General features: G+C 74.5%; 110 protein-coding genes, 2 tRNA genes, 1 pseudogene and 1 riboswitch (2 of these 114 running past the window's edge). Of the genes and pseudogenes, 68 read left to right on the top strand and 45 right to left on the bottom strand.

Translation table 11 applies throughout. The features are described from left to right. The 3 genes in view from KPL60_RS11555 to KPL60_RS11545 are tightly spaced (each overlapping or abutting the next) and all read right to left on the bottom strand, a layout consistent with a single transcriptional unit that may run on beyond the window. On the bottom strand, positions 1-765 hold the 5' portion of the coding sequence (locus tag KPL60_RS11555) for an ABC transporter permease (RefSeq protein ID WP_226365800.1). The gene continues 93 nt to the left of window position 1, outside the view; only the first 765 of its 858 coding nucleotides appear in the window; it begins with the start codon at positions 763-765; its stop codon lies beyond the left edge, outside the window. Then, positions 762-1,712, bottom strand: a complete 951-nt coding sequence (locus KPL60_RS11550; protein WP_226365799.1) for an ABC transporter ATP-binding protein — start codon at positions 1,710-1,712, stop codon at positions 762-764. The genes KPL60_RS11555 and KPL60_RS11550 overlap by 4 nt, the downstream gene beginning before the upstream one ends. Beyond that, positions 1,709-2,848: a hypothetical protein gene (locus tag KPL60_RS11545; protein WP_226365798.1), complete on the bottom strand. Its 1,140-nt coding sequence runs from the start codon at positions 2,846-2,848 to the stop codon at positions 1,709-1,711. Before KPL60_RS11545 ends, KPL60_RS11550 begins: the two co-directional genes overlap by 4 nt. A 92-nt stretch (positions 2,849-2,940) precedes the next feature. Here KPL60_RS11545 and hrcA point away from each other — a divergent pair, with 92 nt between their 5' ends. The 13 genes from hrcA to KPL60_RS11480 all read left to right on the top strand — a co-directional run bounded on the left by hrcA (position 2,941) and on the right by KPL60_RS11480 (position 15,182). Next, positions 2,941-3,960, top strand: a complete 1,020-nt coding sequence (gene hrcA, locus KPL60_RS11540; protein WP_226356003.1) for a heat-inducible transcriptional repressor HrcA — start codon at positions 2,941-2,943, stop codon at positions 3,958-3,960. 45 nt (positions 3,961-4,005) lie between these two features. Continuing rightward, entirely contained in the window at positions 4,006-5,172 is a 1,167-nt protein-coding gene (gene dnaJ / locus KPL60_RS11535) for a molecular chaperone DnaJ (protein ID WP_161151755.1), read from the top strand. 4 nt (positions 5,173-5,176) lie between these two features. Next, positions 5,177-5,932 carry a 16S rRNA (uracil(1498)-N(3))-methyltransferase gene (locus KPL60_RS11530; RefSeq protein WP_226356004.1) on the top strand — a complete coding sequence of 252 codons (756 nt, stop codon included), beginning with the start codon at positions 5,177-5,179 and terminating at the stop codon, positions 5,930-5,932. Positions 5,933-6,025: 93 nt separating this feature from the next. Then, positions 6,026-6,922 (top strand): alpha/beta hydrolase, encoded by an 897-nt coding sequence (locus tag KPL60_RS11525; RefSeq protein ID WP_226365797.1) that lies wholly within the window; start codon positions 6,026-6,028, stop codon positions 6,920-6,922. Between the two features lie 132 nt (positions 6,923-7,054). Then, a complete protein-coding gene (locus KPL60_RS11520) occupies positions 7,055-8,119 on the top strand; it encodes a PhoH family protein (protein WP_226356698.1) in 1,065 nt (354 codons plus the stop codon). Between the two features lie 91 nt (positions 8,120-8,210). Next, positions 8,211-8,756, top strand: a complete 546-nt coding sequence (ybeY, locus tag KPL60_RS11515; protein ID WP_226356006.1) for an rRNA maturation RNase YbeY — start codon at positions 8,211-8,213, stop codon at positions 8,754-8,756. 37 nt (positions 8,757-8,793) lie between these two features. After that, entirely contained in the window at positions 8,794-10,218 is a 1,425-nt protein-coding gene (locus tag KPL60_RS11510; RefSeq protein ID WP_226356007.1) for a hemolysin family protein, read from the top strand. 114 nt (positions 10,219-10,332) lie between these two features. Further along, on the top strand, positions 10,333-11,565 hold the full coding sequence (gene lhgO / locus KPL60_RS11505; RefSeq protein WP_226365796.1) for an L-2-hydroxyglutarate oxidase: 1,233 nt from the start codon (positions 10,333-10,335) through the stop codon (positions 11,563-11,565). Next, a complete protein-coding gene (gene era / locus KPL60_RS11500; protein ID WP_224403076.1) occupies positions 11,562-12,464 on the top strand; it encodes a GTPase Era in 903 nt (300 codons plus the stop codon). Before lhgO ends, era begins: the two co-directional genes overlap by 4 nt. A gap of 20 nt (positions 12,465-12,484) precedes the next feature. Then, positions 12,485-13,321: a DNA repair protein RecO gene (gene recO / locus KPL60_RS11495; RefSeq protein ID WP_226365795.1), complete on the top strand. Its 837-nt coding sequence runs from the start codon at positions 12,485-12,487 to the stop codon at positions 13,319-13,321. Between the two features lie 223 nt (positions 13,322-13,544). After that, the gene (locus KPL60_RS11490) at positions 13,545-13,907 is read left to right on the top strand and encodes a hypothetical protein (protein WP_062401510.1); all 363 of its coding nucleotides are present in this window, start codon (positions 13,545-13,547) and stop codon (positions 13,905-13,907) included. Between the two features lie 34 nt (positions 13,908-13,941). Further along, on the top strand, positions 13,942-14,769 hold the full coding sequence (locus KPL60_RS11485; RefSeq protein WP_226365794.1) for an isoprenyl transferase: 828 nt from the start codon (positions 13,942-13,944) through the stop codon (positions 14,767-14,769). Continuing rightward, positions 14,766-15,182 carry a hypothetical protein gene (locus KPL60_RS11480; RefSeq protein ID WP_226356011.1) on the top strand — a complete coding sequence of 139 codons (417 nt, stop codon included), beginning with the start codon at positions 14,766-14,768 and terminating at the stop codon, positions 15,180-15,182. The genes KPL60_RS11485 and KPL60_RS11480 overlap by 4 nt, the downstream gene beginning before the upstream one ends. 37 nt (positions 15,183-15,219) lie before the next feature. Here the strand turns inward: KPL60_RS11480 and KPL60_RS11475 are convergent, their stop codons facing one another. Both KPL60_RS11475 and KPL60_RS11470 read right to left on the bottom strand, forming a co-directional pair. After that, positions 15,220-15,420, bottom strand: coding sequence for a DUF2795 domain-containing protein (locus tag KPL60_RS11475; protein ID WP_226356012.1), 201 nt, complete (start codon positions 15,418-15,420; stop codon positions 15,220-15,222). A gap of 80 nt (positions 15,421-15,500) precedes the next feature. Further along, on the bottom strand, positions 15,501-16,136 hold the full coding sequence (locus KPL60_RS11470) for a hypothetical protein (RefSeq protein WP_226356013.1): 636 nt from the start codon (positions 16,134-16,136) through the stop codon (positions 15,501-15,503). A 74-nt stretch (positions 16,137-16,210) separates the two neighbouring features. Beyond that, positions 16,211-16,325, top strand: a riboswitch (SAM riboswitch). A gap of 43 nt (positions 16,326-16,368) precedes the next feature. Here KPL60_RS11470 and KPL60_RS11465 point away from each other — a divergent pair. After that, positions 16,369-17,736, top strand: coding sequence for an aminotransferase class V-fold PLP-dependent enzyme (locus KPL60_RS11465; protein ID WP_226365793.1), 1,368 nt, complete (start codon positions 16,369-16,371; stop codon positions 17,734-17,736). 10 nt (positions 17,737-17,746) lie between these two features. Here the strand turns inward: KPL60_RS11465 and KPL60_RS11460 are convergent, their stop codons facing one another. Then, positions 17,747-18,199 (bottom strand): Fur family transcriptional regulator, encoded by a 453-nt coding sequence (locus KPL60_RS11460; protein WP_373324130.1) that lies wholly within the window; start codon positions 18,197-18,199, stop codon positions 17,747-17,749. Next, positions 18,196-18,573, bottom strand: coding sequence for a helix-turn-helix transcriptional regulator (locus tag KPL60_RS11455; protein ID WP_020624590.1), 378 nt, complete (start codon positions 18,571-18,573; stop codon positions 18,196-18,198). The genes KPL60_RS11460 and KPL60_RS11455 overlap by 4 nt, the downstream gene beginning before the upstream one ends. Positions 18,574-18,678: 105 nt before the next feature. Between KPL60_RS11455 and KPL60_RS11450 the strand changes: the two genes are divergently transcribed. From KPL60_RS11450 to KPL60_RS11440, 3 genes are all read left to right on the top strand, one after another. Continuing rightward, positions 18,679-19,083 carry an antibiotic biosynthesis monooxygenase gene (locus KPL60_RS11450; protein ID WP_226365792.1) on the top strand — a complete coding sequence of 135 codons (405 nt, stop codon included), beginning with the start codon at positions 18,679-18,681 and terminating at the stop codon, positions 19,081-19,083. Between the two features lie 122 nt (positions 19,084-19,205). Continuing rightward, the gene (locus KPL60_RS11445) at positions 19,206-20,147 is read left to right on the top strand and encodes a type IV toxin-antitoxin system AbiEi family antitoxin domain-containing protein (protein ID WP_226365791.1); all 942 of its coding nucleotides are present in this window, start codon (positions 19,206-19,208) and stop codon (positions 20,145-20,147) included. Positions 20,148-20,350: 203 nt separating this feature from the next. After that, positions 20,351-21,757, top strand: a complete 1,407-nt coding sequence (locus tag KPL60_RS11440) for a glycine--tRNA ligase (protein ID WP_226365790.1) — start codon at positions 20,351-20,353, stop codon at positions 21,755-21,757. A 64-nt stretch (positions 21,758-21,821) separates the two neighbouring features. On the opposite strand, the gene KPL60_RS11435 is transcribed toward KPL60_RS11440, so the two are convergent. The 3 genes from KPL60_RS11435 to KPL60_RS11425 all read right to left on the bottom strand — a co-directional run bounded on the left by KPL60_RS11435 (position 21,822) and on the right by KPL60_RS11425 (position 24,517). After that, the gene (locus tag KPL60_RS11435; RefSeq protein WP_073577983.1) at positions 21,822-22,022 is read right to left on the bottom strand and encodes a hypothetical protein; all 201 of its coding nucleotides are present in this window, start codon (positions 22,020-22,022) and stop codon (positions 21,822-21,824) included. 87 nt (positions 22,023-22,109) lie between these two features. Continuing rightward, positions 22,110-23,099, bottom strand: a complete 990-nt coding sequence (locus KPL60_RS11430) for a CNNM domain-containing protein (RefSeq protein WP_208824226.1) — start codon at positions 23,097-23,099, stop codon at positions 22,110-22,112. After that, a complete protein-coding gene (locus tag KPL60_RS11425) occupies positions 23,096-24,517 on the bottom strand; it encodes a hemolysin family protein (protein WP_208824228.1) in 1,422 nt (473 codons plus the stop codon). The genes KPL60_RS11430 and KPL60_RS11425 overlap by 4 nt, the downstream gene beginning before the upstream one ends. Positions 24,518-24,796: 279 nt before the next feature. Between KPL60_RS11425 and KPL60_RS11420 the strand changes: the two genes are divergently transcribed. The 4 genes from KPL60_RS11420 to KPL60_RS11405 all read left to right on the top strand — a co-directional run bounded on the left by KPL60_RS11420 (position 24,797) and on the right by KPL60_RS11405 (position 29,005). After that, complete coding sequence (locus KPL60_RS11420; RefSeq protein ID WP_226356022.1) at positions 24,797-25,876, top strand: C4-dicarboxylate ABC transporter; 1,080 nt, start codon at positions 24,797-24,799, stop codon at positions 25,874-25,876. Between the two features lie 80 nt (positions 25,877-25,956). Then, positions 25,957-27,003, top strand: a complete 1,047-nt coding sequence (locus KPL60_RS11415) for an XdhC family protein (RefSeq protein WP_226365789.1) — start codon at positions 25,957-25,959, stop codon at positions 27,001-27,003. A gap of 89 nt (positions 27,004-27,092) precedes the next feature. Continuing rightward, a complete protein-coding gene (locus KPL60_RS11410) occupies positions 27,093-27,710 on the top strand; it encodes a YdcF family protein (protein WP_062404469.1) in 618 nt (205 codons plus the stop codon). After that, the gene (locus KPL60_RS11405) at positions 27,707-29,005 is read left to right on the top strand and encodes a deoxyguanosinetriphosphate triphosphohydrolase (RefSeq protein WP_226365788.1); all 1,299 of its coding nucleotides are present in this window, start codon (positions 27,707-27,709) and stop codon (positions 29,003-29,005) included. The genes KPL60_RS11410 and KPL60_RS11405 overlap by 4 nt, the downstream gene beginning before the upstream one ends. 85 nt (positions 29,006-29,090) lie before the next feature. Here the strand turns inward: KPL60_RS11405 and KPL60_RS11400 are convergent, their stop codons facing one another. The 3 genes from KPL60_RS11400 to KPL60_RS11390 form a co-directional block, all read right to left on the bottom strand. Beyond that, positions 29,091-29,873 (bottom strand): HNH endonuclease family protein, encoded by a 783-nt coding sequence (locus tag KPL60_RS11400; RefSeq protein WP_226365787.1) that lies wholly within the window; start codon positions 29,871-29,873, stop codon positions 29,091-29,093. A gap of 268 nt (positions 29,874-30,141) precedes the next feature. Further along, positions 30,142-30,588 carry an Hsp20/alpha crystallin family protein gene (locus KPL60_RS11395; RefSeq protein WP_062401541.1) on the bottom strand — a complete coding sequence of 149 codons (447 nt, stop codon included), beginning with the start codon at positions 30,586-30,588 and terminating at the stop codon, positions 30,142-30,144. Positions 30,589-30,716: 128 nt separating this feature from the next. After that, positions 30,717-31,082 (bottom strand): helix-turn-helix domain-containing protein, encoded by a 366-nt coding sequence (locus KPL60_RS11390; protein ID WP_226365786.1) that lies wholly within the window; start codon positions 31,080-31,082, stop codon positions 30,717-30,719. Positions 31,083-31,226: 144 nt separating this feature from the next. On the opposite strand from KPL60_RS11390, the gene KPL60_RS11385 reads away from it, so the two are divergent. The 5 genes from KPL60_RS11385 to KPL60_RS11365 all read left to right on the top strand — a co-directional run bounded on the left by KPL60_RS11385 (position 31,227) and on the right by KPL60_RS11365 (position 35,818). Further along, the gene (locus tag KPL60_RS11385) at positions 31,227-31,610 is read left to right on the top strand and encodes a hypothetical protein (RefSeq protein WP_062401545.1); all 384 of its coding nucleotides are present in this window, start codon (positions 31,227-31,229) and stop codon (positions 31,608-31,610) included. A 69-nt stretch (positions 31,611-31,679) separates the two neighbouring features. Further along, a complete protein-coding gene (locus KPL60_RS11380; protein WP_226365785.1) occupies positions 31,680-32,663 on the top strand; it encodes a DMT family transporter in 984 nt (327 codons plus the stop codon). Positions 32,664-32,673: 10 nt separating this feature from the next. Continuing rightward, positions 32,674-34,542, top strand: coding sequence for a DNA primase (gene dnaG, locus KPL60_RS11375; protein ID WP_226365784.1), 1,869 nt, complete (start codon positions 32,674-32,676; stop codon positions 34,540-34,542). Then, entirely contained in the window at positions 34,539-35,051 is a 513-nt protein-coding gene (locus KPL60_RS11370) for a hypothetical protein (protein WP_226365783.1), read from the top strand. The genes dnaG and KPL60_RS11370 overlap by 4 nt, the downstream gene beginning before the upstream one ends. After that, the gene (locus tag KPL60_RS11365; RefSeq protein ID WP_226365782.1) at positions 35,048-35,818 is read left to right on the top strand and encodes a trans-aconitate 2-methyltransferase; all 771 of its coding nucleotides are present in this window, start codon (positions 35,048-35,050) and stop codon (positions 35,816-35,818) included. Before KPL60_RS11370 ends, KPL60_RS11365 begins: the two co-directional genes overlap by 4 nt. 48 nt (positions 35,819-35,866) lie before the next feature. Here the strand turns inward: KPL60_RS11365 and KPL60_RS11360 are convergent, their stop codons facing one another. After that, complete coding sequence (locus KPL60_RS11360; RefSeq protein WP_226365781.1) at positions 35,867-36,064, bottom strand: hypothetical protein; 198 nt, start codon at positions 36,062-36,064, stop codon at positions 35,867-35,869. Between the two features lie 174 nt (positions 36,065-36,238). On the opposite strand from KPL60_RS11360, the gene KPL60_RS11355 reads away from it, so the two are divergent. The 3 genes from KPL60_RS11355 (at position 36,239) to KPL60_RS11345 (ending at position 37,463) form a co-directional block, all read left to right on the top strand. After that, positions 36,239-36,310: transfer RNA gene (locus tag KPL60_RS11355), tRNA-Asn, on the top strand. Between the two features lie 175 nt (positions 36,311-36,485). Next, complete coding sequence (locus KPL60_RS11350; RefSeq protein ID WP_226365780.1) at positions 36,486-36,977, top strand: SRPBCC family protein; 492 nt, start codon at positions 36,486-36,488, stop codon at positions 36,975-36,977. 108 nt (positions 36,978-37,085) lie between these two features. After that, positions 37,086-37,463 (top strand): hypothetical protein, encoded by a 378-nt coding sequence (locus KPL60_RS11345; protein WP_226356032.1) that lies wholly within the window; start codon positions 37,086-37,088, stop codon positions 37,461-37,463. A gap of 5 nt (positions 37,464-37,468) precedes the next feature. On the opposite strand, the gene KPL60_RS11340 is transcribed toward KPL60_RS11345, so the two are convergent. Together KPL60_RS11340 and KPL60_RS11335 are read right to left on the bottom strand one after the other, a co-directional pair. Further along, complete coding sequence (locus KPL60_RS11340; protein WP_226365779.1) at positions 37,469-37,894, bottom strand: PPOX class F420-dependent oxidoreductase; 426 nt, start codon at positions 37,892-37,894, stop codon at positions 37,469-37,471. Positions 37,895-37,928: 34 nt separating this feature from the next. Further along, positions 37,929-38,534 carry a TetR/AcrR family transcriptional regulator gene (locus KPL60_RS11335; RefSeq protein WP_226356034.1) on the bottom strand — a complete coding sequence of 202 codons (606 nt, stop codon included), beginning with the start codon at positions 38,532-38,534 and terminating at the stop codon, positions 37,929-37,931. A gap of 71 nt (positions 38,535-38,605) precedes the next feature. Here KPL60_RS11335 and KPL60_RS11330 point away from each other — a divergent pair, with 71 nt between their 5' ends. Continuing rightward, positions 38,606-39,817, top strand: a complete 1,212-nt coding sequence (locus KPL60_RS11330; RefSeq protein ID WP_226365778.1) for a cytochrome P450 — start codon at positions 38,606-38,608, stop codon at positions 39,815-39,817. 12 nt (positions 39,818-39,829) lie between these two features. On the opposite strand, the gene KPL60_RS11325 is transcribed toward KPL60_RS11330, so the two are convergent. Further along, positions 39,830-40,672: a helix-turn-helix transcriptional regulator gene (locus tag KPL60_RS11325; RefSeq protein WP_226356036.1), complete on the bottom strand. Its 843-nt coding sequence runs from the start codon at positions 40,670-40,672 to the stop codon at positions 39,830-39,832. Positions 40,673-40,773: 101 nt separating this feature from the next. On the opposite strand from KPL60_RS11325, the gene KPL60_RS11320 reads away from it, so the two are divergent. The 5 genes from KPL60_RS11320 to KPL60_RS11300 all read left to right on the top strand — a co-directional run bounded on the left by KPL60_RS11320 (position 40,774) and on the right by KPL60_RS11300 (position 43,984). Further along, a complete protein-coding gene (locus tag KPL60_RS11320; RefSeq protein ID WP_226365777.1) occupies positions 40,774-41,421 on the top strand; it encodes an SDR family oxidoreductase in 648 nt (215 codons plus the stop codon). Positions 41,422-41,493: 72 nt separating this feature from the next. After that, a complete protein-coding gene (locus KPL60_RS11315) occupies positions 41,494-42,750 on the top strand; it encodes an alpha-hydroxy-acid oxidizing protein (RefSeq protein WP_226365776.1) in 1,257 nt (418 codons plus the stop codon). A gap of 61 nt (positions 42,751-42,811) precedes the next feature. Then, positions 42,812-43,219 carry a hypothetical protein gene (locus tag KPL60_RS11310; RefSeq protein WP_226365775.1) on the top strand — a complete coding sequence of 136 codons (408 nt, stop codon included), beginning with the start codon at positions 42,812-42,814 and terminating at the stop codon, positions 43,217-43,219. Between the two features lie 42 nt (positions 43,220-43,261). Next, a complete protein-coding gene (locus KPL60_RS11305) occupies positions 43,262-43,633 on the top strand; it encodes a hypothetical protein (RefSeq protein WP_226365774.1) in 372 nt (123 codons plus the stop codon). A gap of 147 nt (positions 43,634-43,780) precedes the next feature. Beyond that, positions 43,781-43,984 (top strand): cold-shock protein, encoded by a 204-nt coding sequence (locus tag KPL60_RS11300; RefSeq protein ID WP_020624259.1) that lies wholly within the window; start codon positions 43,781-43,783, stop codon positions 43,982-43,984. A gap of 67 nt (positions 43,985-44,051) precedes the next feature. Here KPL60_RS11300 and KPL60_RS11295 read toward each other — a convergent pair whose 3' ends face one another. The 3 genes from KPL60_RS11295 to KPL60_RS11285 all read right to left on the bottom strand — a co-directional run bounded on the left by KPL60_RS11295 (position 44,052) and on the right by KPL60_RS11285 (position 46,832). Beyond that, on the bottom strand, positions 44,052-44,699 hold the full coding sequence (locus KPL60_RS11295) for a TetR/AcrR family transcriptional regulator (protein ID WP_226356041.1): 648 nt from the start codon (positions 44,697-44,699) through the stop codon (positions 44,052-44,054). A gap of 160 nt (positions 44,700-44,859) precedes the next feature. Beyond that, positions 44,860-46,476, bottom strand: a complete 1,617-nt coding sequence (locus tag KPL60_RS11290) for an alpha/beta hydrolase (protein ID WP_226365773.1) — start codon at positions 46,474-46,476, stop codon at positions 44,860-44,862. Continuing rightward, positions 46,473-46,832 carry a hypothetical protein gene (locus KPL60_RS11285; protein ID WP_226356043.1) on the bottom strand — a complete coding sequence of 120 codons (360 nt, stop codon included), beginning with the start codon at positions 46,830-46,832 and terminating at the stop codon, positions 46,473-46,475. Before KPL60_RS11285 ends, KPL60_RS11290 begins: the two co-directional genes overlap by 4 nt. A gap of 203 nt (positions 46,833-47,035) precedes the next feature. On the opposite strand from KPL60_RS11285, the gene KPL60_RS11280 reads away from it, so the two are divergent. After that, positions 47,036-47,500 (top strand): SRPBCC family protein, encoded by a 465-nt coding sequence (locus tag KPL60_RS11280; RefSeq protein WP_226356044.1) that lies wholly within the window; start codon positions 47,036-47,038, stop codon positions 47,498-47,500. A 9-nt stretch (positions 47,501-47,509) separates the two neighbouring features. On the opposite strand, the gene KPL60_RS11275 is transcribed toward KPL60_RS11280, so the two are convergent. After that, positions 47,510-48,271 (bottom strand): IclR family transcriptional regulator, encoded by a 762-nt coding sequence (locus KPL60_RS11275; protein ID WP_226356045.1) that lies wholly within the window; start codon positions 48,269-48,271, stop codon positions 47,510-47,512. A 127-nt stretch (positions 48,272-48,398) separates the two neighbouring features. Here KPL60_RS11275 and KPL60_RS11270 point away from each other — a divergent pair, with 127 nt between their 5' ends. The 3 genes from KPL60_RS11270 to KPL60_RS11260 are packed head-to-tail and all read left to right on the top strand — an operon-like array spanning position 48,399 to position 53,020. Further along, entirely contained in the window at positions 48,399-49,868 is a 1,470-nt protein-coding gene (locus KPL60_RS11270; protein ID WP_226365772.1) for an aldehyde dehydrogenase family protein, read from the top strand. 42 nt (positions 49,869-49,910) lie between these two features. After that, entirely contained in the window at positions 49,911-51,467 is a 1,557-nt protein-coding gene (locus KPL60_RS11265) for an APC family permease (RefSeq protein ID WP_226350874.1), read from the top strand. Next, on the top strand, positions 51,464-53,020 hold the full coding sequence (locus tag KPL60_RS11260) for a GMC family oxidoreductase (protein ID WP_226365771.1): 1,557 nt from the start codon (positions 51,464-51,466) through the stop codon (positions 53,018-53,020). The genes KPL60_RS11265 and KPL60_RS11260 overlap by 4 nt, the downstream gene beginning before the upstream one ends. A 9-nt stretch (positions 53,021-53,029) precedes the next feature. On the opposite strand, the gene KPL60_RS11255 is transcribed toward KPL60_RS11260, so the two are convergent. The 3 genes from KPL60_RS11255 to KPL60_RS11245 are packed head-to-tail and all read right to left on the bottom strand — an operon-like array spanning position 53,030 to position 57,180. Next, positions 53,030-55,471, bottom strand: a complete 2,442-nt coding sequence (locus KPL60_RS11255) for a glycoside hydrolase family 3 C-terminal domain-containing protein (protein ID WP_226365770.1) — start codon at positions 55,469-55,471, stop codon at positions 53,030-53,032. Positions 55,472-55,498: 27 nt separating this feature from the next. Beyond that, positions 55,499-56,269, bottom strand: coding sequence for a helical backbone metal receptor (locus KPL60_RS11250; protein WP_226365769.1), 771 nt, complete (start codon positions 56,267-56,269; stop codon positions 55,499-55,501). A gap of 29 nt (positions 56,270-56,298) precedes the next feature. Then, positions 56,299-57,180, bottom strand: a complete 882-nt coding sequence (locus KPL60_RS11245) for a TetR family transcriptional regulator (RefSeq protein WP_226365768.1) — start codon at positions 57,178-57,180, stop codon at positions 56,299-56,301. Between the two features lie 397 nt (positions 57,181-57,577). Here KPL60_RS11245 and KPL60_RS11240 point away from each other — a divergent pair, with 397 nt between their 5' ends. From KPL60_RS11240 to KPL60_RS11185, 12 genes are all read left to right on the top strand, one after another. Continuing rightward, positions 57,578-58,624 carry an alcohol dehydrogenase catalytic domain-containing protein gene (locus KPL60_RS11240; RefSeq protein ID WP_226356051.1) on the top strand — a complete coding sequence of 349 codons (1,047 nt, stop codon included), beginning with the start codon at positions 57,578-57,580 and terminating at the stop codon, positions 58,622-58,624. Between the two features lie 45 nt (positions 58,625-58,669). Further along, positions 58,670-59,206, top strand: a complete 537-nt coding sequence (locus KPL60_RS11235) for a 2,4'-dihydroxyacetophenone dioxygenase family protein (protein ID WP_226356052.1) — start codon at positions 58,670-58,672, stop codon at positions 59,204-59,206. Beyond that, positions 59,203-59,922, top strand: a complete 720-nt coding sequence (locus KPL60_RS11230) for an SDR family NAD(P)-dependent oxidoreductase (protein WP_226365767.1) — start codon at positions 59,203-59,205, stop codon at positions 59,920-59,922. The genes KPL60_RS11235 and KPL60_RS11230 overlap by 4 nt, the downstream gene beginning before the upstream one ends. A 111-nt stretch (positions 59,923-60,033) precedes the next feature. Further along, positions 60,034-60,798 (top strand): ABC transporter ATP-binding protein, encoded by a 765-nt coding sequence (locus KPL60_RS11225; RefSeq protein ID WP_226356054.1) that lies wholly within the window; start codon positions 60,034-60,036, stop codon positions 60,796-60,798. After that, entirely contained in the window at positions 60,795-61,523 is a 729-nt protein-coding gene (locus KPL60_RS11220; RefSeq protein ID WP_226356055.1) for an ABC transporter ATP-binding protein, read from the top strand. The genes KPL60_RS11225 and KPL60_RS11220 overlap by 4 nt, the downstream gene beginning before the upstream one ends. After that, positions 61,520-63,469, top strand: coding sequence for an ABC transporter permease (locus KPL60_RS11215; protein ID WP_226365766.1), 1,950 nt, complete (start codon positions 61,520-61,522; stop codon positions 63,467-63,469). The genes KPL60_RS11220 and KPL60_RS11215 overlap by 4 nt, the downstream gene beginning before the upstream one ends. 105 nt (positions 63,470-63,574) lie before the next feature. Then, on the top strand, positions 63,575-64,822 hold the full coding sequence (locus KPL60_RS11210) for an ABC transporter substrate-binding protein (RefSeq protein WP_226365765.1): 1,248 nt from the start codon (positions 63,575-63,577) through the stop codon (positions 64,820-64,822). Positions 64,823-64,907: 85 nt separating this feature from the next. Further along, entirely contained in the window at positions 64,908-65,723 is an 816-nt protein-coding gene (locus tag KPL60_RS11205) for an SDR family oxidoreductase (RefSeq protein ID WP_226365764.1), read from the top strand. 11 nt (positions 65,724-65,734) lie between these two features. After that, entirely contained in the window at positions 65,735-66,658 is a 924-nt protein-coding gene (locus KPL60_RS11200) for an enoyl-CoA hydratase-related protein (RefSeq protein WP_226365763.1), read from the top strand. After that, positions 66,655-67,488, top strand: coding sequence for an enoyl-CoA hydratase/isomerase family protein (locus KPL60_RS11195; RefSeq protein ID WP_226356060.1), 834 nt, complete (start codon positions 66,655-66,657; stop codon positions 67,486-67,488). Before KPL60_RS11200 ends, KPL60_RS11195 begins: the two co-directional genes overlap by 4 nt. Before the next feature lie 53 nt (positions 67,489-67,541). Then, entirely contained in the window at positions 67,542-68,735 is a 1,194-nt protein-coding gene (locus KPL60_RS11190) for an acyl-CoA dehydrogenase family protein (RefSeq protein WP_226365762.1), read from the top strand. Continuing rightward, on the top strand, positions 68,732-69,808 hold the full coding sequence (locus tag KPL60_RS11185; RefSeq protein ID WP_226365761.1) for a phosphotransferase family protein: 1,077 nt from the start codon (positions 68,732-68,734) through the stop codon (positions 69,806-69,808). Before KPL60_RS11190 ends, KPL60_RS11185 begins: the two co-directional genes overlap by 4 nt. A 47-nt stretch (positions 69,809-69,855) precedes the next feature. Here KPL60_RS11185 and KPL60_RS11180 read toward each other — a convergent pair whose 3' ends face one another. Continuing rightward, positions 69,856-70,920 carry an AraC family transcriptional regulator gene (locus KPL60_RS11180; RefSeq protein WP_226365760.1) on the bottom strand — a complete coding sequence of 355 codons (1,065 nt, stop codon included), beginning with the start codon at positions 70,918-70,920 and terminating at the stop codon, positions 69,856-69,858. A gap of 102 nt (positions 70,921-71,022) precedes the next feature. Between KPL60_RS11180 and KPL60_RS11175 the strand changes: the two genes are divergently transcribed. Continuing rightward, positions 71,023-71,577 (top strand): 2,4'-dihydroxyacetophenone dioxygenase family protein, encoded by a 555-nt coding sequence (locus KPL60_RS11175; RefSeq protein WP_226365759.1) that lies wholly within the window; start codon positions 71,023-71,025, stop codon positions 71,575-71,577. Beyond that, positions 71,577-72,707, top strand: coding sequence for a zinc-binding dehydrogenase (locus KPL60_RS11170; RefSeq protein ID WP_226365758.1), 1,131 nt, complete (start codon positions 71,577-71,579; stop codon positions 72,705-72,707). The genes KPL60_RS11175 and KPL60_RS11170 overlap by 1 nt, the downstream gene beginning before the upstream one ends. Positions 72,708-72,765: 58 nt before the next feature. Here KPL60_RS11170 and KPL60_RS11165 read toward each other — a convergent pair whose 3' ends face one another. After that, complete coding sequence (locus KPL60_RS11165) at positions 72,766-73,665, bottom strand: LysR substrate-binding domain-containing protein (protein ID WP_226356066.1); 900 nt, start codon at positions 73,663-73,665, stop codon at positions 72,766-72,768. Positions 73,666-73,732: 67 nt separating this feature from the next. On the opposite strand from KPL60_RS11165, the gene KPL60_RS11160 reads away from it, so the two are divergent. After that, the gene (locus tag KPL60_RS11160) at positions 73,733-74,977 is read left to right on the top strand and encodes an MFS transporter (protein WP_226365757.1); all 1,245 of its coding nucleotides are present in this window, start codon (positions 73,733-73,735) and stop codon (positions 74,975-74,977) included. 7 nt (positions 74,978-74,984) lie between these two features. On the opposite strand, the gene KPL60_RS11155 is transcribed toward KPL60_RS11160, so the two are convergent. Continuing rightward, complete coding sequence (locus tag KPL60_RS11155) at positions 74,985-76,103, bottom strand: serine/threonine-protein kinase (RefSeq protein ID WP_226365756.1); 1,119 nt, start codon at positions 76,101-76,103, stop codon at positions 74,985-74,987. Further along, positions 76,100-76,678, bottom strand: coding sequence for a hypothetical protein (locus tag KPL60_RS11150; RefSeq protein WP_226365755.1), 579 nt, complete (start codon positions 76,676-76,678; stop codon positions 76,100-76,102). The genes KPL60_RS11155 and KPL60_RS11150 overlap by 4 nt, the downstream gene beginning before the upstream one ends. Before the next feature lie 518 nt (positions 76,679-77,196). Here KPL60_RS11150 and KPL60_RS11145 point away from each other — a divergent pair. After that, a complete protein-coding gene (locus KPL60_RS11145) occupies positions 77,197-78,612 on the top strand; it encodes an MFS transporter (protein ID WP_226365754.1) in 1,416 nt (471 codons plus the stop codon). A 36-nt stretch (positions 78,613-78,648) separates the two neighbouring features. Here the strand turns inward: KPL60_RS11145 and icmF are convergent, their stop codons facing one another. Continuing rightward, on the bottom strand, positions 78,649-81,888 hold the full coding sequence (gene icmF, locus KPL60_RS11140; protein ID WP_226365753.1) for a fused isobutyryl-CoA mutase/GTPase IcmF: 3,240 nt from the start codon (positions 81,886-81,888) through the stop codon (positions 78,649-78,651). A gap of 114 nt (positions 81,889-82,002) precedes the next feature. Continuing rightward, complete coding sequence (locus KPL60_RS11135) at positions 82,003-82,386, bottom strand: hypothetical protein (RefSeq protein ID WP_226365752.1); 384 nt, start codon at positions 82,384-82,386, stop codon at positions 82,003-82,005. Between KPL60_RS11135 and KPL60_RS11130 the strand changes: the two genes are divergently transcribed. Continuing rightward, on the top strand, positions 82,385-83,254 hold the full coding sequence (locus KPL60_RS11130) for a maleylpyruvate isomerase family mycothiol-dependent enzyme (RefSeq protein WP_226365751.1): 870 nt from the start codon (positions 82,385-82,387) through the stop codon (positions 83,252-83,254). The two genes, KPL60_RS11135 and KPL60_RS11130, sit on opposite strands and share 2 nt — an antisense overlap. A gap of 23 nt (positions 83,255-83,277) precedes the next feature. Here KPL60_RS11130 and KPL60_RS11125 read toward each other — a convergent pair whose 3' ends face one another. After that, positions 83,278-84,999 carry an alkaline phosphatase D family protein gene (locus tag KPL60_RS11125; RefSeq protein ID WP_226365750.1) on the bottom strand — a complete coding sequence of 574 codons (1,722 nt, stop codon included), beginning with the start codon at positions 84,997-84,999 and terminating at the stop codon, positions 83,278-83,280. A 43-nt stretch (positions 85,000-85,042) separates the two neighbouring features. Next, complete coding sequence (locus KPL60_RS11120) at positions 85,043-86,005, bottom strand: ROK family protein (protein ID WP_178375448.1); 963 nt, start codon at positions 86,003-86,005, stop codon at positions 85,043-85,045. Between the two features lie 123 nt (positions 86,006-86,128). On the opposite strand from KPL60_RS11120, the gene KPL60_RS11115 reads away from it, so the two are divergent. Further along, on the top strand, positions 86,129-87,217 hold the full coding sequence (locus tag KPL60_RS11115; protein WP_374228639.1) for a DoxX family protein: 1,089 nt from the start codon (positions 86,129-86,131) through the stop codon (positions 87,215-87,217). A 72-nt stretch (positions 87,218-87,289) separates the two neighbouring features. On the opposite strand, the gene KPL60_RS11110 is transcribed toward KPL60_RS11115, so the two are convergent. Beyond that, a complete protein-coding gene (locus KPL60_RS11110; RefSeq protein WP_226365748.1) occupies positions 87,290-88,486 on the bottom strand; it encodes a hypothetical protein in 1,197 nt (398 codons plus the stop codon). A gap of 127 nt (positions 88,487-88,613) precedes the next feature. Between KPL60_RS11110 and KPL60_RS11105 the strand changes: the two genes are divergently transcribed. Genes KPL60_RS11105 through KPL60_RS11090 form a run of 4 tightly spaced genes read left to right on the top strand, consistent with a single transcriptional unit; the run spans position 88,614 to position 91,849 of the window. Next, positions 88,614-89,804 (top strand): Tm-1-like ATP-binding domain-containing protein, encoded by a 1,191-nt coding sequence (locus tag KPL60_RS11105; protein ID WP_226365747.1) that lies wholly within the window; start codon positions 88,614-88,616, stop codon positions 89,802-89,804. Next, positions 89,801-90,634 (top strand): phosphoenolpyruvate hydrolase family protein, encoded by an 834-nt coding sequence (locus KPL60_RS11100; protein ID WP_226365746.1) that lies wholly within the window; start codon positions 89,801-89,803, stop codon positions 90,632-90,634. The genes KPL60_RS11105 and KPL60_RS11100 overlap by 4 nt, the downstream gene beginning before the upstream one ends. Continuing rightward, positions 90,634-91,389 carry a hypothetical protein gene (locus KPL60_RS11095; protein ID WP_226356078.1) on the top strand — a complete coding sequence of 252 codons (756 nt, stop codon included), beginning with the start codon at positions 90,634-90,636 and terminating at the stop codon, positions 91,387-91,389. Before KPL60_RS11100 ends, KPL60_RS11095 begins: the two co-directional genes overlap by 1 nt. A 22-nt stretch (positions 91,390-91,411) precedes the next feature. Beyond that, positions 91,412-91,849, top strand: a complete 438-nt coding sequence (locus tag KPL60_RS11090; protein ID WP_226356079.1) for an SRPBCC family protein — start codon at positions 91,412-91,414, stop codon at positions 91,847-91,849. A 21-nt stretch (positions 91,850-91,870) separates the two neighbouring features. Here the strand turns inward: KPL60_RS11090 and KPL60_RS11085 are convergent, their stop codons facing one another. Then, complete coding sequence (locus tag KPL60_RS11085) at positions 91,871-92,572, bottom strand: TetR/AcrR family transcriptional regulator (protein ID WP_226365745.1); 702 nt, start codon at positions 92,570-92,572, stop codon at positions 91,871-91,873. An 89-nt stretch (positions 92,573-92,661) separates the two neighbouring features. Between KPL60_RS11085 and KPL60_RS11080 the strand changes: the two genes are divergently transcribed. Further along, on the top strand, positions 92,662-94,071 hold the full coding sequence (locus KPL60_RS11080; RefSeq protein ID WP_226356081.1) for an NAD(P)/FAD-dependent oxidoreductase: 1,410 nt from the start codon (positions 92,662-92,664) through the stop codon (positions 94,069-94,071). Further along, positions 94,068-95,785: pseudogene (locus tag KPL60_RS11075) on the top strand (long-chain fatty acid--CoA ligase). The gene KPL60_RS11080 and the pseudogene KPL60_RS11075 overlap by 4 nt, the downstream one beginning before the upstream one ends. Positions 95,786-95,787: 2 nt before the next feature. Here KPL60_RS11075 and KPL60_RS11070 read toward each other — a convergent pair. Together KPL60_RS11070 and KPL60_RS11065 are read right to left on the bottom strand one after the other, a co-directional pair. Then, the gene (locus tag KPL60_RS11070; protein ID WP_226356083.1) at positions 95,788-96,798 is read right to left on the bottom strand and encodes an alanine racemase; all 1,011 of its coding nucleotides are present in this window, start codon (positions 96,796-96,798) and stop codon (positions 95,788-95,790) included. Further along, positions 96,780-98,090: a D-arabinono-1,4-lactone oxidase gene (locus tag KPL60_RS11065; protein ID WP_226365744.1), complete on the bottom strand. Its 1,311-nt coding sequence runs from the start codon at positions 98,088-98,090 to the stop codon at positions 96,780-96,782. Before KPL60_RS11065 ends, KPL60_RS11070 begins: the two co-directional genes overlap by 19 nt. Positions 98,091-98,210: 120 nt before the next feature. On the opposite strand from KPL60_RS11065, the gene KPL60_RS11060 reads away from it, so the two are divergent. From KPL60_RS11060 to KPL60_RS11050, 3 genes are all read left to right on the top strand, one after another. Then, positions 98,211-98,747, top strand: a complete 537-nt coding sequence (locus KPL60_RS11060; protein ID WP_208825985.1) for a metal-dependent hydrolase — start codon at positions 98,211-98,213, stop codon at positions 98,745-98,747. Positions 98,748-98,816: 69 nt separating this feature from the next. Beyond that, a complete protein-coding gene (locus KPL60_RS11055; protein WP_226365743.1) occupies positions 98,817-99,572 on the top strand; it encodes an SDR family oxidoreductase in 756 nt (251 codons plus the stop codon). A gap of 85 nt (positions 99,573-99,657) precedes the next feature. Then, positions 99,658-100,359 (top strand): TetR/AcrR family transcriptional regulator, encoded by a 702-nt coding sequence (locus KPL60_RS11050; protein WP_226365742.1) that lies wholly within the window; start codon positions 99,658-99,660, stop codon positions 100,357-100,359. Positions 100,360-100,373: 14 nt separating this feature from the next. Here KPL60_RS11050 and KPL60_RS11045 read toward each other — a convergent pair whose 3' ends face one another. Then, positions 100,374-101,243, bottom strand: a complete 870-nt coding sequence (locus tag KPL60_RS11045; RefSeq protein ID WP_226365741.1) for an LLM class flavin-dependent oxidoreductase — start codon at positions 101,241-101,243, stop codon at positions 100,374-100,376. A 96-nt stretch (positions 101,244-101,339) separates the two neighbouring features. Here KPL60_RS11045 and KPL60_RS11040 point away from each other — a divergent pair. Then, a tRNA-Ile gene (locus tag KPL60_RS11040) sits at positions 101,340-101,414 on the top strand. A gap of 277 nt (positions 101,415-101,691) precedes the next feature. On the opposite strand, the gene KPL60_RS11035 is transcribed toward KPL60_RS11040, so the two are convergent. From KPL60_RS11035 to KPL60_RS11000, 8 genes are all read right to left on the bottom strand, one after another. After that, a complete protein-coding gene (locus KPL60_RS11035) occupies positions 101,692-102,618 on the bottom strand; it encodes a MerR family transcriptional regulator (protein WP_226365740.1) in 927 nt (308 codons plus the stop codon). Between the two features lie 91 nt (positions 102,619-102,709). Next, positions 102,710-104,464 carry an ABC transporter ATP-binding protein gene (locus tag KPL60_RS11030; protein WP_226365739.1) on the bottom strand — a complete coding sequence of 585 codons (1,755 nt, stop codon included), beginning with the start codon at positions 104,462-104,464 and terminating at the stop codon, positions 102,710-102,712. Between the two features lie 32 nt (positions 104,465-104,496). Then, complete coding sequence (locus KPL60_RS11025; RefSeq protein ID WP_226365738.1) at positions 104,497-105,045, bottom strand: DUF2076 family protein; 549 nt, start codon at positions 105,043-105,045, stop codon at positions 104,497-104,499. Positions 105,046-105,150: 105 nt separating this feature from the next. Next, on the bottom strand, positions 105,151-106,269 hold the full coding sequence (locus KPL60_RS11020) for a histidine kinase (protein ID WP_226365737.1): 1,119 nt from the start codon (positions 106,267-106,269) through the stop codon (positions 105,151-105,153). Beyond that, complete coding sequence (locus KPL60_RS11015) at positions 106,266-106,913, bottom strand: response regulator transcription factor (RefSeq protein ID WP_226365736.1); 648 nt, start codon at positions 106,911-106,913, stop codon at positions 106,266-106,268. The genes KPL60_RS11020 and KPL60_RS11015 overlap by 4 nt, the downstream gene beginning before the upstream one ends. A gap of 71 nt (positions 106,914-106,984) precedes the next feature. Next, positions 106,985-108,313, bottom strand: a complete 1,329-nt coding sequence (locus KPL60_RS11010) for an alpha/beta hydrolase family protein (protein ID WP_226365735.1) — start codon at positions 108,311-108,313, stop codon at positions 106,985-106,987. Next, entirely contained in the window at positions 108,310-109,194 is an 885-nt protein-coding gene (locus KPL60_RS11005; protein ID WP_226365734.1) for an OB-fold nucleic acid binding domain-containing protein, read from the bottom strand. Before KPL60_RS11005 ends, KPL60_RS11010 begins: the two co-directional genes overlap by 4 nt. After that, positions 109,122-111,164: a phosphatidylglycerol lysyltransferase domain-containing protein gene (locus tag KPL60_RS11000; protein WP_226365733.1), complete on the bottom strand. Its 2,043-nt coding sequence runs from the start codon at positions 111,162-111,164 to the stop codon at positions 109,122-109,124. Before KPL60_RS11000 ends, KPL60_RS11005 begins: the two co-directional genes overlap by 73 nt. Before the next feature lie 225 nt (positions 111,165-111,389). Between KPL60_RS11000 and KPL60_RS10995 the strand changes: the two genes are divergently transcribed. Further along, positions 111,390-112,597, top strand: the 5' portion of a protein-coding gene (locus tag KPL60_RS10995; RefSeq protein WP_226365732.1) for a cation:proton antiporter. 103 nt of this gene lie beyond the right edge of the window; 1,208 of the gene's 1,311 nt are visible here — the first part of the coding sequence; it begins with the start codon at positions 111,390-111,392; its stop codon lies off the right edge, out of view.

Genomic DNA, 112,597 nt, shown 5'->3' with positions numbered 1-112,597 from the left:
GGCGTCGTAGAGGACCGGGTCGCGGTAGAGGTCGATCCAGGCCAGCCAGTGCGCCGTCGGCAGGAACTCGACGAAGGCGGCCGAGGCGTCGAGGGCCTGCAGCGACGCGCTGGTCACCACGACCGCGAGCACCGCCAGCGCCGCCGCCAGCGGCGAGTCGGTCAGGGTGGAGAAGAAGATCCCCAGCGCGCCCAGGGTGAGCATGCACAGCGCCAGGTAGGCCACGGTCAGCCCGGTCCGGGTCGCCAGGTCCACCGGTTCGATCACCGTCCCGGACAGCGACGCGACCGAGCCGGGCCCGGCGTCGACCGGGGGCAGGGTGAGGCCACCGGTGGCGGTGGTGGTGCCGGTGCCGAACACCGCGATCCCCACCGCGTAGGACGTCAGCACCACCAGTGTCACCGCGGTGACCACGAAGAACGCCACCGACACCAGCTTCGCCACCAGCAGCCGCAGCCGCCCGACCGGCCGGATCAGCAGGTAGCGCAGGGTCCCCGCGGCGGCCTCCCCGGCGACGGTGTCCCCGGCGACCACCGCCACGGTGATCGGCAGCAGGATCGGCAGCACCAGCGCCAGCGCGAACGCCGGGAAGATCTGCCCGTTCGTCGCGACCGCGGACAGGAACGCGGGCCCCTGCCCGGGCGGCGGGAGGATCCCGGTGGCCGACACGACCACCGCGACGAGCGCCGGCAGCGCGCACAGCAGCAGCCAGCACAGCCACACCCGGGTGCGGCGCAGCAGCAGCGCCAGCTCGACGAGGATCACCGCGCCACCCCCGGCCCGGCCGTCGCCACCCGGTCCGAGCCGTCACCGGTCCGTTCCAGCACCACCTGTTCCAGGGTGCGACGCTCCGGTTCCAGCGACGCCACCGGCACCCCGGCCCGCACCAGGTGCGCGTTGAGGTCGACGGGGTCGACGGCGCGGACCACGAGCCGGTCGCCGTCGGCGGACTCCAGCGCCCGGCCGAGCACCCGCGCCGCGGCCGCCGGGGCCGGGGTGCGGACGACGACCCGGCCGGTCGGTGCCCGCAGCTCGTCGAGGTCCTGGGTGAGCACGAGGTGCCCGGCGTCCATCACCCCGACCCGGGTGCACAGCGTCTCCACCTCGGCGAGCAGGTGGCTGGACAGCACCACGGTCGTACCCCGTTCGTTCAGCGCGGTCAGCAGGGCGCGCATCTCGCCGATGCCCCGCGGGTCCAGGCCGTTGGTCGGTTCGTCGAGCAGCAGCAGCTCCGGGGAGCGCAGCAGCGCCGAGGCGATGCCCAGGCGCTGGCGCATCCCCAGCGAGTAGGCCCGCACCGGGCGGCGGTCGACCCCGCCCAGGCCGACCTGTTCCAGGGCCTCCTGCACGCGTCGTCGCCGGTCGGCGGGCCGGTGCAGCGGGCCGCCCACCGAGCCCGCCGCGTCGAGCAGGGTCAGGTTCGCCCGGCCCGACAGCCCCGGCCAGGCGGCGGGGGACTCGACCAGCGCACCGACCCGCGGCAGCACCGTGCGGGCGGCCCGCGGCATCGGCGAGCCCAGCACCTCGATCGACCCCGAGGTGGCGTGCACCAGCCCGAGCAGCATCCGCACCAGCGTCGTCTTGCCGGAGCCGTTCGGGCCCAGCAGCCCGAACCGGGAGCCGGCGGGCACCGCCAGGTCGACGCCGTCGACGGCGGTGACCCGGCCGAACCGCTTGGTCAGGGCGTGCGTCGCGAGCACCGGGTCGTTCACCGGCGGGACTCCATCAGCTCGACGGCGGCGGACTCCAGCACACCGGGCCGCACCGTCCCGGCCAGCAGCACCCCGCGCCGTCGCCGACGGGCGACGACCAGGCTGAGCAGCGGCGTCGCCACCCGGGCGGCCGAGCCGCCGGGCAGGCCCGGCACGTCCACCCCGCCCGCGGCGGCCGAGCCGCGCACGATCCCGTCGACGACCTCCGGCCCGGCCGGGACCAGCACGAACCGGCCGACCCCCGTGCCGTAGACACCGACCCCGGGCAGCAGCTCGGCGGCCGGGACGTCCCCGGACACCGGCAGCTCCACCCGGTCCCGGCCGGCCAGCCGGTCCGGCGGGGGCACCGCGCCGACCCCGCGCAGCGAGCCGGTCAGGTCGTCGGGACGGGCCCGCACCCGCTCCGCCGACGACGGCGGCGCCGGGACCAGCGCCGCGGCCTGTGGCGCGGCGGTGTCCAGCGCCTCGAACGCCGTCTCCAGCAGCGGGCCCGCACCGTCCCGGGCGGCGATCTCGACCGCGACCGGGAGGGCGCCGTCGCCGACGGGGACCGACCAGACGTCGATCCGCCCGGCCAGGCTGTCCGGGTCGGCCGGGGTCACCCGCAGCCCGGCCGCGGCCAGCCCGGCCACCCGCCGTGCCGGCAGCGCCGTCACCGGGTCGTCGGGGGTCGCGCCGAGCAGCCGGCGGGCCAGGTCGGCCGGGGCGAGGTCCGAGGCCCGCGGGAACCGCACCGGGGCGAGCGGGGAGACCGTGGTCAGCCGGTTCGCGCCGTAGTCCCAGATCCGCTCGACCTGTCCGTCGCGGTAGGTGTCGACCTCGCCGACCGGGGTCAGCTCGTCGACCCGCCAGCGGCCCGCGTCGGCGACCTGCACGCGGATCCGGGTGGTCGTGGACAGCAGCCGGGCCGCGGACCCGATCGGCGCGACGGTGGGCAGCCCGAGCCGGCCGGTCGCCGTCGCCAGGCCGGAGTGGGGGACGACACCCGCCAGGATCCGGGCCCGCAGCGCGACCGGGTCCGAGGTCCCGGCGACGTCGCCGACGGGGAGCCAGCGGTCGGTCGTGCCCACCGCGACCAGGGCGACGGCACCGGCACCGACGAGCAGGGAGCGCCGGCCGAAGCGGCGTGCGGACATCACCCCACCCACCGTGCCACGCCGCGTGCCCCGGCCGCGCGGCCACGACGGCGCCTAGGATGGACGGGGCACACCGGGGGAGGTGCGAGGAGATGAACGCCGACGAGCGGCGGTTCGCCGTGTTGCGGGCCATCGTGGCCGACTACGTGTCGACGCAGGAGCCCGTGGGCTCGAAGGCCATCGTCGACCGGCACAACCTCGGGGTGTCGAGCGCGACGGTGCGCAACGACATGGCCGTCCTCGAGGAGGACGGCCTGATCGCGCAGCCGCACACCAGCGCGGGCCGGATCCCCACCGACAAGGGCTACCGGCAGTTCGTCGACCGGATCTCGCAGGTCAAGCCGCTGTCGTCGGCCGAGAAGCGGGCCGTGCAGACGTTCCTGGACGGCGCGGTCGACCTCGACGACGTGCTGCGCCGCTCGGTGCGGCTGCTCGCGCAGCTGACCCGCCAGGTCGCCGTCGTGCAGTACCCGACGCTCACCCGTTCCACGGTCCGCCACCTGGAGGTCGTGCAGCTGACCCCGGCCCGGCTGATGCTGGTGCTGATCACCGACTCCGGGCGCGTCGACCAGCGCGTCGTCGACCTGGGGGACGTGCTCGCCGACACCGACGTCGCCCGGCTGCGCGAGATGTTGGGCAACGCCCTCAACGGCCGCAAGCTCGCCGAGGCCTCCGCGGCCGTCGCCGAGCTGCCCGACACCGCGCCGGAGGACCTGCGCACCCCGCTGCTGCACCTCGCGACGGTGCTCATCGAGACCCTCGTCGAGCACCCCGAGGAGCGGATGGTGCTGGGCGGCACGGCGAACCTGACCCGCAGCCACGCCGACTTCCCCGGCTCGCTGCGCCAGGTCCTGGAGGCCCTGGAGGAGCAGGTCGTGGTCATGCGGCTGCTCGCGGCCTCGCAGGACTCCGGGCTGGTCACGGTCCGGATCGGCGAGGAGAACGAGGCCGAGGACCTGCGCACCGCGTCCGTGGTCACGGTGGGGTACGGATCGGGTACCCCGCTGGGCGGGATGGGCGTCGTCGGACCGACCCGGATGGACTACCCGGGCACGATCTCGGCGGTGCATGCGGTCGCCCGGTACGTGGGTGAGATCCTGACCGGTCGGTAGACCTTTCATCGTTGTTGTACGTACTTCATTGAGGAAAAGAGCCAGGTGGCACGCGACTACTACGGGATCCTGGGCGTCGAGCGCGGCGCCGACGCCTCGGAGATCAAGCGGGCGTACCGCAAGCTCGCCCGTGAGCTGCACCCGGACGTCAACCCCGACCCCGCGGCACAGGAGCGGTTCCGGGAGGTCAGCGCCGCCTACGAGGTGCTGACCGACCCCGAGAAGCGCCGGGTCGTCGACCTCGGCGGCGACCCCCTCGACGCCCGCGGCGGGGGTGGCGGCGGCGGTGACCCGTTCGCCGGGTTCGGCGGGTTCAGCGACATCATGGACGCGTTCTTCGGCGGCACCGCCGGCGGCGGACGCGGGCGCGGCCCGCGCAGCCGGGTCCAGCCCGGCGCCGACGCGCTGATCCGGATGGAGCTGACGCTGGAGGACTGCGCCGCCGGTGTGCAGCGCGACCTCGCCGTCGACACCGCGGTCCTGTGCACCCAGTGCCAGGGCTCCGGCTGCGCCGAGGGCACCCACCCCACCGCCTGCGACACCTGCGGCGGCTCCGGGGAGATCCAGAGCGTGCAGCGCTCGTTCCTCGGGCAGGTCGTCACCGCACGGCCCTGCCCGACCTGCCGCGGCTTCGGCGAGGTCATCCCCGACCCCTGCCGCCAGTGCGCGGGCGACGGCCGGGTCCGGTCGCGGCGCACCGTCGCCGTCAAGATCCCGGCGGGCGTCGCCGAGGGCATGCGGGTGCGCCTGTCCGGGCAGGGCGAGGTCGGCTCCGGCGGCGGTCCCGCCGGTGACCTCTACGTCGAGGTGGAGGAGGCGCCGCACGAGCTGTTCACCCGCGACGGCGCCGACCTGCACTGCACGCTCCCGCTGCCGATGACCGCGGCCGCGCTCGGCACCACGCTGCCGTTGCCGCTGCTCGACGGCTCGGTCGCCGAGATCGACGTCGAGGCGGGCACCCAGCACGGCACGGTCCGCACGCTGCGCGGCAAGGGCATGCCCCGGCTGCGCTCCACCGGGCGCATCGACGGCCACGGCGACCTCCTCGTGCACGTCGAGGTGGCGGTGCCGACCCGGCTGGACAAGGAGCAGACCGACCTGCTGCGCCGGCTCGCCGAGCTGCGCGGTGAGGAGCAGCCGGACCTGATCGGCGGCTCCCGCAACGGGCACGGCCTGTTCTCCAAGCTGCGCGACAGCTGGACCGGACGCTGACCCGGTGACGACGGCGCCGCTGTTCCTGGTCGACGACGTCGCGTCCCTCCCGGGCCCGGGCTCCGACACGGTGCTCGACGGCCCGGAGGGGCGCCACGCCGCGACCGTGCGACGGCTGCGCCCCGGCGAGGCGCTGGTGCTGTCCGACGGCCGGGGCGGGCTCGCCCGCGCCGAGGTCGTCGATGTCGCCGGGCGGGACGCGCTGACCGTGCGGCTGCACGAGGTGACCCGGGTGCCCGCACCCGCGGTCCGCGTCGTCGTCGCGCAGGCGCTGGTCAAGGGCGACCGCGGCGAGCTCGCCGTGGAGACCGCCACCGAGGCCGGCGCCGACGGGTTCGTCCCCTGGAAGGCGGCCCGCTGCGTCACCCGCTGGGACGACGGCCCGCGCGGCGCGAAGGCCCTCGAACGCTGGCGGTCCACCGTCCGCGAGGCCGCCAAGCAGGCCCGCCGCCCGTGGCAGCCCGACGTCGCCGACCCGGTGACCACCGCGCAGCTCGCCGCCCGGGTCGGTGCCGCCGACACCGCGCTGGTGCTGCACGAGTCCGCGGGCGAGGACCTCGCCTCGGTCACGCTGCCCGCGGCGGGGGAGGTGCTGCTCGCCGTCGGACCGGAGGGCGGCGTCGACGACGCCGAGCTCGACCGCCTCGCCGAGGCCGGCGCCGTCCCGGTCCGGATGGGGCCGGAGGTGCTGCGGGCCTCCACCGCGGCCTGCGTCGCGCTCGGCGCGCTCGCCGTGCGCACCGGCCGCTGGGCCCGCTGAGCCGTCCGGTCGCGTCACCGCCACCCGCGGACGCCGGTCACGATCCGGCGAACCGGTCGTCGGGGACGGGGCGCGGGTGTCATCATCCGCCGCGTGAGTGACCACGCTCCCCGGATCGGACGCCGCGCGCTGCTGGCCGGCCTCGCCGCCGCCCCGCTGCTCGGCGCCTGCGGCAACGACGCCCCCGCGGCCCCGCGGCGGCCCCCGCGCGACGAGACCGCCCCGCGGACCGAGCGGATGGCCTACGGCGGCCAGCCCGACCAGTTCGGCGAGCTGACCTTCCCGGCGAGCCGGGACCTGCCCCGCGGCGCCGTCATCGTCGTGCACGGCGGGTTCTGGCGGGCCGGCACCGACCTCACGATCATGCGCCCGGTCGTCGACGCGCTGGTCGCGGCGAACTTCGCGGTCTGGAACATCGAGTACCGGAAGGTGGACGCCGGCGGTGGCTGGCCCTCCACCTTCGACGACGTCGCGATGGCCGCCGACCACCTCGCCACCCTGCGCTCCACCCGGCTCGACCTGCGCCGGCTCGTCGTGCTCGGGCACTCGGCGGGCGGGCACCTCGCGGGCTGGCTGGCGATGCGCGCGAAGCTCGCCCCCGGCGACCCGGGCGCGACGCCCGTGGTCCGCCCGGCCGGGGTGGTCTCGCTGGCCGGGGTGCTCGACCTGGCCGGCGGGATGCTGCTCGGCGACGGCGCCGTCGCCGACCTCGTCGCGGCGACCCCGGGCGCCGACCCGGCCCGCTTCCGGGCGACCAGCCCGCTGGAGGCCGTCCCGCTCGGGGTGCCGTCGGTGTGCGTGCACGGCACCGCCGACGAGGTGGTCCCGCTCTCCCAGAGCGAGGACTTCGTCGCCGCGGCGACGGCCGCCGGGGACCGGTCGGAGCTCGTGCGGGTCGAGGGCGCGAACCACCTGCAGCTCATCGACGTCGCCCACCCCGGCTGGGCCGCCGCGCTGCAGGCCGTGGAACGGCTGAGCACCCCCGCCTGATCCGCGGGGAGAATCCGCGGGTGCCGTCGGCGGTCCGACCGGTACGATCGGCGCAGTCCGGCGACCCGACGTACGAGGCAGGCGAACACACTCTTGACCGGCACCGAACCCGGCTCCACCCCCCGGACCGACCTGCGGTCCACCGCGGCACCGGGCGGGACCGTCCGGTCGAGGATGGCCGTGCCGGACACCGCCCTGCTGTCCCTGCTCGGCTCGCGCGACGAGAGCCTGCGCGCCGCCGAGGAGGAGCTGACCGCCGACGTCCACGTCCGCGGCAACGAGCTGACCCTGTCCGGGGACCCGGGCGACGTCGCGTTCGCCGAGCGGGTCTTCACCGAGCTGATCACCCTGGCCGAGCGCGGCCAGCTGGTCGGCGCGGACACCGTGCGCCGCACCGTGCAGATGCTCTCGGCGGAGAACACCGCCGACGAGCGCCTGGGCGAGTCCCCGGCCGAGGTGCTGAGCCTGGACATCCTGTCCCGGCGCGGGAAGACCATCCGGCCCAAGACGCTCAACCAGAAGCGCTACGTCGACGCCATCGACGCGTTCACGATCGTCTTCGGCATCGGCCCGGCCGGTACCGGCAAGACCTACCTGGCGATGGCCAAGGCCGTGCAGGCGCTGCAGGCCAAGCAGGTCAACCGGATCATCCTGACCCGGCCCGCGGTCGAGGCGGGGGAGCGGCTGGGCTACCTGCCCGGCACGCTGTTCGAGAAGATCGACCCGTACCTGCGCCCGCTCTACGACGCGCTGCACGACATGCTCGACCCCGAGTCCATCCCGAAGCTGATGGCCGCCGGGACGATCGAGGTCGCGCCGCTGGCGTACATGCGCGGCCGGACCCTGAACGACGCGTTCATCATCCTCGACGAGGCGCAGAACACCACGCCCGAGCAGATGAAGATGTTCCTCACCCGGCTCGGCTTCGGCTCGCGGATCGTGGTGACCGGCGACATCACCCAGGTCGACCTCCCGGGCAACGCCCGGTCCGGCCTGGCCGTCGTGCAGGACATCCTCGACGGCGTCGACGACGTGCACTTCTCCCGGCTCGAGAGCGCCGACGTGGTCCGGCACCGCCTGGTGTCCGACATCGTCGACGCCTACGCCCGGTTCGACGCGTCCGAGCACCGCACGGCCGCCGTCGGCAACGGCGCACCCCGCAACGGCCCCGCGCGGCGTCCCGACCGGCGGCGGTGACCGGGGGGCGGGTGGCACCGGGACCGTCGGTACGGCCGTCTAGGCTGCCCCCTACATCCGTATCGGCGAGCAGGGGCAGGGCAGCGGCGGCGTGAGCATCGAGGTCGTCAACGAGTCCGGGATCACGGTCGACGAGGCGCAGATCGTGTCGGTCGCCCGGTACGCGCTGGACGCGATGAAGGTGAGCCCGTCCGCCGAGCTGGCGATCACCGCCGTCGGGCTGGACGCGATGGAGGAGCTGCACGTCCGCTGGATGGACGAGCCCGGCCCCACCGACGTCATGGCGTTCCCCATGGACTCCCTCGCCGAGGACACCCGGCGCCCCGACGCGCCGGACCTGGGCCCCGCCCTGCTCGGCGACGTCGTGCTCTGCCCGGCCTTCGCCCGGGACCAGGCGCGCAAGGCCGGGCACACCCTGGCCGACGAGCTGCACCTGCTGACCGTGCACGGCATCCTGCACCTGCTGGGGTACGACCACCTCGAGCCCGAGGACGAGCGCGAGATGTTCGCGCTGCAGAACCGGCTGCTGGTCCGCTGGCGGGAGGACCGGGCCCGCGAGCGCGCCCGGGACGCCCAGAAGCGCAGCGACGACCGCCTGCTCGGTGCCGCCGGCTTCGAGGACGAGTCCGGCCGGTGACCGGAAGACCCACGACCACGTTCTCCGAGGAGCAGAAGTGACCACCGTCTGGCTGATCGTCGCGACGGTCCTGCTCGTGCTGCTGGCCGGGGTGTTCGCCGCCGCGGACTCGGCCCTCATGTCGATCTCGCGCGCCCGGGTGGACGCCGTGGTGCGCGCCGGCCGCGCCGGCGCGAAGGCGCTCGCCGCCGTCGTCGCGGACCGGCCGCGGCACGTCAACCTGCTGATGCTGCTGCGGGTCACCTGCGAGACGGTCGCGATCATCCTGCTGGCCCTCGCGCTCGCGCCGCTGTTCTCCGCCACCTGGATCGGGCTGCTGCTCACGGGCGTGCTCATGGTGCTCGCCAGCTACGTCCTGATCGGTGTCGGCCCGCGGACGCTGGGCCGCCAGCACCCGTACCGGATCGGGCTGCTGCTCGCGGGCCCGATCCGCGCGATCGGCGTCGTGCTGTCCCCGCTGGCCAAGCTGCTGATCCTGCTGGGCAACGCGATCACCCCGGGCCCCGGTTTCCGCGACGGCCCGTTCTCCACCGAGGTCGAGCTGCGCGAGCTCGTCGACATGGCCAGCAACCGCGGCGTGGTCGACGAGGGCGAGCGCAAGATGATCCACTCGGTGTTCGAGCTGGGGGAGACCCCGGTCCGCGACATCATGGTGCCGCGGCCGGACCTGATCTGGACCGAGCGCGACACCCCGGTGGAGAAGGTGCTGCGCCTGGCTCTCAAGAGCGGCTACTCGCGCATCCCGGTGCTCGGCGAGGGCGTGGACGACGTCATCGGCATCGCCTACCTCAAGGACCTGGTCCGGGCCCGCGAGGAGGCCCGGCGCGGCGAGCGGGAGGTCCCGCTGCTCGACATCCTGCGCCCCGCGGCCTTCGTGCCGGACTCCAAGCGCAGCGACGACCTCATGCGCGAGATGCAGCGCACCCGCAACCACATGGCCGTCGTCGTCGACGAGTACGGCGGCACGGCGGGCGTGGTGACGATCGAGGACATCCTGGAGGAGATCGTCGGCGAGATCACCGACGAGTACGACACCGAGGAGGTGCCCGAGGTCGCCGAGGCCTCCGACGGCGCCTTCCGGGTCTCCGCCCGGCTGCCCGCCGAGGACCTCGAGGAGCTGTTCGCCGGCCGGTTCCGCGGCACCCCGCGCGAGGACGAGCTGCACGAGGCGCTGGAGAACGCCGACGTCGACACCGTCGGCGGGCTGCTCGCCCAGCGGCTGGGCAAGGTGCCGCTGCCCGGCGCCACCGCCGAGCTGGACGGCCTGCTGCGGCTGCAGGGCGAGGGCGGCAAGGACGCCCGCGGCCGTGTCCGCATCACCTCGGTGCTGGTCAGCCCGCTGGAGCCGGCCGAGACCGAGGACACCGACCACGACGAGCCGCGCGGGGACACCCGGGAGTCCGACGTGCCCGACCACGTCGCGGGCGACCCCACCGAGCACGCCGGCGCCGACCGGCACTGACCTGGCCGTCCCCGGCCACGGGGAGCGACCGACGGACATGACCGTCCCGCCACGCGTGGGACGCGAGGAGGACCTGATGGCTGCCCGCACGACCATCCCCGCGGAGCGTGCCCGGTGACCGGGCTGCCCGCGACACCGCGCTACGACCTGGTCGTCGTCGGCGGTGGGATCGTCGGCCTGGCCACCGCGTACGCCGCCACCCGCAACGGGCTCAGCGTCGCCGTCGTCGAGCGTGAGCAGCGCCTGGCGAACCACCAGACCGGCAACAACTCCAACGTCGTGCACTCCGGGCTGTACTACGCGCCGGGCGGCTACAAGGCCCGCCTGGCCGTCGCCGGGTGTGCCGAGACCATCGCGTTCTGCCGCGAGCACGACCTGCCGCACCAGGTGTGCGGCAAGCTCGTCGTCGCGACCGAGCCCGAGGAGCTGCCCCGGCTCGACGAGCTGGCCCGCCGCGGCGACGCCAACGGCGTGGAGAACCACCGCCTCGACGAGCACGGCATCCGCACCTACGAGCCCGACGTCCGCGGTCTCGCCGCGCTGTGGGTGCCCTCGACCGGCATCACCGACTACCGGCTGGTCGCGGAGAAGCTGGGCGAGCTGGTGGAGAAGAACGGCGGCGAGGTCCACCTGGGCCGCACCGTCACCGGGTTCGCCCGCCGCCCGTCCGACGTCGTCGTGCGCACCACCCGCGGTGACCTGCTCGGCACCCGCGCGGTCGTCTGCGGCGGCCTGCGCTGCGACGAGCTCGCCCGCCTGGCCGGTGCCGACCCCGGCGTGCGGATCGTGCCGTTCCGCGGCGAGTACTCCGGCTTCTCCGAGCGGGCCGCCTCGCTGGTCCGCGGCCTGATCTACCCGGTGCCCGACCCGGCGTTCCCGTTCCTCGGGGTGCACGCCACCCGCGGCATCGACGGCACCGTCCACGCCGGCCCGAACGCCGTGCTCGCGATGGCCCGCGAGGGCTACGACTGGCGCACGGTCAGGCCGAAGGAGCTGCTGGGCACGTTGACCTACCCGGGCATGGTGAGGGTGGCGCGCACGCACTGGCGCTACGGCATCGGCGAGGTCCGCCGCTCGCTGTCGACGCGGGCGATGGTCCGCCAGATCCAGCGGATGCTGCCCGACGTCACCGCCTCCGACCTGCACCCGGCCGGCGCCGGGGTGCGGGCCCAGGCGGTGAAGGCCGACGGCACCCTGGTCGACGACTTCCTGTTCCTCGACCAGGCCGGCCCGGACGGCGCGGGCCGCCCCGGCTCGATCCTGCACGTGCTGAACGCACCCTCCCCGGCGGCGACGGCGGCCCTGTCGATCGGCCGCGAGATCCTCGACCGGCTGGGTGCGGCATGACCGGCGCACAGCCCGAGGGCTTCCGGTCCGGGTTCGCCTGCTTCGTCGGCAGGCCCAACGCCGGCAAGTCGACGCTGACCAACGCGCTGGTCGGGGAGAAGATCGCGATCACCTCCTCACGCCCGCAGACCACCCGGCACGCGATCCGCGGGATCGTGCACCGCCCGGACGCCCAGATCGTCCTGGTCGACACCCCGGGGCTGCACCGCCCACGGACCCTGCTCGGGTCGCGGCTCAACGACCTGGTGCGCGAGACCTGGTCCGAGGTCGACGTCGTCGGGTTCTGCGTGCCCGCCAACGAGAAGGTCGGCAAGGGCGACCGGTTCATCGCCGAGGAGCTGCGGCGGATCGCCGCGCACACCCCGGTGGTCGCCGTCGTCACCAAGACCGACACCGCCCGCCCCGAGCAGGTCGCCGAGCGGCTCACCGAGGTGTCGGCCCTGATGGAGTTCACCGAGGTCGTGCCGACCTCGGCGCGGTCGGGTTTCCAGGTGTCGCTGCTCTCGGACCTGCTGGTCGGGCTGCTGCCGGAGGGCCCGCAGCTCTATCCCGACGGCGACCTCACCGACGAGCCGACCGACGTGCTCGTCGCCGAGCTCGTGCGGGAGGCGGCGCTGGAGGGCGTGCGCGACGAGCTGCCGCACTCGATCGCCGTCGTCGTCGAGGAGACGATCGAGAAGAAGGACCTGCTGGAGATCTACGCGATCATCTACGTCGAGCGGTCCAGCCAGAAGGGCATCGTGATCGGCAAGGGCGGTGCCCGGCTCAAGCAGGTCGGCAGCGACGCCCGTCGCCAGATCGAGAAGCTGCTGGGCACCCGGGTGCACCTCGACCTGCACGTGAAGATCGCCGAGGACTGGCAGCGGGACCCGAAGCAGCTGCGCAAGCTGGGGTTCTGAGCAGGACCTAGACTGGGCGCGTGGCCCAGCTCTACCGCGACACCGGGATCGTGCTCCGGGTGCAGAAGCTGGGCGAGGCGGACCGGATCATCACGATGCTGACCCGCCAGCACGGCAAGATCCGGGTGGTCGCCAAGGGCGTGCGCCGCACCCGGTCCCGGTGGGGCGCCCGGCTGGAGCCGTTCAACCACGTCGACGTCCAGTGCTACACCGGCCGGACGCTGGACGTGGTCACCCAGGCCCAGACCGTCGACGCGTTCGCCCCGGCGATCGTCGCGGACTGGTCGGCGTACTCCTGCGGCTGCGCGATCCTGGAGACCGCGGACCGGCTGGTGTCCGAGGAGGGTGAGCCGAGCCTGCGGGTGTACCTGCTGCTGCTCGGCGCCACCCGGGCGCTGGCCGACGGCGCCCGTGAACCGGCCCTGGTGCTCGACGCGTTCCTGCTGCGGGCGATGAGCCACGCGGGGTGGGCGCCGTCGCTGTCGGAGTGCGCGCGCTGCGCGACCCCCGGCCCGCACCGGTCGTTCACCGTCGCCGGCGGCGGCATGGTGTGCCCGCGCTGCCGTCCGCCGGGCTCGGTGACCCCGGCGACCGAGACGGTGGCCCTGCTGTCCGCACTGCTGCACGGCGACTGGGACACCGCGGACGCCTCGGGCACCCCGACCCGGCGTGAGGCCAGCGGCCTGGTCGCGGCGCACCTGCAGTGGCACCTGGAGCGGCAGCTGCGCTCGCTGCCCCTGGTCGACCGCCGCGCCCGGGTCCGGCCCGCCGCCGTCGTCGCACCCGGGGTGCCGGGGCCCGCCCCGGAACCGCCGGACGGCGGAGCAGCGACACCCCCGGACGCTCTTCCCGGCTAGTCCGATCGGACTTTTGTCCCTGTGTGGGGTGCCGTGAGCGGCCCGTCCGCTTCGTCGAGCGGTTGACGTGCGGGCGCGCCGCCCGTCGCGGTGCCGCCGGTCGCGTCGCACGGGACTTCCGCCGACTCCACCGGGTGATCATCGCTTTCGACGGGCAACCGGTTCCGCCGTCTCGTTACGCTCCTGTGATCGAGGGGACCCCAGCCCCGTCGGAGAGGCAGTCGTGAACCGACCCCACACCCCGCCGCCGGACGACGACCACACCGGTCGCACCCACCGTCTCCCGGCCGCCACGCAGCGCATCCCGGTGCCGCCCACCCAGCAGTTCCCGGTCCGCACCGAGGCGATGCCGGAGTCCCCGCAGGACGGGCCGACCCGCGCGATGCGTCAGGTCCGGGCCCGCACCGAGGACGGCGCGTGGCCGGCCATCCCGATGCTGCCGGTGATCCGGCCCGACGAGTCCGAGCCGATGTCGGAGGCCGACCGGATCCGCGGGCACCGCGGGATGCGCCGGCTGCGCGAGACCATCGAGCGGCTGGAGGACCCGGCCGTGCCGGCCTGGCCGCAGCCCGACCACCGCGACTGAACCCGTCCGCCGTCCCCGACGTAAGGTCGGCGACGTGCCGTTCCAGCCTCCCGCACCGCACCCGTCCGGTGCCCGGCCCCCGGCGATCCCGCCGGAGCTGGTGCCGCGCCACGTCGCCCTCGTGATGGACGGCAACGGCCGCTGGGCCAACGCCCGCGGCCTGCCCCGCACGGAGGGCCACAAGCGGGGCGAGGCCTCGCTGATGGACGTCGCCCGCGGCTGCATCGACCTGGGCGTGCGCTGGCTGTCGGCGTACGCGTTCTCCACCGAGAACTGGCGGCGCAGCCCCGACGAGGTCCGGTTCCTGATGGGCTTCAACCGCGACGTGATCCGCCGCCGCGTCGACGAGATGGACGCGATGGGGGTCCGGGTCCGCTGGGCGGGCCGGCGCCCGCGGCTGTGGCGCTCGGTGATCAAGGAGCTGGAGATCGCCGAGGAGCGCACCCGCGGCAACGACGTGCTGAACCTGACCATGTGCGTCAACTACGGCGGCCGCGCCGAGATCGTCGACTCGGTGCGGCAGCTCGCCCGGCTCGCCGCGGAGGGCCGGATCAACCCCGACAAGATCGACGAGCGGATGCTGGCCCGGTACCTCGACGAGCCGGACATGCCCGACGTCGACCTGTTCGTGCGCTCCTCGGGGGAGCAGCGGACGTCGAACTTCCTGCTCTGGCAGAGCGCCTACGCCGAGATGGTCTTCCTGGACACGCTGTTCCCGGACTTCGACCGCCGCCACATCTGGCAGGCGATCGAGATCTACGCGCGCCGGGACCGGCGTTTCGGGGGAGCTTCCGAGCGTCGCGGAGCGGGCGCGAGCATCGACACGGCCGCCGCCGTCCCGAACGATGGAGTGACTCCGTGACCACCGATGTGATCTCCGGGATGCTCGCCACCGCCAAGGGTGCGCTGGAGCGGTTCCACGACGTCACCACCGACGACGACGGCGCGCTGACCTTCGCCCACGGCGGCGTGCTGTGCGTGGTGCAGGGCACCGAGCTGGAGGAGGGCCTGCCGGTCCTCAACCTGACCTGCGTCGTCGCGTGGGACCTGCCGGAGTCCGCGGACCCGGAGCACGACGTGCCGCGACGGGTCGGCCTCGGGGTGGGGGAGGGCCTGTTCGGCACGCCCCGGGTGGTGCGCGGCGAGCGCGGCTGGGACGTGACGCTGCGCTACGCCTTCCCCGCGGCCGGGCTGGGCGAGGGGCCGATGGGCACCCTGCTGATGCTGGTCGTGTCCTCGGCGTCGAGCATGCGCGCGGAGCTGGTCGGGAGCTGAGACCGCCCGGCCGGGGGCGCACCCCCGGCCGGACCCGTCACTCGCCGGTGTCGACGGCCGCGACGACGGCGTCGACCGAGGTGTAGTCCTCGGCCGGTGCCGAACGCAGGGCCTCGACCGTCGCGGCGTCGGCGCCGTTGCGCTCGGCGGTCCACGCCAGGTCGTCCTTGGAGGCGGGGAACTCGAGACCGTGCAGAGCGCTGCGGACGGCGTCGGCGGTCGTCGTACGGGATGTCATGGGGTCACCTCTCGTCGTGGACGTTCGGTGACCGGATAGCCGGTGTGCGGCCGTCCATGCACGGGACGGCCGCACGACGGTCAGCCCTCCCCGGCGGGGTCCGCCTCCCCGGCGTCGCTGAGGTGCACGATCGGCAGCGCCGCCAGCTGGCCCGCGGTCATCGCGTGCGCCACGCCCAGCACGTCGTTCTGGGCCTTGGTCATCCGCGCGTCCACCAGCCCGGACAGGCCGTAGGCGACCCGGCCGAGCAGCCGCACCGTGGTCTCGTCGACCTGGGGGCGCGGGGTGGAGACGACCGCGACACCGCGCGGGGCGCCGTCGTTGGACTGGGCGACGCCGATCTCGTAGGACTCACGCGGGTTGACGTGCCGCGACGCGTAGTGGTCGCGCAGCGTCGACATCATGTCGTGGAACCCGGTGACGTCACCCTCGAGCTCCAGGGTGGACAGGTCGTCCTTCGTGAGGGTCTTGGTGCGGCCGGAGAAGCAGCGCACGTAGCCGATCACCGCGCCGGTCCACAGTGCCTCGACCAGGGCCGGGTCGGCGGCCACCCGGACCGGGCCGGACTCCGGACCGCCGAGCGCGGTCACCAGGTGCTCGCAGCACTGCAGCACGTACTGCAGGTCGTCGAACACCGCCGCCAGCTGGGCAAGCTCGCCGGACTCCGGGACGTCGATCCGCCGTACCGTGCCCGGGGCGGGTTGCGTGTCGGTCATCTTTCAGACGCTATCCGGGGTGGCGACGGTCACGGTGTCTCCTTCTGAGACGGTCTGCTAGCTTCGGCGGCGAAGGTCACGAGTGCCAGCGCGAAGCCCCGGCTCGCTGGACGGCAACCCTCCTCCGCGGTGGGGTGCCCCGGGTGATGACCGGGCCGACGCGACACCCGCAGTCGGCAAGCGCGGATCCGTGCGCCACGCCGGGTCCCCGAGATCGGCCGGAGGCCCGATCATGACCCTCGCCCTGTCGCGTTCCGTCCAGCACGCGCTGCCCCGTGTCGTCGGCGCGGACCTCACCGTCCCGCTCGTCGACGGCGGGTGGGCCCGCTACTGCGACCTCGACTCCGCCGCGTCGGCGCCGGCGCTGGAGAGCGTCGCCGCGCACGTCGCGCAGGTGCTGCCCTACCACGGCAGCGTGCACCGCGGCGCCGGCTGGACCTCGAAGGTCTGCACCGCCCTGGTGGAGAACGCCCGCGCCGACGTCGCCCGGTTCGTCCGGGCCCGCGCCGACGACGTCGTGGTGTTCACCCGCAACACCACCGACGCGCTCGGCCTGCTCGCCCGCGCCGTGCCCGGCCCGGTGGTGACCCTCGACCTGGAGCACCACGCGACGCTGCTGGCCTGGCGGGGCGGTACCGGCGGCGCCGAGCACCGGGTCGTGCGGGCCGGTCGCAGCATCGCCGCGACCCTCGACGCGCTGCGGGCCGAGCTCGCCGCCCGTCCCGACGCCGCGCTGGTCGCGGTCACCGGTGCGTCCAACGTGACCGGCGAGCTCCTCCCGGTCGCCGAGATCGCCCGGATCGCGCACGCCGCAGGCGCCCGGCTGTGCGTCGACGCCGCGCAGCTCGCCCCGCACCGGCGCGTCGACCTGGCCGGGTGGGGCGCGGACTACGTCGCGCTGTCCGGGCACAAGCTCTACGCGCCCTACGGCGCCGGGGTCCTCGTCGGTCGCCGGGACTGGCTCGACGCCGCCGAGCCGCACGTCGCGGGCGGGGGAGCGGTCCGCTCGGTCGCCGTGGCCGGTGGGGAGACCGTCACCGAGTGGCTGCCCGCACCGCAGCGCCACGAGGGCGGCACCCCGAACGTGCTCGGCGCCGCTGCGCTGGGCGCGGCCTGCCGCACCCTCGAGGACCTGATCGACGACGCCGTGCCCGCCCACGAGCGCGAGCTCGCCGCCCGGCTGCGCGCGGGCCTGGCGACCGTCCCCGGCCTGCGGGTCCTGTCCTGCTTCGACGACGGGCCCGACGCCGACCGCACCGCGACCGTCTCGTTCACCCTCGGCGAGCTGCCCGCGGGCCTCGTCGCGGCGGCGCTGTCCGCCGAGTACGGCATCGGCGTCCGCGACGGGCGGTTCTGCGCGCACCCGCTGCTGGAGCGGCTCACCGGCGGCGGCGACGCGGTGCGCGCCTCGCTGGGCCTGCGCACCGGCCCCTCCGACGTCGACCGGCTGGTCGACGCGCTGACCGACCTGGCGCGGCGCGGTCCGGCCTGGACCTACGCCCTCGTCGACGGCCGGTGGGCGCCCACCCCGGACCCGCGCCCGGCCGACCCGTTCGCCCGGGACCGGGAGCTGCCCGCCGTCCCCGGCTGCGGGGACTGAGCCCGGGGCGTCAGCCCGCCGAGCAGCGGCCGCAGAGGCCGAAGATCTCCAGGGTGTGCGACACCTCGGTGAAGCCGTGCTTCTGCGCGACCGACTCGGTCCAGGACTCCACCGCGGGGCCCTCGATCTCGACGGCGGCGCCGCACCGGCGGCACACCAGGTGATGGTGGTGGTGCTCGGTCTCGCAGCGCCGGTAGACCGCCTCGCCGGACGCGACCCGCAGCACGTCGACCTCGCCGCCGTCGGCGAGGGTCTGCAGGGTCCGGTAGACCGTGGTCAGGCCGATGCCCTCACCGGCGCGCCGCAGCTCCTCGTGGATCTCCTGGGCGGACCGGAAGTCCTCCAGGCGGTCGAGCAGCGCGGTGACGGCGGCCCGCTGCCGGGTGGCGCGGATGCCGCGCGGCCCGGCGGTGGACCGCTGTGTGATCGTCGCCGCGGTCGTCCGGTCGGTCGTCTCCGTCACGTGTCCTCCTCGACGTGGGCGACGGCGTCCACCACGATGTGCGCCAGGTGGTCGTCCACCAGCGAGTACAGCACCTCACGGCCCTTCCGCTCGCCCTCGACCACCCCGGCGGCCTTGAGGACCCGCAGGTGCTGGCTGATCAGGGGCTGGGTGACCCCGAGCGCGTCCACCAGGTCGTGGACGCACCGGGAGTGTTCCAGCAGCTGCAGGACGATGGCGATCCGGACCGGTGCGGCGAGTGCCCGCAGCAGGTCGCCCGCGGCGGCGAGGGTGCGCGGGTCGCGGGTCGGGCCGGGCTCGGGCGCGGGGTGGTGGTCGTCGTCCGCACCCGGGCCGGCTCCCGGTGCGTGCGTGGTCTGGGCTGCGGCAGACATGTGGTGGACCCGTCCGTTCCCCGGAGGCGGCGGCCACACCCCCCGGCGCTGCTGTGCCGTGCCGGCCGCACCCGACATGGTAGGCGTGTTCGTTATCGTCGCGCCGTGCTGCTGGTCTGCCGCTTCCGCGTGTCCCCCTCCGAGGAGTCCGCGTTCACCACGCGCGCGGCCCGTGCCCTGGAGCTCCTGGCCGCCCGGCCGGGCTGCCGCGGGGGTGAGGCGGGCCGGGCGATCGAGGACGCCGGGCAGTGGGTCCTGACCGTCCGCTTCGACTCCGTCGACGCCTACCGGCGCGCCCTGGGGCCGTTCGAGGTCCGTGAGCACGTGCACCCGCTGCTGGCCGAGGCCGACACGACCACCGAGGCGACCTACGAGTCCCTGATCACGGTCACCCCCCCGCGCCACCCCCGTCCACCACCCCAGCCTGCTGAGCTGAACCCCCGACCTCGCACACCGTCCTGCGACCTCGCAGCCGCTGCAGAGCGTGCGAGGTCGCAGGAACGTGTGTGAGGTGCGGCGGAGGGGCCGGGTTGTCCACAGCGCGCGCTCGACGCCCGGCGCGAGCCGGGACCGTCCACAGCCGGACGGGTGACGGGCTTCCCGCGCTCCCGGTGCGCGGCGACGGTGGGGACATGGATCCCGACCCGCGACCGGCGCCCGGTTCGCCCGCCCCGGTGCTGCGCCGGGACCTGGTCGCGGCGGGCGTGGGCGACGACGAGCTCCGCAGGCTCCGGGCCTCGGGCCGGCTCGTCCGGCTGCGTCGCGGCGCCTACGTCGGAGCCGGTGACCTCGGACCGGTGGAACGACACCGGCAGACGGTGCGTGCGGCGGTCCGCACCCTGTCCCCGGACGCGGTGTTCAGCCACGTCTCGGCGGCCGCGATGCACGGGATCGGGCTGTGGCGGGTCCCGCTCGACCGGGTGGAGGTGACCAGGAACCGGCGCAGCGGTGCGCGGACGGCGCCGTCGGCGCGGTGCCACGCGGCGACGCTCGCCGCGGACGAGATCACCGTCGTCGACGGCGTCCCGGTGACGACGGTCCCGCGCACGGTCGTCGACCTGGCCCGCGCTCTGCCCTTCGTCGTGGCGGTCGCGGTCACCGACGCGGCGCTGCACGCCGGAGCCGTCACCGCCGACGAGCTCGCCGCCGCCGTGGCCCGGTCCGCGCGGCGTCCCGGCACCCCGGCCGCCCGCCGGGTGCTCGCCGCGGCCGACGGCGGTGCGGACGGCCCGGGGGAGACCCGCAGCAGGCTCCTCCTCCACTCCTGCGGCCTGCCCGCACCGGCCACCCAGCAGGAGCTGCGGGATCCGGCGGGACGGTTCCTCGGCCGGGTCGACTTCTGGTGGGAGCAGGCCCGGGTGGCGGGGGAGTTCGACGGGCGCATCAAGTACGGCCGGCGGCTCGACCCCGGTGGCGACCTCGAGGAGGTCCTGTGGCGGGAGAAGCTGCGGGAGGACGCGATCCGGGCCGAGGGCGTCGCGGTGGTGCGCTGGGTGTGGGCCGACCTGCACAGCGCGGCGTCGTTCGCCCCGACCGTCGCCCGCCTGCACCGCGCCCTGGACCGTGCCGCGTGAGCGCTCGACCTCGCAGACCGTTCTGCGACCTCGCAGCCTCTGCAGGGTGTGCGAGGTCGCAGGAACCTGTGCGAGGTCGGCCGGTCGGAGCCACCGCGGCGGGGCTGGGGGCGGGGCAGGGGGTGGGGATGCACGGCGGGTCGGTAACCTGGGACGCCCCGTATCCGGGGGACCTCCGAACCACCTTCTCTGGAGTACCGCCAGTGGCCAGCAAGCCCACCTCCGCCAAGATCGAGACCATCGTCGCGCTGACCAAGCGGCGCGGATTCGTCTTCGCCTCCGGTGAGATCTACGGCGGTACCCGGTCGGCGTGGGACTACGGGCCCCTCGGCGTCGAGCTGAAGGACAACATCAAGCGCCAGTGGTGGAAGACCATGGTGACCGGCCGCGACGACGTCGTCGGCCTGGACTCATCGGTCATCCTGCCGCGCCAGACCTGGGTCGCGTCGGGCCACGTCGGCACCTTCTCCGACCCGCTGGTCGAGTGCGAGTCCTGCCACAAGCGCTACCGCGCCGACCAGCTCGCCGAGGAGTTCGCCGAGCGCAAGGGCCGCGACCCGGAGCAGGCCGACCAGAACGACCTCTCCGAGGTCCCCTGCCCCAACTGCGGCACCCGCGGCCGGTTCACCGCGCCCCGCGAGTTCAACATGATGCTCAAGACCTTCCTCGGCCCGGTGGAGTCCGAGGAGGGGCTGCACTACCTGCGCCCGGAGACCGCGCAGGGCATCTTCGTGAACTTCCTGAACGTGCAGACGACCTCGCGCAAGAAGCCGCCGTTCGGCATCGGTCAGATCGGCAAGAGCTTCCGCAACGAGATCACCCCGGGCAACTTCATCTTCCGCACGCGCGAGTTCGAGCAGATGGAGATGGAGTACTTCGTCGAGCCCGGCAGCGACGAGGAGCTGCACCAGTACTGGATCGACGAGCGCACCCGCTGGTACACCGACCTGGGCATCTCCTCGGAGAACCTGCGGCACTACGAGCACGCCAAGGAGAAGCTCTCCCACTACTCGAAGCGCACCGTCGACATCGAGTACCGGTTCAACTTCACCGGCCAGGAGTGGGGCGAGCTCGAGGGCATCGCGAACCGCACCGACTTCGACCTCACGGCGCACTCGAACCACTCGGGCGTCGACCTGTCGTTCTACGACCAGGCCTCCGACACCCGGTACAAGCCGTACGTGATCGAGCCCGCCGCCGGCGTCGGCCGGTCGATGATGGCCTTCCTCATCGAGGCCTACAGCGAGGACGAGGCGCCGAACGCGAAGGGCGGCGTCGACAAGCGCGTCGTGCTGAAGCTCGACCGCAGGCTCGCCCCGGTCAAGGCCGCGGTGCTGCCGCTGTCGCGCAACGCGGACCTCTCGCCCAAGGCGAAGGACCTGGCCGCGCAGCTCCGGAAGAACTGGAACGTCGACTTCGACGACGCCGGCGCCATCGGCCGCCGGTACCGCCGCCAGGACGAGATCGGCACCCCGTTCTGCATCACGGTCGACTTCGACACCCTCACCGACCAGGCGGTGACGATCCGCGAGCGCGACTCGATGGCGCAGGAGCGGGTCGCCCTGGACCAGGTCGAGACCTACCTGGCGACGCGCCTGCTCGGCTGCTGAGCAGGCTCCGGACCGACGAACGCCCCCGCCCGGGATCCGGGCGGGGGCGTTCGTCGTGAGTGGGTCAGCGCCGGTAGGCCAGCAGCTGCACGCCCAGCTCGGACTCGGCGCGGCGCACCTCCTCCAGCTGCTCGGCGGTCAGCGCGGCGTAGGGCGACTCGGGCCGGTAGGCCACGAGCGGGCCGCCGATGCGGTCCTCGAGCTGCTTGAGCCTGGCCAGCGCCGTGTCGTCGAGATCGGCGGGACGCAGCGTCGGAGCGGTCATCACAACCTCCGTGGGTGATCGGGAGGCGACCCAGAGTAGGACCGCCCCGGACCGGGCGCAGCTCGGGTACCCGGTCCGGGGTCGCTCCTACACCGGCTCGGGGAGGAGCCGTTCCACCAGGTCGGAGAGGGTGACGATGCCGACCGGGCGGTCGTCGGACTCCACCAGCGCTAGGTGCGCACGCTGCTCACGCATCGTGTTCACCGCAGTGTGGTACTGCGTGTCCGCCGACAGGGTGAGCACCGGGCGCATCAGGTCCCGGGCCCGGGTCCCCGGGGCCCGCGTCAGGGTGTCGCGGACGTGCACGTACCCGATCGGGGTGTCGCCGTCGCGGACGACCAGCCGGAGGTGACCGGTCCGGCGACAGGTCGCCTGGATGGCGGCGACGTCGTCGTCCGCGGCGACCCCGGAGGGCTCCCGCGCGAGCTCGCCGAGCGGGGTCCGCTCCAGCTCCAGCGCCGTGACCAGCTGGTCACGGCGCCCCTGGTCCAGGGTGCCGGTCTTCGCCGAGTGGTCGACCAGCTGGCGCAGGTCGTCGGCGTTGCGGCCCGAGGCCATCTCGTCCACCGGCTGGACCCCGCACAGCCGCAGGCAGCGGTTGGCGGCACCGTTGAGCAGGAGCAGCACCGGCCGGGCCACCACCATGAACCCGCGCATCGGGATCGCCAGCATGATCGCCGAGCGCTCCGGGTGCGAGATCGCCCAGGACTTCGGCGCCATCTCCCCGACGACCAGGTGCAGGAACGTCACCACGATCAGCGAGATGACGAACGACGCCACCCCGGCGACCCCGGCGGGGATGCCCCAGCCCTCCAGGACCGGGCGCAGCGCGTAGTCCACGGCCGGCTTGCTGATGGCGCCCAGTCCCAGCACGCACAGCGTGATGCCGAGCTGGGACCCGGCGAGCAGCACGGAGATGTCCTTGGAGCTGCGCAGGGCGGCCCGGGCGGCGGCCGAGGTCTGTGCGGCCTCCTCCAGCCGGTAGTTGCGAGCCGCGATCAGGGCGAACTCGATCGCGACGAAGAAGGCGCTCGCCCCGATCAGGACGATGGTCGCGATGATCTGAAAGGCACTCATGCCCGCACCTCCCGCTCGTCGCTGTCCTGCTCGGAACCGGCGGTCACCGGTCCGGTCCACTCCAGGCGGACCGCCGACGGGACCCGCCGGTCGACCTCCTGCACCACCAGGCGCAGGGCGCGGTCCTCGTCGTCCGGGCTCTCGGCAGGGATCGTCACGACGACGGCGTCGCCGGCGTCCGGCAGTCGCTGCAGCTCGGCCATCACCAGACCGCCGACGGTCTGGTAGTCGCCCTCGGGCAGCTCGGCGTCGATCAGCCTGCCGACCTCGTCGACGTGCCGGTCACCCGGCACGACCCAGCCGTCGTCGGACCGCAGTGCCTGGTCCGTCCCGGCCTGGTCGTGCTCGTCGGTGATCTCACCGACGAGCTCCTCGGCGACGTCCTCGACGGTGATGACACCGGCGAGGCCGCCGTACTCGTCGAGCACGCAGGCGAGCTCCTCGTCGTCGGCACGCAGCTGGGCCAGCACCTGCGGCAGCGGCAGGGACGAGGGCACCAGCACCGGGGCCCGCATCAGGTCCGACACCAGCACCTGGTCGAACGGCCGGTCGTCGCGGTCGGCGAGGGCCAGCACGTCCTTCAGGCAGACCACGCCCACCAGCTCCAGCGCGTTCTCGGTGTCCGTCGCCTCGGCGGGCGGCCCGAGCACCGGGTACCGCGAGTGCTGGACGGCCATCTGGCCGACCAGGCTCTCGACGGTCGCGTCGGCGCGGACCCACGACACCCGCGGCCGCGGGATCATCGCGGCCCGCGCGGTGCGGTCGCCGAAGTCGACGGCGCGGTCCAGCAGCACCGCGAGCTCCGGGTTGAGGTCACCCGAGTCCTTCGAGTCGTCGATGATCGCCTCGAGGTCGCGCGGGGTGGCCGAGTGCTCGACGTCGTGCACCGGCTCGATCCGCAGTGCGCGCAGCAGCAGGTTCGAGGCCGCGTCGAAGATCCGGATGATCCACCCGAACAGCGCCAGGTAGGTCTTGGTGGACAGCGCCAGCCAGCGGGCCACCGGCTCCGGCCGGGCGATCGCCAGGTTCTTCGGGAACAGCTCGCCGAACACCATCTGGACGACGGTGGCGAACAGCAGCGCGATCACGGTGCCGATCGCGACACCGACGCCGAGCGGGACGTCGACCAGGCCCAGCAGCTCACCGATGCCGTTACCGATCAGCGGCTCGGCGACGTAACCGACCAGCAGACCGGTGACGGTGATGCCGAGCTGGGCGCCCGACAGCATGAACGAGGTGCGACGGGTGATGTCGAGGGCACGGGACGCTCCGGTGTCGCCCTCGGCCGCACGGGCCTTGAGGCGGGAGCGGTCGACGGCCATGTAGCCGAACTCCTGGGCCACGAAGTAGCCGGTCAGGGCGGTGATCGCGAGGACCACCAGGATGCCCAGGAGGATGCCGAGGATCGTGCCGATCACCGGGAGGTCACCGCCCGGGTCTCGGGCCCGGCCGGGATGTGCACGGCGTGGGCGGGGACGAGGACGATGCGGGGTCGCCGGCCGTCACGGGGACGGTCGGCGCGCGGACTGCAGGTGGGGTCCATGACTCCTGACTCGCGATCTGATGGGTGTTCGACGCGTACAACGCGTGCCGGAATCGTACGGTTCCGGAACGCAGCCGTCGCGGTGGTCACCCTGTGATGGCCCGAACGGCGGTACCGGTGTTTGGTGCAACGCCGGAGCGGGTCATCCCCGTCCGTGATCACGTCTCGCCTGGAACAGGCCGGTCCGCCCTGGTTCGGGGCGGTGATGGGGACCGGGATCGTCGCGGTCGCGACCACCTCGTTCCCGGTGCCGGTGCCGGGCCTGCGCGTCGTGGGGACCGTGCTGTGGCTGCTCGCGGCGGCGTTGCTGGTGGCGCTGGGCGTGCTGGTCGTGCGGGCCGGGGCGGCGCGACGACGGCGTGGTGACCGTCCCGACCCGTCGGACCTGCCGTTCCTCGGTGCACCCGGCCTGGGGATGCTCACCGTCGGCGCGGGGGCGGTCGAGCTCGGTCCCGGCCTGCTCGGCGAGCCGGCCGCGGCCGCACTGAGCTGGACGTTGTGGTCGTCGGGCACCGTGGTGGTGCTGGTCGTCGCGGTGTGGGTGCCGTTCCGCTGGATCAGCAGGCCCGGATCGGCCACCGACCCGGCGCCCGCCTGGATCATGCCGGTGGTCGGGCCGATGGTCGCCGCCGCCGACGGCGCGCTGCTGATCGGACACATCCCGGGCCCGGCGGCGGCGTCGACGATGCTGCTGGTCTGCGTGGCCCTGTTCGGGCTGGGCGTGGTGTCGGCGCTGGCCCTGCTGCCACGGGTGCTGGCCCGGCTCGGCACGGCCGGGCTCGCCCTGGCCGACACCCCGACCGTCGTCATCGTGCTGGGGCCCTTCGGGCAGTCGGTGACGGCGGCGAACCTCCTCGCGGGACAGGCGCAGGGGCTGCTGCCCGAGCCGTTCGCCGGCGTCGCGATCGGCGCGGGACTGCTCTACGGCGCGCCCGCCTGGGGCTTCGCGGTTGGCTGGACGGTGCTGTCGGCGGTGCTGATCGGCCACGCCCTGCGCCGGGGGATGCCCTTCAGCGCCTCCTGGTGGGCGGTGACCTTCCCGTTCGGCACCCTGGTGACCGGCACGAACGCGCTCGCCGCGCGGACGGCGCTGCCCCCGGTCGTCGGGGCGGCTGTGGTGCTGTTCGCGGTACTGGTCCTGGTGTGGGTGGTGGTCGCGGCCGCCACCGTGCGGTCGGCACTGTCCGACGTCGCCGACGAGATCGTTCCGTCGCGACGGTCGGTACGGGCCTGACCCCGGACACGGTCCTCGTGAGCGGCGCGCGGTGGCCCGTTCTCAGCTCACCGTCAGGCCCCGTCGCTACCCTGGCGACCGTGAGCACCTCGGCGACCTCCTCCGCGGCACGGCCACCGGCCGACCCCCGTCGTGACCTGGGCGCGGCCCTGCGCCGCTGGGCGGTGACCGGCGGCCCGGGGATCGGCGTCGTCCGGGTGCTCGACCGGCACGGGTTCGGCTCCGTCGAGTCCGGCCAGCTGGTCGCGGGCACCACCGACGGCGAGGTCGGCGGCCTGCTCTACCTCGGTGCCCTCGACGACTCCGCGCACCCGCTCGCCGCCGAGGCGGCGTCCGGGACGGCGACGGTGCGCGAGGCGCACGTCGGGGAGTCCTCCGCGGTCGCGGCCGGGCTCGCCTGCGCCGGCGGGGCGACGCTGCTCGCCCACCCGCTGCCCGCCGGTCCCGCCGCCGCGCTGGGGGAGGCACTGGAGGCCGGTCGGCCCGCCGCGCTGCTGTCGGTCGTGGAAACCGGCGCGGCCCTCGTCCTCACCGGGCCCGGCCTGGAGGAGTCCACCGGCGACCTCGGCGGGGTCACCGCCGCGGCGGCCGAGCAGACCCGCGCGCTGCTGCGCCGGGGGGCCACGGCCACCGAGCGGCTCGACGTCGACGGCACCGCGGTCCTGGTCGACCTGCTGGTGCCGGTCCCGTCGGTGCTGGTCGTCGGCGAGGGTGCGCTCGGGGCCGCCCTGCACGCCCAGGCGGGCCTGCTCGGCTGGAGCGCCCGCACCGTCACCACCGTCGACGACGCGCGCGCCGCCGTCGCCGCCTTCACCGAGGCCGACGTGCTGGTGCTGCTCGACCACGACCCGGCCTTCGACGCGGCCCTGCTCGACGGCCTCGCCCACGGCCGCGGGTTCCTCGGGGCGCTCGGGTCGCGGCGCACCCAGGCCGCGCGCCGCGAGCGGCTGCTCGCCGCCGGGGTCACCGAGGACGCCCTGGCCACTGTCCACGGGCCGGTCGGTCTCGACCTCGGCGCCCGCACCCCGGCCGAGACCGCGGTGTCGATCGTCGCCCAGGTCGTCGCGCTGCGCGCCGGGCGCTCGGCGTCGGCGCTCGCCTCCTCCGCCGGTCGGATCGGCGGATGACCGGCACGTCGTCGCGGCGCGGGCTCGGCGGCGCACCGCCGGAGCCCGGTCCGGACCGGCGCACCGTGCGCCGCCCGGTGCGGACCGGCATGACCTGGGGCGCGCGGCTGCTCGTCGGTGGGCTGGTCATGCTCGTCGCGGTGGTCGGGGTGACCGCGCTGCGGGTGTGGCAGGTCGCCCGGGTGGACGACCAGCGCCCCAGTGACGCGGTCGTCGTGCTCGGCGCCGCCCAGTACAACGGCGAGCCCAGCGCGGTGCTGGCCAACCGTCTCAAGCACGCCGAGCAGCTGTGGCGCGACGGCGTGGCCCCGCGGATCGTCACCGTCGGCGGCGGGCGGACGGGGGACCGCTACACCGAGGCCGAGGCCAGCCGGGACTGGCTGATCGAGCAGGGCGTGCCGTCCTCGGCGGTCGAGGCCGTGCCCGAGGGCGCGGACACGCTCGGCAGCCTGCAGGCGGTCGCGGCGACCGCGCGGCAGCAGGGCTGGTCCTCGGCGCTGCTGGTGTCCGACCCGTGGCACAGCCTGCGGGCCCGCACCATGGCCCGCGACGCCGGGCTGAAGGCCTACACCTCTCCGACCCGCAGCGGCCCGATCGTGCAGACCCGCGAGACGCAGCTGCGCTACATCTACCGCGAGACCGGTGCCCTGTTGTTCTACGAGCTGACCCACGCCTCGGTCGACACCGCGAGCAGCGGGCTGGGATGACCGTCCAGCACGCCCCGGCCGATCCGGGATACACCGCAGCCGACGCCGAGCGCCGCCACCCCGAGGCCCCGAAGGGGTCCGGGCTGGGGGAGCGCGGCCGCGTCGAGCGGCGCAGCCCCTACTCCCGGGACCGGGCCCGGGTGCTGCACTGCGCGGCGCTGCGCCGGCTCGCGGGCAAGACCCAGGTGGTCGGGCCGGGGGAGGGCGCCGAGGTCAGCGGCATCCCGCGGACCCGGCTGACGCACTCGTTGGAGGTCGCCCAGATCGGCCGCGGTGTCGCCGAGGAGCTGGGGCTCGACCCGGACGTCGTCGACGCCGCCGGGCTCGCCCACGACATCGGCCACCCGCCGTTCGGGCACAACGGCGAGCGGGCGCTCGACGTCGCGGGTGCGGAGTGCGGCGGGTTCGAGGGCAACGCCCAGACCCTGCGCATCCTGACCCGCCTGGAGCCGAAGGCCCGCTCCGGCGACGGCCTCGTCCCCGGCGGGCTCAACCTGACCCGGGCGACGCTGGACGCCGCCACCAAGTACCCGTGGGCGCGGCGCGGAGCGGAGCGCAAGTTCGGTGCCTACACCGACGACCTGCCCGCCCTGGAGTGGCTGCGCGCCGGGGACCGGCCGGGGGTGCGGAGCATGGAGGCCCAGGTCATGGACTGGGCCGACGACGTCGCCTACTCGGTGCACGACGTCGAGGACGCGGTGCACGCCGGCCGCATGGACCTGGCGGTGCTGTCCTCGCCCGCCGAGCGCGCGGCGCTCGCGGTGGAGGCGTCGCTGCGCTTCGGCGAGGACGAGGGGGCCTGCGCCGAGGCCGCCGCCCGGCTCGACGCGCTGCCGGTGGTCCGCGCGGTCCGCGGCTTCGACGCCGCCACCGCCGCGGGCGACGACCTGGTCGCGATGAAGCGGATGACCTCCGAGCTGGTGGGCCGGTTCGCGCTGGCCGCCACCGACGCGACCCTGGACACCTACGGCGACGCCCCCCTGGCCCGGCACCGCGCCGACCTGGTGGTCCCGGTCGTCGCGGCGGCGGAGGTCGTGGTGCTCAAGGCGCTGGCCACCCGCTACGTGATGAGCGACCCGCGGCGGCTGGAGATGCAGTCCCGCCAGCGCGACCTGCTGCACGACCTCGTCGCCGCGCTGTGCGCCCGGGGGCCGGACGTCCTGGACCCCGCCCGCGCGGAGGACTGGACGGCCGCCCCCGACGACCGCGCGCGGCTGCGCGTGGTGATCGACCAGGTCGCGACGCTGACCGACCCGCAGGCGCACGCCTGGCACCGCACGCTCTGCCGGCCCTGAGACCGGACCCTGCCGGCCCCGGGACGCCGACGGCCCCGCCGTCCGGTGGGACGGCGGGGCCGGGTCGGAGTCGGGGCCGGAGTCGTCAGCGCAGGGTGATCGCGGGCTTCGCCGCGTCGGCCTCGCTGGTCACGGCGCGGGTCGGGCAGGTCCCGAGGACCCGGTCGATCGCGTCGCGCTCGGCGCTGGTCACCCACAGCTTGTACTTCTTCTTCACCGCGACCTGCCGCGCGACGTAGGCGCAGCGGTAGCGGTTGTCCGGCGGGAGCCAGGTCGCGGCGTCGCCGTCGCCCTTGCGGGCGTTGGTCGGGCCGTCGACGGCGATCAGGTTCAGCGGGTCGTTCCCGATCTTCTCCCTAGTGGCCTCGTCCAGCTGCTGGGCGCCCTTCTGCCAGGCGTCGGACAGCGCGACGACGTGGTCGATCTGCACCTTCTCGCTGGTGCCCTGACCGCGGGTGAAGGAGATGGTGGTGCCGGTGTAGGAGTCGCGCAGCGACCCGGTGAGCACCACGCAGTCGTGGGTGCCCGCCTTGAACGTCTCGCGGTCCATGTCCCGGGCGAGGACCTGGTTGCGCTGGTCGCAGCCGTCGCGGTCGATGTCGGCCCAGCGGCGTCCGAACTGCTCGCGGGTGTAGCCGGTCTTCGGTGCCCGGCCCTTCACCGCCAGCGTCTTCAGCGTCGTCGACGCGCTGCCCGCGGCCGCGCCCTCCACGGTGCCGGGCGTCGCCGGCGCCGCGACACCGACGTCGACGACGCCGGTGTCGAGCGCCGCGTCCAGCACGTCCACGAACGACCCGGGGGATCCGCACCCGGCCATCACCAGCATCGTCGCGAGCAACCCGGCGACCCGCACACCTCGAACACGCACACCGGAGATGTTCGCGAATGCGAACGCCGGAACCACGTCAACACGCCGCGTGTTCGTCACTCAGGGTGAAGAGACTTGCCAGGAAGGGGCCGGTCCGTGCATAGGGTCGGGCCGTCGGTGGATCCGTGATCACGCTCACCGACCTGCGGTCCACCACTGCCGGGGTAGAACCCGAGCACGCCCGGGCTACGTGTGCTCGTCGCGACGGCCTCGCCGGCCGACCGGCCCGCCGCCGGGCCCGGCACGCGGCCGGGCCCGGCGGCGGAGGTCAGGCGTTGATCGCCGGCCGGTCGGAGTCGTGCCCGGACTCCACGGTGATCGTCCGCGGCTTGGCCGCCTCGGCGACGGGGATGCGGATGCGCAGCACCCCGGCGTCGTACGACGCGTGGATGGCGGACGTGTCGAGGTTGTCGCCGAGGAGCAGCTGACGGGCGAACACGCCGTAGGCCCGCTCGGAGGCGACCCACTCGACCTGGTCGGTGGTCCCGGTGTGGGTGGGCCGGCGTTCCGCCTTGACCGTCAGGGTGCTGCGCTCGACGGAGAGTTCGACGGCGTCCGGGTCGATGCCGGGCAGGTCGAACTCCACGACGAACTCGTCACCGTGACGCCAGGCGTCCATCGGCATCGCCGCGGGGCGCGACCAGGTGCCGCCGGACTCGAACGCCTGCGTGGCGAGCCGGTCCAGGGCCCGGAACGGGTCGGTACGCAGCAGCATCGTGAACCACTCCCTTCCAGCCGTGCCGGTTCGCGACCGGCCGGCTGACTCCTCGTCGTCCTTCGTCGGGTCGGTACTCCGGAGAGGAGCTCCGGATATCTCCAGTTATAGCTAGAGATTTTCTGCTGTCAAGGGCTCGGGCGGTCGGTGTTGCCGAGCTCGGTCTGCAGCTGCGCGAGCACCGTGCGCAGGCGCTCGATCTCGCGGTGCGCGGCGCCGAGGCGGTCCTCGCTGTCGGCGAGCTCCCCGCGCAGCCGATCGATCCACGACGCCGACCCCAGCGGGTGTCCCTCGTCCAGCAGGGTGCGCAGGCGGGCGGCTTGCTCCAGCTGGTTGCGCGAGTAGCGGCGGTGCCCGCCCGCGGAGCGGTGCGGATTCACCACGCCCGCGCTGTCCAGGCTGCGCAGGAAGGCGGGCTCGACCTCCAGCAGGTGCGCGGCCTGGCCCATCGCGACGGTCGGGTAGTCGGGGTCGTCGAGTCGGTCCAGTGCCATGGTCGGTCCTCCGTCGCGGTCCGCGGCGCACTCCTGGGCACCCGGACCGGTCCTCCGTCGAACCCGAGTGTAGCCGCTCAGTGGCGAAAATCTGACCTGTGCGCTACAGATATGAGAGAGACGACGATCCGGGAGGAGAGCGTGATGAACGAGAGCAGGGTCCGCACCGACCGTCCCCGGGAGGACGTCCTCCGCATCCGCGTGGAGGGCGAGCTGGACGCGGCGGCGGGCGCGTCGCTGTTGCGCCAGGTCGACGCGCGCCTCGCCGCCGCCGGAGCGGGCTGGGTGCCGGTGCGGCACGTCCTCGTCGACCTGGGCACCGGGGTCACCGCGCGCGGGGCGCGGGCGCTGCACCACCTGCGGCACATGGCGCGGAACCGCGGCCTGGACGTCCGGCTGATCGGCGCCGCACGCGTCGCGCCGCGCATGGTGCCGGGCGCCCGGGCGGTCCTGCACGGGATGCGCAACCACCCGGACCTGGCCTCGGCGCTCGCCGAGCTGGAGCCGCCGGCCGTCGTCGCGGCCTGACCGGACCGTGGGTGAGGCTCCCGCCACCCCGGCTTGCCCCGGTCGTTAGCACTGCGATGGAGTGGCGGCGTGACCTCCTCGCGTTGGCTCGTCCCGGTGCTGGCCGTGCTCTTCGTCCCGCTGTGGGCGTCCGGCTTCATCGCGGGCAAGATCGCGACCGGGTCCACCGACGTCCCCGCGGTCCTGCTCTGGCGGTTCGTGATCGCGCTGGTCGTGATGCTCGCCGCCGTCGCGGTGCTCCGGCCGGGCCTGCCGCGCGGCCGGGCCTGGCTGCACCTTGCGGTCACGGCGCTGCTGCTGCAGGTCGGGCAGTTCACCTTCGTCTACAGCGGGCTTGCCTCGGGCGTCCCCGCCGGACTGTCGAGCCTCATCCTCGGGATGGCGCCGCTGCTGGTCGGGCTGCTGACCCCGTTGCTGCTGGCCACCCGCCTGGGCGTCGGACCGGTGCTGGGCCTGCTGATCGGCGCCACCGGCGTCTACGTCGTGCTGGCCGACGACCTCGGTGCCGGTCTCGGCGGCAACCTCGTCTTCCCGGTGCTAGGCATGCTGTCGCTGGCGGCCGGCACGCTCTACCAGAAGCGGTTCAACGACAGCACCCCCGTGGTGACCAGCGTCGTGGTCCAGATGGCGACCTCGCTGGTCGCGACCCTGGCCGCCTGGCCGTTCCTCGGCGCGGACTGGCTGCCCCGCGCGCCGTCGGGCTGGGCGGCCGTGGCCTTCCTGGGGGTCGTGAACTCGGCGGGCGCCTTTGTGCTGATGTTCGTGCTGCTGCGGCTGCGGTCCACGGTGTTCGTGTCGTCGCTGCTCAACCTGGTCCCGGCGACGACGGCGCTGGTCGCCGTGCCCGTGCTCGGGGAGCCGCTCACCGTGCAGGCCGTGCTGGGCCTGGGCATCGCCCTGGTCGGCATGTTCGTCGGGCTGGGCCGGGTGCCCGGCCTGCGCGGCCGCCGGGTGGTCGCCGACGCGGCCGTCGCCGCCCCGTCCGAGCAGCCGGATGGACACGCCGTCGCACCGGCAGCGGGCGGACCGGGGCGCCGGGCCGGAGGCGCCTAGACTGGCCGGTGTGGCAGGACGGATCCGGGACGCCGACATCACCGAGGTCCGCAACCGCACGCGGGTCGAGGAGATCGTCGAGGAGTACGTGGCCCTCCGCCGCGCCGGGGCGGGCTCGCTGAAGGGCCTGTGCCCGTTCCACGACGAGAAGTCCCCGTCGTTCACCGTCCGCCCCTCGCACGGCACGTTCCACTGCTTCGGCTGCGGCGAGCACGGCAGCGTCATCGACTTCGTCATGAAGATGGAGGTCATCGGGTTCCCCGAGGCCGTCGAGCGGCTCGCCGAGCGGTGCGGGGTCCGGCTGACCTACGAGGGCGGCGGGTCCTCGGTGCAGCGCGACCGCGGCACCCGCAGCCGCCTGCTGGAGATCAACAAGAAGGCCCAGGCGTTCTACGCCGAGCAGCTCGCCACCCCCGCGGGCCGCGCGGGCGTGCAGTTCCTGGCCGACCGCGGCTTCGACACCGCGGCCGCGGAGAAGTTCGGCTGCGGGTACGCCCCGGCCGGCTGGGACACCGTCACCAAGCACCTGCTGTCCCAGGGTTTCGCGCTCGACGAGCTGATCAAGGCCGGCATCTCCAAGGAGGGCAGGCGCGGCGCGATCGACCGGTTCCACCGGCGCCTGCTGTGGCCGATCCGCGACCTGGGCGGCGACGTCGTCGGCTTCGGCGCGCGCCGGCTGTTCGACGACGACGGCATCGAGGCCAAGTACCTCAACACCTCCGAGACGCCGGTCTACCGCAAGACCCACGTGCTGTTCGGCCTCGACCAGGCCAAGCGGGAGATCGCGAAGACCCGGCAGGTGGTCGTCGTCGAGGGCTACACCGACGTGATGGCGATGCACCTGGCCGGGGTGACCACGGCGGTCGCGTCCTGTGGCACGGCGTTCGGCACCGAGCACGTCTCGGTCATCCGCCGGCTGATCGGCGACGACTCCTTCGACCGCGGCGAGGTCATCTACACCTTCGACGGCGACGCGGCCGGGCAGAGCGCCGCGATGAAGGCGTTCGAGGGCGACCAGAACTTCGCCGCGCAGACCTTCGTCGCCGTCGCCCCGGACGGTCAGGACCCCTGCGACCTGCGCAACAACCACGGCGACGCCGCCGTGAAGGACCTCGTCGCCCGGCGCGAGCCGCTGTTCGAGTTCGCCATCCGCACCGAGCTGCGCAGCCACGACCTCGCCAGCGCCGAGGGCCGGGTCGCGGCGCTGCAGCGGACCGTCCCGCTGGTCGCGCAGATCAAGCGGGAGGACCTGCGCGACGAGTACGCGCGACGGCTGGCCGGCTGGGTCGGCTGGGACGACATCGCCGTCGTCGTGCGACGGGTGCGCGAGAGCGCCGGGGTGTCGCCCGAGGGGGGCCGCTCCCGGCGTCGCGCCCCGCTGCCCGCCCCGAAGCGCGACGACACCCAGCTGCACCTGCAGCGCGAGGCGCTCAAGGCGGCGCTGCAGATCCCCGGCGTCGTCGGCCCCGGCTTCGACGAGCTGCCCGAGGCCGGGTTCACCCACCCGCAGCTGGCCGCGGTGCACCGGGCGATCATGGCCGCGGGCGGGGTGTGCGCCGGGCTGGACGGCTCGGACTGGCTCGACGCCGTCGTCGCCGAGGGTGCGGGCGACGACGTGAAGCGCCTGGTCAGCGAGCTGGCCGTGGAGAACATGGAGCTCCCCAAGCGCAACACCGACGAGGTCCGCTATGTCAACGGCGTCCTCGCCGGGGTCCGGCTCGGCCTGGTCGAGCGCGAGATCGCCGACCTCAAGTCGCAGCTGCAGCGCACCAACGCCGAGACCGACCACGACGAGTACATGGACCTGTTCGGCGTGCTCGTCCCGCTGGAGCAGTACAAGATCCAGCTGCGCGAGCAGGCGTCCGGGGTCGCGTCGTGACGGGCTTCTGGTCGCGGCTGCTCGGCCGCGAGCCGGTGCCCGACGCGGTCGCCGACGCCCTCGCCGACTCCGAGGCCGTCGTCGCCACCGCGCAGGCCCCGGACGGGATGCTCGTGGTCACCTCGTGGGGGATCTGGCCGCCCGGTGGGGAGCGGCTGGGCTGGCACGAGATCGCGAAGGCCACCTGGGACAAGGTCAGCCTGGTCGTGACGCCGACCTCGGCCGAGCAGATCGCCCCCGGCACCGAGCTGCTCGCCGACGGGCGCCCGCTGCGGTTCCGGCTCACCGACCCGGGGAAGGTGCCGCAGGCGGTGCAGGAGCGGGTCACCCAGTCCATCCGCACCCGGAACCGGCGCGAGCTGCCCGGGGGAGGGGTCTGGGTGCTGCAGCGCCGCGTCCCCGGCCGCGACGGGCTGGTCCTGCAGGTGCGCCCCGACCCGGGCACCGACCCCGTCGCCGCGCGACGCCTCGCCGAGGGCATCGCCGCCCGCCTCCCGGAGGACCCGTGAGCACCAGCTGGGACCCGGCCCTCTACCGCGCCTTCGACGACCACCGCTCCCGCCCGTTCCTCGACCTGCTGGCCCGGGTGGGGGAGACCGACCCGGCGCTGACCCGGGTCGTCGACGCCGGCTGCGGCCCCGGCCACCTGACCGGGCTGCTCGCCCGGCGGTGGCCGACGGCGACGGTCGAGGCGTTCGACTCCTCCCCGGACATGGTCGCCGCGGCCCGCGCCGCCGGCGTCGACGCCACGCGGGTCGACGTGCGCGACTGGACCCCGCCCCGCGACACCGGGGTGCTCGTGACCAACGCGGTGCTGCAGTGGGTGCCGGAGCACCCCGACGTGCTGCGCCGCTGGGTGGCCTCGCTCGCGCCCGGGGCGTGGATCGCGGTGCAGGTCCCCGGCAACTTCGACGCCCCCTCCCACGTGCTGACCCGCGAGGTCGCGACGCTCCCGCAGTGGCGGGACCGGATTCTGCTGCGCGGCACCGAGACCGTGCTCGACCCGCTCGGCTACGCCGACATCCTGGCCGCCGCGGGCGCCGACGTCGACGCCTGGGAGACGACCTACCTCCAGCGGCTCGACGGCGACGACCCGGTCCTGCGCTGGATCTCCGGCACCGCCCTGCGCCCGGTCCGCGACGCCCTCGACGACGACGCCTACGACGCGTTCGTCCGCGAGCTCGCGCCCCGGCTGCGGGCGGCCTACCCGCCGAGCGCCGACGGCGGCACCTGGTTCCCGTTCCGCCGCGTCTTCGCGGTCGCCCGCACACGCTGACCCGCCCGTCCCGTGACCCGGGGACGGGTCACGGGACGGGGCGAGCCCTCAGCGCCCGGTGTTCTGGCCGCCGCGCACCTTGTCGAGCGCACCCTCGACACCCGCCCGCGCGACGCCCGCGGCGCCCTGCACCGCGGGATGGTCCGCCGCCCGGTGATAGGCACGGACGAGCTGTTCGTAGCGCTCGTGACCGGCTCTGGTGCCGAGGACGTACCCGACGGCGACACCCACGAGGAATTTGACCATTCCCCTCACCTCCGACCGCGACCGTACCCGGACCGCGGCCGCTGTCCGACCGCCACCCGGATGGGGCTCCGACCTGCGGGAACAGCGGCCGAACGGGGGGTTGCGATAGGGCTGTACGGGGTGTTGTAGAGTTCTTCTCGTCGCCGGGAACACCACCCGGAACGGCATGAACGGTCCTCCGTAGCTCAATGGCAGAGCACCCGACTGTTAATCGGGCGGTTATTGGTTCGAGTCCAATCGGAGGAGCATGTCCCGAGGTCAGTCAGGTGACCCGGGCAGCCACTCACGATCGACCCCCTAGACCATCACCGATGGTTCCGGGGGTCGCTCCGTCTCCGGGGACGATCCGACGGTCGTGGACGCCCGTGGTCACGGTCACTAGCGTGTGCACCCTTCGTCCGGAGCCCCTGGAGCACCCGCCGTGAGGTACACCGTCTCGACCGAGATCGCCCTGCCGCGGGAGAGCGTGGTCCAGCTGCTCGCCGACCCCGTCCACCTGCCGAGATGGCTGCGCGGCCTGGTGCTGCACGAGCCCATCGACGGACTGCACGGGGAGGTCGGTACCCGGTCGCGCGTCGTGCTGCGGACGGGAGGGCAGGAGATGGAGGCCGTCGAGACCATCACGCGCCGGGAACCGTCGGACCTGAACGGGATCCCGGCGGACAGGGTCGTCCACTTCGAACGTGAGATCGTCGCCGACGGTATGTGGAGTGCCGCTCGGGAACGGTTCACCGAGGCCGGTCCGGGGACGACGCTCTGGACGAGCGAGAACGAGTACCGGTTCAGCAGCCTGTCCATGCGACTGGCGGCGCCACTCCTGCGCGGCGTCTTCCGCCGGCAGTCACGACTGCACATGCAGGACTTCGTGGCATTCGCCGAGCGGGGTGCCGACGTCCGTGACGCGGAGGGTTGACCGCGCCGCGCGCGACGGTGCACGGGCCCGCCGGGGCGGTGTAACGCGGCATCGCGGCGATCCGACATCGGGACCGCAACCACCCACACCGGACGTGGAGGACCCGCGATGTCGAACGTCGTGCTGAAGCTCGCCCAGGCGATCGGGATCGTCGTGCTCGCCGTCCTCGTCGTCGGCACGGTGATCGGCATCCTGCAGTGGGTCGTCGTCGCCGCCGGTCTGGTCGCGCTGCCGGTGGCGGGCATCTGGCTGTACTCGCGTCTGTCCGGCCGCTCGTCGGCGAGCCCCGCGCGGCGGTCGGCCCCGCGGCCCACCCGCGCCGACCGTGCGGTCACGGCCCGCCGGGCCGAGCTGGAGGGCCGGGCGGTCTACGACGCGGTGGGCCGCTGCGGGTGGTGCGGCTCGGGGACGCGGCACCAGGACCGGTACGGATTCCCCACCACACCGCTCGCGTTCCACCGCGGTGAGATCGACGCGCTGCTGTAGCGGTCTCACCCCACGTCGCGCGCCCGGATCCCCACCTCGTGCGGATCCACCTGCTGATCCTCGGGTGACAGCGCGAGGGTGAGGATCCGCGTCGGGTGGATCCGGATGATCGGTCCCGACCCCGCCGACTGCCCCGCGGAGTCCGTCGGCTCCGTCAGCGCCTCGCCCCGTCCCCGGATCTCGACGAACCGCACCCGCCACGGGTCGGTCGACAGCACGTCGTCGACGACGAAGGCGACCTGCCCGTTCGCGGCGACGTTACGGAACTTGCGGCTGCGGTCCATGCGGAAGCCGCCGATGTCGATGGTCCCCAGCCTCGTGTTGACGCCGAACCCCACCGGGCTGGCCTGCAGCGTCCCGTCCGGCTGGGCGGTGGCGAGCCGCCCGATCCGCCGGCTGCGCAGGTAGGCGATCTCCTCGTCGGTGAACATGCCGCTGAACCTAGGACCTGAACGAAACTTCAGGTCAAGTAGTGGCCCGCGCGACCGCGGCCCGCGCCTCGGCCTCCGGCACCCCGAGGGTCAGCAGGTGCCCGAGGGCGACGTCGGCCTCGTCGCCGTCCCACCGTCCGTCCTGCGCGGCGTGCTGGTAGGCCATCGACCCCGCCTGCAGCACCTCGGCCAGCACCGGGGCCGCGACGTGCCGGGAGAACACACCGGCCCGCTGCCCGTTCTCCAGCAGCCGGATCATGATCGTGTGGAACGGCGCCATCGCGGCGCGGATCTCGTCGTCGGCGGTCCGGCGGGCCAGCGCGATGACCGGGCCGTAGCGCCGCGACGTGCTCCAGGTGCGCAGGAGGGTGGCTGCGAGCTCGCCGGCCGGGTCGGCTGCGTCGGGGTCGACCTCGCCGACCTGCTCGACGAAGTCCGCCGACGCCGCCCGGACGAGCGCGACCACCAGGTCGTGACGGCTGGTGAAGTGGCCGTAGACGGTGCGCCGCACGACGCCGGCGCGGGTTGCGACCTCGTCGAGCGAGGCGTCCGGATCCTCGCGCAGCACGGCCTGCGCGGCGTCCAGGATGGACCGCCGGTTCCGCTCCCGGGCCGACGGCCGCCGCTCCGTCCCTTTCATCACGAGTGCATTTTTGCACGAGGAGTGCAATCCTGGCGAGAGCCGAGGTCACCCAGGACGAGGAGCGGACGATGACGATCGACCACGACACCCGGCCGGTACGGCTGGACCAGGACTTCTTCGACGACCCCGACGCGCTCTACCGCGAGCTGCGCGACGCGCGTCCGGTCACCCGTGCGACCGGCCCGAACGGGCTGACGTTCTGGATGATCACCCGCTACGACGACGCCCGCGCCGCGCTGAACGACCCGCGGCTGCAGAAGGACTCCCGGCGGCTGCCCGAGGTGCTGCAGCGGCACGGTGCGACCTCGATCCGCCAGTTCGCCGACTCGCTCGTCGGGCACATGCTCAACGCCGACCCGCCGGACCACACCCGGCTGCGCAAGCTGGTCGGACGGGCGTTCACCGTCCGCGCGATCGCCCGGCTGCGGCCGCGGATCGAGCAGATCGCCACCGAGCTCGCCGACGCCGCCGAGCAGGCGGGTCCCGAGCTGGACCTGCTGGACCACTTCGCGTTCCCACTGCCGATGACGGTCATCTCCGAGATCCTCGGTGTCCCGGGGGAGCGGCGCGAGGACTTCCGGCACTGGTCGAACCTGCTGCTCTCCAGCGGACCCGACGAGGAGCGCGCCACGGCCGCCGCGTCGATGGCGCAGTTCCTGTCCGAGCTCGTCGCCGACAAGTCCGCCCACCCCGGCGACGACATGCTGTCCGAGATCGTCCGCGCCTCGGAGGACGGCGACTCGCTCAGCCCCACCGAGGTCACCGCGATGGCGTTCCTGCTGCTGGTCGCCGGGCACGAGACCACGGTCAACCTCATCGGCAACGGCGTGCTGGCGCTGCTGCGCGACCCCGACCAGCACGCCCGGCTGCGCGCCGACCCCGACCGGGTGCCGCAGGCGGTCGAGGAGTTCCTGCGCTACGACGGACCGGTCAACCTCGCCACGATCCGCTTCACCGACGAGCCCGTCGAGTACTCCGGCGTGACGATCCCGGCCGGCGAGGTCGTGCTCGTCTCGCTGATCGGGGCCAACCGCGACCCCGGGCGCTACCCGGACCCGCAGCGGTTCGACCCCGATCGCGACACCTCCGGGCACCTCGCGTTCGGCTACGGCATCCACCACTGCCTCGGCGCCCCGCTGGCCCGCCTCGAGGCCGACGTCGCGTTCCGGACGCTGCTCACGCGGTTCCCGGACATGGCGCTCGCCGGCGCCCCCGGGCAGCACCGGGAGAGCACGCTGATCCACGCGCTCACGGCACTCCCGGTGCGCCTGCACGCATGACCGGTACCCGGTTCAGCCCGCGCTGAACTGCTCGCTGCCGATCACCCGGAGCAGCTCCAGGCGCCGTTCGGTCTCGCTGCGCGGCGCCGCGGTGAGCACGAGCAGCGCCTGGGACCGGTCCTCGGTGAACAGCGCCTGGCAGTCCACCTCCAGCTCGCCGAGCTCCGGGTGGAGCAGCGTCTTGTGGTCGGCGAACCGGCGCCCGACCTCGTGCAGCTCCCACAGGGCGGCGAACTCGGGGCTGCGCTCCGACAGCACCCCCACCAGCTCCCCGGCCCGCGACCGGGGCCCGAGCATCGCCAGTGCCGCCCGCAGCGTCGCGACCTGCGCGCGGCTCTGGCGGGGCCGGTCGGCGGGCGGGTACAGGCGCTGGGCGTCCGGGTCGGTGAACCAGCGGAAGACCTCGCTGCGGGCGAGCCCGGTGTGGTGGGTGTGGTCCCCGAACAGCGCCCGGGCCATGTCGTTCTGCACGAGCGTCTCGCCGAGCACGGTCAGGATCAGGGCCGGGCTGTCGTGCAGCCGGTCCAGCACCCGCAGCAGTGCCGGGGCCACGTGATCGGACACCGGGCCCGACGCCGGCGCGTTCCGGCCCGCGCACCGGAACAGGTAGTCGCGCTCCTCGGTGCCGAGCCGCAGCGCCCGGGCCAGCGACGCCAGCATCTGCTCGCTCGGCTGCGGTCCGCGCTGCTGCTCCAGCCGCGTGTAGTAGTCGGCCGACATGACCGCGAGCGTCGCGACCTCCTCGCGGCGCAGCCCCGCCGTGCGCCGGCGCGCGCCGTCGGGGAGCCCGACGTCGCCGGGGCGGAGGCCGGCGCGGTGCCGGCGCAGGAAGTCGGCCAGGGCTGCACGGTCCACGCCGCCGAGTATCCGCGGGGACCCGCCGGGCAACCAGGGACCGGTGATCCCCCGATGACCGGTCTCTGCCGTCCCGTCCGCCGCGCGGCGACGGTGGGGCCATGCAGATCACCGGACGCACCGTCTTCATCCCCGGCTCGACGAGTGGAATCGGACTCGCCCTGGCCTTGGCCCTGCACGAGCGCGGCAACACCGTGGTCCTCGGCGGCCGGCGCCGCGACCTGCTCGACGTGCTCGTCGCGATGGCCGGGATCATGCGGGTCGAGGACTGGCACGGCCCCGAGGGCTTCCTGGCCTCGGCCGAGCAGGTCGTCACCACCAACCTGCTCGGCCCGATCCGGCTGATCGGCGCGCTCGTGGAGCACCTGCGGGGACGGCCGGTCGCGTCGGTCGTCACGGTGTCGTCGGGGCTGGCGTTCGTCCCGCTCGCCGCGACGCCCAGCTACAACGCCACCAAGGCCGCGGTGCACATGCTCACCGAATCGCTGCGCCTGCAGCTCGCCGACACGACCGTCGAGCTCGTCGAGATCGTGCCGCCGTCGGTGGCGACCGACCTGCTGCCCGGCCATCAGGACAGCCCGATCGCGATGCCGCTCGACGACTTCGTCGCCGAGGTCCTCGCGCTGCTCGAGGCCGGGACACCGGGCGGGGAGGTCCTCGTCGAGCGGGTGCTGCCGCTGCGCCGCGCGGAGGCCCGCGGCGAGTACGCCGACGTCGTCGCCCGGCTGAACGCGGCCGACCCGCACTGACCCGGCACCGCACCGGCCCGGGACCGGCGGCGCGGTCCGTAGGCTGACCGCGCGACGACGGGGGAGGGCGCCATGACGGCACCGGGCCGGGCTCGGCAGGATCGGATCTACCGCGACGGCGTCTCCGGCGCCCGTCCCCGGGTCCCGACCGGTCCCGACGAGCTGGAGCGTCGCGCGCGGCGGGCCATGAGCCGGCGCGCCGACGCCTACGTCACCGGTGGCGCGGGCGCCGAGACCACGATGCGCGCCAACCGAGCGGCGTTCGCGCGCCGGGAGATCGTGCCGCGGGTGCTGCGCGACGTCGGCGAGCGCGACCTGAGCGTCGAGCTGTTCGGCCGCACGCTGCCCGCCCCGCTGCTCCTCGCCCCGATCGGCGCGCTGGACCTGGTCCGGCGCGGCGCCGACCTCGCCGTCGCCCGCGGGGCCGCGGCCGCCGGGGTCCCGATGGTGATCTCCAACCAGGCCGGGACGCCGATGGAGGACATCGCCGCCGTCGGCGGCCCCACCTGGTTCCAGCTGTACTGGTCCACCTCCGACGAGCTCGTCGACAGCTTCCTGCGCCGCGCCGAGGCCTCCGGCTGCGACGCCGTCGTCGTCACCCTCGACACGACGATGCTCGGCTGGCGCCCCCGCGACCTCGACCTGGGCCACCTGCCCTTCGCCCGCGGCATCGGGATCGCCCAGTACACCTCCGACCCGGTGTTCCGCGGCCTGGTGGAACAGACCCTCGCCGCGCCGTCGGCCGGGGCGCCGCCGAAGGTCACCCCGCAGGCCGTGCGCACCCTGCTCGAGATCACCCGCAACGCCCCCGGACGGTTCCGGGACAACCTGCGCTCGCCCGTCCCGCGGGCGGCCGTGGAGACCTTCCTGCGGGTCTACTCGCGACCGCGACTGTCCTGGGAGGACCTGGCGACCCTGCGCTCGCGGACCCGGCTGCCGATCCTGCTCAAGGGGGTCCTGCACCCCGACGACGCCCGCCGCGCCGCCGACGCCGGGGTGGACGGCGTCGTCGTGTCCAACCACGGGGGCCGCCAGATCGACCACGCGGTCGCCTCGCTGGACGCGCTGCCCGGTGTCGTCGACGCCGTCGGCGACGCGCTGCCGGTGCTGCTCGACTCCGGGGTGCGCACCGGCGCCGACGTCGCGACCGCGGTCCAGCTCGGCGCCCGCGCCGTGCTGCTGGGGCGCCCGTTCGTGCACGGGCTCGCCCTGGACGGGGCCCGCGGCGTCGCGCAGGTGCTGCAGAACGTCGTCGCCGAGCTCGACCTGCTCTGCGGGCTGGCGGGGGCCACCACCCCGGCCGGGATCGAGCTGCGCGAGCGTCCCTGACGGGTCACCCGGCGGTGCGGTCCGGCGCGCCCGCCCGCCCGGGCCGTGGCACGGTCGGATCATGACGCGCACGACGGCCACCCGTATCCGGCAGGACGTCGCCCGCCTCGCGCTCGGCGCGATGCTGGTGTTCGCCGGGACCTCGCACCTCACCTTCGCCCGCCGCGAGTTCCGCGCCCAGGTGCCGCCGTGGGTCCCGATGGACACCGACGACGTCGTGCTGCTCTCCGGGGCCGCCGAGATCGCGCTCGGCGCCGCGCTGGCCGGCCTCCCGAAGGAGCGCCGCCGGGTCGGCGGCCTGGCCGCGGCGTTCTTCACCGCGATCTTCCCGGGCAACGTCTCCCAGTACCGCAACCGCGTCGACGGGTTCGGCCTCGACACCGACACGAAGCGCGCCGCGCGGCTGGCCGGGCAGCCGCTGCTGGTGGCGTGGGCGCTCTGCGCGGGCGGGCTGATCCCGCGCCGGTGAGCCGGTGCCGGTCCGTCGCCGGCCCACCGTCATGATCACCGGATGGACGCGATGGTGCGGATCGGGCTCGTCGAGCTCGCCCTCGGTGCGATGCTGGGCTGGGCGGTGGTCGTGTCGGTGACCCGCCCCGACGCGTGGCGGCGGATCGGGATCGTGGAACCGCGCCGGCTGCTGCAGGCGCACCTCGACTTCGTGCTGATGGGGCTGATCCTGGTCGCCGTCGGGCTGGCCGCGCCGGACCTGCCGGGCTGGCTCGTGGCCGTGCTGGTGTTCGGCACCTGGGTCAACCCGGCGCTGTTCCTGCCGATGGCCTGGGGACCGGACGTCGTCCGGCACCCGGTCTTCCGGGCCGTCAGCGGACTGTCCTTCGTCGCGACCAGCGGCGGGCTGGTACTGGCCGCGATCCTCGCCTGACCGCCCCGGGGACCCCGCAAAAGCGGTCGAAAGGGACGCTCGACGCGACGCGCCGGTACCCGATCGCACGTCGCCTGTAGCACGGCGGGGTCCGGTACGGCTAATGTCCACCCCGTAGGAACCGGCAAGACGCGAGGAGACATCCGGATGCCACAGGGAACCGTCAAGTGGTTCAACGCGGAGAAGGGGTACGGGTTCATCACGCCGGACGGAGGCGGGCAGGACCTGTTCGTCCACTTCAGCGCGATCCAGTCCTCCGGATACCGCAGCCTCGACGAGGGGCAGACCGTGACCTTCGAGGTCACCCAGGGTCAGAAGGGTCCGCAGGCGGACCAGGTCGTTCCCACCTGACCGCCTGATCCGACGCCGACGCCCGGGGTGCTCACGCGAAGCACCCCGGGCGTCGTCGTGTCGGGGGTCAGGACGCCAGGCGGGTCTCCAGCCCGGCGACGACGAGCTCGACGCGGCTCAGGGTCCAGCTGCGCGGCGGGTCGTCGATCCGGTCGCGGAACACCGAGCGGATCTGCGCGTCGAACGGCTCGGCCGACTCCAGCACCTGGTCGCGCCGGCGCGCGTCCCCGATGCCGAGGGAGTTGGCCGTCAGCCACGGCTGCATTCCCATGTGGATGGCGGTCGAGGCGCCCAGCACCGCGTCCTCGGCGGTGAAGCCCGCCTCCAGCAGCCGGTCGGTCAGCCGCCGGAACGCCGACAGCACCGCCTCGGGGGACTCCGGCAGCCGCACCATCGCGGGGGCGAGCCCCGGGTGCTCGGCCATCACGTCGAACGTCGCCGCCGCGAACGCCAGCATCTGCTCCTGCCACCGGCCCTCGTCGGTCGCGGGGAAGACGTCGTCGGTCACCACGTCGTCCACCAGCGCGGCGACGAGCGCCTCCAGGCTGGGGAAGTGGCGGTAGAACGTGGAGTACTTCACGCCGACCCGGGCGGTCACCGCACCGACCGTCAGGTCGGAGAAGCCGAGCTCGCGCGCAGCGGCCAGCAGTGTCGCGCGGTCGGTCAGTGGCGGACGGCCGGTGCGCCGTGCCGGTCTGCTCTCGGTCTCGGTCACGCCCGCATGCTACTGCCCGTGCCCACGTCCGGGACAGGCTAGTCGCGGTTGGTCTGACGACTACCTGTGACCTGGCCCATCTCTGGTTCGTTGAGCGGTCGTTCGTTCGGCCGGACGGACGTGCGGTGGTCTCGCAAAGCGGATCGATCATGACGGAGCGTCACGACGGAACGGGTGCTCCGGCGACGATCCGGCCGAGGGTGCGCAGGCTCGGCGAGCCGGGGTCCCAGTAGCCGCCGTGCGCGGCGGCGAACGCGGACTCGTCGTTCGGGGTGGCCGGGTCGTCCGTGCGCGGGAGCACCGACCCGGGGGCCGAGTCGAACACCCGTGCACCGAACCCCGGTGCCGCCGGGTCCGGGCCGTGCAGGAGCCCGGTGGGGGCGAGACCGCGCGAGGTCGCGAAGACCTCGACCCCGGGCACCCGGCCGATCGGGTCGTGCCGCGCGGTCGTCGCCCAGACGTGCCCGGGTGCGGTGCCGAGCTCGGAGGCGTGCCCCGTGCCGGTCCCGGGGCTGCCGACGAACACGACGTCGTCGGCGGCGAGGCCGCCGCCCCGGGCGGCGTTCCCGAGCACCGTCGAGCCGTAGGAATGCCCGACGACGGTCAGGTGGACCGGTCCGGCGTGCCCGGCCCGCAGGCCGTCCTGGAAGGACCGCAGGTCCCCGGTGGCGGCGCGGGCGGCCGCGGGGTCCGCCGCCGCGAGCAGGTCCGGGGGAGCGTCGTAGCCGGTCCACAGCACCGCGGCCACGGCGCCGTCCGGCGCGGCCGCCCGGGCGGCCGCGCGGGTCGCCTCGACCCGGGCCAGGTCGCCGGGCACCGTGTCCCAGCCCGCGGTCGTCCCCGGGACGTGGGTGAGCACGTGCGCGGCGCGTCCCGGGTCGCCGACGGCGAGCACGAGCCGCCCGCCGGTGCTCCCGCGCTCCAGGCGGAGCAGGTACGCGTCACCGGCGTCCAGGCGTCGACGGGTGGCCTCCAGCCCGGCCGAGGCCCGCCGGGCGCGGTCCGCGCCCGCGGTGTCCCCGGCCCGGTCCAGCAGCGCCGCCCGGGCCCGCAGCCGGGACAGCTCGGCGTCGAGCAGGACCCGGTTCGCCCGGTCCCGGTCGGCGACCGGCACGCCGTCCAGCCCGCCGACGAGCCCGGGCCGGGTGTGCAGCAGCTGCTCCCGGTCGGCCCCCGGCAGCCCGGTCCACCAGGACCGCACGGCACCGGCGTCCGCACCGGCGGGCGGCGCCGCGGCGGGCGCGACCGGGCGGGGCGCCGCCGCGGGGGCGGGGCGGAGCGCGTCGAGCGCGGCGGCCGTGGCGCGGTCGGACCGGGCGGCGGCGCCGACGGCGTCGGCCACCGTGGTGGACAGGCGGACCAGGTCCGCCCCGAAGCGGGCGACCATCGCGGGCAGCCGCCACACACCCGGCGGGTGCGCGCCGACGCCGGCGGACAGCGTGCCGCGCTCGAGGTCGACGACGAACTGCGGGTGCACCGCCAGCGCGGCGACGACGAGCCGGCGCTGGGCGTCGAGCACCTCACCGGCGTGGGTGCCCAGCACCTGCGCGGCCCGGGACGCGGTGCCCGCGTCGGCACGCAGCCTGCGGACCTGCTCGGCGCGGGCGAGCGCGGCCGCGTCGGCGTCGGCCCCGCTCCACGACTCCGGTGCGGAGCGTTCCAGCTCGGCCGCGCGGTCGGACAGGGCCCGGGACATCCCGTCCCAGGTGCCGGCGCGGCGCAGCCACGCGCCGGGGTCGGCGGCCACGAGGTCGCCCAGCGCGGGCCCGGCGCTCACGAGGCGCGCCCGGCGAACGCCACCGCGGCGTCGTCGTCGGCGGCGCGCCAGGCCGCGGCGGCCGCGCGCAGGGCCGACGCCGTCGACGCGGTGTGCCCCGCGTGCTCCCGGACGGCCCGCACCATCGCGTCCTCCCAGGCCGCGGCGGCCGTCCCGGCCGCGAAGCCGGGCACCGGCACGGCGGGGCCGACGAGCGCCGCGTCCCCGGTGAGGCCCTCGGCGACGCGGTCGAGCGCCGCGGCGGCGGCGTCGAGCCCGTCCGGGTCGGAGCGCGCCACCCCGCCCGACGACGGGTGCGGCCCGGGAAGGGGCCGTCCGCTCGTCCACGGCGTCCCCGGTCGGTCTCGGTCGTGCACCGCGGCACCTCCGTCGTCGGTGGCGGGCCCGCCCGGCCCGCCCGCGTCGGGAGGAGTGTGCGTGCCGCGCGGCCCCGGCACGGGCGTTCCGGGGAATCCGGCGCGGGTGCTCTCGATCATGGCCGGTCGCCGTGAGACCATCTGCGCCGGTCGGGAGCAGCGGGCCGGGTCCCGAGCGGCGCCCGGCCGGGGAGAGGAGCGTCGTGGTCGGCGTCCAGCGGGTGATGACGGTGTCCACCCCTGCCGAGACGGTGCTCGGCTACCTGGCCGACCACGGGCACAGCGAGATCTGGGACCCCACCGTGCGCTCCAGCACCCGCTCCGACGGCGGTGGCCCGGTCGCGGTCGGCGCCGCCTGGCACACGGTGTCGGTGTGGGGCGGGCGGGAGAGCGAGCTCGACCACACGCTGCGGGAGCTGTCGGCGGGCCGGGTCGTGTTCGTCGGGGAGAACCCGACGGTCACCGCGACCGAGGAGATCGTCGTCGAGCCGGCCGAGGACGGGGGGAGCGTCGTGAGCTTCCACGCCCGGGTGCGGCTCAAGGGTCTGCTGAAGCTGGCGGCGCCGTTCCTGCGGCGCGAGTTCGAGCGGCACGGCGACGAGCTGGAGCGCACCCTGCCGCCGGTGCTGGAACGCCTGCAGGGGCCCGCGCCGGCCCCACCGCCGTAGGCCCGCGGCTCAGCGGTCGCGCCAGAACCCCATGCGACGGCTGATCTCGCGCCCCGCGGCGACGACCTCCGGGGTGATCCGCTCGATCCGCTCGGCCGAGAGCCGGTAGGCGGGCCCGGACACCGAGAGGGCGGCCACCACCGCACCGCCGTGGTCCAGCACCGGCGCGGCGACGGCGTTCAGGCCGGTCTCCAGCTCCTCCAGCGACCACGCGTACCCGTGCCGGCGGACCCGGTGCAGCTCCTCGACGAGCGTGTCGCGGCCCTGCTCCGGCACCGTGTCCGGCATCGTCGCCGGGTCGTCGAGGACGACCGAGGCGAGCAGCACCTTGCCGCTGGAGGTGTTGTGCATCGGGGTGATCCGGCCGAGCCAGTTGAACGTGGTGACCATCGACGGGCCACGGGCCTGGTCGACGTTGACCGCCCACCCGCGGTCGGGGATGGCGATGTTGACGGTCTCGCCGAGCCGCTCCGCGAGCGTCTCGCAGACCGGGTGGCCCTGGGTGGTGACCTCCAGGCGCTCGGCGACCCGGCCGGCGAGCGGGATCAGCCCGAACCCGAGGCGGTACTTGCCGCGGTCGGCGATCTGCTCGACCAGCCCGCGCTCCTCCAACGCCCCGAGCAGCCGGAAGGCGGTCGACTTGTGGACGTCGAGCGAGGCCGCGAGCTCGCTGACCCCCGCCTCGCTGCGGTCGGCCAGCAGGGTCAGCAGGGTGATGGCCCGGTCGACCGACTGCACCCCGGGCTCCCGTCCGCGCACCGTGTTGCTCATCGCGCAACCCTAACCCGGCATTCGGCACGTTGCCACGCGGGGCGGCCGGAAAGCGTGACCGTCTCCCCACGCAAGGACGCCGGGCCCGCGTTTGCACACCGACCGGTTCCCGGTGAAAGCTCGCGCCGTGCCGAGCCTCTACATCGACGGAAGCTGGACCACCGGGTCCGCCGGGACCGCCCCGGTGGTCAACCCCTACGACGCCTCGACGGTCACCGAGGTCGACCAGGCCGGGCCCGACGACGTCGACCGTGCCGTCGCCGCCGCCCGCCGCGCCTTCGACGACGGGCCGTGGCGACGGACCACGACCGGTGAGCGCGCCACCCTGCTCGGGCGGATCGCCGACCTGCTGGTCCGCGACCGGGAGAAGATCGCCCGGCTGGAGACCCTCGACACCGGCAAGACGATCGCGGAGGGCCGCCAGGACGTCGACGACGTCACCGCCGTCTTCCGCTACTACGCCGGGCTGGCCGACAAGGACGCCGGGCGGATCGTCGACACCGGCAACCCGGCCGTCGTCTCGCGGATCGTGCACGAGCCGGTCGGTGTCTGCGCGCTGATCACCCCGTGGAACTACCCGCTGCTGCAGCTGTCCTGGAAGGTCGCCCCGGCGATCGCCGCCGGCAACACGATGGTGGTCAAGCCCAGCGAGGTCACCCCGCTGACCTCGATCGCGCTCGTCGAGCTGTGCGAGGAGGTCGGGATCCCGGCCGGGGTGGTCAACATCGTCCTCGGCGACGGCCCCTCGGTCGGCGGCCCGCTCTCCGAGCACGCGGACGTCGACATGGTCAGCTTCACCGGTGGCCTGGCGACCGGGCAGAAGATCATCCGCGCCTCGGCCGAGACGGTGAAGCGCACCGCCGTCGAGCTGGGCGGGAAGAACCCGAACATCGTCTTCGCCGACACCGACTTCGAGCTCGCCGTCGACTACGTGATGCTCGCGGTGTTCCTGCACTCCGGTCAGGTCTGCTCCGCGGGCGCCCGGCTGATCATCGAGGACTCGGTCGCCGACGCCGTCGTCGACGAGGTGGTGCGCCGCGCGCAGCTGATCCGGCTCGGCAACGGCCTCACCGACGGCGTCGAGGTCGGCCCGCTGGTCTCCGCCACGCACCTGGCCAAGATCGAGGACTTCGTCGCGGCCGCCCGCGCCGAGGGCGCCACGATCCGCTGCGGCGGCGCCCGGCCGGACGACCCCGAGCTGGCGAAGGGCTACTTCTACCTGCCGACGGTCATCACCGACCTCGCCCCGGACTCGCGGCTGATCCGCGAGGAGACCTTCGGCCCGCTGCTGACCGTCGAGCGGTTCGCCACCGAGGAGGAGGCCGTGCGGCTCGGCAACGACACCGCCTACGGCCTGGCCGGAGCGGTGTTCACCGCCGACATGGGCCGCGCCCACCGGGTCGCCTCCGCGCTGCGCCACGGCACCGTCTGGATCAACGACTTCCACCCGTACTTCCCGGGCGCGGAGTGGGGCGGCATGGGCCGGTCCGGCAACGGCCGCGAGCTGGGCCCGACCGGGCTGGCGGAGTACCAGGAGATCAAGCACGTCTGGACCAACACCGCCCCGGTACCGCAGGGGTGGTTCTCGGGCCGCTGAGGCCTCCATGATGACGCGACGCAACGGCACAGGAGGTCGACGATGACCGTTCCCGGACCGGCCCGGCGGGACCGCTCCCCGGACGCCGACGGCGACGGGGGAGGGCTCGCCGAGTTCGGCTACAGCCAGACCCTCGACCGCAGCATCGGCAAGTTCGCCAGCTTCGCGGCCGGGATCAGCTACATCTCGATCCTGACCGGCACGTTCCAGCTGTTCTACTTCGGCTTCGGCACCGGCGGCGCGGCGTACTGGTGGTCCTGGCCGATGGTGTTCGCCGGCCAGTTCATGGTGGCGCTGTCGTTCGCCGAGCTGGCCGGGCGCTACCCGGTCGCCGGGTCGGTCTACAACTGGTCCAAGCAGCTGGCCGGGCCGACCGTGTCCTGGCTGGCCGGCTGGATGATGTTCACCGCCTCGGTGGTGTCGCTGTCGGCGGTCGCGCTGGCCGCGCAGCTGACGTTCCCGCAGATCTGGTCGGGCTTCCAGCTCGTCGGCGACGCCTCCGACGCGGGCGACGCCGCCGTCAACGGCGTGCTGCTCGGCGCGATCCTCATCGTGCTCACCACGGTGATCAACGCGGTCGGGGTGAAGCTGATGGCGCGGATCAACTCGACCGGGGTGTTCATCGAGCTGATCGCCGCCGTCGTCATCGTCGTGGCGTTGCTGCTGAGCATCCGCAACCCCGTCTCGGTGCTGTTCGAGACCCCGGCCCCGGCGGCGGGCGGCGGCGGGTACTTCGGCACGTTCCTCGTCGCGGCGCTCGCCTCGGCCTACGTGATGTACGGCTTCGACACCGCCAGCTCGCTCGGCGAGGAGACGGTCGACCCGCGGCGCACCGCACCGGCGGCGATCCTGCGCGCGGTCGTCGCGTCGTTCGTGCTCGGCGGGCTGATCCTGCTCGGCATCATCCTGGCCGCACCGGACCTGGCCGACCCGCGCCTGGGCAGCAAGGACGGCGGCGGGCAGCTCGTGCTGCTGGAGGTCGCCGGCGGCACGATCGGCCGGGTCTTCCTGATCACCATCAGCATCGCGGTGATCGTCTGCCTGCTCGCGGTGCACACCGCGGCGATCCGGCTGATGTTCGCGATGGCCCGCGACAACGCACTGCCCGCCGGCTCCGTGCTGGCGCGGATCGACCCGAAGCACAAGACGCCGGTGGTGCCGGCGATCGTCGTCGGGGTGGTCGCGATCCTGATCCTGGTCGCGAACGTCGGCGTGCCCGAGGTCTTCACCGCGGTCACCAGCGTCGCGATCATCATGATCTACATCGCGTACCTGCTGGTCACGGTGCCGATGCTGGTGCGGCGGCTGCGCGGGCAGTGGCCGGACGAGGGCCAGAAGGGGTACTTCTCGCTGGGGCGTCTCGGCCTGCCGGTGAACGTGCTGGCGGTGCTGTGGGGCGCGGCGATGGCGATCAACCTGGCCTGGCCGCGCGAGGAGGTCTACGGCACCGGGTGGCTGCGGTTCATCGCGTTCCTGTTCATCGGGGTCGTGGCGCTGGCCGGGCTGGCGTGGTTCCGGCTGCGCGGGCGCCACGGGCTGGGCTGTCTGCCCGAGCACCGGGCGAAGGAGATCGAGCAGGGCATGGGGGAGACGGCGTGACCGACCGGTTCGACTACATCGTGGTGGGGGGCGGCTCGGCGGGCTGCGCGCTCGCCGCGCGGCTCTCGGAGGACCCCGCGGCGCGGGTGCTGCTGCTGGAGGCCGGCCCGTCCGACGTCGGCGACCCGAACATCCTGCGGCTCACCGACTGGATGGCGCTGCTCGACTCCGGCTACGACTGGGACTACCCGGTCGAGCCGCAGGAGCGCGGCAACTCCCACATGCGCCACGCCCGGGCGAAGGTGCTCGGCGGCTGCGGCTCGCACAACTCCTGCATCGCCTTCTGGACCCCGCGCGAGGACCTCGACGAGTGGGCCGCGTCCGGCCTGACCGGCTGGTCCGCCGACGAGTGCTGGCCGCTGATCCGGCGCCTGGAGACCAACGACGGCGACTGGGACGGCCACGGCCGCTCCGGCCCGGTCAACCTCATGCAGATCCCCGCGAAGGACCCCTGCGGCGACGCCGTGCTGGCCGCCGCCGCGCAGGTCGGCATGCCGACGGTGCGGTTCAACGAGGGCCACACCGTCACCGACGGCGCCGGGTACTTCCAGATCAACTCCTTCCCCGACGGCACCCGCGCCTCGGCGTCGGTGTCCTACCTGCACCCGATCCTGGGCTCGCGCCCGAACCTGGAGGTGCGCACCGACTGCTGGGCCTCGCAGGTGCTGTTCGACGGCACCCGCGCCACCGGCGTCGAGTACCAGCGGGGGATCGGCCCGGGCCGCGAGACCGCGCACGCCGAGCGCGAGGTGATCCTCTCGGCGGGGGCGATCGACACCCCGAAGCTGCTGATGCTCTCGGGCATCGGCCCGGGGGAGCACCTGCGCGAGTTCGGCATCGAGGTCCGTTCGGACCTGCCCGGCGTCGGCTCGGACCTCGACGACCACGTCGAGGGCCTGGTCTTCTGGGACGCGGCGAAGCCGATGGTCACCGAGTCGACCCAGTGGTGGGAGATCGGGCTGTTCCACCGCACCGACCCGGCCCTGGACCGGCCGGACCTGATGATGCACTACGGCTCGGTGCCGTTCGACATGAACACGCTGCGCTGGGGCTACCCGACCACCGACAACGGGTTCTGCCTCACCCCGAACGTCACCCGTGGCCGGTCCCGGGGGACCGTGCGGCTGCGCACCCGCGACTTCCGGGACCGGGCCCGGGTCGACCCGCGCTACTTCACCGACCCCGAGGGCCACGACATGCGGGTGATGACCGCGGGCATCCGGCTGGCCCGCCGCATCGCCGAGCAGCCGGAGCTGAAGGAGTGGATCGCCGCCGAGCTGGCGCCGGGCCCGGACGCCGTCACCGACGACGAGCTCGCCGACTACATCGGCAAGACCCACAACACCGTCTACCACCCGGCGTGCACGGCGCGGATGGGCACCGACGACGACCCGGGCGCGGTCCTGGACCCGCAGCTGCGGGTCCGCGGGGTGCAGGGCCTGCGGGTCGCCGATGCGTCGGCGATGCCGTTCCTGCCGGCGATCAACCCGAACATCACCACGATGATGATCGGGGAGAAGTGCTCGGACCTGGTGCGGGCCGCGCACGCCTGACCGGGCGCCTCACCCCTGCGCGGCGACCTCGACGTCGGCGTGCAGCGGGGTGTCGGTGACCGAGAACCCGAGGTGCAGGGTCCAGGTGCCGGGCTCGGTGGCCCAGGTGGCCCCGGCCCGGTGCCGGAACGCGCGCCGGGACACCGGGACGGTGACCGTCGTCGTGCCCGGGGCGGCGTCGACGACGGCCCAGCCGGCCAGCCACCGGGCCGGGCGCTCGACGTCGCCCCCACGTCGCGAGAGGTAGGCCTGCACGACCTGGCGCCCGGTCCGGGTGCCGGTGTTGGTCAGCGTCACGGTGACCTCGACGCCGTCCGGTGACCAGGGGCCGGTCGTCGCGTCGTCGAGGGTCCAGGTCGTGTACCCGAGACCGTGGCCGAACGGGTACGCCGGCGTCTCGCCGTGCCGCAGCCAGTTGCGGTGCCCGATGTGGACGCCCTCGTCGTAGCGCAGGACCCCGCCGGCCGGGACGCCGGAGAGCACCGAGCGCTCCTCGCCGGTCGCCGGCCAGGTTGTGGGCAGCCGCCCGCCCGGCTCCGCCGCGCCCAGCAGCACGTCGGCGAGGGCCTCGCCGAACCGCTCCCCGCCGAACCAGCCGAGCAGGACCGCGGCGACCTCGTCGCGCCAGGGCAGCAGCACCGGCGAGCCGGAGTTCACGACGACCACCGTGCGCGGGTTCGCCGCGGCGACCGCCCGCACCAGGGCGTCCTGGTGCCCGGGCAGCGCCAGGGTGGACCGGTCGAAGCCCTCGCTCTCGATCCGGTCGTTCGTGCCCACCACGACGACGGCGACGTCGGACTCCCCGGCCAGCGCGGCCGCGGCGGCGATCTCGGCGTCCGGGTCGGCGACCACGGTCTCGGTCCCGACGGTGACGGCGACCAGCGCCATCCCGGCCTCCTGCCCGGACGGGCGGAACCGCAGCACCAGGTCGACCGGCCCGTCGGTGGTGACCCCGGCGGTCACCGACGGAGCCTCGAAGATCGCCGCGCCGGGCCCCTCGTCGCCGGTCAGGACGCCCTCGGTGTCGAGCACGGTGGTGCCGCCCGCGTCGAGCGTCAGGTGCCCGACGGCGGCCGCGCCGACCCGGTGCTCCCCGGCCGGGGCGTCCCAGCGCAGGGAGATCTCGACGTGGTCGGCGCCCTCGGGGATCTCGGGGCCCATCCAGATCAGCGAGGCGCCGAGGCGGTCCTCGGCGCGCAGCTCGGCGCCGTCGGCGTCGCGGAACACCGCGCGCAGCCCGGGACCGCCGGTGACCGGGTTGGTGATGCGGCCGGGGTCGAAGGGCTGGACACCCTCGGCGACCTGCGCGCCCAGCCGGTACCGGACGCGGTCCCCGCCGAGCACGGCACGCAGCCCCTCCAGCGGGGAGACGACGGCGGCCGGTCGCACGGTGGCGCTGCCGCCGCCCTGGATGCGGGCGAGCGCCGCGTTGTGGCCGAGCACCGCGACCGTGCCGAGGGTGGCGGCGTCCCACGGCAGCTCTCCGGTGTTGCGGACCAGGACGCTGCCCGCGGCGGCGAGCTCCCGGGCGACGGTGGGCCCGTCCTCGGCGGCCGGGGCGGCGACGGGCGGGGCGCCCGCCCCGTCCAGCGCGCCGACCCGGGCGGCCAGGCGCAGCAGCCGGCGCACCTTCTCGTCCACCGTGGCCTCGGCGACCCGGCCGTCGCGGACGGCGGCGACGAGCCGCTCGCCCCAGACGCCCACCGGCCCGGGCATGACCAGGTGCTGCTCGGCGTTCGCCGAGGCCTCGGTGGTCCGGACCGCGCCCCAGTCGGACACGACCAGCCCGTCGAAGCCCCACTCACCGGTCAGTGGCTCGGCGAGCAGCGGGTTCTCGCTCATCGTCGGCCCGTTGACGGCGTTGTAGGCGGACATGAGCGCCCAGGCCCCGGCCCGGGTGACGACCGGCTCGAACGCCGCGAGGTACAGCTCGTGCAGGGTGCGCTCGTCGACCCGGTTGTCGACGGTGAAGCGCTCGGTCTCGGCGTCGTTGGCGACGTAGTGCTTCGGGGTCGCGGCGACGCCGTGGGACTGCAGCCCCGCCACGTAGGCCGCGGCGAGCTCGCCGGTCAGCAGCGGGTCCTCCGACAGCGACTCGAAGTGCCGGCCGCCGAAGGGGCTGCGGTGCAGGTTGATCGTCGGGCCGAGGACGACGTCGGCGCCCTGGCGGCGGGCCTCCGCGCCCAGTGCCGAGCCGTAGCGGCGGGCCGCGGCCGGGTCCCAGGTCGCGCCCAGCGCCGTCGACGACGGCAGCGACAGCGACGGGGTCCGCTCGTCGAAGCTCTCCCCGCGCACCCCCGACGGGCCGTCGGACAGCACCATCCGGCGCAGCCCGATCGCGGGTTCGGCCGGGGTGGACCAGAAGTCGGCGCCGGTGAGGAGCCGGACCTTCGCGTCCAGGTCGAGCCGGGGGATGAGCGTGTCGATCAGGTCCTCGTCGTCGGCTGCCATGACCCCGACCGTACCGAGGGCCGGGGCTCAGCCGGGGTGGGTCAGCGCCGCGGGAAGCTCGCGCGCCGCCTCCAGCAGGCTCGGGCCGTACCAGGTCAGCAGCCGCCCGCTGACCAGCACCGACGGCGCGTCGAACGCCTCGGGGCCGTCCTCGGCGGTGAACAGGTACGGCTCGTCGGGCAGCACGACGAGGTCGTGATCGGGCAGGTCGGCGGGGTCGAAGCGGGGGTAGCGCTCCGGGGAGCCGTCCAGGACGTTGACCACGCCGAGCCGGTCCAGCACGGCGCCGGTGAAGGTGTCCGAGCCGACCGCCATCCAGGGCCTGCGCCAGATCGGGACCACGGCCCGGCGACGGTCGCGGGCGGGCTCGACCGCGGCCCACAGCGCACGGGCCTCGCGCAGCCAGTCCGGCTCGTCCAGCCCGCACGCGGCGAGCATCCGGCCCAGCGAGGCGAGCCCGCCGTCGACGTCGCGGATGTCGGTCACGTACACCGGCAGACCCGCGGCGCGCAGCGCGTCGAGGTCGGGCAGCCGGTTCTCCTCCTGGTTGGCGACGACCAGGTCCGGTGCCAGCGCGACGATCCGCTCGACGTCGGGGTTCTTCGTCCCCCGGATCCGGTCCGCGCCGAGGTCGCCGGGGTGGGTGCACCAGTCCGTCGCGCCGACCACGATGCCGGGCGCGGTCGCCTCCAGCGCCTCGGTCAGCGACGGCACGATCGACACGACCCGCCGCACGGTGCCCGTGATCGGGACCTCACGGCCCTCGTCGTCGACCGGTGCCGCAGTCCGCGCAGTCATGGGGCCGACCGTAACCCGGCGCCCGCCGGTCAGCCGTGGTCGGGCAGACCGACCAGGGTGCGGCTGTAGGCGAGGTAGCGGACCGAGATCTGCTCGGGCGTCATGGGGCCGTCGGAGCGGTACCAGCTCGCGATGCCGACGAGCATCGTGACGACGGCCCGCGAGATGTCCGACGGGTCGGTCACCCGGATCCGGCCGGAGGCCGCCAGGCGCGTCACGGCGTCGTCGACGAGGGACTGGCAGGCGTTGCGGATGCCGGCGATCCGGCGGCGGTCGGCGTCGTCGAGACTGCGCATCTCGCTCGCGCCGATGAACGCCCAGTCCCGCCGGTAGGTGTGGAACAGCGTGAAGCAGTCGATCAGCAGGTCGAAGCGTTTCTCGGGGGTGTCGCCGTCGCGCAGGGAGGCCTCGCAGCGGGCGTGGAAGTCCTCCATGAGCATCGACATCAGCGCGACCAGCAGCGACTGCTTGCTCGGGTGGTGGTGATAGAGCCCCGGCACCGAGAGCCCGGCCAGGTCGGCGATGTCGCGGACCGTCGTGCCGTGGTACCCGAGCGCGAGGAAGCAGCGTTGGGCGGCGTCGAGTGCCGGGGGGAGGCGCAGCGGCGGGAACTCGCGCCAGCCGCCGGGACGGGTGGGGTCGAACAGGCCGGCGGGGCCGCCGCCGTCGAGGACGCTGGCCACCTCCTCGCCCGCCGCGGAGTGCTCCAGGTCCGAGAGCTCCAGGCCGAGCACGGCGACGCAGCGCCGCAACCGGTCGGCGGTCAGCTTCCCGCGGCCGGTCTCGGCGCGGCTGAGCGTCGCGGCACTGACGCCGACCTCGGTCGCGAGGTCGGTCAGGGTGAGCCCGGCGCTCTTGCGCGCCCGGCGCAGGGTGCCGCCGAGGCTCTCGAGGGCCACGGCGTCAGGCACTGCACGCAACAGTGCGAGCGCTCCGTCGGTTGAACACAACACGAGAGTGGACCCGGTCACCGGCCACGTCAAGCGTCGGTCCCGCGACGCGCGGTCATCGACCGGGGCGAGCCCACCACATGCACGCCGATCCGGCACCTTTTGCACGACCCGGACTCCGGCGTGCAGCGACCCGCGGCGACGGCCGGACGGGCGCGTTTCGTGGTAGTCGCTCTGGCCGTTCTGCACGATTCAGCAGGTCAGAGTGATGCGCCGGACGGTCTCGGGCCGGCGTGGACGGCCGGCGAAGTTCGGTGTGGACAGCTCTTGACGGGTGACCCAGGTCGCTTCTACGGTATGCGACGTCCAACGGACCGAGCGAGTGTTCCGTAGGTTGAATGCATCAGAGGTGATGAGGATGGACCGGCAGGCCCGGGCGGTGCGCTACCACGGCGTCGGCGATCTGCGGATCGAGGACGTCGTCGTCCCGTCGCCGGTGTCCCACGAGGTCACGGTGCAGGTGGCCTACGCCGGCATCTGCGGGTCGGACCTCCACGAGTACTACGCGGCGCAGACGGTCACGCCCGTCGACCCGCACCCGCTGACCGGCGCGCGACTGCCGGTCGTGCTCGGGCACGAGTTCGCCGGCACCGTCGTCGAGACCGGGCCGGACGTCACCGCCGTCGCGGTGGGTGACCGGGTCGCGGTGCGCCCCACCTACAGCTGCGGGCACTGCCCGGCCTGCCGGCGCGGGCACCCCAACTCCTGCACCGACCTCGCCTTCCACGGCCTCAGCGCGCACGGCGGCGGCCTGTCGACCTACACCACCGTCACCGACTCCATGCTGTTCGCGCTTCCCGGCGCGGTCGGACTGCGCGAGGGAGCGCTCGTCGAGCCGCTGGCCGTGTCCCACCACGGCGTGGCCATGCTCCTCGACGCCGCACCAGCCGTCGCCTTCGTCGGCGGCGCCGGGCCCATCGGGCTCGGGGCGGTCGCCGCCCTGCGGGCCGGCGGGGTCGGGACCGTCGTGGTCGCCGAGCCGTCACCGGTGCGCCGCGACCTCGCCGCGAAGATGGGCGCCACCGACGTCTACGACCCGGCCGACCGCGACCTCGCCGACGTCCTCGCCGGCCGGGTGCTCGACGCGGCGGTCGAGGCGGCCGGGCGTGGTGACGTCGTCGCCGAGGCCGTCGCGAACCTCGGCCCGCGCGGCCGGCTGGTGCTGCTCGGCCTGCACGAGGCGCCGATGTCGTTCGACCCCACCTCGATGCTCTACCGCGAGGTGACCATGAGCGGTTCCTCGACCTACACCGACGACGACTTCCGCGCCGTCGTCGACCGGCTGGCCGACGGCACCTACCCGACCGGCGACTGGACCGAGGTCCGCCCGGTGGACGAGGTGCTCACCGCGTTCGCGGACCTGCGCGCCGGGACCGCCACCAAGATCCTGCTCGACCTGACCTGACCTGACCGACCCGACACCACCACCCGTACTCGACGAGGAGTCACGATGACGGACCTGACCATCAAGACCGAGGACATCACCCTCAACGACGCCCAGCAGCTCGACGACGTCGCGACCCGCTACCAGGTCGACGACATCTACGCCCCGGCCGACGAGAGCTACTCGCCCTGGATGTTCATCGAGGGCTCCGAGGGCATGTGGGCCCGCTACCTGTGGTTCGACGTCCGCCTCGGGCAGTGGGCCGCGATGGTCCGCTCCGACGGCCCGGGCGTGCTCGGCCGCCACCGGCACCGCTCCGGCGTGATGGCCTACACCGTCAGCGGCAGCTGGGGCTACGAGGAGTACGACTGGGAGGCCGGCCCCGGCGACGTCGTCCAGGAGAGCCCGGGCGTCATCCACACCCTGCGCAGCGTCAACCCCGACGGCTTCCTCGCCTTCTTCGTCATCAACGCCTCCATCGAGTGGTTCGACGAGAACGACAACGTGGTGCTGACCGAGGACGTCTTCTACAACATCAACCGCTACGAGCAGTACTGCCGGACGAAGGGCATCGAGGTCAACCCGGCCCTGTTCCGCCGGTGACCACCGGAGACCTCGCCGGCCGCACCGCGGTGGTGACCGGGGCGACGTCGGGCATCGGCCTGGCGATCGCCCGGCTGCTCGCCGAGCGCGGCGCCCGGGTGCACGGCGTCGGCCTCGGTGCCGGCGCCGTCACCGACGCCCCGCCCGGCGTGGAGCTGACCGAGCTCGACGTCACCGACCACGCGGCGGTGTCGGCGTTCTTCGACGGCCTGCCCGCGCTGGACCTGCTCGTCCCCGCCGCCGGGATGTCGCTCGGCGAGGCGGAGCACGACCCCGCCGGGTTCGCCACCGTGCTGGAGGTCAACCTGCGCGGCGTGCACGCCTGCTGCCGCGCCGCCGAGCCGCTGCTGTTCGCGGGCGGCGGCGCCGTCGTGCTGATCGCGTCGATGTACAGCTACTTCGGGTCCGCCGCCAGCCCCGCCTACGCCGCCAGCAAGGGCGGGATCGTCGCCCTGGCGAGGTCGCTGTGCCAGGTCTACGCCCCGCACGGGGTGCGGGTGAACGCCGTCGCACCCGGCTGGATCGAGACCCCCCTGCTCGAACAGGCCCGTGAGGTCGCCCCCGCGGTGATCGCGGCGCTGGCCGAGCGCACCCCGCTGGCCCGTACCGGGCACCCCGCCGAGGTCGCCGAGGTCGTCGCCTTCCTCTGCTCGGACCGGGCGTCGTTCGTGACCGGCGCCGTGCTCCCCGTCGACGGCGGCTACCTCACCGTCTGACCGACCGCCCGCGGCACGCCCGCGCCGGTCGACCCCCTCCTCCCGCAGCGCGCGCACCCACCCCGGGTGCGCGCGCCGCCCCGGGCTGCCCCGATGCGGAGAAACCCACCCATGACCAGAACCTTCGTGACCGAGGACCTGACCGTGCGCTACGGCGGCCTCACCGCACTGCACGGCGTCTCGATCACGGTCGAGCCCGGCGAGTTCGCCGGGCTGATCGGCCCCAACGGCGCCGGCAAGACGACGTTCATCGACGCCGTCACCGGCTTCACCCCGGCCACCGGCCGGGTCACCCTCGGCGACGTCGCGATGCTGCCGCTCCCGGCGCACCGCCGGGTCGGCGCCGGGCTCAGCCGCACCTTCCAGAACCTGGAGCTGTTCGAGGACCTCACCGTCCGCGAGAACGTCCTCGTCGCGACCGAGCGGTCGCACTGGTGGTCACCGGTCGCCGAGTTCGTGCGGCCGGTGTCGTCGCGGCTGTCGGAGGTCGTCGAGGAGGTGCTCGACCTCGTCGGGCTCGCCGCGCACGTCGACGCCTACCCGCCGGACCTCTCGCTGTCGGCCCGCAAACTGGTCAGCGTCGCCCGTGCCCTGGCGGGCCGCCCGTCGGTGCTGCTGCTCGACGAGCCCGCCGCGGGCCTCGACTCCGACGCGAGCCTCGCGCTGGGGGAGCAGCTGCGGCGGGTCGCCGCGAGCGGGGTCTCGGTGCTGCTGGTCGACCACGACATGGACCTGGTGCTGCGCACCTGCGAACGGATCAACGTGCTGGACTTCGGAAAGCTGATCGCGTCCGGACCGACCGCGCAGGTCCGCGAGGACCCCGCCGTCGTCGCCGCGTACCTGGGCCACGCCGACGACGCCGAGGCGATCGCATGACCGCCCCCGCCATCGAGTGCCGCTCGCTCGTCGCCGGGTACGCCGGCGTCCCGGTCCTGCGCGGGGTCGACCTGCACGTGCAGCCCGGCGAGGTCGTCGCGCTGCTGGGCGGCAACGGCGCCGGGAAGACCACCACCCTGCTCGCGCTGAGCGGGGTCCTCGTCCCGGAGTCGGGCCAGGTGCTCGCCGCGGGCGGGCCGGTGCACGCCGGGCGCCCGCACCGCCAGGCCCGCAACGGCGTCATGCTCGTCCCGGACGACCGCTCGGTCTTCGCCGACCTCACCACGCGCGAGAACCTGCACCTCGTCCGGCCGCGCGTGCGGCGCTCCCGCCGGGAGACCGAGGACGCGCTGCTGGAGCGGTTCCCGGCGCTGCGGCCCAAGCTCGGGGTGCGGGCCGGGCTGCTCTCGGGCGGCGAGCAGCAGATGCTCGCCGTCGGGCGGGCGCTGCTCACCGACCCCCGGGTGCTCATGATCGACGAGCTCAGCCTCGGCCTGGCCCCGCTGGTCGTGCGCGACATGCTCCCGACGATCCGGCGGATCGCCGCGGAGGCCGGCGTCGGCGTCCTGCTCGTCGAGCAGCACGTCGACCTCGTCCTCGCCCACTCCGACCGCGTCTACGTCCTCAACCGCGGGCGGGTGGTGCTCGAGGGCACGTCCGCCGAGCTCCGGTCCGACCGCGACCGGCTGCGCGCGAGCTACCTGGCCACGGAGGCCATCGCATGAGCGACATCCTGCTGTTCGCGATCCTCGGGACCGGCGCCGGCGCCGTCTACGCGCTGATCGCCCTGGGCATCGTGGTGATCCAGAAGGCCACCGGCGCCGTCAGCTTCGCCCACGGGGCGATCGCCGGCGTCGCGGCCATCTACTTCGGGGTCTCGACCAGCGAGGGCACCGCCCCCGCGGTCGCGGCCGTCACCGCCGTCGTCGCCGCCGGGGTCGGCGGGGTCGGCGGGCTGCTGTTCCACCTGCTGGTGATGCGACCGCTGCGGCACGCCCCGCTGCTGGCCAAGATCGTCACCACGCTCGGTCTGATGCTGGTCCTGCAGGGGCTGGCGACCCAGATCTGGAACGTCCCGACGGTCATCGCCCCGGCGATCTTCCTGACCGACACCGTGCAGATCTCGGGCATCAGCTTCGGGATCGACCGGCTGCTGCTGCTCGCCACCGCGGTGCTGCTGGCGACCGGGCTGTGGGCGCTCTACCGGTTCACCCGGTTCGGCACCGCCACCCGCGCCGCCGCCGAGAACGAGCGCGGCGCGGCGCTGCTCGGGTACTCCCCGGACGTCATCGGGGCGGCGAACTGGGCGCTGGGCTCGATGCTCGCCGCGCTCGCCGGGGTGCTGTTCGCGCCGATCACCGCGCTCAACATCGCCACCCTGAGCCTGCTCGTGGTGCCCGCGCTGGCCGCGGCGCTCGTCGGCCGGTTCACCTCGTTCGGGGTGACCGTCGGCGTCGCCGTGGGCATCGGGATGCTGCAGTCGATCCTCACCCGGTTCGTCACCCAGCCCGGCATCAACGACGCACTGCCGTTCGTGATCATCGTGCTGGTCATGATCGTGTCCGGGCGGCTGATCCCCGGCCGCGGCGCCCGCGCCGTCGCCCGGCTGCCGCTGGCCCCGGCGGTGCACAGCAGGCTGCGGCCGCTGCTCGTCGTCGGCGGGCTGGCGGTGCTGGGGCTGGCCGTGCTGCCCGACACCCTGCGCGGCGGCATCACGACCTCGCTGGTCACCGTCATGATCGCGCTGTCGGTCGTGGTCGTCACCGGGTTCACCGGGCAGATCTCGCTGATGCAGATGGCCTTCGCCGGGATCGCGGCGTTCATGGTCTCCCGCGGCGCGGTCGAGCTCGGGCTGCCGTTCCCGCTGCCGATGCTGCTCGCGGTGGTCGTGGTGGTGCCGGTCGGCGTGCTGCTCGGTCTGCCCGCCATCCGGGTCCGCGGCATCAACCTGGCCGTGGTCACCCTCGGCGCCGCCGTCGCCGTGTCGAGCTTCGTGTTCGGCAACGTCGACTGGACCGGCGGCGCCGACGGCAGCCCGGTCCCCTCGCCGGACCTGTTCGGCCTCTCGCTCGACCCGGTCGTCCACCCGGTGCGGTTCGGCCTGTTCGCCACCGTGGTCACGCTCGCCCTGCTGGCCGGAGTGATGAACGTGCGCCGCAGCGCCATCGGCCGCCGGATGCTGGCCGTGCGCGCCAACGAGCGCGCGGCGGCCGCGGTGGGCATCGACGTCGCCCGCACCAAGCTGCAGGCCTTCGCGCTGTCGGCGTTCATCGCCGCGGTCGGCGGCAGCGTGCTCGGCTACCAGCTCGGCGCCGTCGCGTTCACCCGCTTCGTCCCGCTGGCCTCGATCAGTGTGCTGGCCGTGGTCTACATCGGCGGCGTCGCCACCGTGTACGGGGCCGTGGCCGCCGGCGTCATCGTCAACGGCGGGATCCTCTACGTCCTGCTCAACTCCGTCCCCGGCATCTCCGCCTGGTGGATCGTCCTGTCCGGCGCGCTGCTGATCGTCAACGCGGTGCTGCAGCCGGACGGCATCGCGGTGGCACTCCGCGACCAGTACCGCTTCGTCCGCGACCGGCTCGGCCGGCCGGGGACACGGGCGCCCGAGCCGGTGGACCGCACCGGTGACGCCCCGGAACCGGCCGTCGCCGCCGCCGTCCGGTCCGACTGACCCTCCGGCGACCCCGGACCCCCCGACCCACCCCACCCGGGTGGGCAGCCCCCGCACGCCCTCCTCCGGCGGCCCACGCCGCCACCCCCTGATCTGGAGCGAACGATGAAGTTCAGCACGCGCGTCGCGGTGATCGCCGCCGCGTCCGCCCTCGCCGTCGGCCTGGCCGCCTGCTCCTCGGCGGCCACGTCGTCGAGCACGGCCAAGGAACCCGGATCGGTGGCCGGCCCCGCGGGCGACCCGATCGTCTTCTACGACATCACCGACGCGACCGGCCTCGGCGCGGTCAGCGCCGCGATCTCCCAGTTCACCACCGGCGAGCTCGCCGCACAGGACCACATCAACGCCCAGGGCGGGGTCGGCGGACGGCCGATCAAGATCGTCAAGTGCGACAGCAAGGCCGACCCGGCCGCCACCACCGCGTGCGCCCAGGAGGCCGTGCAGAACAAGGCCGTCGCCAAGCTCGGGCTGTCGGTCGCCTGGGGCGAGAACGGGTTCCCGGTGCTGGCCCGGGCCGGTGTCCCCAGCCTCAACCCGCCGGTCAACCCGCAGGACCTGCAGGAGGCCGGGAACTCCTACGTCACCGGCGGCTCCTCGGAGTACGAGGCCCAGGTCTACTACGCCGGCAAGACCCTCGCCGCGAAGAGCGCGGTCGTGTTCACCGACGAGAACCCCTCCGGCCAGGACCAGGTCGCCCGGGTGACCAAGGCGGTGCAGCGCTACGGCTTCGACATGACCGTCACCCCGGTCTACCTGCCCTCGGGCACCGCCGACCCGACGCCGTTCGTGGCCAAGGCCGTCTCCGGCAAGCCCGACGTCGTGTTCACCAACCAGAGCGGCGCGCAGGCCGTGTCCGCCTACACCGCCTTCCACCAGCAGGGCTTCCCGACCGACCGGATCCTCAACCAGGGCGGCGCGGCCGACTTCGACAGCTTCTTCACCAAGGTCTCGCCCGAGATCGCCGACGGCACGATCTTCAGCTACGCCTACCAGAACCCGGACGACCTGTCCGACCCGCAGGTGAAGCTCTACCGCGACGCGATGCAGCAGTACGCGGGCCGCGACGGCAAGTCCGAGTTCTCCCAGTGGGGCTTCGCCAACGTCATGACCCTCGCCGAGATCGCGAAGAAGATCGGCCCGGAGAAGTTCGACGCCGCCTCGCTCAAGGCGTTCCTGACCACCGTCGACAACTTCCCGATGTTCATGGCGCAGCCTCTGAGCCGCAAGTACGCGACCCCCGACGCCCCGGCGAACCTGCGCCCGCAGATCCAGGTGCTCCAGTACAAGGGCGGCAAGCTCGAGACCGTCCAGCCCTGGTTCAACCCGTACGACTTCATGAACCGGGCCGGCTGACCCGGCACCCGACCACCGGGCCGGCCGGGCGCGTCCCGCCCGGCCGGCCCGGTCCCACCCGACCACCCCCACCAGGAAGGCCACCGTGCCGGCACACCAGCTCCCCGACGACCTCCTCGACGGCCGGGTCGTGTTCCTCAGCGGCGGCGGCAGCGGCGTGAACCTCGGCATCGCCCGGGTCCTCGCCGACCTCGGCGCCGACCTGTCCCTCTACGGCCGCACCGCCTCCCGCCTCGACGAGGCCGCCGAGGAGCTGCGCGGCCGCGGTGCCCGCGTCGTCACCACGGCGGGCGACGTGCGTTCCGCGGAGCAGGTCGCGCACGCGTTCGAGCGCACCGAGGCCGGGCTCGGCCCGGTCGACGGCGTCGTGTGCGGGGCCGCCGGGAACTTCGTCGCCCCCGCCGAGTCGATCAGCTCCAACGGGTTCCGGGCGGTCGTCGACATCGACCTGCTCGGCAGCTTCCACTGCGCCCACGCCGCGTTCGACCAGCTGACCCGCACCCGCGGCAGCGTCCTGTTCGTGACCGGTGCCCAGTCCGCGGGCGCCTTCGCCCACCAGGCCCACGTGGGCGCCGCCAAGGCCGGCGTCGACCAGCTCATGCGCACCCTCGCCGTCGAGTGGGGGCCGCACGGGATCCGGTCGAACTCGCTGCTGCCGGGCCCGGTCCACGACACCGAGGGCATGCGCCGCCTCGCCGAGGGCGGCAGCGCACCGTGGACGGACTCGGTGCCGCTCGGCCGCTTCGCCGACGCCGAGGAGGTCGGCCGGATGGCCGCGGTGCTGCTGTCGCCGCTGGCCGCCTACGTCACCGGCACCGTCGTCCACATCGACGGCGGGCTCGCCCTGTCCGGTCCCGCGCTGGTCAACCGGACCGTCCTCGCCCCCGCCCCCCGAGTCTGAGAGCCGGCCCGATGCCGTCGCACGTCACCCTGTCCCTCGACGCCCACGTCCTCACCGTCACCCTCGACCGGCCGGACCGGCTCAACGCCTTCACCGACCGGATGGAGGCCGAGCTGGTCGCGGCGTTCGACCGCGCCGACACCGACGACGAGGTCCGCGTCGTCGTCCTCACCGGTGCCGGCCGGGCGTTCTGCGCCGGCATGGACCTCGCCGAGGCCGACCCGGACGCCACCTTCGCCCACTGGCGCAGCAGCGACACCGCGCCGCCCGGTACCCGGTTCGACCTGCCCGGCGAGGACCTGCCCCTGCGTCGCGACGGCGGCGGCCAGGTCGTGCTGCGCATGCTGGAGTCGCGTACGCCGATCATCGCCGCGGTGAACGGGCCCGCGATCGGTGTCGGCGCGGGCCTGACCCTCGCGGCGGACCTGCGCCTGGCCGCCGACACCGCCCGCTTCGCGTTCCCCTTCACCCGGCTCGGCGTGGTGCCGGAGTCCTGCTCCAGCTGGCTGCTCCCGCGGCTCGTACCGGTGCAGCAGGCGTTCGAGTGGGTACTGACCGGCCGCCGGTTCGACGCCGGGGAGGCCCTGCGCGGCGGCCTGCTCCGGTCGGTCCACCCCGCCGCCGAGCTGGCCGACGCCGTCCGGGCACTGGCCGTCGAGCTCACGGAGTGCTCGCCGACCTCGGTGTCGCTGGCCCGGCGGATGCTGCTGGCCGGGCTCGGCGCGACCCACCCGGTGCAGGCCCACCAGACCGAGACGCTCGCGCTGAACCGGCGCGGGACCAGCGCGGACGCCCGTGAGGGGGTGCGGGCCTTCCTCGAACGCCGGCCACCCCGGTTCACCGACCGGGTGTCCGACGCCCCCGACGTGCTGCCCGCCGCGCCCGCCTATGCACCCCCGCCGGGGGCACGTCCGCACCCCGACGGCCCCGCATGAGGAGCACCGTGCACCCCGACCCGCCCGTGGTGGAGGTCGAGCGCCCCGAGCCGGGCGTCGTCCGGATCACCCTGTCCCGGCCCGACCGGCTCAACGCACTGGACCGGCGGCTGGTCACCGAGCTCGACACCGCGCTGACCGCCGCCGACGCCGACCCGGCCTGCCGGGTCGTGATCCTCACCGGCGCGGGCCGCGGCTTCTGCGCCGGCCTCGACCTGGACGGCTTCGAGACGCCCGGCGGCGGGGACACCGCACCGGGCGAGGGCCCGATCGAACGGCTGGCCCGCCAGCGCGACATCGCCCGGCTCGCTGTGCGCATCCACGAGCTCCGCCCGCCGGTGGTCGCCGCGGTCAACGGGCCCGCCGCGGGCGGGGGACTGGCCCTCGCCCTGGCGAGCGACATCCGGGTGGCGTCGACCTCGGCCGTGTTCGCCGTCGGGTTCCTGCGCGCCGGCTACTCGGCCTGCGACATCGGGATCTCGTGGCTGCTGCCGCGGATCGTCGGCACGGGTCGTGCCCACGAGCTGATGCTCACCGGGCGCCGTGCCGACGCCGCCGAGGCGCTCCGGATCGGGCTGGTCACCGACGTCGTCGCACCGGAGGAGCTGACGGACACGGCCGCGGCCACCGCGCGGGCGATCCTCGCGAGCCCCCCGTTCTCGGTCGAGCTGACCAAGCAGGGGATGTGGGCCGGGGTCGAGAACCCGGGCTTCGCCGCGGCGGTCGAGTTCGAGAACCGCCAGCAGGTCCTCACCGCGCTCACCGACGACGCCCGCGAGGCGACCCGGGCCTTCCTCGACAAACGCCCCCCGACCTACCGGCGCCGCTGAGCGCCGTCCACCGACGACGGTCCCCGCCGTCGTCACACCCACCTGGAGAGACTGTGACGGTCGACCTCACCCACGACCCGGCCATCACCGAGCTGGCCCGACGCACCGCGGAGTTCGTCCGGACCACGGTGATCCCGGTCGAGAACGCCCACGACGGCGTCGCGCCCCCCGAGCCGGAGCGCCGCGCGCTGCAGGCCGCCGCCCGGGAGGCCGGGGTGTTCGTGCCGCACGCCGCCCCGGAGCTCGGCGGGCACGGCCTGGACATGTGCGGCCGGGCGCCGGTGTTCGAGGAGGCCGGGTACTCGTTGCTCGGTCCGCTCGCGCTGAACATCGCCGCCCCGGACGAGGGCAACGTGCACCTGCTGGAGCGGGTCGCGACCGAGGAGCAGAAGGCCCGGTACCTGGTCCCGCTCGCGGCGGGGGAGGTGCGCTCGTGCTTCGCGATGACCGAGCCCGCGCCGGGTGCCGGGTCGGACCCGGACGCGTTGTCCACGACCGCGGTCCGGGTAGACGGCGGCTGGCGGATCGACGGCCGGAAGTGGTTCGTGACCGGCGGCGACGGCGCGGCGTTCGCGATCGTCATGGCCCGCACCACCGGTGCCCCCGGTGACCGCGGCGGGGCGACGATGTTCCTGGTCGACGCCGGCAACCCCGGCATGACGATCGGACGGCACATCCCGACGCTGGACGAGTCGCTCTACGGCGGGCACCTGGAGGTCGAGTTCTCCGACTGCCGCATCGGCGACGACGCCGTGCTGGGTGAGGTCGACGAGGGCTACCGCTACGCCCAGGTGCGTCTCGGCCCGGCCCGGTTGACCCACTGCATGCGGTGGCTGGGCATCGCGCGCCGTGCGCAGGACATCGCGGTGGCGTGGGCGGCGGAGCGGCGGGTGTTCGGGTCGCGGCTGGCGGATCTGGGGATGGCGCAGGCGATGATCGCCGACAACGAGATCGACATCGCGGCCGCGCGCGGGCTGATCCTGCGCGCCTGCTGGGAGCTCGACCAGGGCCGCCCCGCCGGGATGGAGGTCTCGATCGCGAAGACGTTCACGGCGGAGGCGGTGTGGCGGGTGGTGGACCGCTCGTTGCAGCTCAACGGCGGGCGCGGGGTGTCCGGGGACGTGCTGCTGGGCCGGTTCCTGCGGGAGGTGCGTCCGTTCCGGATCTACGACGGGCCGTCGGAGACCCACCGCTGGTCCATCGCGAAGCGCACCGTCGGCCGCTACCGCGCGGAGCAGGCCCGATGAGCGTCACCGATACGACCGAGACGCCCGGCACGACCGACGCCGTCGGCACGACCGACGGCCTGGACCTGGCCGCGCTGGACGTCTTCCTGCACCAGCACGTCGACGGCTACCGGGGCGGGGTCACCGCGGAGCTGGTCTCGGGTGGGCGGTCGAACCTGACCTACCGGGTCACCGACGGCGAGCACGTCTGGATCCTGCGCCGCCCCCCGCTCGGAACACTGACCCCCTCGGCGCACGACATGGGCCGCGAGTACCGGGTCGTCGCCGCCCTCGCGGGCAGCGGGGTCCCGGTCGCACCGGCGGTCGCGCTGGCCGACGACGCGGTACTCGGGGTGCCGTTCGCGCTCACCGGGTTCGTCGACGGGATCGTGGTGCGCAGCGAGGACGACCTCGCCGCCCTCGACGACCCGACCGTGCGGGCGACCGCGTTCTCCCTGGTCGACACCCTCGCCGCGCTGCACGCCGTCGACGTCACCACCGGCCCCCTGGCCGAGCTCGGCCGCCCCGCCGGATACCTGCGCCGCCAGGTCGAACGCTGGTACGGCCAGTGGCAGCGCGTCGCCACCCGCGAGCTGCCCGACGTCGACACCCTGCACGGCCTGCTCGACGCGACCTGCCCGGCCGAGAGCGACCACGCCGTCGTGCACGGGGACTTCCGCATCGACAACGCCATCCTCGACCGCGACGACCCCACCGTGGTGCGCGCACTGGTCGACTGGGAGATGGCCACCCTCGGCGACCCGCTGGCCGACCTGGCCCTGCACACCGTCTACGGCGACCCGGCCTTCGCGCCGGTGCTCGGCGGGTCCGCGGCCTCCACCAGCCCGCGCATGCCGACCGCCGAGGAGCTGGTCGACCGCTACGTCACCGCCTCCGGACGGAGCCCGCGGCACTGGGCGTTCCACCGTGGCCTCGCCTACTTCAAGTCCGCCGTGATCGCCGAGGGCATCCACGCCCGGCACGTCCGTGGCGACACCCGTGGCGAGGGGTTCGGGCTCGTCGGCGAGGCGACCGCACCGCTGGCCGCGGCCGGGGTCGCGGCGGCCCGCCCGAGCGCCCTCGCAGCGGGCTGAGCGGCGACGGCCCGGCCCTCGGACCGGGCCGAGCGGCGGCCCGGCCCTCACACCGGGCTGAGCGGCGGCGGCCCGGTCGTCGCCGGACCGGGTGGCGGCCCGGCACCGCGCCGGGCCGCCCCGCCGCGCACCCGCAGCGGTGGCATCCCGAACCAGCGCCGGCACGAGCGGGTCAGGCAGCTCTGCTCGGAGTAGCCGAGCAGGCTCGACACCTGCGGCAGCGGCCGGTCGGAGTGACACAGGTACTGACCGGCCAGCTCGCGCCGCAGCTCGTCGAGCAGCCGCTCGAACGACGTGCCGTCCTCCCGCAGCCGCCGCTGCAGGGTGCGCGGGTGCATCCCGAGGTGACCCGCGGTCACGACGAGCCCGGCCTGCCCGGTGGGCAGCAGCCGTCGCAGCAGCTCCCGGACCCGCACGGTCGGGTCGCCGTCCTCGGGACCGACGAGGTCGTGCAGGTACTGCTCGGCCAGGTCGCGGACCGCACGGTCCTCCCCGGCGCGACGCCGGTCCAGCCCGGCCGCGTCGACGTCGAGCCCGCACACCGGCGCCTCGAACTCCACCGGGCAGCCGAAGATCTCCCGGTAGGCCTCCGGCGGCCCGGCGGGGGAGTGCGGCAGCAGCGCCCGGCGCGGCCGGAAGTCCCGCCCGAACAGGATCCGGAACAGGTCCATCGACACCCCCAGGCTCAGCTCCAGGATCTGGACCTGGCGGGGGACCCGGGGCAGCACGACGGTGAACGTGTAGCGGGCCACGTCCCCGGTCAGCGGCGCGACGTCCACCTCGAACGCCGTGCTGTAGGAGTGCAGGTACCGGCGCAGGCCAGCCATCGCCTCGCGGGCCGTCGCCGAGTGCCGGGCGATCAGCGCGACCGTCCCGAGGATCTCGATGCCCTGGCGCTGCGACAGCAGTAGCCCGAAGTCCGGCCGCTCCAGCGCGGCGGCGGCCTCCTCGACCAGCTCGGCCAGCGCGCGGTAGGGCAGCAGCGCCTGCGGCTCGTCGACGAGGCCCGGGCGCAGCCCGACCCGGCGGTGCAGCGGTGCGGGATCGCCGCCGAGGTCGCCGACCAGCCCGTCGAACCCCTGCAGCGAGCTCGCACGGATCAGCCCGTCCATGTCGTCAACTGTCAAATCACTGTCGTCCGATGTCAAGAGGTGATCCGCACGACAGTCGTAGCGTCGGAGCCGTTCCCACCACGACCAGCGATGGAGCCGACGATGCCTCAGTCCACCGGTCCCGCCCCCGTCCGCACGAGCTCGGGCGCCGAGATCCCGATCGTGTCGCTGCCGCAGAACGAGCTGCTCTCGGTCAACGAGGCCGACATCGAGCTCGTCCGCGACGCGCTCGGCGAGGGCATCAGCTTCAAGCCGCTGCGCCTGGACCTCGAGCGCAACGAGTGGGTCGTCATCGCGCAGATGGCGCCCGGCACCCGGCTGCCCGTGCACTACCACACCGGCCCCGTCGACCTGCTGACGATGGCCGGGAGCTGGCACTACCTGGAGTACCCGGACCAGCCGCAGACCGCGGGCTCCTACCTGTACGAGCCCGGCGGGTCGGTGCACACCCTCGTCTGCCCGGAGACCAACACCGAGGACACCCTGATGTTCGTCCGGGTCTCCGGCTCGAACGTCAACTTCAACGAGGACGGCTCGTTCCACTCCATCCTCGACACCCTGCTGCTGCGCCACCTGACCGACACCCTGGCCAAGGAGCCCCCGAACTACATCGAGGGCGGCGAGGCCGGTCTCACCGAGTCCCCGAAGCGCTCCTGATGCGCGCCGTCCTCATGCAGGACCGGGCCCTGTCGGTCGGCGAGGTGCCCGACCCTGCCCCCGGCGCCGGCGAGGTGCTCGTCGACGTCCTGGCCTGCGGGATCTGCGGGTCCGACCTGCACAGCGCCACGCACGCCGCGGAGTTCAACGTCGCCACCCGCGACGCGCTCGGCGTCGAGCTGATGGACCTGTCGCGCCCGGTGTCGTTCGGGCACGAGTTCGTCGGCGCGATCGCCGGGCACGGCCCCGGCACCACCGGTGCGCTGCCGGTCGGCACCCGCGTGGTGTCGGTCCCGGCCCTGGTCCGCGAGACGCCCGCCTTCCTCGGGTTCTGCGGTCCGGAGCTGCCCGGCGGCTACGCCGAGCGGATGCTGCTCACCGAGGCGCTGCTGATGCCGGTGCCCGACCACGTCGACACCGCGGTCGCGGCGCTGACCGAGCCGCTCGCCGTCGCACACCGGGCGGTCGCCCGGGCGCAGCTCGGCCCCGACGACGTGCCCCTGGTCGTCGGCTGCGGGCCGATCGGGCTCGGCGTGATCGCGACGCTGCGCCGGGCGGGTGCCGGGCCGATCGTCGCCGCCGACTACTCCGCGAGCCGGCGCGAGCTGGCCGGGCGCCTCGGCGCCGACGTCGTGGTCGACCCGGCCGTGACCTCGCCCTACACGGCGTGGGCGCAGGCCGCCGCCACCGACGACCCGGCGCGCGCCGCCCCGCCGACGGCGATCCTCGGTGCGCTGCCGCTGCGCCCGACCGTGGCGTTCGAATGCGTGGGCGTGCCCGGGGTGATCGACCAGGTCGTGGCGTCGGCACCGGCGGCGTCGCGGATCGTCGTCGCCGGGCTGTGCGCCGGGCCGGACTCCTTCCAGCCCACCACCGCGGTGCTGAAGGAGATCGACATCCGGTTCAGCCTCATGTACTCGCCGGAGCAGTTCGCGCAGACCTTCTCCGACTTGTGCGACGGCTCGCTCGACGTCGCACCGATGCTGAGCGGGACCGTCGGTCTGGACGAGGTGCCGGAGGTGTTCGCGCGCCTGTCCTCCGACCCGGTCGACACGAAGATCCTGATCGACCCGGCGAAGATCGCCGGCCGCCGCCCGGAGGCCGCCGCCGCGGCCGCCGCGGCCGTCTGACAGGCCGGCGGGCCGGGACGCCCCCCTCGCCCCGGCCCGCCGTGCCGCCGCCCCCGGGTCACCCGTGGTCGGCCAGCCACCGTGGCCCGTGCCGGACGACGAACGCCCGCAGGTCCCGCACCGGCGCCGTCGGCCGCGGGTCGGCCGCGTGCACCATCCCCAGCGTCCGCGCGGTGTGCGGGCTGCGCACCGGCACCTGCACCACCCCCGGCACGTCCGGCCCGGCGGGGAGCAGCGCGACGCCCAGCCCGGCCCCGACCAGGCCGCGCAGCGTCGCCGTCTCCCCGCCCTCGAACGCCCGGCGCGGGCGGAACCCGGCCTGCGCGCACCACGACTCCACCACCCCCTGCAGCCCGTAGCCGCGGGCGAACAGCAGGAACGGGTCGTCGGCGACCTCGGCGAGGTCCGCGGCAGCCGCGCCCGCCAGCCGGTGCCCGGACGGCACCGCGAGGCGCAGCTCCTCCTCGGCCAGCGGGGTCGCGACCAGGCCCGGCTCGTCGGGCATCGGGGAGGTGAGGGCCAGGTCGACCCGGCCGTCGCGGACCCGCTCCAGCAGTGCGGCGTGCGGCACCTGCACCAGCTCGATCCGCACCCGAGGGTGGTGCACGCGGAACTCCCGCAGGATCCCCGGCACCGCGGTGGTACCCATCGTCCCGAGGAAGCCCAGCGCGACCCGGCCGGTGACCGGGTCGGCGTCGCCCGCCAGCTCGGCGACACCCGCACCGAGCTCGGCCAGCGCGGCCTCGGCCCGCGGCAGCAGCGTCCGCCCGGCGGCGGTCAGCGCCAGCCCGCGCCCGGACCGCCGGAACAGCGCGACGCCCAGCTCGCCCTCCAGCCGGGCGATCGCCCGCGACAGCGTGGGCTGCGGGACCCCGATCCGCTCGGCGGCGCGGGTGAGGTGACCGTCGCGCGCGACCGCGACGAAGCGGTGCAGCGCCGGCGCCAACGACTCATGCATCGATGCATGATACGTCGACGAAGCATGCATTGGACGCATCCGACGCCGGCGCCTACGGTCGTGTGCGATGACAACGACCGAGCGTTCCCCGGCTCCGACCGCCACCCGGCCCGCCCCGCCCCACGAGCGCGGCACCCCCGGCTACCGGCGGCTCGGCATCGCCCTGTGGCTCTCCGGTCTGGCGACGTTCGTGCTGGTCTACAGCGTGCAGGGGCTGCTGCCGACGCTGTCGGCGGAGTTCGGCGTGTCCTCGTCGACGGCCAGCCTGGTCCTGTCGGCGACGACCGGCACCCTCGCCCTCGCCGTGCTGCCGCTGTCCGCGCTCACCGAGTCCTGGGGCCGCGCGCGGGTCATGACCTGGGCGCTCGCGGCGTCGGCGGTCCTCGCACTGCTCGCCCCGCTGGCGCCCACCTTCGAGACCCTTGTCGTCGTCCGCGGGCTGCAGGGCATCGCCCTCGCAGCGCTGCCTGCCCTGTCGATGGCCCACCTCACCCACGAGGTCGCGCCGCGGCACCTCGGCGGGGCGGTCGGGCTGCTCATCGCCGGCAACACCCTCGGCGGGCTGTCCGGGCGGCTCGTCGCGTCCTGGGTCGCCGAGCTCGGCGGCTGGCGGGCCGGGCTCGCCGCCGTCGGTGCGGTCTCGGTGCTCGCGACCGTCGCGTTCCGGCTGCTCCTGCCGCCCGCGACGGCGCCCGCCCCGGCCCGCACCCGGCTGCGCGACCTCGGCGGACCGCTGCGCCGCCACCTCACCGACCGGGGCCTGCTCTGCCTGTTCGGGATGGCGTTCCTGCTGATGGGCGCGTTCGTGACCGTCTACAACTACCTCGGGTTCCGGCTGCTGGCCCCGCCGTTCTCGCTGCCCGGCACCCTGGTGGGGCTGGTGTTCCTCGGCTACCTCGCCGGCAGCTGGGCCTCCACCGGCGCGGGCAGGCTGGGGGACCGGTTCGGGCGCCGCCCGGTGCTGTGGGTGGCGACGCTGGTCGCGCTCGGCGGGATCTGGGTGACCCTGCCCGACCTGCTCCTCACCACCCTGGCCGGGCTGCTGCAGGTGACCGTCGGCTTCTTCGGCGCCCACTCGGTCGCCAGCTCCTGGGTGGGGCGGCGCTCGGCGATGCTGCCCGGCGCGGTGCCGGCCCAGGCGTCGTCGCTCTACCTGGTCGGCTACTACGCCGGGTCCAGCGTCGGCGGTGCCCTGGGCGGGGTCGCCTACGACCACGCCGGCTGGGCGGGCGTCGTCGGCTACGTCAGCGCCCTGCTGGCCGGGGCGCTGGGGCTCGCCCTGGTCCTGCGGCGCACCCCGGCCCCGGCCTGAGCCCGGCTCAGAACAGCAGGAGGGCCACGACCGCGCCGAGCAGCAGCAGCGCGGCCAGCACCAGCAGCAGCGCCCCGGCCCCGCGACGGCGGTCGGCGGCGGCACCGTCGTCGTTCTCGACCTCGGCCAGCGTGCTGTCCAGCGCGTGCGTCCCCGCTCCGTCCCCGGGTGCGGACGGCGCGGCCGGGACGGTCTCGTCACCGGCGGGCAGCTCCCGGGTACCGACCGGCGGGGGAGCCGGGTCGCCGTGCACCGCGCGCAGCCGGGCGGCGAGTGCCGCGGCGTCGCGCGGGCGCCGGTCCGGGTCCTTGGCCAGGGTCTGCAGGAGCACCTCCTCCAGCGCGGGTGGGATGCCCGGGCGCAGCGACGACGGCCGCGGCGGCGTCTCCCGCAGGTGCGCCACGACCACCGCGAGCGGGTCGGCGTCGGTGAACGGCGGCCGCCCGGTGAGCGCGGTGAACAGGCAGCAGGCCAGCGCGTACAGGTCCGCCCGGCCGTCGAGGTGCGCGGCGCCGCGGCCCTGCTCGGGGGCCAGGTAGAGCGGGGTGCCGATCACGTGCCCGGTCCGGGTGCGCCCGGCGCCGTCGCCGAGGCGCGCGATGCCGAAGTCGGTCACGACGACGGTGCCGTCCGGACGCAGGATGATGTTGCCGGGGGTGACGTCGCGGTGCACCACCCCGGCCCGGTGCGCGGCGGCGAGCGCCTCGGACACGGCCGCCCCGATCCGGGTCACCTCCCGCGGCTCCAGCGGGCCGGTCCGCCCGATCCGCCGCGCGAGGGTCTCGCCCTCGACGTAGGACATGACGACCCAGGCCGTGTGCCCGGTCGTGCCGGTGTCGTGCACGGTGACGACGCCGGGGTGGTCGATCGCGGCGGCGGCGCGGGCCTCGTCGCGCAGCCGGGCGACGTCGCCGGGGTCGCCCGCGCGCAGGAGCAGCTTCACCGCGACCGGGCGGTCCAGCTCCCGGTCGTGGGCCAGGTGCACCGCCGACATCCCGCCCCGGCCGAGCACGTGGCGCAGCTCGTAGCGGCCGCCCACCACGTCACCCGCGCCCGGCAGGCCGGCCGGGATCTCGTCGGTGCGCTCCGGTCCGGCCGCGCCCGGCAGCTCGGCCGTCCCGCTCACGACGCCGGCAGTGTCCGCTGCGTGCTCTCCGGGTGCCCGGCGCCGATCAGCTCGTCGAACAGGTAGCCGTGGTCCAGCATCGCCTTCCGCAGCGACTCCGTGTCGGCGTCGTCCTCGGCGACGGCGACGGCGTGCGCCGCGCGGTAGTGCCCGACCAGGTCGGGGTGGTCGACCGAGATCATCTCCTCGCGCTCGGAGAAGTGCTCGACCGGGTAGCCGCGGGTGCGCATCACCTGCTGCAGCAGCAGGTCGGTGTCGCGCAGCCCGGCCCGCGGGGTGCGGACGAAGGCGTTCTGCGCCCCGGCGAAGTCCCCGGCGAACCGCTCGCGCTCGTCGGCGTCGAGGTCGCGCACGTCCAGCTCGCGGCGCCAGCTCAGCCGGCGGCGCAGCTCGGTCTCGCCGCGGTCCTTCCCGCCGGACTGCTCGACGACGTGGTCGTACTCCTGCCCGAAGTGCCGGCGCAGGGCGGCGGTCCGCCGGCGGCCGCGCACCCGGGACCCGACCACGAGGGCCAGACCCAGCACGACCAGCACCACGACGGCGACGACGACCCACAACATGACGTCCGGTGACATCGGTGTTCCCCCTCCGGGACGAGACCCGTCCGGTCAGCATCCCGCCTCGCCGGCGATCACGCGCGGTGATCACGGCCAGGTCCCTCCGCATGGAGGAGTGACGCTCCGGAACGCGGGACGCGCTGCTCCGTCCGCGCAGACAGGCGGGCGACACGCCGGGGGAGGGTGCTCCGGGCAGGTGGAATCGTCTCCGGAACGGTAGGACGTGTGTCCGTTTCGTCACCCGTGTGGAGCACACCCCCGCCGTCCGGCACGCTCCGCCGTCTGCCACGGTGGAGAAGCCCCCAGCACCCCAGCAGCACCCCGGGAGGACCCCCGATGAAGAAGGCCGGTCGCAAGCTCTCCAAGGCCGCCGAGTCGTTCGTCGAGGCCATCGGCATCCTCGGCGGGTGGAACCGCGGGCGTCGCCGGAGCCGGTCCCGCCGCTGACGTGGGTGGGCGCTGCCACCGCCCGACTGTTTAGCTTGTGGTAAGCACATCATGTCCGGTTCCTCCGGGAAGACAGGTGTGCCCATCACGTGACCGACGCCGCCCACGACACCCACCGCCTGCCCGGGGACGGCTCCGCCGGGCCGCCCGGCGACGACCCGCTGCCCCGGCGCGTGCCGGTCTTCGCCGTCGTCGGTCTGGCGCTGCTGATGTTCTCCCTCGACGGGACGTCGGTCGCCACCGCGCTGACGACGATCAGCGGCGACCTCGGCGCCGACCTGGCCTGGACCGGCTGGGTCGTGAGCGTCGCCGCCGTCGGGCAGATCCTCGCGCTGCCACTGGGCGGCTGGCTGTCCGACCGCTTCGGCGGCCGGCGGATGTTCCTGGCCGGGGTCGCCGTGTTCACGGTGATGTCCGGGCTGAGCGCGCTCAGCCCCTCGATCGGCGTGCTCATCGCCTGCCGGCTGGTGCAGGGCCTCGCCGGCGGCGTGATGCTGCCGGCCGCCAACGGGATCGTCGCCCACCAGTTCGGCCGTGACCGGGACCGGGCGCTCGCCCTGTTCACCAGCGTCTTCCCGATCGGCGCGATCCTCGGGCCGCTGGTCGGCGGGCTGGTGCTCACCACCTGGACCTGGCACGGCATCTTCCTGGTGAACGTGCCGATCGGGATCCTGCTCGTCGCCGTCGGGCTCGCCCTGGTCGATGACCCGCCGCACCGGCGGACCGCGCGGATCGACGCCGTCGGGATCGCGCTGCTCGTCCTGACCCTGCTGGCCACGATGCTCACCATCACCCGGCTCGGTTCGCCGGGGTCGGGGCCCGGCTGGACCGTCCTGGCCGGTGTGGTCGCGCTGACGGCGGGTGCGGTGTTCGTCCGGCACGCCCGGCGCCGGCCCGACGCGGTCGTCCCGATGCACCTGCTCGCCGGGCGCGGCCTGGGCATCATGAACGTCACCAACGTCGTCTTCGGCGCCGTGGTGATCGGGTTCTCGGCGACCCTGCCGCTCTACGCCCAGGTCCGCTACGACCTGCCCGCGTTCGTCGCCGGGGCGCTGCTGACCGGCCGCGCGATCGGCACCATCGTCACCTCGGCGGCCGCGGTCGCGCTGCTGCGCCGGCTGGGCTTCCGGCCGCTGCTGCTCGGCGGGCTGGTCGCCGTCGTCGCCGGGCTGGTGGTCACCGCGGTGGCGCCCCCGTTCGGCGGGCCCACGGTGTGGCTGCTCGCCGGCTCCACCCTGCTCGGGCTGGGCACGGGCCTGTCCGGGCCGGCCGCCAACAACGCCGGCATGCACCTGGTGCCCGACGAGGTCGCCGCGGTGTCCGGGCTGCGCATCATGTTCCGGCAGATGGGCGGGATCGCCGCGGTGTCGGTGCTGACCGCCGCCGTCACCGCCGCCGACGATCCGGGCGTCGCCGCCGGGATCGCCTACGGGGTGCTGGCGGTGGCGCTCGCGGCGGCCGGCCTGGCGGCCGCACGGATCCCGAACCGGCGCGGACGCTGGTGAGGGAGGCGGGGCCGGGTGGACCGGCCCCGCCCGCCGTCACATGTTGCGCCGGTACTGTCCGCCGACCTCGAAGAACGCCGTCGTCAGCTGACCCAGCGAGCACACCCGCGCGGCCGACATCAGCTCGTCGAACACGTTGCCGTCGCCGGTCGCGACGTCCTGCAGGCGGCGCAGCGCCTGCTCGGCCTCCGTGCGGTGGCGGGACTGGAAGTCCGCGAGCCGGTCGAGCTGGGACTGCTTCTCGGCCTCGGTGGCGCGGGCCAGCTCGATCTCCTGGTGCGCCTCGTCCGGGTCGGCCGGCTTGAGGAAGGTGTTGACGCCGACGATCGGCAGCTCACCGGTGTGCTTGCGGTGCTCGTAGAGCATCGACTCGTCCTGGATCCGGCCGCGCTGGTAGCCGGTCTCCATCGCCCCGAGCACGCCGCCGCGCTCCGCGATCGACTCGAACTCGCGCAGCACCGCCTCCTCCACGAGGTCGGTGAGCTCGTCGACGACGAACGAGCCCTGCAGCGGGTTCTCGTTCAGCGACAGGCCCCACTCCTTGTTGATGATCATCTGGATGGCCATCGCGCGGCGCACCGACTCCTGCGTGGGCGTGGTGACCGCCTCGTCGTAGGCGTTGGTGTGCAGGGAGTTCGCGTTGTCGTAGAGCGCGCAGAGCGCCTGCAGCGTGGTGCGGATGTCGTTGAAGTTCATCTCCTGCGCGTGCAGGGACCGTCCCGAGGTCTGGACGTGGTACTTCAGCTTCTGAGAGCGCTCGTTGGCCCCGTAGCGCTCCTTCATCGCGACCGCCCAGATGCGGCGGGCGACCCGGCCGATCACCGTGTACTCGGCGTCCATGCCGTTGGAGAAGAAGAACGACAGGTTCGGCGCGAAGTCGTCGACGTCCATCCCACGCGCCAGGTAGCTCTCGACGAAGGTGAACCCGTTCGCGAGGGTGAAGGCGAGCTGGCTGATGGGGTTCGCCCCGGCCTCGGCGATGTGGTAGCCGGAGATCGAGACGGAGTAGAAGTTGCGCACCTTGTGCGCGATGAACCACTCCTGGATGTCGGCCATCATCCGCAGCGAGAACTCGGTGGAGAAGATGCAGGTGTTCTGGCCCTGGTCCTCCTTGAGGATGTCGGCCTGCACCGTGCCCCGGACGTTCGCCAGCGCGTAGGCGACGAGCTCCTCGCGCTCGCCGTCGTCGGGCTCGCGGCCCTGCTCGTCGCGGAACCGGTCGACCTGCTGGTCGATCGCGGCGTTGAGGAAGTAGGCGAGGATCGTCGGCGCCGGGCCGTTGATCGTCATCGACACCGAGGTCGTCGGCGAGCACAGGTCGAAACCGTCGTAGAGCGCCTTGAGGTCGTCCAGGGTCGCGATCGAGACGCCCGAGGTGCCGACCTTGCCGTAGATGTCGGGGCGGGTGTCCGGGTCGTGGCCGTAGAGGGTGACCGAGTCGAACGCGGTCGACAGGCGCTTGGCGTCCGAGCTCTCCGACAGGTACTTGAACCGCCGGTTGGTGCGGAACGGGTCGCCCTCGCCGGCGAACATGCGGGCCGGGTCCTCACCCTCCCGCTTGAACGGGAACACCCCGGCGGTGAAGGGGTAGAAGCCGGGCAGGTTCTCCCGGCGCAGGAAGCGCAGCAGCGCGGCGTCGTCGTCGAACTTCGGCAGCGCGACCCGGCGCACCGGGTTCCCGGACAGCGTCTCGCGGGTCAGCTTCGTGCGGAACTCCTTGTCCCGCACGGTGTAGACGTACTCGTCGCCGGAGTAGTCCTCGACCCGCGACGGCCAGGACTCCAGCAGCTCGGCGGACTCGGCGGGGACCTTCTTCTCCGCGGTGCGCAGCGCCTCGTCGAGGTCGTCGCCGCCGACCAGCTCGGCGGCGGTGCGCAGGTGCTGCGCGGTGCGGGCGGCCTGGGCGTGGGTCTCGGTGTCGGCGTGGTAGTCCCGCACCGCGCCGGCGATGTCGGCGAGGTAGCGGACCCGCTCCGGCGGGATGACGGCCGCGTAGTCGCTGGAGGTCTTGGTGTCGACGCGGGGGAGCCGCCCCTCGCCGACGGTCAGCCCGCCCTCGGCGAGCAGGTCGCGCAGGTGCTGGTAGAGCGCGGTGACGCCGTCGTCGTTGAAGGTGGCGGCCGAGGTGCCGTAGACCGGCATGTCCTCCCAGGTCGCGCCGAACTCCTCGCGGTTGCGGACGAGCTGGCGGCCGACGTCGCGGCGGGCGTCCTCGGCGCCGCGGCGCTCGAACTTGTTGATCGCGACGACGTCGGCGAAGTCCAGCATGTCGATCTTCTCGAGCTGGGACGCGGCGCCGAACTCCGGCGTCATCACGTACAGCGAGTGGTCGACGAACGGGACGATGCCCGCGTCGCCCTGGCCGATGCCGGGCGTCTCGACGACCACCAGGTCGAACCCGGCGGAGCGGAGCACCGCGATGGTGTCGCCGAGCCGCTCGGGCAGCGAGCCGCCGTCGTTGCCGCGGGTGGCGAGGCTGCGGAAGAACACCCGGTCACCGGACAGCGCGTTCATCCGGATGCGGTCGCCGAGCAGCGCACCGCCGCCCTTGCGCCGGGTCGGGTCCACCGCGAGCACCGCGATGCGGAGCTTGTCCTCCTGGTCGAGCCGGAACCTGCGGACCAGCTCGTCGGTCAGCGAGGACTTGCCGGAGCCGCCGGTGCCGGTGATGCCGAGGACCGGCACCGGGCGCTCGGAGGCGGCGATGCGCTCGCGGACCTCGTCGGGCAGCGTCCCGGTCTCGGCCATGGTCAGTGCGCGGGCCAGCGTCGCGGTCTCGCCGGAGAACACCCCGTCGTACGACGACGGCGGCTCGGCCGAGAGGTCGGTGTCGCACTCCCGGATCATGATGTTGATCATCCCGGGGAGGCCCAGGTGCTGGCCGTCCTCGGGGGAGAAGATGCGCGCGACGCCGCGGGAGTGCAGCAGCTCGATCTCCTCGGGGACGATCACGCCGCCGCCCCCGCCGTAGACCCTGATGTGGCCGGCGCCGCGCTCGCGCAGCAGCTCGACCAGGTAGGAGAAGTACTCGACGTGCCCGCCCTGGTAGGACGAGATGGCGACGCCCTGCACGTCCTCCTGGATCGCGGCGGTCACGACCTCGTCGACCGAGCGGTTGTGGCCGAGGTGGATCACCTCGGCGCCCTGGCGCTGCAGGATCCTGCGCATGATGTTGATGGCGGCGTCGTGCCCGTCGAACAGGCTGGCCGCGGTCACGAAACGGACCGGGTGCGTGGGGACGTGCAGCTCGGCCTGTGCGTTCGTGTCCGTGCTCATCGGGGACGTTCCTCCCGCCGGGCGGACGGCGGTGTCCCGGCCGGTTTAGTTTGACATCCTAGTATCGGACGTACAAGGAACCCGGCGAGCGTCACAGGGGTCGTGCGGTGGGGGTCAGGCCGCGTCGCGTGCCGCGGGCTCCCCGGTGGCCGGAGCGGCCTGCTCGCGGCCCCGGCGGGCGTGCCGGCCGGTCGGCCAGGACGTCCCCGGACCTGTCGCGTCGGGCTCGTCCTCGTGCGCGACGAGGTCGTCGTCGGCGGGTGGGCCGGGGTCCACGACGTCGGACAGCACGCGCCGCGCCCGGGCGAGCTTGCGCGCCCGCCAGCGCTTCCCGGCCAGTCCGGCGACGAGGCCGAGGGTGGGCAGCAGGATCCCGGAGGCGATGACCAGCACCACGGAGTACGCGGGGAATGCAGCCACCAACAGGAAGGCCGTCAACGGCCAGTACAGCAGTGCCCGCCCCGCGCCCCGTCGCGTCCAGTCGCGATGAGGCGGCATGATCCCTGCCTACCCGAACTCCGCGATCGTCATGCACGACTCGCCGCAACCCGCCCACATGTTCCGCGACCGGGGGTACGAATTCATGACCACGACACCGGACCGCACCGCGGTCGACCCGTACGCCGCCGTCCTCCTCTCGGAGAACGACCGGCTGGCCACGCTCCTGACGACGGCCGATCCGGCCACCCCGGTCCCGACCTGTCCGGGCTGGTCGCTGCTGCAGCTGCTCCGCCACGTCGGGCGCGGGCACCGGTGGGCGGCCCGGATGGTCGCCACCGGCGCCACCGAGGCCCTCGACCCGCGCGAGGTGCCCGGTGGGAAGCCGCCCGAGGGCGGCCCCGAGGTCGCGGCGCAGTGGCTGCGCGACGGCGCGACCGAGCTGCTCGACGCCGTCGTCGCGGCCGGGCCGACCGCGCCGGTGTGGACCTTCACCGGTCCGCAGCCCTCGGCGTGGTGGGTGCGGCGGCGGCTGCACGAGGCGACGGTGCACCGCGCCGACGCCGCCGTCGCGCTCGGGGCGCCGTTCCCGATCGACCCGCAGGTGGCCGCCGACGGCGTCTCGGAGTGGCTGGGCCTGCTCGCCGCCCGCCCCGCCGCCGACGAGCCGCCGCTGGCCGACGGCGCCACGCTGCACCTGCACGCCACCGACGACGTGCCGGACGCGGCGGGGGAGTGGATGGTGCGCGGCGCGGGCGGGCGGGTCGTCTGGGAGCACGGGCACGGCAAGGGCGACGCCGCCGTCCGCGGCACCGCCGCCGACCTGCTCCGGGGCGTCACCCGCCGCATCCCCGCCGACGACGACCGTCTCCAGGTCCTCGGCGACGCCGAGGTCTGGACGGGCTGGCTGGCCCGTACCGGATACTGACGGGCCGTCACCGCGGCCCCCGGTCAGACCGCCGGGGCGGTCCCCCTCCGCTGCCGGGCCGCCATGGGCGGGGCCTGCGGGGTCAGCACGACCTCGGCCGCGGTGTCGAGCGCCGCGGCCGAGCGCGGCCGCTCGAACCGGCACGACGCCCGTCGCCCGTCGGTCTCCAGGGTCGCGACGAGGTTGCCGAACAGCGGACCGGTCGTCCGCTCCCAGGCCACGCCCGCGCTGCCGGCACCGGTCCGGCGGGTCCAGCGGGTCGTCATCCTGCCCAGCAGCCGCGACCAGGTGATCCGGAACATCACCCGCATCACCGCGGGGACCACGTTGTGCACCGGTGAGCAGGTCAGCTGGTGGACCCGGGTGCCCTCCGGGCCGCGGCCGGGCCGGTCCCCGGGGGCGTGGGTGTGCACGTCGGCGACGGCGGCGTAGGAGTGGTGGACGTCGCCGGACAGCACCGACACCGTGGCGGGCGGGGCGTCCCCGGCGCGCGGGCGGCACGCCTCGCGGATCAGCTCGGCGAGCCGGGCGAAGGAGTGCCCGAACGCGGGCCAGTGCTCCAGGTCGGCCTCCTGGCGGGCCCACTCGGCGACGGCTGCGACCCGGCCGGAGCCGTTCGCGCCCTTCTCGGTCGCGGCCTCCAGGTCGGAGATGACCTGGGGCATCAGCCAGGGCACCGAGGTTCCCAGGACGAGGTGGTCCACGTCGCCGGGGGCGAGCGCCTTCGCGGAGATCCAGTCGAACTCGGCGTCGGACACCATCCGCCGCGGCGTGGACTCGACGATCCGCCCGTTGCGGGAGTCGATGACGATCAGCCGGGTGCGGCCCAGCTCCCAGCAGAAGGAGAAGCGCTCGTCCTTGCCGCGGTCGTCGCCGTCGCCGGTCTCGACGTCCCAGAGGGCGGCCCGCTCGGACAGCAGCGGCCAGACGTCGCCCTCGGCGGCCTGCACCTCCTGCCAGGTCCGGTCGGCGGCGAGCTCGGCGGGGGAGAGGTTGCCCAGGTGCTGGTGGACCCAGTAGGAGGCCAGGCCGGAGCGGATGCGCTCGGACCACCAGGGCTTGCGGGCGATCTGCTCGCGCCAGGCGCCGGAGGTGTTCCAGTCGTCGCGGACGTCGTGGTCGTCGAAGATCATCGCGGTGGGGACGGTGGAGAGCATCCACCGCACCTCGGGGTCCGACCAGGTGTCGCGGTAGAGGCCCGAGTACTCGTCGAAGCCGACGATCTCGTCGTCGGGCCAGTCCGGGTGCCGCTCCTGCCGCCCGGCGATCCGCCGCCGGGTCTGCGGGGTGAGCTCGTCGGCGTAGACCTGGTCGCCGAGCAGCAGCAGCGTGGTCGGCCAGATCTCCGGGGGCAGCCCGGCCATCCGGCCGGCGTAGACGTCGAGCGCGTCGAGGCCGTACTGCCGGGCCAGCTTCGGGTCGGCCAGCTTCACGTAGCGGCAGGAGCCGAAGACGATCCGCTGGTGGGCCCCGGTGTCCGCGCCGCGCGTCGCGATCAGGCTCGGCGGGAACGGCGAGTGCGGCAGCGGCCAGACCTGCTCGCCGTCGAGGTGGACCTCGTAGGCGGTGCGGGTGCCCGGCGTCAGCCCGGTCACCTGGACCAGGGCGAAGTGGTGGCCCGACACCTCGAAGGTCGCGGCGTCGCAGCCGAGCACCGAGACGCGGCACGGGCCGGAGGTCTGCACCCAGACCAGCGCGCTGGTCTCGTCGACGTGCCGCAGCACCGGTCCGAGCAGGAGTGTCACCCGTCCGAGCGTAGTCGTGCCCCGGCCCGGTTGCGGGACGAGATCAGGTCTCCTCCAGCGCCAGCAGTCCCGCACCGATCTTCCCGGCGTCGCCCTTGTAGGTGGCGGGCAGCACCGGCGGGATCGGGCGGACCTCGGGCGGGCCGTAGTGGAACTCCCGGGCCGCCCGGCGGGCCGGCTCGAGCAGCAGCTCGCCCGCGTCGACCAGGCCGCCGCCGATCAGTACGACCTCGAACTCGAAGATCGCGTTGATGCTGGCGATGCCGATCCCCAGCGACCGCCCGAGCCGCTGGAACAGCGACGCCGCCGTGCTGTCGCCCGCCATCGCGGCCATCGTCACGTGCTGGCCGGTGACCTCGCCCCCGGCCTCCGCGGCCAGGGTCGCGATCATGCCCCGCGGGTCGTGCAGGGCGGCGCTGCGGCCCATCCGGGTCAGCGCGGTCCCCGACGCGACCGCCTCCAGACAGCCGTAGTTGCCGCAGCCGCACTGCGGGCCGTCCGGGTTGACGTTCATGTGCCCGACCTCGGCACCGAGCCCGTGCGGGCCGCGGTAGATCTTCCCGTCGAGCACGATCCCCGCCCCGACGCCGGTGCCGACGGTCAGCAGCACCATGTCGTCGTTGCGGGTCTCGCCGAGCCGGGCCTCGGCCAGACCGGCGACGTTGCCGTCGTTGTCGACGACCACCGGCAGCCCGCACGCGGACTCCAGCAGGCCGCGGACGTCCCAGTTCTCGTAGTTGTTGTTGGGCGCCCAGCGGATCCGGCCGACCGGCCACTCCACGGTCCCCGCGGCACCGACGCCGATCGCGGACACGTCCGCCCCCTCGGCGTCGCCGCGCAGCTCCTCGACCATCTCCCGCAACAGGGTGGTCATCGTGTCCGCATCGGACGTGTCCGGGGTGTTGCGCCGCAGCTCGGCGTGGACCGTGCCATCCTCGCCCACGATCGCTCCGGCGACCTTCGTTCCTCCGATGTCGAGCCCGATGGCCCGCCGTCCGTTCGTCACCCGGGCATGATTGCCATCCCACGGCGGTGACGCCACACCCACCCCGGGTTTGCGGACGGACGAGCCGGGGAAAGGTGCCCCATGCCAGTCTTGCGACGTGTAGCCCGACCCGCCCTCGCGGCCGTGTTCATCTACGGCGGAATCAACGAGCTGCGGAACGCCGACGCGTTGACTTCCGCCGCACAGCCCGTTCTCGACCAGGCCGCCCCGGCCATCGACAAGGTCGTGGAGAACGCCCCGCTGGACCGGCGCCCGGACAACGAGACCCTGGTCAAGGTCGACGCCGGGGTGAAGATCGTGGCGGGATCGCTGCTCGCCCTGGGCAAGTTCCCCCGCCTGTCGGCCACCGCGCTGGCCGCCTCGCTCGTCCCGACCACCCTGGCCGGGCACCGCTTCTGGGAGGAGACCGACCAGCAGAAGCGCGCCAACGAGCAGATCCATTTCCTGAAGAACGTCGGCCTGCTCGGCGGGCTGCTCATCGCGGCCGCCGACACCCACGGCAAGCCGTCGCACGCCTACCGGACGCGCCAGGCCGCCGAGCGGGCCCAGGCCCGGCTCTCCGGCTCCGGTTCCGACACCGGTGCCCAGCTCGCCGCGGGACTGGCCGGCGCGGGCACCTCGATCGCCGCGGCCGCCGCGGGTAGCCGGGAGAAGCTGGCCGAGGCCGTCGAGGAGTACGGCCCGGTCGTGCGTGAGCGCGCCACCGAGTGGGGCGGCAAGGCCTCCGAGCAGGCCGCGCACCTGTCCGAGGTCGCCTCGGACAAGGCGTCCACCTGGTCCGAGCAGCTCTCGGCCGCCGCCGAGCGCACCTCCAAGGCCGCCCAGAAGCAGGCCAAGGTCGCCGAGAAGCGCGGCGCCAAGCTGGCGAAGGCGGCCGAGAAGCGCGGCGCCCAGCTCGAGAAGGTCGTGGACAAGAAGGGCGCCCAGTACCGCAAGGCCGCCGGGCGCACCGGTGACAGGTGGGTGCGCGAGGCCGAGAAGCGCCGCGTCCGCTGGGAGAAGCAGGCCCGCAAGGCCGCCGCCCGCGCGGAGAAGCGTGCCCCCGAGTACACCGACCGCTTCTCCACCCTGGTCACCCAGGCCCAGTCGCAGGCCGCGAAGCTCGGCTCGGACCTGGCCGACCGCGCGTCGGTGGCCGGTGCCGAGGCCGCCAAGCAGGCCAAGGCGTCGGCGAAGGACGCGCGCAAGCGCGCCAAGGCCGTCGCCCGCTGACCCACCGCGACACCCGTCCACGCCCTCCCGACCGGCTCCGCGCCGGACGGGAGGGCCGTGGCGTTTCCGGGGTCAGACCGGGCGCAGCACCTGCAGCTCGCCCGAGTCGAGCGACCGCACCTCGACGACGACCCGGCCGTCCCACACCGGGGACCGCAGCGCGTTCGCCATCCGCGTGAACAGCGCCTGGCTGCGCGCGTTGGCCGCCGCCTGGTCGGCGATCAGGTTCGGCATCATCCCGCCGGAACGCTTGCGCACGGTCTGCGGGAGCGTCGACAGCGTGGTCAGCAGCCGGTGCAGCCGCGCGACGTCGGCGGCCCGGCCCGCGAGGTCGCTCTCGATCAAGGGCCGCAGCGCGGTCAGCGGCCGGTTCGGTGCGCGCAGCAGGTGGTCGGCCGCGGTGAGCAGGATGCGCCGGGCGTCCAGGACGAGTGCCTGGTAGGCGCCGTGCACCGCGGCCGGGAACCCGGTCCAGCCGAGCTTGCCGACCTCACCGAGCGCGTCGCGCAGCGCCAGGCCGGGCGTGCCCGACGGGTCCGCCCCGGCGACGACCCGCTCCCAGCCCGCGATCCAGGCGTGCGTCTGGTGGCGCAGGACCGACAGGTTCGCGACGGCCGTCTCGAGCCCGCGCGACGGGGAGCCGCTGTCGGTCGCGTCGCCGTCGACGACGAGCGAGCCGCGTTCGAGCAGCTCGGTCTGGGCCTCGCGCAGCGACTCCTCGGCCGCGCGGAGCCGCGAGTCCAGCCGCATCACGCACGACGGGGCCAGCTGGTCGACCGCGGCGGTCAGCTCGTCGAGCACCCGGGTCTGGGTGCCGGTCGCGGCGATCTCGGCCGCGGTGGTCAGGGTGAGCAGACCCAGCCCGGCGCCGTGCCGGTCACCGGGTGCGGTGGGTGCGACCGGCACCAGCGCCGACGACCCGGGGGCCGCCGCGGCCGTCTCGCCGCCGGCCAGGCGCAGCAGCGGCTCGGCGCCGAACGCCTCGGGCAGCGCGAGCCGGAAGGTGAGCCCGGCGGCGGGTGCGCGGCCGGCGTCGGGCGCGAGCCGCCGCGCCAGCTCGCTCGAGGCCGACAGCGTCGCCCAGGTGCGGTCGTCGTCGACGGCCGGGGTGGGGGTCCAGCTCAGCAGCAGTGCCGGGCCGGGGGGAGGGGTCCCGTTGCGGAGGGGACGCGGGCGACCGTTGCGTTCGGGGGCGCCGGTCTCCGTTCCGCCGGGCCGCCCGTCGAGCGGGAGCACGATGCCTCGCGGGTCGTCCGGTTGACCGAGCATGTCTCTCCAACGACGTCACGGGCCCCGAGGTCACGAGCCCGGCGGAAGGGGGGCGTGTCCATGGTGCCCTGCGCCGTCCGGGCTCCGGCTCTCGCCCCGGGTGCCCGGGTCCGGGTAGAACTCCTGTGTGGGGACCGCATACGTGATCGGCACGTTCGACACCAAGGGCGCCGAGCTGGCCTGGGTGGCCGAGCTGATGGTCGCCGACGGCGCCGACGTGCTCCGGGTGGACGTGTCCACCTCCGGTGCGGCGGGCCCCGGTCCGGACGTCACCGCGGCCGAGGTCGCCGCCTGCCACCCCGGGGGCGCCGACGCGGTGTTCACCGGCGACCGCGGCAGCGCGGTGGGGGCGATGGCGCAGGCGCTGCGGGCCTTCCTCGCCGGCCGCGACGACGTCGGCGGCGTCCTCGGGCTCGGCGGCTCGGGCGGGACCGCGCTGGTCACCCCGGCGATGCGCGACCTCCCGGTCGGGGTGCCCAAGCTGATGGTCTCCACGGTGGCCTCCGGCGACACCGCGCCCTACGTGGGGGCGAGCGACGTCGCGATGCTGTATGCCGTCACCGACGTCGCGGGCCTCAACCGCATCTCGCGACGGGTGCTGGGCAACGCCGCGCACATGCTCGCCGCCGCCGTCACCGCCCCGCCGCCGCAGACCGGAGCCGACCTGCCCGCCGTCGGCCTGACGATGTTCGGCGTGACCACGCCGCTGGTCACCGCGGTCCGCGAACGGCTCGGCGACGGCGTCGACGCCCTGGTCTTCCACGCCACCGGCTCGGGCGGGCCGTCGATGGAGAAGCTCGTCGACTCCGGCCTGGTCGACTCGGTGCTGGACCTGACCACCACCGAGGTCGCGGACCTGCTCGTCGGCGGGGTGATGGCCTGCGGCCCCGACCGGCTCGACGCGATCGCCCGCACCGCGGTGCCGTGGGTCGGGTCCTGCGGCGCGCTGGACATGGTCAACTTCGGCGCCCGCGGGACCGTCCCGGAACGCTTCGCCGACCGCCTGTTGTACGAGCACAACGCGAACGTCACCCTGATGCGCACCACCGTCGACGAGAACCGGGAGATCGGGGCCTGGTTGGCGGCGAAGCTGAACGCGCTGACCGGGCCGTGGCGGTTCCTGCTCCCGCTGGGCGGGGTGTCCGCGCTGGACGCGCCGGGCGCGGCGTTCCACGATCCCGAGGCCGACGCGGCACTGTTCGCCGCGATCGAGTCCGGTGTGGACTCTCCGGGGAACGTCCGGCGGGTCGCGCACCACGTCAACGACCCGGAGTTCGCCGACGCGGTGCTCTCGGCCTGGCAGGAGGTACGGCGATGAGGCGGTTCAGCCGCGCGGAGCTGATGGAGCGGTTCGGCGAGATGGCCGCCCGCGGCGAGCCGATCGTCGGCGGCGGCGCGGGCACCGGGCTGTCGGCCAAGTGCGAGGAGGCGGGCGGGATCGACCTCATCGTCATCTACAACTCCGGGCGGTACCGGATGGCGGGCCGCGGCTCGCTCGCCGGGCTGCTGGCCTACGGCAACGCCAACGACATCGTCGTCGAGATGGCGGCCGAGGTGCTGCCGGTGGTCCGCCGCACCCCCGTGCTGGCCGGGGTCAACGGCACCGACCCGTTCCTGTTCACCGACCGCTTCCTCGACGAGCTGTCCTCGCTCGGGTTCGCCGGCATCCAGAACTTCCCGACCGTCGGGCTGATCGACGGCACCTTCCGGGCCAACCTGGAGGAGACCGGGATGGGCTACGCGCTGGAGGTCGACCTCGTCGCCGCGGCGCGGGCCAAGGACATGCTGACCACGCCCTACGTCTTCTCCGCCGACGACGCCCGCGCCATGGCCCGGGCCGGTGCCGACATCGTGGTGTGCCACATGGGGCTCACCACCGGCGGCGCGATCGGGGCGGGCACCGCGAAGACCCTCGACGACTGCGTCGCGCTCGTCGACGAGTGGGCGCAGGCGGCGCTGGAGGTCCGCGACGACGTGCTCGTCCTCGTCCACGGCGGGCCGGTCGCGATGCCCGAGGACGCCGCGCACGTGCTCCGCTCGGCGAAGGTCTGCCACGGCTTCTACGGGGCCTCGTCGATGGAGCGGCTGCCGACCGAGACCGCGCTGACCGAGCAGACGCGCGCCTTCAAGAACGTGCTGGAGCGGTGATGGCGCGCGGGATGCCCGCCCCGCCGCCCGGCGGGGACTGGCGGCGACGGATGGCGGTGCGCGGGGGCAGGGTGTCGCACACCCTCGCCGCGCACGGCTGGCTGGTGGCCCTGCTGCTCGGAGCGGCCTGCGGGATCGGCATCGGGGTGGCCATGGGCATCGCCGAGGCCGGGAGCTACCCGGCGGCGGAGGTCATCGGGCGCAGCATCGGCGGCACGATCGCCGGCGTGCTGTTCTGCTCGATCCCGGCGGTCCTGTTCCTTGGTCTGCCGTCCCAGGCCCTGGCCCGCGCCTACCTGCGCTCCGCGAGCCCCGCCGAGCAGGAGGCCATGCGCCGGGCCACCGAGAACGCCCCCGCCTCCCTGCCCGACGGCCTCGTCGCGGGGTCGCGCTGGGCCCGCGCCTACTCCGGCTGCGTCGGCTCGGTGACCGCCTTCCACGGCGTCGTGCGCACGGTGCCCGACGGCGCGGCCAAGGACTGGCTGCACGACATCGGCCGCAACCTCGACGCCGAGCTCGCCGAGGCCCTGCGCACCGCGCGGATGGGGGAGAGCCTGGAGAGCGCGGGCCAGGGCAGCGAGGTGGCCCGCACCGTGGGCGCCCGCCTCGAGGTCGCCCGCACCGCCTTCCACGACACCGCGGAGCTGGCCGCGTCGATCGCGCTGGACCTGCGGGTCGACAGCGGCTTCGACGACGTCCGCAGCCAGCTCGACCAGCTCGCGGCGCAGGCCCCCCACCTGCGCCGGCAGTCCTGACACTCCCGAGGAGGAGTCCCCGATGCCCCGTCCCTACTCCAGCGCCGTGATCACGGCACCGCTGGCCGAGGTGTGGCCGCACGTCCGCGACTTCGGTGGTCTGCACCGCTGGCACCCGGCGATCGCGACCTGCGAGCTGATCCGCGGTGCCTCCGGCAGCGAGATCGGCGCGCAGCGGCGCCTGACCCTCGCCGAGGGCGGCGGCACCGTCGTCGAGGAGCTGACCGCACTCGACGAGCGCGGCCACGCCCTCACCTACGAGATCCTCGAGTCGCCGTTCCCGGTGCGCCGCTACGTCTCCACCGTGCGGCTGGCCCCGGTCACCGCGGTCGGGCACACCTTCGGCGAGTGGTGGACCGAGTTCGACGCCGACGGCGCCGACGAGGGCGACCTCGCGGGCCTGTTCGCGAACGGCGTGTTCGCGGCCGGGCTGGCCGCACTGGGGCAGCGCTGGGAGTGATCGTGCGGGCCCGACCCGCCGTCAGACGCGGGGGAGGGCCACCCGGTCGCCGACGGTGCCGTCCGACCCGCGCAGGGACGCCGTGGCCAGCCCCTCGCGCAGCAGCCAGCGGCCCAGCTCGAGGGTCTCGGCGACCTCGTCGGGCGAGAGCCGCAGCCCGTCGGGCTGCAGGCTCAGCCCGATCACGCCGTTCCAGGCTCCCCACAGGTAGCGGGTGAGCCGGCCGGCGTCGACCGGTCGGGCCTCTCCGGCGGCGACGGCCGCCTCGATCCGGTCGGTGAAGTCGTCGAGCAGGCCGCCGACGCGTTCCCGGATCCGCGTCTCGATGTCGCCCTCGCCGGAGTGTGCCGCGCCGGCGGGCCGGGGATGGGCCAGGAACTGGAAGGCACCCGGGTGCTCCAGGTGGAAGCGCAGATAGGCGTCGCCCCCCGCGAGGACCCGGCCGAGCGGGGTCAGCTCGGGTGAGTCGATCCGCGCCATGTACGAGGCGAACAGGTCCAGCGACCGCTCGACCAGGGTCAGGTAGAGGCCGAGCTTGCCGTCGAAGTGCGTGTAGATCGAGCCCACCGACACGTCGGCGAGGTCGGCGATCTCCTCGATCCGCGCGGCCTCGTGCCCCTCGCGGCGGAATACCTCCTCGGCCGCGTCGAGGATCGCGGCCCGGGTCCGGGCGCGCCGGCGCTCGCCCCGGGCTGCTGCCGTCGTGCCTGCGCTCGTCGTCACCGGAAGAGGATAGCCCGAGTGTTCTGGAAGTACATTCATAAAATGAGTGGACTTGTAAAACACTCGTCGAGCTGCCATCGTCGCTGCTCATGGAGACCCACACCGACGTGCTCGTCGTCGGGGCCCGCTGTGCGGGCTCCGCCGCCGCCATCGCGCTGGCCCGCCGCGGCCGTGCTGTCGTCGCCCTCGACGGCGCGACCTTCCCCTCGGACACACTGTCGACCCACCTGTTCTTTCCGCACCACTGGGCGGAGCTGGAGCGGCTGGGGGTCAGGGACCGGGTGCTGGCGCTGGACCCGCCGCTGCATCCGCGGGCCGCACTCGGCACGCCGGAGGTCGAGATCACCGGCCGTTACGGCGCCTACGAGGGCATCGCCACCGGGTCCTGCGTGCGCCGCCCCGGGCTCGACCTCGCGCTGGTGCAGACCGCTCGCGAGGCCGGCGCCGAGGTCCGCGAGGCGACCCGGGTGACCGGGCTGCTCCACGACGACGGCGGACGTGTCGTCGGGGTCCGCTGGCAGGACCGTGAGGACCGCACCGGGGAGATCCGGGCGAAGCTGGTGGTCGGGGCCGACGGGCGTCGCTCCACCGTCGCCCGCCTGGTCGGCACCCGTGAGCACCACCGCTGGCAGAACCAGCGCATGATGGCCTTCGCCTACTACGACGACCCCCGCGAGGAGCTGCGCGGTGTCGCCGCCCAGTGGCGTGAGGGGCGCGAGCTCGCCACGGTCTTCCCCTGCGACGGCGGGAAGTCCGTCGTCCTGCTCATGCCGCCGGCGGAGCGCGCCGAGGAATTCCGGCGCGACGCCGTCGGGACGTTCGAGGCGACCGTGGCCCGGATCGCACCGCTGGCCGAGCGGCTGCGTGGCTGCACGATGGCGTCGAAGGTCCGTACCTCGCGGAGTCACCCGTCGTACTTCCGGCACTCGCAGGGCCCGGGCTGGGCGCTCGCCGGCGACGCCGGGCACTTCAAGGACCCGGTGACCGCCCAGGGCATCCGCGACGCACTGCGCTTCGGCCGCCTGCTCGGCGAGGCTGTCGCCCCGTATCTCGACGACCCGACCGACCTCGACGCCGCGCTCGCGCGCTGGGAGGCCGATCGCGACGAGCAGTGCCTGCCGATGTACCAGTGGGCCAACGGTCTGGGCCGCGACGACGACGTCTCCCCGCTGGAGCGCGCGTCCTACCGGTGGTTCGCCGCGAGCGAGGACCGCGCCACCGAGCTGTGGGACGTGTTCTCCCGTCGTCGGCCACCGGGCGAGGTCTTCCGTGCGTCCCGGCTCCTGGGATGGGTCCGCGACTGCCTGCGCGATCCGTCGGTGGACCGTGCCGAGCTCTGGCGGGTGCTGCGGCGCGACGTCGGTCGGGAGGTCGCCCGGGTCCGGGAGGCACGCAGGTTCGTGCAGAATCGCGAGGAGTCCGCACGGCGCGGTCTCACCCCGGAGCCCGCGTCCCCGGACCGCGCCCCGGTCCCGACCGCTGCGGAGGCCCGAGGATGACCGGAACACTGCTGGAGGCCCTGCGCGACACCGTCGCCGCCCGGGGCGACGAGATCGCGCTGCGCACCCGGGACGACGCGATCCGCTGGACCTGGTCGGAGTACGACGCGCTGGCCCGCCGTGCCGCGTCCGGGCTGGCCGGGCTCGGCGTCGGGCACGGCTCGGTCGTCGCGCTGATGCTGGAGAACCGGCCCGAGTTCCACGTGGCCGACCTCGGCGCGGTGCTGCTCGGCGCGGCCACGGTGTCGGTCTACAACACCTCCTCGGCCGAACAGATCGAGTACGTGCTGCGCGACTCCGGCGCCACGGTGCTGGTCGTGCAGGAGAGCTTCGTCGCCGTCGCGGCGGGGCCGGCCGCGGCGACCGGCTGCCGGGTCGTCGTCCTCGACGGGCCCGGACCGGAGGGCGCCACCGGATGGGAGGTGCTGCTGGCGGCCGAGCCGCTCGCCGCGCCGGCCGAGGTGACACCGGACGACCTGCTGACGATCATCTACACCTCGGGCACGACCGGTCCCCCAAGGGCGTCGAGTTGACCCACCGCAACCTGGTGAGCGCGAACCGCACCGTCGGTACGGTGTTCGGTCTGCGGCCCGGGGACCGCGTGGTGTGCTGGCTGCCACTGGCCCACATCGCCGAGCGGGACGCGTCGTACTACATGGCGATCCTGTTCGGTCTCGACGTCACGACGTGCGCGAACCCGCGCGAGATCGGCGCGGCGCTGCGCGAGGTGCGTCCGCACTCGTTCTTCGCGGTGCCCCGGATCTGGGAGAAGCTCAAGGCCGGGGTGGAGGCGGCGGTCGCGGCCCGGGAGCCGCGGGAGCGCGCGGTCGTGGAGGCGGCGATCGCCGACGGGACCGAGGCGGCCCGGCTCGTCCAGGCCGGGGAACCGGTGCCCGCCGACCTCGCGGCCCGGGTGGCGGACGCCGCGCCGGTCCTGGCGTCGCTGCGGGCCGCGCTGGGCCTGGACGAGGCGCGCTCGGCCAACATCGGTGCCGCCCCGAGCGCACCGGAGCTGACACTGTTCTTCCACGCCATCGGCGTGCCGCTCGGCGAGATCTACGGCATGTCGGAGAACTGTGCGGCGTGCACCTGCAACCCGTCCGACGCGATCCGGGTCGGCACCGCGGGTCCCGCGCTGCCCGGGACCGAGCTGCGCCTGGACTCCGACGGCGAGGTGCTGATGCGGTCCGAGGCCGTGATGCGGGGCTACCGCGGCAAGCCGGAGGAGACCGCGGCGGTGTTCACCGAGGACGGGTACCTGCGCACCGGTGACATCGGTGTCCTCGAGGACGGCTACCTGCGGATCGTGGACCGGAAGAAGGAGCTGATCATCAACGCGTCGGGGAAGAACATCTCCCCGTCGGCGGTGGAGTCGGCGATCAAGTCCCGGTCCCCGCTGATCGGTCAGCTCTGCGTGATCGGTGACGCGCGGCCGTACAACGTCGCGCTGGTCGTGCTGGACCCGGACGTCGCGGCCGGCCGTTCCCACGACGACCCGACGGTGCGGGAGGAGATCGCCCGCGCGGTGACGGAGGGCAACGCGCGCCTGTCCCGGGTCGAGACCGTCCGCCGGTACGCGATCGTGCCCGACCCGTGGATCCCCGGCGGCGACGAGCTCACCCCGACCATGAAGCTCAAGCGCCGCCCGATCACCGAGAAGTTCGCCGAGACGATCGAGTCGCTGTACGACGGCGGCGGCATCGACGCCGGCTGACCTCACCAGCCGCGCAGGTCGACCGCCCAGGTGTCGACGACCCGGTCGCCCTCCACGACGTGCATCCGCTCGTGGAGGGCGACGGTGGGGTCGACGTGTGCGGGCACGACCCGCACCCGGTCGCCGGTGCGCGGCGGGGCGTCGGCGGCGAACACCAGGTGCTCGTCGGCGCAGAACCACACGTTCCCGCCGGGCACCGCCGGGTTGCCGTGGTCCATGCCGAACGCCTTCAGGCCGGCGTCGGCGACCGCCCAGCCGGGCATGTCCCCGGCCGGGGCGGTCGTCGAGACCACGGTGGACAGCACCGTCAGCGCCTGACGGAACCCCAGCCCGGCGGCGGTGTAGGCGGTGTCCATCAGCGCGTAGGACCCGGCCTGGATCTCGGTGCAGGCGGTGTTCATCGCGTGCGTGCCGGTGCCGCCGCCGGAGACGACCTCGCCGCCGACGTCGGCGTGTGCGGCCAGCAGCCGGTCGGTGCACTCGGTGGTGAGCCGGGCACGTTCGGCCGCGTCGTCGAGCATCTGCAGGTGGCCCTCGTAGCCCATCACGCCGCGCACGACGAGCCCGGCGGCGCGGGCGGCGTCGGCGAGCGCCCCGGCCTTCGCGGGGGCGATCCCGCAGCGGGGCAGGCCGATGTTGACGTCGACCAGCACCTCGCGCACACCGCCGTCGACGGCGGCCCGCAGCGTCTGCTCCGAGTCGATCGCGACGGTGACGCGCGCGCCCGACCCGACGACGGCGCCGAGCCGGCGGGCGTCGAGCACCTCGTTGGCCAGCAGCAGGTCCGCGCCCAGCCCGGCCGCCGCCATGCCCTCCACCTCCCGCACGGTGGCGCAGGTGAACCCGGTGTGGCCGTGGGCGGCCTGCCGCCGGGCCAGCTCGGTCGTCTTGTGTGCCTTGACGTGCGGGCGCAGCCGCGGGCCGGGCAGTAGCGCGGCCATGTCGGCGAGATTCGCCTCCAGCGCGCCGGCGTCGACGAGCAGCGCGGGCGTGGTCAGGTCGTCGACGTGCACGGCACTCCCAGGACCCGGTCGAGGTAGGGGTTGCGGAACCGGCCCGCCGGGTCGAGCCGGTCACGTGCGGCGACGAACGCGTCGAACCGCGGGTAGCGGGGGCGCAGCTGCTCCGCGGTGCGGGTGTGCAGCTTGCCCCAGTGCGGCCGTCCGTCCAGTGCGGACAGCACCGACTCGACGGCCCCGAAGTACACCTCGTGCGGGCGTCCCGAGTGGACGTGCACGGCGAGGTAGGCGGTGTCCCGTCCGTACGCGGTGGACAGCGCGATGTCGTCGCCGCGCAGGATCCGTACCTCGACCGGGAACGCGACGTCGTGGGCGTGCCGCGCGGCGGCGGCCCGCAGCCCGGCGAACGCCTCGGGCAGCGCGGCCCGCGGCACGGCGTACTCCATCTCCAGGAACCGGACACGGCGCGGGCTGCAGAACACCGCGTACGACGGGGCGACGTACTCCCCGGCGGCCATCTGCCCGGCCATGACCCGGTTGAGCCGCGGGACCAGCGGCGGGGCGAGCGCGGCGACGCGCTGGACGAGCCCGAACGCGCCGTTGCCGAGCACCTCGTCACCGACCAGCGCGGCGACCCGGCCGCGCCCGGGCGAACGCCGTTCCGTCCGGTCGTTCGTCTTGAGCACCGCGGTCGTGGTGTGCGGGAACCAGTAGAACTCGACGTGGTCGTGACCGGCGGCGAGGTCGTCGAGGCCGTCGAGGACCTCGGCGAGCGGGCGCGCGGACTCGCGGGCGTGCAGGTGGAACGCGGGCACGGTCGCCAGCGTCACCTCGACCAGGACACCGAGCGCCCCGAGCCCCACCCGCGCCAGGTCGAACAGGTCGGGGTCGGCGGCCGGGCCCAGCTCGTGGAGCTCCCCGAGCCCGTCGACCAGGCGCAGCCCGCGCACCCCGTCGGCGATGCCGCGGTACCCGGCGCCGGTGCCGTGGGTGCCGGTGGAGATCGCGCCGGCGACGGTCTGGGCCTCGATGTCGCCGAGGTTGGGCAGGGCGCGGCCGTGGGCCCACAGCCACCGGTTCAGCGTGTGCAGGGTGACCCCGGCCGGGACGGTGACGAGCTCTCCGTCGAGCCGGATCCCGGCCGGGTCGGCGGGGACGGTGAGGGCGACGCCGTCGGGCACGCCGATGCCGGTGAAGGAGTGGCCGCTGCCGAGCGGGCGGACCCGCAGGTCCCTCCCGGCGGCGTCGCGCACCGCCCGGACGACGTCGTCGGCGTCGCGGGCGTGGACCGTCCTGATCGGACGGGTGCGCTGGTTGCCCGCCCAGTTGCGCCACCGGCCCGTCACGCTGCGAGCCTGCGCGGCCCGGCGGGCACGGTCAAGACCGGCACGCGTGTCGGCGCCCCGGTGTCACGGTGTCGCGCGGTTACCCTCCGCGTCCGTTCGGAAGGGGTTGGGGTCACGATGATGGGGCGTACGCACGCGTTGTCGGGCGCGGTGCTGGGGCTCGCGGTCTGCTCGGCGGTCCCGCCGCCACCGGTGCTGGTGCCGGTGGTCGTGGTGGTGTGCGCGCTGGCGGCCTTCGCGCCCGACCTCGACCACCCGTCGAGCGTCGCCGCGCGGTCGCTGCCACCGGTCACCTGGCTCCTGTGCCGGGCGATCCGGTGGCTGTCCCGGGTGACGACCGGGGTCTCGCACCGCGGCCTGTCGCACTCGCCGGTCTTCGCGGCCGCGGTCGGGCTGCTGGCGTGGTGGGGGACCGGGTTCCTGCTGCCCGGGGAGACGGCGGTCTGGACCGGCGTCGCGGCCGGCGCGGGCTGCTGGGTCGGGGCGATCGGCGACGAGCTGACCTCGAACGGCAACCGGTTCGCGTTCTGGCCGCTGGAGGGGATCCGCTGGCCGCGGGCGCTGCGGTTCCGCACGGGCGGGACGGGGGAGCACGTCGTCGTCGGGCTGCTGGCCGTCACCGGCGTGGCGCTGCTGACCGGGACCTGGGCCTTCTGACACGACCGCGTTCGACATCGCGCTGTATAGCTGATACACCTAGCTACACAGTCGATACAGGAGGTACGCATGAGCGTGCAGTCGTTGCAGGGCCGGACCGTGCTCGTCGCCGCGGGAGGCAAGAACCTCGGCGGGCTGATCAGCCGTCAGGTCGCCGAGGCGGGGGCGAACGTCGCGATCCACTACAACTCCGCGTCCTCGCGCGCCGAGGCCGAGGAGACGCTGAAGGCGGTCGAGGCGGCGGGTCGCGAAGGGGTGCTCCTGCAGGGGGACCTGACCGTCCCGGCACAGGTCGAGCAGCTCTTCGCCGACGCGACGGGGTCGCTCGGACCGATCGACGTCGCCGTCAACGCCGTCGGCAAGGTGCTCCGCAAGCCGATCGTGGACACCACGGAGGCCGAGTACGACGCGATGTTCGACATCAACTCCAAGGCCGCGTACTTCTTCATCAAGGAGGCGGGCCGCAGCCTCGCCGACAACGGCGCGATCATCACCGTCGTCACGTCGCTGCTGGCGGCCTTCACCGACGGCTACTCCACCTACGCCGGCGCGAAGTCCCCGGTCGAGCACTTCACCCGTGCGGCGGCCAAGGAGTTCGCCGACCGCGGCATCTCGGTGAACGGCATCGCGCCCGGCCCGATGGACACGCCGTTCTTCTACCCGCAGGAGACTCCGGAGCGGGTCGAGTTCCACAAGTCGATGGCCATGGGCGGGCGGCTCACCGAGATCGAGGACATCGCGCCGATCGTGCGCTTCCTCGCGACCGAGGGGCACTGGATCACCGGCCAGACGATCTTCGCCAACGGCGGCTACACCACGCGCTGAGGGTGGTCCGGTGGGTGCCGGGGCAGGGCGGCGGCCGGCCCGCGGTCCGCGCCCCGGCCCCGGACGGGCGTCCTACAGTGGGGCCGTGGCAGATCAACCGGCCGAGGTCGGGACCCGGGACCGGCTCCTGCGTGCGGCCGCCGACCTCATCGCGGCGTCGCCGGGGGAGACCGTCCCGCTGCGGGCCATCTGCGACGCCGCCGGTGTCCGCCTCCCCACGCTGTACCACTTCTTCGGCAGCAAGGAGGGCCTGCTCGACGCCGTGGTCGAGCACGGGTTCGAGCAGTACCTGTCCGCGAAGCGGGCCCAGGAGTCCAGCGGGGACCCGATCCAGGACATCCGCGACGGGTGGGACGCCCACGTCGCGTTCGGCATCGCCAACCCGGGCTTCTACGCCCTGATGTACGGGCAGGTCACGCCCGGACGACGGCCGTCCGCCCAGGACGGACCGGCCACCGCCCTGCTCGGCCTGACCCGGGAGGCCGACCGCCGGGGCCGGCTCACCGTGAGCCCGGAACGCGCCGCGGCCCACGTCCTCGCCGCCAACGTCGGCGTCACCCTGCGGCAGATCATCACCGCGCGCCCGGACCCCGGGCTGTCGGCCGACGTGCGCGAGGCCACCCTCGCCGCGATCACCGGTGGGCATGCGGAGCGCGCACCCGGCGGGTCGGGGGTCGGAGACGCCGCGGCGGCCCTGCTCGCGCTGCCCGACGACAACGACGTCCTCGGGGCGCCGGAGACGGTCCTGCTCAAGAAGTGGCTGGCCGAGCTCGCGCGACGGGGGTGAGCAGTCGTCACGACCTACCGGTGCGGCCGCACCACCGGCCGCGGCCGCATCGCGGGCGTGGGCTCGTCGGTGTCGACCTCCTCGACGACCGTGGGCCCGTGCGCCGGCCCCGCCACCCCGAGGAACGGCCGCACGAAGCGCGCGGTCCGCTCCATCACCTCGTCGTGCACGTCGGCGCGCACCGTCGACGGCTGGGCCTGCACGATGATCTCGCCCGCCCACGGCAGGGCGCGGTCGGCCAGCAGGTCGTCGATGATCCGCCCGGTCGAGTGGCCCGCAGGCAGCGGCCGGGACAACGCGACGCGCGGCACCCCGCGGGCGTAGGTCCAGTACCGGGCCAGCTCGGACACGACGTCGCCGTCCGACGACGGCGGCCTGCCCGACAGCACCCCCACCCCGCGGGCCGCGGCGGCGTCCACGGACGACGGCGTCGCGGTCGCCCACCACACCCGCTGCGCGGCGAGCGCGGGCGGCAGCATCTCCAGCAGCACGTCGAGCGCGGCGACGGTGTCGCGGTGCCGGTCGTCGTGGTGACGCCCGAAACGTCGCGCGGCGTCGGGGTCGGCGCCCGCGCCGATGCCGAGCTCCAGCCGGCCGCCGGAGAGCGCGTCGAGCACCGTGGCGTCCTCGGCGAGGCGGCGCGGGTCCTCCAGCGGCAGCGCGACCACCGCCGTCCCCAGCCGGATCAGCCGGGTCCGTTCCGCGACGGCTGCCAGCAGCACCAACGGCGACGGCAGCCGGCCGCCGAGATGCCCGTCGTGGTGCTGGGCCACCCAGAACGAGTCGTACCCGAGTTCCTCGGCACGTTCGGCCAACCGGATCGTCTCGCGGTAGGCCCGTGACGGATCGTCACCGGTGACGTGCGTGAGGTAACCGAGCCGCATGGCGTCGCAGCCTAGGCCGGATCCCCTCCGGTCCCGTCGGAGGACCGGGGTGATGCGGGTGCGAGGTGTCCCGGCTCCGGTACCCTCCGGCTCGCCGCGGCGGTAGCTCAATTGGTCAGAGCAGCGGACTCATAACCCGTCAGGTTGCCGGTTCGAGCCCGGCCCGCCGCACAGAGGTGCAGCTCAGAGCGTTGCTCCCGCGCGGTCGTGGATGCGGCGGTCGGGCCACCGATCACCTGTCGCTCGGTGAAGTCGAGGTGGAGGAACTCTCCGGCCGGTGAGGATGAAGACCGCGCCGCCGGCGCACCGTGACGTGACCTTCCACCCCGTCGGTGCAGCTGTGCACGACATCGTGACAAGACGTCCGCGCCACCGCGCTACGTGTCCGACCCGTTCCGCCCCTGACCGAGCCGGTGCTGTTCCTCCCCGCGCCGTGGCGTACTCGCTGCTACTCCGGCTGACCGGAGCGCAACTCGGGGCCGGGGTTCGTCGGTGTGGTCGGCATCGCCACGTCCGAGGCTCCTCGTGGTGGATGGCCGGTCTGGTGATGGGCGAGGAGTCGTGCCGTCAGTTCGATACAGCGCGTCCGGGCGGGAGACAAGTCGTAGGGCATCCGGCTGCCCGCGTCGACGACACTCATCCGGGCCTCCCCGGCGTCGGTCGGACCGTCGGCATGGCTGTCGAACAGACGCTCCTCGGTCGCGGCCAGCCCGTCCGCCTCGATGGCCTCTATCAGGGCTGTGTGGTGCGCATGATGCTCGGCGGCGAGCTCGTCGACACGTGGGTCGTGGGGGTCGACGCCGTCGTCGAGGCCGGCGTCGGCCGCGTCGAGACGGTCCGCCTCGGCCCGCAGCTCGGGGTGGGTGGCCAACGCGATGAACGTGCTGGCCTGAACAGCGGCTCCCAACGGGCCGAACATCCGTTCCGTGACCAGCAGTGCGTCCAGGTCGGACGGGCGCAGCGCCCCCGCGGGCAGATGGCCGAGCCGATCGGTCACGAGCGGGGAGAGCAGGCCCAGCGGACTGCCCACCGCCTTCAGGCGCTGGACCGCCGCGCGCTGTCGTGTGATGTCGGCCTCCTCCGCGGCCAGCGTGTCCGCCAGCCTTTCCAGGGTCTCGTCGATGTCCTGGGACCCGTCGAAGGCGGACCGCATGGCGTGCAGGCCGATTCCGGCCTCCGCCATCTTCCGGATCCACAACAGCCGGATCATGTCCTCGTAGCCGTAGCCGTAGCGGCGGCGGCCGTCCGCGCCTCGTTCGGGCTCCGGCAGCAGACCGATCTGGTGGTAGTGGCGGACCGCGCGCGGGGTGGTACCGGCGAACGCGGCCGCGCCACCGATCGTGACCTGACCGGGAGACATCACTGGATGCGGCATGACGGAGCGAACCCCTTCTCTCGATGTTCCCCGAGAACACCACATGCCGTTACGTCAGGTGCAACCTCGTCCGAGCCGGCCGGGCACCGACTCAGGACGGTGGGGGAACCGTCCCGAGCACGTCGCGCCTGGGCGCGGTGGACTGTGCGGCCGCGAGCGACCGGTAGAGCTCGTCGGTCGTGACCAGCTCCTCGTGTGTCCCCACGGCCCGGACCCGGTCGGCGTCGAGCACCACGATGGCGTCGGCGTCGCGGACGGTCCGCAGCCGGTGGGCGACCACGATGACGGTGCTGCCGGTCGACCGTCCGGCGAGCACCTCGTGCAGTGCCTCCTCCGTGGTGCTGTCGAGGTGCGCGGTCGCCTCGTCGAGCAGGAGCAGGCCCGGACGACGCAGCAGCGCCCGGGCGATCGTGACCCGCTGACGCTCGCCGCCGGACAGGGTGACCCCGCGCGCTCCGACCGGGGTGTCGAAACCCTGGGGCAGCCGGTCGACCAGCTTCGTGAGCCGGGTGAGCCGGAGGACCTCGGCGAGCTCGTCGTCCGTCGCCTGCGGGGCGCCGAGCAGCAGGTTCTCGCGCAGTGTCCCGTCGAGGACGGGCGAGTCCTGCTCGACGAGCCCGATCCGCTCGCGCAGCGCGGAGCGGAGGATCGTCGCCAGGTCGGTGCCGTCCAGGCGGACGGTCCCCCCGGTCGGCTCGAGGAAGCGCAGCAGCAGGGCGAGCACCGTCGACTTGCCCGCCCCCGACGCTCCCACGAGCGCGACACGGGACCCGGCGGGCACGGTGAACCGCACCCCGCGCAGGACCTCGGGCCGTCCCGGGTGGGCGAAGCGGACGTCGTCGAACACCACCTCGGGGGCGGCGGGGGCGAGCGCGGGACGAGCCGGGGCCGCCTGGGGATCGACGCCGTCCTCGACCGGGAGGGTCTCCACCTCGGCGAGCCGGCGTGCGGCCCCGAGCCCCTGCTGCACCGAACCGACGGCCGTGGTCAGCTCGGTCAGCGGGTTCGCCAGGTAGAACAGGTACAGCAGGAACGCGACGAGCGTCGCGACCGTCATCGACCCGGTCGCGACCAGGCCCCCACCGACGGCGAGCACGACCAGGAACGACACCTGCAGTGCCAGCTCCGCGCCGGCCAGCATCACCGCCTCCCACCGCGCCTGCACGACTCCGGCGCGGAAGGCCCGCCCGGAGGCGGCGTCGATGACCGCCTGCTCACGCTGCTCGGCGCCGTGCGCCTTCACGGTGCGGGCCGCGCCCAGCGCCCGGTCCAGGCTCGACCCGACGGCGCCGACGGCGGTCTGCGCGTCCTCCGAGGCCCGTCGGATGCGGGGCAGCACGAGCGCGGCCGGAGCCCCGACGACGACCAGGACGACCACGGTGACCAGGAACAGCCGCACGTCGAGCACGGCCATCAGCACCAGCGCTCCGACGATGCCGACGGCACCGTTGACCAGGTGCACCGGTGCGGTCGTGGCGGCGTGGCGGACCAGCCCGGTGTCCGAGGTGGCCCGGGTGACCAGGTCGCCGGGGGACCGGGCGTCCAGCACCGGGATCCGCAGCCGCACCAGGTGTGCGGCGAGCTCCCGGCGGATCCGGAGCACCATGTGCTCGCCGGTCCGGTCCAGCAGGTAGGCATCGACCCCCTGGGCGATCGCGCTGCCGACGACGAGCAGGCTCAGCAGCAGGACCGGGGTGAGCAGCGCCCCACCCCGGCCGAGGGCGTCGATGACCGCCTGCGCGGCGAGGGGCTGGGCCAGTCCGGCGGCGCTGCCGAGCAACGCCAGCAGCAGGCAGGTGGCCAGCAGCGGGCGGTGCTCGGAGGCGTGGCGGAGCAGGTAACGCATGGTGCGGTGTCTTCCTCGTGGGGGGCGGTGGGTCACCAGCCCCAGTCGTCGTCCTCGGTCGCTCCCGACTCGGCCGGGGCGGCGGACTGGTCGTGGGTCGTGGGGGGCTCGGAGAGCATCGAGCTGACGCCGGTCGCCAGCAGGGCGCCGCCGGCGACGCCGGCGGCGACCCCGGCAGCGGTCCTCATGAAGCTCCCGCCCCCACCGGCGGGAGCCGCCGGCTGCGGTGCGGCCGCGGCACCCGGGTGGTTCGCCCAGGCCTGCGGGGCGGGCTGCTGGGCGCCCCACGGCTGCGGCGGGGCCGGCTGCTCGGTGCGGCGGCCGAACAGGCCCGACATGAAACCGCCGCGCTCACCGCCGGTCGGGGCCTGCTGCGCCTCGAGCTCGGCGACGCGCGCCTGTGCGGCGGCCAGCGCCTGTTCCTGGACCAGGACGGCCTGGGTGAGGACGTAGACGGCGGAGCGCGGGTCGCCGAAGGAACGGTCGATGAGTGCGGCGGCCTCAGGGTCCCGCTCGCCCGTGGAAGCGGCGCGGACCCGGTCGGCGAGATCGGTGATCAACTGGCGGTCGGTGGCGTCCATGGGGACCATTCCACCGTCGGCGGGTCGTCCCCGGCACCGGTCGGTACGGCGGGCGCGGGCCCCGGTCGGGTGCGCCCGACCCGCCGGTCGGCGGGGGCGGGACGATCAGGGACGGCGCGGCGCGGGCAGGCGCAGGACGAGGCGGAAACCGCCGTCGTCGGGGCCGGCGTCGAACTCGCCACCGGCCAGCTCGGCACGCTCCCGCAACCCGATCAGTCCCTGGCGGGAGCCGGGGAGGCCGAGCGGCCGCTCGGTCGGCCGGTCGTTGTGCACGGTCACCTCGACCCGGCCGGCCTCGCGGAGGATCCGCACCACGACCCGGGAGCCCGGTGCGTGCTTGCGGACGTTGGTCAGGCCCTCCTGCACGGTGCGGTAGACCGCACGCTGGGCGTGCTGGTCGAGATCGATCTCCGGGTCCCGCTCCAGGGTCGCGTCGACCCCGGACGCGGCCACCAGCGCCTCCAGCCCGTCGAGTCCGGGCTGTGGCTGCAGCGGCTGCCGGTCCCCGCCCGGGGTGCGCAGCACCGCGACCATGTGCCGCAGCTCCTCCAGGGTGGACACGGCGAGCCCGCGGACGGTGCGTGCCGCGTCGCGAGCGCCTTCGTCGGCCGCCCCGACCTGCAGTGCCCCCGCCTGGACCGCGATCAGGCTGACCTGGTGGGACACCACGTCGTGCATCTCGCGGGCCAGCCGGTTCCGTTCCCGTTCCAGGGTCTGCTGCTCGCGCAGTTCCTGCTCCACGTCGTAGGAGTCGGCCAGCTCGCGCAGCCGGTCGCGCAACGACGCCTGCGCCTGGACGAGCTGACCGAGGGCGGCAGGGCCGGCGCCGGACAGGATGCCGTAGACGAGGTCCAGCAGGGTCTGGCGGTCGGCGAGCAGCTCCGGTTGCACCGGCACCTTGATCGCCGAGCCGACCGCCGTCACGACCGCGGCCGTGATGACCACCGTGCGGTCCGGCGAGCGGCGGGCCAGGGTGTAGAGCGCCACCAGGGTGGCGATCAGGGCGTAGGACGTCACGAGCGCCGGTACCGTCAGCAGGAACCCGACGCCGGGGTGGCGGCGTCGCAGCAGCAGGCCGAGCATCGCGACCCCGGCGAAGACCCAGGGCCACACACCATCGGCGTCGGTGACCTCCAGCAACGAGTCCAGGGCGGCCGCGGCGAGCAGCGCGACCTCGACGACCACCGCCCACAGGGTGTCCCGGCGGGAGCGGGCGGAGGTCACGAGCCGTCCCGCCCCAGCCCGGCGAGCTGGGCGACGAGCGCCGCCCGGACCCGGCTGGCGACGCCCAGCTTGCCCAGGACGGTGCTGACGTGGTCCTTCACCGTGCTCGGGGACAGGTAGAGCTCGCGGCCGATCTCGGCGTTCGACAGCCCCTCCGAGACCAGGGCGAGCACGTCGCGTTCGCGGTCGGTGAGTGCCGCGATCTCCCGCTCGGCGGCCCGCCGGTCCGCGGACAGGCGTCCACCGATCATCGGGCGGGCCGCGCCGGGGGACAGGACGACGGCGCCCGCGGCGAGCGCCCGCACCGACTGGACGAGCTGGTCGGGGTCGGTGTCCTTGAGCAGGAACCCCGATGCGCCCGCGGTCAGCGTGGCCTCGATGTACTCGTCGGTGTCGAAGGTGGTGAGCATGGCCACCACGGGTGGGGAACCACCGGAGAGGACACGGTCGAGGACGGTGAGGCCGTCGACCTCGGGCATGCGGATGTCGAGCAGGACGACGTCGGGCCGGGCCAGCGCGATCTCCCGCTCGGCGTCGGCGCCGGTCGCGGTGGCGACCACCCGGATGTCGTCGGCGGCCTGGAGGAGCATCGTGAATCCCGACCGCACCAGGGCCTCGTCGTCCACCACGACCACGCGGATCATCGTTGCGCTCCGTTCGTCATCGGTCGGCCCCATCGTGCTGGACCCCGCGGTGGGTCCGTGCAGGAGGTCGCTCATCGCGGGGCCGTGGGCAGCAGGCCGGTGCGGGCGGCGAGGTCGGGCAGCGTGAGCTGCAGGGCGGCGGTCGCCACGGCCCAGGAGTGCCCACCGGGGAGCACCAGGTGGCGGACCTGCATCCCCGATGACCGGGCGAGGTCGACGAGCCGGGCGGCCCGCCCGACGTCGTCGCCCTCCGCGGACCCGACGACGACGGTGCCGGACACGCCGTCGTAGCGGCGGGTGCGCAGCAGGTCGGCCGGGTTGACCGCGCGGAACCGGGCGTCGTCGCCGCCGAACAGCGCCCGCACCGTCTCGGCGCGGGTCCCCAGTGACGGTTCGTCCTGCCCACCCACGTCGAGTAACGCCGGGTAGACCTCGGGGGCGCGCACGGCGAGCTGCAGGGCGCAGGTACCGCCGTAGGAGAACCCGCCGATGGTCCAGTGCCGTGGATCGGGGTCCACGTCGAAGCGGGCGCGGATCCAGTCGGGGACGTCGCGACGCAGGTAGGTCTCGACGGCGCCGCGCGGGGAGTCGACGCAGAGCGGGTTGGCGAACGTGCCCCCGGTCGCATCCGGGACGACGACGACCGGGGCGAGCCCATGGTGCGACGCGGCGAACACGTCGAGCACCGCGGCGAGCCGCCCGGCGGTCAACCAGTCCCGGGGGCCCCCGGGCTGGCCTGCGATCAGGACGAGGACGGGCAATCGCGGCGCACCGGCGACGAGTGCCGCGGGGGGCAGATAGACGACGGCCGGTCGTGCGGCGAAGCCCGACACCGGCGCGGGCACCCGGAGATCGAGTACCGCGCCCCGGGCAGGGAGGTCGGGCGGTGGGACCCACCTGACCGGGGCGACGGCGGTACCGGTGCGGTGCGGGACGCGCGCAGGGTCGAGGGCGTTCGGGTCGGCCAGGCCCAGAAGTGGGCGTGGGGTCGGGTAGTAGCCGTAGATCGCGTTGACCTTGACGCCACTGGTCGCCAGGACCAGCAGCACCGCCGGGACGACGAACAGGCGGGTCATGCGGCGGCCCCGCCGGGCGGCGACCGCGCCGGCGAGCACCGCCGCGAGTGCGACACCCGACCAGACGAACAGACGGGCCGGGAGCACGTCCGGCGTCGGACGCCAGAGCACGTTCAGCACGACGGCGGCCACCGCCGGAACGAGGGCCGCCCCGGCGACGACGAGCGCGGCCGGGCGGTGCCATCGCCGGCCGCGTGGCCACGCGAGGAACACCGCGGCGACGACGCCCGCGACCGAGATCGCCAGCGGCAGCGCGCCGTCGACCAGCGGGAGGTCGAGCACCGACCGCACGGGCAGCGGTGGCGGCATCGGGTAGACGGTCACCGACCGCTCCCGCCGACGGCGTCCCGGTCGGTGACGGTCCGGTCGGCGGCGTCGGGGGTGGTGGCGGTGACGGTGACCCCCGGCTCGGACGGCGTGGCGTCGGCGACCCGTGGGCCGGGCAGCGTGGCCCCGGCGAGCGCGCCCAGCTCGGCCCGCAGCGTCGCGAAGGGCAGCACACCCCGTTCGAACGCGGCACTCACCGGGCCCGGGCCCAGGACCCGGGTCACGAACTCTGCGTCGGTGCGCCCGGACGCGCCTTCCGCGACGTCCCGGCCGTCGACGACGACGCGCCAGGCGTCGGCCGTCCCCGCGGACCCAGGGCACGGCCGGGCGAGCGGCACGGCAGTGCCCGGGAGGTCCTGCTCGACCGTGGCGGTCCGTCCCGGCGTGGGATCGGCCGGCCGGCCGGCGAGGACAGTCCTCAGGATCTCCCGGACGGTGGTCGCGTCGGCCGGGGCCGCACGCAGGTGCAGGACCGTGCCCGGCGCGGACCGGTCGAGATGGAACACGCGCTCGGGTGCGCCGTCGGGTCCCGGGCCGGGCGCACCCGGCAGCGCCGGGTGCGCCGGCGGCAGGGGGACCTCGCAGAATCCGGCCGCGAGCAGTGTGCGTTCGGCGGCGTCGGCGAGCGGATCGGGCCGGGACGGACGGGTGGGTGCGGCCAGTACCTGCCAGTCGTGCAGCAGCACCGACAGCTCCCCGGACCGTGAGGTGACGATCTCGCCCTCCACCAGGACCACGTCGTCGGTCTCGACGCCGTCCTTCCACCGCGCGAGCTCCTCGGGACCACTGGTGGCGGCCTCGACGATCACCTGGATCCGGGCGGGGCCGGACCGCAGGGTGGCGAAGGCCAGCGCGCCGAACGTCCGCTGTGCGCGCACCCTGCCCACGACGGTCGTCCGCTCGCCGGTGCGCACGTCGCGGTCCAGCCCGGCGAACCGGCGCCGCAGCTCCGCGACGTCGTCGACCGGATGGGCCGGGCGATGGAGGGGGCGAGGGCGAGGGACCGGGCGCGCTCCGAGGATTCCCCGCCGGCGGCACTGCGGTCGCGCGCGGCCTGCACCCGGACCCGGAACCGGTCGTCGCGGGGGCGGGCCGCGGCGCGCCTGCCGACACCGCTCGGACGGAGGAAGCCCTCGGCGGCACCGGCGGCGAGCACCGCGCGTACGGAGCCACCGGACCAGCAGAGCAGACGGGGTACCCAGTCGGGCTCGAAGGTGCGGCTGAAGCGGTACAGCGACTCGATCTGCACGAACGACGACACCGCGCGCAGCACTGCGCGCCGGGCACGCAGCCCGGGGCCGGCACCCAGCCGCGCTCCGGACTCGAGCGTCTCCCGGAACATCACGAAGTTCAGCGATGCCCGGCGCACCCCCAGAGTGGGGGCCACAGCGGCCACCGTGCCGATCATGAACTCGGTCAGCCCCGCCGGGGCGTGCGGGGACCGGCGCATGACGTCGAGCGAGAGCCCGTCGGAGCCCCACGGCGCAAAGGTCAGCAACCCGCAGGCCTCGCCGTCCGGGCCGAACGCCTCGACCAGCAGGACGTCGGGATCCGACGGATCGGCCACCCGCCCCGAGGCCATCGAGAAACCGCGTTCGATCGCGCTGTCGCGCCACCGCTCGGCGCGTCGGTCGATCGCGCCGAGCTCGGCGGCGGGTACGTCATGGACCCGCCGGACCGTCACCCGGAAGCCCTCCCCGTCCAGCCGCCGGACCGCGCGACGGACACGGCCCTCACGCCCGCCTGTGCGCACGAGCCGGGCGAGGTCCACGACGGCCTCGTCGCCGATCCGGCGCACCCGCAGACCGTGCCGGCCGTACACCGCGGCCCCGCGCTCACCTGCAGCGAGGACCACGGGCTGCCATCCGAACCGGTGCGCCTCGGCCAACCACGCGGACACCGCTGCGGGCCAGTCGTCCACCGGCCCGACCGGGTCGCCCGCCGCGACCGACGCGCCCGCCACGACGCGGTACGCCACGGCGGCGCGTCCACCCGGCGCGAACACGACGCGCTTGTCCCGGCGGGTGGCGAACCAGGCGAGCGAGTCCGGCTCGCCGTGTGCGGCGACGAGCTCACGCACGCGCAGCTCGTCCTCCGCGGTCGTGACGCCGTGCGCCCGTCCGCCGCGGAGCAAGAGCGCGAGCGCACCCAGCAGCACCGCACCGCCGACGATGTCGAGTGTCGGGCCGAGCCAGGCACCGGCCGGGCTGCTCGTGACCAGCTCGAAGGTGCCCCCGGTCAACCGGTCGAGCACCCAGAGCAGGCGCACCCCGGCCGCGGCAGGCGCGTCGGCGACCGCCGGCGCCACCAGCCACCCCAGCGCGACCGCGCCACCGAGCCCGGTGGTCAGGACGGCGGCCGCCTGCCGGTGGGCCCCCGGGGCGACGTGGGCGGCGAACTCGCCCCGTCGCAGGACGAGCAGCGCAGCCCAGACGGTCGGGGCCACCATGCCGAGCGCGTCGGCCGACTCGGTGAGGACCAGGATCAGCTGTCCGACCGTGGAGAGGGCCAGAAGCACGACCAGTGCCAGCCACGCGGCCCGCTTGCCCGCGCGCAGGGCCGCGGCCAGCAGCGCGAGGGCGAGACCGACCACGACGCTCGGCCCCGTGGGGATCCCCACGAACCAGAACCCCCGGTCCAGGACCGGGCCGGCTGCGGCGAAGGCCGCGGTCAGCTCCACCAGACAGGCCACCGCGGCCAGCGCGAGCACGGCGGCGGACAGGGTCCGCACGGGGGTGCGACGAGGGCGGTCGTCGCCCGTCACGGGCGTGCGTACCGTCGTCCCGGCCCGGTCGGTGCCGTCGTGCACCGGTGTCCCGGTCGTCTGCAGTGCGAGCTCGGTCCGCATGTCCGCCCCCTGTCGTCCTGCCCAGGCTGCTCCCGCCGGGCGCCTGGCGGGACCACCCGGGAGCGGTGCCGGGAGGGCCGTCAGGACGCCGTCGACCCGCCGGTCGGCGGGGGTGGACGTCCGGCTCGTCACGTCGGCGCAACGGCGGCCGCGACGGTCGCTACCGTCGGACCCGGCGATCACGCCGTCCGCCCCGCCCGCCCGAGCCGAGGAAGCTGTTCTCCGATGATCCCCACCCTGCTGGCTGCGGCGACGGCCGCCGTCCTCGCCGCGCTGGCCGCCCGACGGCTGGAGCGCTGGAACATCGGCATGCCGTTCGTCATGGTGGTGGCGGGTGGGCTCGTCGGTCTGACGGTGACGAGCTCGGTGGGCGCGATCCTGAACACCACCGGTGCGCAGCGGGCCGCGGAGCTGATCCTGGCCGTCCTGCTGTTCGTCGACGCCACCGAGGTCCGGGGCGGCAGGCTGTGGGGGAGCGCGCCGGGCCTGGCCGCCCGCATGCTGCTGGTGGCGATGCCCCTGAGCATCGCGGCCGCCCTCGCGGTCGGCGGCTTCCTGTTCCCGGCCCTGGCCTTCCCGGTCCTGCTGGTGCTGGCCTGTGTGGTCATGCCGATCGACTTCGCCTCCAGCGAGCGGGTCGTGCGCGACCGGAGGCTGCCGTCGCGGATGCGCAGCATGCTCAACGTGGAGGGCGGCTACAACGACGGGATCGTGTCCCCGCTGTTCCTGTTCGCGCTCGCCCTGGCGGGCGGTGCGGCTGCCGGCGGTCACGGCCCGACCCACGCCCTGTCCACCGCCGTCCCGCACGCGCTGATCGCGATCGCGGTGGGCTTCGTCCTCGGCACGCTGCTGGGGGCGGCCCTCGACCGGGCCTCGCATCTCGGCTGGACCGACAGCCGGAGCCGGCGGATCGTCGTGCTGCTCGCCCCGGTCGCCACCTACTCGGCGGCGGTCGCCCTGAGCGGCAACGGGTTCGTCGCCGCGTTCGTCTGCGGCATCTCGTTCCGCTACGTGCACCGCGCCCTGGTCGCCCGTCGGCTGCGATCCGGCGTCGAGGCCGAGCACACCGCGGGCAGCGCCTCGGCGGCGCTGTCCCGCGACTTCACCCTCCTCGAGGACATGACCTCGATGCTGACGGCGGCGATGTGGTTCGTCGTCGGCATCGCCGGGGTGTACTTCCTGTCCGGGGTGGACGTGCCCATCCTGGTGTTCTGCGTGCTCGCGCTGACGGTGCTGCGGGTCGGTCCGGTGCTGCTCGCACTGGTGGGAACCGAACTCAGCGGCCGTGAGCGGCTCCTGGCCGGCCTGCTCGGACCCCGCGGGACGACCACCATCGTGTTCGGGCTGCTGGCGTTCAACGGCCTGCCCGACGGCGACCCGGCCGACACGATCATCGTCAGCACGGTCCTGTGCGTGGTCGGGAGCGTGCTGCT

The sequence above is a fragment of the Pseudonocardia sp. ICBG162 genome, assembly GCF_020496225.1.
Classification (GTDB): Bacteria; Actinomycetota; Actinomycetes; order Mycobacteriales; family Pseudonocardiaceae; genus Pseudonocardia; species Pseudonocardia alni.
Note: the sequence above shows the minus strand (reverse complement) of the source record. Positions and strands in the feature narration are given on the sequence as shown.

Bases quoted from the DNA above. Each gene is read 5' to 3' on its own strand.
- KPL60_RS11130 (WP_226365751.1), top strand. From the start codon at position 82,385: ATGATCCCTGCCTACCCGAACTCCGCGATCGTCATGCACGACTCGCCG.
- KPL60_RS11470 (WP_226356013.1), bottom strand. From the start codon at position 16,136: ATGACCGACACGCAACCCGCCCCGGGCACGGTACGGCGGATCGACGTC.
- KPL60_RS11300 (WP_020624259.1), top strand. From the start codon at position 43,781: ATGCCACAGGGAACCGTCAAGTGGTTCAACGCGGAGAAGGGGTACGGG.
- KPL60_RS11095 (WP_226356078.1), top strand. From the start codon at position 90,634: ATGGCGCGCGGGATGCCCGCCCCGCCGCCCGGCGGGGACTGGCGGCGA.
- KPL60_RS11090 (WP_226356079.1), top strand. From the start codon at position 91,412: ATGCCCCGTCCCTACTCCAGCGCCGTGATCACGGCACCGCTGGCCGAG.
- KPL60_RS11545 (WP_226365798.1), bottom strand. From the start codon at position 2,848: ATGTCCGCACGCCGCTTCGGCCGGCGCTCCCTGCTCGTCGGTGCCGGT.
- KPL60_RS11100 (WP_226365746.1), top strand. From the start codon at position 89,801: ATGAGGCGGTTCAGCCGCGCGGAGCTGATGGAGCGGTTCGGCGAGATG.
- KPL60_RS11225 (WP_226356054.1), top strand. From the start codon at position 60,034: ATGACCAGAACCTTCGTGACCGAGGACCTGACCGTGCGCTACGGCGGC.
- KPL60_RS11335 (WP_226356034.1), bottom strand. From the start codon at position 38,534: ATGAAAGGGACGGAGCGGCGGCCGTCGGCCCGGGAGCGGAACCGGCGG.
- KPL60_RS11430 (WP_208824226.1), bottom strand. From the start codon at position 23,099: ATGAGTGCCTTTCAGATCATCGCGACCATCGTCCTGATCGGGGCGAGC.
- KPL60_RS11030 (WP_226365739.1), bottom strand. From the start codon at position 104,464: ATGCGTTACCTGCTCCGCCACGCCTCCGAGCACCGCCCGCTGCTGGCC.
- KPL60_RS11405 (WP_226365788.1), top strand. From the start codon at position 27,707: ATGACCGTCCAGCACGCCCCGGCCGATCCGGGATACACCGCAGCCGAC.
- KPL60_RS11330 (WP_226365778.1), top strand. From the start codon at position 38,606: ATGACGATCGACCACGACACCCGGCCGGTACGGCTGGACCAGGACTTC.
- KPL60_RS11265 (WP_226350874.1), top strand. From the start codon at position 49,911: ATGACCGTTCCCGGACCGGCCCGGCGGGACCGCTCCCCGGACGCCGAC.
- KPL60_RS11360 (WP_226365781.1), bottom strand. From the start codon at position 36,064: ATGGTCAAATTCCTCGTGGGTGTCGCCGTCGGGTACGTCCTCGGCACC.
- KPL60_RS11235 (WP_226356052.1), top strand. From the start codon at position 58,670: ATGACGGACCTGACCATCAAGACCGAGGACATCACCCTCAACGACGCC.
- KPL60_RS11310 (WP_226365775.1), top strand. From the start codon at position 42,812: ATGACGCGCACGACGGCCACCCGTATCCGGCAGGACGTCGCCCGCCTC.
- KPL60_RS11475 (WP_226356012.1), bottom strand. From the start codon at position 15,420: ATGACATCCCGTACGACGACCGCCGACGCCGTCCGCAGCGCTCTGCAC.
- KPL60_RS11445 (WP_226365791.1), top strand. From the start codon at position 19,206: ATGGATCCCGACCCGCGACCGGCGCCCGGTTCGCCCGCCCCGGTGCTG.
- KPL60_RS11455 (WP_020624590.1), bottom strand. From the start codon at position 18,573: ATGTCTGCCGCAGCCCAGACCACGCACGCACCGGGAGCCGGCCCGGGT.
- KPL60_RS11160 (WP_226365757.1), top strand. From the start codon at position 73,733: ATGACAACGACCGAGCGTTCCCCGGCTCCGACCGCCACCCGGCCCGCC.
- icmF (WP_226365753.1), bottom strand. From the start codon at position 81,888: ATGAGCACGGACACGAACGCACAGGCCGAGCTGCACGTCCCCACGCAC.
- KPL60_RS11000 (WP_226365733.1), bottom strand. From the start codon at position 111,164: ATGCGGACCGAGCTCGCACTGCAGACGACCGGGACACCGGTGCACGAC.
- KPL60_RS11345 (WP_226356032.1), top strand. From the start codon at position 37,086: ATGTCGAACGTCGTGCTGAAGCTCGCCCAGGCGATCGGGATCGTCGTG.
- KPL60_RS11080 (WP_226356081.1), top strand. From the start codon at position 92,662: ATGGAGACCCACACCGACGTGCTCGTCGTCGGGGCCCGCTGTGCGGGC.
- KPL60_RS11250 (WP_226365769.1), bottom strand. From the start codon at position 56,269: ATGACTGCGCGGACTGCGGCACCGGTCGACGACGAGGGCCGTGAGGTC.
- KPL60_RS11410 (WP_062404469.1), top strand. From the start codon at position 27,093: ATGACCTGGGGCGCGCGGCTGCTCGTCGGTGGGCTGGTCATGCTCGTC.
- KPL60_RS11255 (WP_226365770.1), bottom strand. From the start codon at position 55,471: ATGGCAGCCGACGACGAGGACCTGATCGACACGCTCATCCCCCGGCTC.
- KPL60_RS11150 (WP_226365755.1), bottom strand. From the start codon at position 76,678: ATGTCACCGGACGTCATGTTGTGGGTCGTCGTCGCCGTCGTGGTGCTG.
- KPL60_RS11200 (WP_226365763.1), top strand. From the start codon at position 65,735: ATGCCGTCGCACGTCACCCTGTCCCTCGACGCCCACGTCCTCACCGTC.
- KPL60_RS11210 (WP_226365765.1), top strand. From the start codon at position 63,575: ATGAAGTTCAGCACGCGCGTCGCGGTGATCGCCGCCGCGTCCGCCCTC.
- KPL60_RS11060 (WP_208825985.1), top strand. From the start codon at position 98,211: ATGGGGCGTACGCACGCGTTGTCGGGCGCGGTGCTGGGGCTCGCGGTC.
- KPL60_RS11435 (WP_073577983.1), bottom strand. From the start codon at position 22,022: ATGACCGCTCCGACGCTGCGTCCCGCCGATCTCGACGACACGGCGCTG.
- KPL60_RS11215 (WP_226365766.1), top strand. From the start codon at position 61,520: ATGAGCGACATCCTGCTGTTCGCGATCCTCGGGACCGGCGCCGGCGCC.
- KPL60_RS11170 (WP_226365758.1), top strand. From the start codon at position 71,577: ATGCGCGCCGTCCTCATGCAGGACCGGGCCCTGTCGGTCGGCGAGGTG.
- KPL60_RS11015 (WP_226365736.1), bottom strand. From the start codon at position 106,913: ATGATCCGCGTGGTCGTGGTGGACGACGAGGCCCTGGTGCGGTCGGGA.
- KPL60_RS11385 (WP_062401545.1), top strand. From the start codon at position 31,227: ATGAACGAGAGCAGGGTCCGCACCGACCGTCCCCGGGAGGACGTCCTC.
- KPL60_RS11025 (WP_226365738.1), bottom strand. From the start codon at position 105,045: ATGGACGCCACCGACCGCCAGTTGATCACCGATCTCGCCGACCGGGTC.
- KPL60_RS11240 (WP_226356051.1), top strand. From the start codon at position 57,578: ATGGACCGGCAGGCCCGGGCGGTGCGCTACCACGGCGTCGGCGATCTG.
- KPL60_RS11390 (WP_226365786.1), bottom strand. From the start codon at position 31,082: ATGGCACTGGACCGACTCGACGACCCCGACTACCCGACCGTCGCGATG.
- KPL60_RS11135 (WP_226365752.1), bottom strand. From the start codon at position 82,386: ATGCCGCCTCATCGCGACTGGACGCGACGGGGCGCGGGGCGGGCACTG.
- KPL60_RS11320 (WP_226365777.1), top strand. From the start codon at position 40,774: ATGCAGATCACCGGACGCACCGTCTTCATCCCCGGCTCGACGAGTGGA.
- KPL60_RS11035 (WP_226365740.1), bottom strand. From the start codon at position 102,618: ATGCCGCATCCAGTGATGTCTCCCGGTCAGGTCACGATCGGTGGCGCG.
- KPL60_RS11275 (WP_226356045.1), bottom strand. From the start codon at position 48,271: ATGAGCAACACGGTGCGCGGACGGGAGCCCGGGGTGCAGTCGGTCGAC.
- KPL60_RS11180 (WP_226365760.1), bottom strand. From the start codon at position 70,920: ATGGACGGGCTGATCCGTGCGAGCTCGCTGCAGGGGTTCGACGGGCTG.
- hrcA (WP_226356003.1), top strand. From the start codon at position 2,941: ATGAACGCCGACGAGCGGCGGTTCGCCGTGTTGCGGGCCATCGTGGCC.
- KPL60_RS11395 (WP_062401541.1), bottom strand. From the start codon at position 30,588: ATGCTGCTGCGTACCGACCCGTTCCGGGCCCTGGACCGGCTCGCCACG.
- KPL60_RS11195 (WP_226356060.1), top strand. From the start codon at position 66,655: ATGAGGAGCACCGTGCACCCCGACCCGCCCGTGGTGGAGGTCGAGCGC.
- KPL60_RS11165 (WP_226356066.1), bottom strand. From the start codon at position 73,665: ATGCATGAGTCGTTGGCGCCGGCGCTGCACCGCTTCGTCGCGGTCGCG.
- KPL60_RS11465 (WP_226365793.1), top strand. From the start codon at position 16,369: ATGACCCTCGCCCTGTCGCGTTCCGTCCAGCACGCGCTGCCCCGTGTC.
- era (WP_224403076.1), top strand. From the start codon at position 11,562: ATGACCGGCGCACAGCCCGAGGGCTTCCGGTCCGGGTTCGCCTGCTTC.
- KPL60_RS11305 (WP_226365774.1), top strand. From the start codon at position 43,262: ATGGACGCGATGGTGCGGATCGGGCTCGTCGAGCTCGCCCTCGGTGCG.
- KPL60_RS11055 (WP_226365743.1), top strand. From the start codon at position 98,817: ATGAGCGTGCAGTCGTTGCAGGGCCGGACCGTGCTCGTCGCCGCGGGA.
- KPL60_RS11110 (WP_226365748.1), bottom strand. From the start codon at position 88,486: ATGCTCGGTCAACCGGACGACCCGCGAGGCATCGTGCTCCCGCTCGAC.
- KPL60_RS11220 (WP_226356055.1), top strand. From the start codon at position 60,795: ATGACCGCCCCCGCCATCGAGTGCCGCTCGCTCGTCGCCGGGTACGCC.
- KPL60_RS11185 (WP_226365761.1), top strand. From the start codon at position 68,732: ATGAGCGTCACCGATACGACCGAGACGCCCGGCACGACCGACGCCGTC.
- KPL60_RS11340 (WP_226365779.1), bottom strand. From the start codon at position 37,894: ATGTTCACCGACGAGGAGATCGCCTACCTGCGCAGCCGGCGGATCGGG.
- KPL60_RS11045 (WP_226365741.1), bottom strand. From the start codon at position 101,243: ATGCGGCTCGGTTACCTCACGCACGTCACCGGTGACGATCCGTCACGG.
- KPL60_RS11315 (WP_226365776.1), top strand. From the start codon at position 41,494: ATGACGGCACCGGGCCGGGCTCGGCAGGATCGGATCTACCGCGACGGC.
- KPL60_RS11175 (WP_226365759.1), top strand. From the start codon at position 71,023: ATGCCTCAGTCCACCGGTCCCGCCCCCGTCCGCACGAGCTCGGGCGCC.